This is a genomic window from Cryptosporangium phraense (assembly GCF_006912135.1).
Lineage (GTDB): Bacteria > Actinomycetota > Actinomycetes > Mycobacteriales > Cryptosporangiaceae > Cryptosporangium > Cryptosporangium phraense.
In genome coordinates, this window is record NZ_VIRS01000004.1 from 284,664 (window position 1) to 374,477 (window position 89,814).

The 89,814-nt window shown below is 72.0% G+C and carries 75 protein-coding genes and 1 riboswitch (1 of these 76 cut by a window edge); of the genes, 31 read left to right on the forward strand and 44 right to left on the reverse strand.

The window, feature by feature from the left end:
• From FL583_RS08330 to FL583_RS08360, 7 genes are all read right to left on the reverse strand, one after another.
• A protein-coding gene (locus FL583_RS08330) for a BMP family ABC transporter substrate-binding protein (RefSeq protein ID WP_142703940.1) crosses the window boundary here: on the reverse strand, positions 1–171 show its start. Its footprint begins 915 nt before the window's first position; only the first 171 of its 1,086 coding nucleotides appear in the window; its start codon is at positions 169–171; its stop codon lies off the left edge, out of view.
• An 83-nt stretch (positions 172–254) separates the two neighbouring features.
• On the reverse strand, positions 255–896 hold the full coding sequence (locus FL583_RS08335; protein ID WP_142703941.1) for a flavin reductase family protein: 642 nt from the start codon (positions 894–896) through the stop codon (positions 255–257).
• Entirely contained in the window at positions 887–2,344 is a 1,458-nt protein-coding gene (locus tag FL583_RS08340; RefSeq protein ID WP_205751937.1) for an amidohydrolase family protein, read from the reverse strand. The genes FL583_RS08335 and FL583_RS08340 overlap by 10 nt, the downstream gene beginning before the upstream one ends.
• Complete coding sequence (locus FL583_RS08345) at positions 2,341–3,375, reverse strand: alcohol dehydrogenase catalytic domain-containing protein (RefSeq protein ID WP_142703942.1); 1,035 nt, start codon at positions 3,373–3,375, stop codon at positions 2,341–2,343. The genes FL583_RS08340 and FL583_RS08345 overlap by 4 nt, the downstream gene beginning before the upstream one ends.
• Before the next feature lie 313 nt (positions 3,376–3,688).
• Complete coding sequence (locus FL583_RS08350) at positions 3,689–4,804, reverse strand: BMP family ABC transporter substrate-binding protein (protein ID WP_142703943.1); 1,116 nt, start codon at positions 4,802–4,804, stop codon at positions 3,689–3,691.
• 87 nt (positions 4,805–4,891) lie between these two features.
• Positions 4,892–6,190, reverse strand: coding sequence for a PucR family transcriptional regulator (locus FL583_RS08355; RefSeq protein ID WP_142703944.1), 1,299 nt, complete (start codon positions 6,188–6,190; stop codon positions 4,892–4,894).
• Positions 6,191–6,287: 97 nt separating this feature from the next.
• Positions 6,288–7,394 (reverse strand): acetamidase/formamidase family protein, encoded by a 1,107-nt coding sequence (locus tag FL583_RS08360; RefSeq protein ID WP_142703945.1) that lies wholly within the window; start codon positions 7,392–7,394, stop codon positions 6,288–6,290.
• Between the two features lie 668 nt (positions 7,395–8,062).
• Here FL583_RS08360 and FL583_RS08365 point away from each other — a divergent pair.
• The gene (locus FL583_RS08365; RefSeq protein WP_142703946.1) at positions 8,063–8,944 is read left to right on the forward strand and encodes a helix-turn-helix domain-containing protein; all 882 of its coding nucleotides are present in this window, start codon (positions 8,063–8,065) and stop codon (positions 8,942–8,944) included.
• A 91-nt stretch (positions 8,945–9,035) separates the two neighbouring features.
• Here FL583_RS08365 and FL583_RS08370 read toward each other — a convergent pair whose 3' ends face one another.
• The 6 genes from FL583_RS08370 to FL583_RS08395 all read right to left on the reverse strand — a co-directional run bounded on the left by FL583_RS08370 (position 9,036) and on the right by FL583_RS08395 (position 16,261).
• Entirely contained in the window at positions 9,036–9,287 is a 252-nt protein-coding gene (locus FL583_RS08370) for a DUF397 domain-containing protein (RefSeq protein WP_142704033.1), read from the reverse strand.
• Positions 9,288–10,147: 860 nt separating this feature from the next.
• Positions 10,148–10,747: a GTP-binding protein gene (locus FL583_RS08375; RefSeq protein WP_205751938.1), complete on the reverse strand. Its 600-nt coding sequence runs from the start codon at positions 10,745–10,747 to the stop codon at positions 10,148–10,150.
• Complete coding sequence (locus FL583_RS08380) at positions 10,740–11,189, reverse strand: DUF742 domain-containing protein (RefSeq protein ID WP_142703948.1); 450 nt, start codon at positions 11,187–11,189, stop codon at positions 10,740–10,742. Before FL583_RS08380 ends, FL583_RS08375 begins: the two co-directional genes overlap by 8 nt.
• Positions 11,186–11,647 carry a roadblock/LC7 domain-containing protein gene (locus FL583_RS08385; protein ID WP_142703949.1) on the reverse strand — a complete coding sequence of 154 codons (462 nt, stop codon included), beginning with the start codon at positions 11,645–11,647 and terminating at the stop codon, positions 11,186–11,188. The genes FL583_RS08380 and FL583_RS08385 overlap by 4 nt, the downstream gene beginning before the upstream one ends.
• Positions 11,644–15,162, reverse strand: a complete 3,519-nt coding sequence (locus FL583_RS08390; RefSeq protein WP_142703950.1) for a nitrate- and nitrite sensing domain-containing protein — start codon at positions 15,160–15,162, stop codon at positions 11,644–11,646. The genes FL583_RS08385 and FL583_RS08390 overlap by 4 nt, the downstream gene beginning before the upstream one ends.
• Positions 15,149–16,261 carry a hypothetical protein gene (locus tag FL583_RS08395; protein ID WP_142703951.1) on the reverse strand — a complete coding sequence of 371 codons (1,113 nt, stop codon included), beginning with the start codon at positions 16,259–16,261 and terminating at the stop codon, positions 15,149–15,151. The genes FL583_RS08390 and FL583_RS08395 overlap by 14 nt, the downstream gene beginning before the upstream one ends.
• A gap of 734 nt (positions 16,262–16,995) precedes the next feature.
• On the opposite strand from FL583_RS08395, the gene FL583_RS08400 reads away from it, so the two are divergent.
• On the forward strand, positions 16,996–17,403 hold the full coding sequence (locus tag FL583_RS08400) for a hypothetical protein (RefSeq protein WP_142703952.1): 408 nt from the start codon (positions 16,996–16,998) through the stop codon (positions 17,401–17,403).
• 49 nt (positions 17,404–17,452) lie between these two features.
• Here FL583_RS08400 and FL583_RS08405 read toward each other — a convergent pair whose 3' ends face one another.
• Together FL583_RS08405 and FL583_RS08410 are read right to left on the reverse strand one after the other, a co-directional pair.
• Complete coding sequence (locus FL583_RS08405) at positions 17,453–18,862, reverse strand: DUF2252 domain-containing protein (RefSeq protein WP_205751939.1); 1,410 nt, start codon at positions 18,860–18,862, stop codon at positions 17,453–17,455.
• Between the two features lie 145 nt (positions 18,863–19,007).
• Positions 19,008–21,125, reverse strand: coding sequence for a putative bifunctional diguanylate cyclase/phosphodiesterase (locus FL583_RS08410; protein WP_142703953.1), 2,118 nt, complete (start codon positions 21,123–21,125; stop codon positions 19,008–19,010).
• 143 nt (positions 21,126–21,268) lie between these two features.
• Between FL583_RS08410 and FL583_RS08415 the strand changes: the two genes are divergently transcribed.
• Positions 21,269–22,492 carry a GAF domain-containing sensor histidine kinase gene (locus tag FL583_RS08415; protein WP_142704035.1) on the forward strand — a complete coding sequence of 408 codons (1,224 nt, stop codon included), beginning with the start codon at positions 21,269–21,271 and terminating at the stop codon, positions 22,490–22,492.
• Here FL583_RS08415 and FL583_RS08420 read toward each other — a convergent pair.
• From FL583_RS08420 to FL583_RS08430, 3 genes are read right to left on the reverse strand one after another with little or no spacing between them, the layout of a single operon-like run.
• Complete coding sequence (locus tag FL583_RS08420; protein ID WP_142703954.1) at positions 22,474–22,926, reverse strand: cytidine/deoxycytidylate deaminase family protein; 453 nt, start codon at positions 22,924–22,926, stop codon at positions 22,474–22,476. The genes FL583_RS08415 and FL583_RS08420 overlap by 19 nt on opposite strands.
• The gene (locus tag FL583_RS08425; RefSeq protein WP_142703955.1) at positions 22,916–23,518 is read right to left on the reverse strand and encodes a RibD family protein; all 603 of its coding nucleotides are present in this window, start codon (positions 23,516–23,518) and stop codon (positions 22,916–22,918) included. Before FL583_RS08425 ends, FL583_RS08420 begins: the two co-directional genes overlap by 11 nt.
• On the reverse strand, positions 23,515–24,261 hold the full coding sequence (locus FL583_RS08430) for an enoyl-CoA hydratase/isomerase family protein (protein ID WP_142703956.1): 747 nt from the start codon (positions 24,259–24,261) through the stop codon (positions 23,515–23,517). Before FL583_RS08430 ends, FL583_RS08425 begins: the two co-directional genes overlap by 4 nt.
• Before the next feature lie 387 nt (positions 24,262–24,648).
• Here FL583_RS08430 and FL583_RS40015 point away from each other — a divergent pair, with 387 nt between their 5' ends.
• Both FL583_RS40015 and FL583_RS08435 read left to right on the forward strand, forming a co-directional pair.
• On the forward strand, positions 24,649–24,795 hold the full coding sequence (locus tag FL583_RS40015; protein WP_170323549.1) for a hypothetical protein: 147 nt from the start codon (positions 24,649–24,651) through the stop codon (positions 24,793–24,795).
• A 79-nt stretch (positions 24,796–24,874) separates the two neighbouring features.
• Entirely contained in the window at positions 24,875–25,537 is a 663-nt protein-coding gene (locus FL583_RS08435) for a Rossmann-fold NAD(P)-binding domain-containing protein (protein ID WP_142703957.1), read from the forward strand.
• Here the strand turns inward: FL583_RS08435 and FL583_RS08440 are convergent.
• Genes FL583_RS08440 through FL583_RS08450 form a run of 3 tightly spaced genes read right to left on the reverse strand, consistent with a single transcriptional unit; the run spans position 25,505 to position 27,719 of the window.
• Positions 25,505–26,146, reverse strand: a complete 642-nt coding sequence (locus FL583_RS08440) for a response regulator (protein ID WP_142703958.1) — start codon at positions 26,144–26,146, stop codon at positions 25,505–25,507. The genes FL583_RS08435 and FL583_RS08440 overlap by 33 nt on opposite strands.
• Positions 26,143–27,213 (reverse strand): sensor histidine kinase, encoded by a 1,071-nt coding sequence (locus FL583_RS08445; RefSeq protein WP_142703959.1) that lies wholly within the window; start codon positions 27,211–27,213, stop codon positions 26,143–26,145. Before FL583_RS08445 ends, FL583_RS08440 begins: the two co-directional genes overlap by 4 nt.
• Positions 27,210–27,719, reverse strand: coding sequence for a P-loop NTPase family protein (locus FL583_RS08450; RefSeq protein ID WP_142703960.1), 510 nt, complete (start codon positions 27,717–27,719; stop codon positions 27,210–27,212). Before FL583_RS08450 ends, FL583_RS08445 begins: the two co-directional genes overlap by 4 nt.
• A 197-nt stretch (positions 27,720–27,916) precedes the next feature.
• Here FL583_RS08450 and FL583_RS08455 point away from each other — a divergent pair, with 197 nt between their 5' ends.
• Positions 27,917–28,645, forward strand: coding sequence for an ABC transporter ATP-binding protein (locus FL583_RS08455; RefSeq protein ID WP_205751941.1), 729 nt, complete (start codon positions 27,917–27,919; stop codon positions 28,643–28,645).
• On the forward strand, positions 28,642–31,125 hold the full coding sequence (locus tag FL583_RS08460; RefSeq protein ID WP_142703962.1) for an ABC transporter permease: 2,484 nt from the start codon (positions 28,642–28,644) through the stop codon (positions 31,123–31,125). The genes FL583_RS08455 and FL583_RS08460 overlap by 4 nt, the downstream gene beginning before the upstream one ends.
• Here the strand turns inward: FL583_RS08460 and FL583_RS08465 are convergent, their stop codons facing one another.
• Entirely contained in the window at positions 31,126–31,740 is a 615-nt protein-coding gene (locus FL583_RS08465) for a response regulator transcription factor (RefSeq protein ID WP_142703963.1), read from the reverse strand. It lies immediately after the preceding gene.
• Positions 31,737–32,945 (reverse strand): sensor histidine kinase, encoded by a 1,209-nt coding sequence (locus FL583_RS08470; protein WP_205751942.1) that lies wholly within the window; start codon positions 32,943–32,945, stop codon positions 31,737–31,739. The genes FL583_RS08465 and FL583_RS08470 overlap by 4 nt, the downstream gene beginning before the upstream one ends.
• Before the next feature lie 141 nt (positions 32,946–33,086).
• On the opposite strand from FL583_RS08470, the gene FL583_RS08475 reads away from it, so the two are divergent.
• Genes FL583_RS08475 through FL583_RS08485 form a run of 3 tightly spaced genes read left to right on the forward strand, consistent with a single transcriptional unit; the run spans position 33,087 to position 36,868 of the window.
• Entirely contained in the window at positions 33,087–34,562 is a 1,476-nt protein-coding gene (locus FL583_RS08475) for a flavin-containing monooxygenase (RefSeq protein ID WP_240746622.1), read from the forward strand.
• Positions 34,563–36,227, forward strand: coding sequence for a GMC oxidoreductase (locus tag FL583_RS08480; protein ID WP_142703965.1), 1,665 nt, complete (start codon positions 34,563–34,565; stop codon positions 36,225–36,227). It begins immediately after the preceding gene.
• Entirely contained in the window at positions 36,224–36,868 is a 645-nt protein-coding gene (locus FL583_RS08485) for an acetoacetate decarboxylase family protein (RefSeq protein ID WP_205751943.1), read from the forward strand. The genes FL583_RS08480 and FL583_RS08485 overlap by 4 nt, the downstream gene beginning before the upstream one ends.
• 45 nt (positions 36,869–36,913) lie before the next feature.
• Here the strand turns inward: FL583_RS08485 and FL583_RS08490 are convergent, their stop codons facing one another.
• The 9 genes from FL583_RS08490 to FL583_RS40020 form a co-directional block, all read right to left on the reverse strand.
• Complete coding sequence (locus FL583_RS08490) at positions 36,914–39,049, reverse strand: 3-hydroxyacyl-CoA dehydrogenase NAD-binding domain-containing protein (protein ID WP_240746623.1); 2,136 nt, start codon at positions 39,047–39,049, stop codon at positions 36,914–36,916.
• Positions 39,046–40,260 (reverse strand): acetyl-CoA C-acetyltransferase, encoded by a 1,215-nt coding sequence (locus FL583_RS08495; protein ID WP_142703966.1) that lies wholly within the window; start codon positions 40,258–40,260, stop codon positions 39,046–39,048. The genes FL583_RS08490 and FL583_RS08495 overlap by 4 nt, the downstream gene beginning before the upstream one ends.
• A gap of 13 nt (positions 40,261–40,273) precedes the next feature.
• Positions 40,274–41,419 (reverse strand): acyl-CoA dehydrogenase family protein, encoded by a 1,146-nt coding sequence (locus FL583_RS08500; protein ID WP_142703967.1) that lies wholly within the window; start codon positions 41,417–41,419, stop codon positions 40,274–40,276.
• A 2-nt stretch (positions 41,420–41,421) separates the two neighbouring features.
• The gene (locus tag FL583_RS08505; RefSeq protein WP_205751944.1) at positions 41,422–42,015 is read right to left on the reverse strand and encodes a TetR/AcrR family transcriptional regulator; all 594 of its coding nucleotides are present in this window, start codon (positions 42,013–42,015) and stop codon (positions 41,422–41,424) included.
• 46 nt (positions 42,016–42,061) lie between these two features.
• Positions 42,062–42,382 carry an FAD:protein FMN transferase gene (locus tag FL583_RS08510; RefSeq protein WP_142703969.1) on the reverse strand — a complete coding sequence of 107 codons (321 nt, stop codon included), beginning with the start codon at positions 42,380–42,382 and terminating at the stop codon, positions 42,062–42,064.
• Positions 42,379–42,615 carry a hypothetical protein gene (locus FL583_RS08515; protein WP_142703970.1) on the reverse strand — a complete coding sequence of 79 codons (237 nt, stop codon included), beginning with the start codon at positions 42,613–42,615 and terminating at the stop codon, positions 42,379–42,381. Before FL583_RS08515 ends, FL583_RS08510 begins: the two co-directional genes overlap by 4 nt.
• A 141-nt stretch (positions 42,616–42,756) precedes the next feature.
• Positions 42,757–43,533 (reverse strand): ABC transporter permease, encoded by a 777-nt coding sequence (locus FL583_RS08520; protein WP_142703971.1) that lies wholly within the window; start codon positions 43,531–43,533, stop codon positions 42,757–42,759.
• Complete coding sequence (locus FL583_RS08525) at positions 43,530–44,456, reverse strand: ABC transporter ATP-binding protein (RefSeq protein ID WP_142703972.1); 927 nt, start codon at positions 44,454–44,456, stop codon at positions 43,530–43,532. Before FL583_RS08525 ends, FL583_RS08520 begins: the two co-directional genes overlap by 4 nt.
• 49 nt (positions 44,457–44,505) lie before the next feature.
• Positions 44,506–45,117: a TetR/AcrR family transcriptional regulator gene (locus FL583_RS40020; protein WP_170323550.1), complete on the reverse strand. Its 612-nt coding sequence runs from the start codon at positions 45,115–45,117 to the stop codon at positions 44,506–44,508.
• 136 nt (positions 45,118–45,253) lie between these two features.
• On the opposite strand from FL583_RS40020, the gene FL583_RS08535 reads away from it, so the two are divergent.
• The 4 genes from FL583_RS08535 (at position 45,254) to FL583_RS08550 (ending at position 48,272) form a co-directional block, all read left to right on the forward strand.
• Entirely contained in the window at positions 45,254–45,463 is a 210-nt protein-coding gene (locus FL583_RS08535) for a hypothetical protein (protein WP_142703973.1), read from the forward strand.
• A gap of 73 nt (positions 45,464–45,536) precedes the next feature.
• A complete protein-coding gene (locus FL583_RS08540) occupies positions 45,537–46,385 on the forward strand; it encodes a crotonase/enoyl-CoA hydratase family protein (RefSeq protein ID WP_142703974.1) in 849 nt (282 codons plus the stop codon).
• The gene (locus FL583_RS08545) at positions 46,386–47,036 is read left to right on the forward strand and encodes an enoyl-CoA hydratase-related protein (RefSeq protein WP_142703975.1); all 651 of its coding nucleotides are present in this window, start codon (positions 46,386–46,388) and stop codon (positions 47,034–47,036) included.
• Positions 47,037–47,084: 48 nt separating this feature from the next.
• A complete protein-coding gene (locus FL583_RS08550; RefSeq protein WP_142703976.1) occupies positions 47,085–48,272 on the forward strand; it encodes an FAD-dependent oxidoreductase in 1,188 nt (395 codons plus the stop codon).
• Here FL583_RS08550 and FL583_RS08555 read toward each other — a convergent pair.
• Entirely contained in the window at positions 48,261–49,409 is a 1,149-nt protein-coding gene (locus FL583_RS08555) for an ArsB/NhaD family transporter (protein WP_142703977.1), read from the reverse strand. The two genes, FL583_RS08550 and FL583_RS08555, sit on opposite strands and share 12 nt — an antisense overlap.
• 30 nt (positions 49,410–49,439) lie before the next feature.
• Here FL583_RS08555 and FL583_RS08560 point away from each other — a divergent pair, with 30 nt between their 5' ends.
• The 5 genes from FL583_RS08560 to FL583_RS08580 all read left to right on the forward strand — a co-directional run bounded on the left by FL583_RS08560 (position 49,440) and on the right by FL583_RS08580 (position 53,145).
• Entirely contained in the window at positions 49,440–50,255 is an 816-nt protein-coding gene (locus FL583_RS08560; RefSeq protein WP_142703978.1) for a PfkB family carbohydrate kinase, read from the forward strand.
• A complete protein-coding gene (locus FL583_RS08565) occupies positions 50,252–50,857 on the forward strand; it encodes a nucleoside/nucleotide kinase family protein (RefSeq protein ID WP_142703979.1) in 606 nt (201 codons plus the stop codon). The genes FL583_RS08560 and FL583_RS08565 overlap by 4 nt, the downstream gene beginning before the upstream one ends.
• 92 nt (positions 50,858–50,949) lie before the next feature.
• Positions 50,950–51,549 carry a DUF998 domain-containing protein gene (locus FL583_RS08570; protein ID WP_142703980.1) on the forward strand — a complete coding sequence of 200 codons (600 nt, stop codon included), beginning with the start codon at positions 50,950–50,952 and terminating at the stop codon, positions 51,547–51,549.
• A gap of 1 nt (position 51,550) precedes the next feature.
• Positions 51,551–51,916 carry a YciI family protein gene (locus FL583_RS08575; protein WP_142703981.1) on the forward strand — a complete coding sequence of 122 codons (366 nt, stop codon included), beginning with the start codon at positions 51,551–51,553 and terminating at the stop codon, positions 51,914–51,916.
• Positions 51,913–53,145 (forward strand): RNA polymerase sigma factor, encoded by a 1,233-nt coding sequence (locus tag FL583_RS08580; RefSeq protein ID WP_240746624.1) that lies wholly within the window; start codon positions 51,913–51,915, stop codon positions 53,143–53,145. The genes FL583_RS08575 and FL583_RS08580 overlap by 4 nt, the downstream gene beginning before the upstream one ends.
• 19 nt (positions 53,146–53,164) lie before the next feature.
• Here the strand turns inward: FL583_RS08580 and FL583_RS08585 are convergent, their stop codons facing one another.
• Together FL583_RS08585 and FL583_RS08590 are read right to left on the reverse strand one after the other, a co-directional pair.
• The gene (locus FL583_RS08585; protein WP_205751945.1) at positions 53,165–55,273 is read right to left on the reverse strand and encodes a methyl-accepting chemotaxis protein; all 2,109 of its coding nucleotides are present in this window, start codon (positions 55,271–55,273) and stop codon (positions 53,165–53,167) included.
• Positions 55,274–55,347: 74 nt separating this feature from the next.
• The gene (locus FL583_RS08590; protein ID WP_205751946.1) at positions 55,348–56,901 is read right to left on the reverse strand and encodes an MFS transporter; all 1,554 of its coding nucleotides are present in this window, start codon (positions 56,899–56,901) and stop codon (positions 55,348–55,350) included.
• Positions 56,902–57,052: 151 nt separating this feature from the next.
• Here FL583_RS08590 and FL583_RS08595 point away from each other — a divergent pair, with 151 nt between their 5' ends.
• A complete protein-coding gene (locus FL583_RS08595; RefSeq protein ID WP_142703983.1) occupies positions 57,053–58,009 on the forward strand; it encodes an Lrp/AsnC family transcriptional regulator in 957 nt (318 codons plus the stop codon).
• On the opposite strand, the gene FL583_RS08600 is transcribed toward FL583_RS08595, so the two are convergent.
• Positions 58,006–59,163 carry an acyl-CoA dehydrogenase family protein gene (locus FL583_RS08600; RefSeq protein WP_142703984.1) on the reverse strand — a complete coding sequence of 386 codons (1,158 nt, stop codon included), beginning with the start codon at positions 59,161–59,163 and terminating at the stop codon, positions 58,006–58,008. The two genes, FL583_RS08595 and FL583_RS08600, sit on opposite strands and share 4 nt — an antisense overlap.
• Before the next feature lie 44 nt (positions 59,164–59,207).
• On the opposite strand from FL583_RS08600, the gene FL583_RS08605 reads away from it, so the two are divergent.
• The 5 genes from FL583_RS08605 to FL583_RS08625 all read left to right on the forward strand — a co-directional run bounded on the left by FL583_RS08605 (position 59,208) and on the right by FL583_RS08625 (position 65,598).
• Positions 59,208–59,831 carry a TetR/AcrR family transcriptional regulator gene (locus FL583_RS08605; protein ID WP_142703985.1) on the forward strand — a complete coding sequence of 208 codons (624 nt, stop codon included), beginning with the start codon at positions 59,208–59,210 and terminating at the stop codon, positions 59,829–59,831.
• 59 nt (positions 59,832–59,890) lie between these two features.
• The gene (locus tag FL583_RS08610; RefSeq protein WP_142703986.1) at positions 59,891–60,313 is read left to right on the forward strand and encodes a DUF5709 domain-containing protein; all 423 of its coding nucleotides are present in this window, start codon (positions 59,891–59,893) and stop codon (positions 60,311–60,313) included.
• A 19-nt stretch (positions 60,314–60,332) separates the two neighbouring features.
• A complete protein-coding gene (locus tag FL583_RS08615) occupies positions 60,333–62,168 on the forward strand; it encodes a serine/threonine-protein kinase (RefSeq protein ID WP_142703987.1) in 1,836 nt (611 codons plus the stop codon).
• A gap of 76 nt (positions 62,169–62,244) precedes the next feature.
• Complete coding sequence (locus FL583_RS08620; RefSeq protein WP_142703988.1) at positions 62,245–64,422, forward strand: MMPL family transporter; 2,178 nt, start codon at positions 62,245–62,247, stop codon at positions 64,420–64,422.
• Between the two features lie 237 nt (positions 64,423–64,659).
• On the forward strand, positions 64,660–65,598 hold the full coding sequence (locus FL583_RS08625; RefSeq protein WP_142703989.1) for a serine hydrolase: 939 nt from the start codon (positions 64,660–64,662) through the stop codon (positions 65,596–65,598).
• Positions 65,599–66,290: 692 nt separating this feature from the next.
• Here FL583_RS08625 and FL583_RS08630 read toward each other — a convergent pair.
• Positions 66,291–66,881, reverse strand: a complete 591-nt coding sequence (locus FL583_RS08630) for a TetR/AcrR family transcriptional regulator (RefSeq protein ID WP_170323551.1) — start codon at positions 66,879–66,881, stop codon at positions 66,291–66,293.
• A 158-nt stretch (positions 66,882–67,039) separates the two neighbouring features.
• On the opposite strand from FL583_RS08630, the gene FL583_RS08635 reads away from it, so the two are divergent.
• The 3 genes from FL583_RS08635 to FL583_RS08645 all read left to right on the forward strand — a co-directional run bounded on the left by FL583_RS08635 (position 67,040) and on the right by FL583_RS08645 (position 71,336).
• Positions 67,040–70,378, forward strand: a complete 3,339-nt coding sequence (locus tag FL583_RS08635; RefSeq protein WP_142703991.1) for an ATP-binding protein — start codon at positions 67,040–67,042, stop codon at positions 70,376–70,378.
• Positions 70,379–70,414: 36 nt separating this feature from the next.
• Positions 70,415–71,083, forward strand: a complete 669-nt coding sequence (locus FL583_RS08640) for a GOLPH3/VPS74 family protein (RefSeq protein ID WP_170323552.1) — start codon at positions 70,415–70,417, stop codon at positions 71,081–71,083.
• 64 nt (positions 71,084–71,147) lie between these two features.
• The gene (locus FL583_RS08645; protein WP_142703993.1) at positions 71,148–71,336 is read left to right on the forward strand and encodes a DUF4236 domain-containing protein; all 189 of its coding nucleotides are present in this window, start codon (positions 71,148–71,150) and stop codon (positions 71,334–71,336) included.
• Here FL583_RS08645 and FL583_RS08650 read toward each other — a convergent pair.
• The 4 genes from FL583_RS08650 to FL583_RS08665 are packed head-to-tail and all read right to left on the reverse strand — an operon-like array spanning position 71,333 to position 76,049.
• Positions 71,333–73,462 carry a phage holin family protein gene (locus tag FL583_RS08650; protein ID WP_240746625.1) on the reverse strand — a complete coding sequence of 710 codons (2,130 nt, stop codon included), beginning with the start codon at positions 73,460–73,462 and terminating at the stop codon, positions 71,333–71,335. The genes FL583_RS08645 and FL583_RS08650 overlap by 4 nt on opposite strands.
• Positions 73,463–73,469: 7 nt before the next feature.
• Positions 73,470–74,123, reverse strand: coding sequence for a DedA family protein (locus FL583_RS08655; RefSeq protein ID WP_142703994.1), 654 nt, complete (start codon positions 74,121–74,123; stop codon positions 73,470–73,472).
• Complete coding sequence (locus tag FL583_RS08660; protein WP_142703995.1) at positions 74,120–74,887, reverse strand: MBL fold metallo-hydrolase; 768 nt, start codon at positions 74,885–74,887, stop codon at positions 74,120–74,122. Before FL583_RS08660 ends, FL583_RS08655 begins: the two co-directional genes overlap by 4 nt.
• Positions 74,888–74,909: 22 nt before the next feature.
• Positions 74,910–76,049 carry a glycoside hydrolase family 6 protein gene (locus FL583_RS08665; protein WP_170323553.1) on the reverse strand — a complete coding sequence of 380 codons (1,140 nt, stop codon included), beginning with the start codon at positions 76,047–76,049 and terminating at the stop codon, positions 74,910–74,912.
• A gap of 319 nt (positions 76,050–76,368) precedes the next feature.
• Positions 76,369–76,515, forward strand: a riboswitch (cyclic di-AMP (ydaO/yuaA leader).
• A gap of 118 nt (positions 76,516–76,633) precedes the next feature.
• On the opposite strand from FL583_RS08665, the gene FL583_RS42395 reads away from it, so the two are divergent.
• Together FL583_RS42395 and FL583_RS08675 are read left to right on the forward strand one after the other, a co-directional pair.
• Positions 76,634–77,362, forward strand: coding sequence for a LysM peptidoglycan-binding domain-containing protein (locus FL583_RS42395; protein ID WP_276611578.1), 729 nt, complete (start codon positions 76,634–76,636; stop codon positions 77,360–77,362).
• Between the two features lie 176 nt (positions 77,363–77,538).
• Positions 77,539–77,985 (forward strand): MarR family winged helix-turn-helix transcriptional regulator, encoded by a 447-nt coding sequence (locus FL583_RS08675; protein WP_142703998.1) that lies wholly within the window; start codon positions 77,539–77,541, stop codon positions 77,983–77,985.
• Between the two features lie 176 nt (positions 77,986–78,161).
• On the opposite strand, the gene FL583_RS08680 is transcribed toward FL583_RS08675, so the two are convergent.
• On the reverse strand, positions 78,162–83,651 hold the full coding sequence (locus FL583_RS08680) for an AAA domain-containing protein (RefSeq protein ID WP_205751947.1): 5,490 nt from the start codon (positions 83,649–83,651) through the stop codon (positions 78,162–78,164).
• Positions 83,652–84,103: 452 nt separating this feature from the next.
• Here FL583_RS08680 and FL583_RS08685 point away from each other — a divergent pair, with 452 nt between their 5' ends.
• On the forward strand, positions 84,104–84,769 hold the full coding sequence (locus FL583_RS08685) for a maleylpyruvate isomerase N-terminal domain-containing protein (protein WP_142704000.1): 666 nt from the start codon (positions 84,104–84,106) through the stop codon (positions 84,767–84,769).
• Between the two features lie 137 nt (positions 84,770–84,906).
• On the opposite strand, the gene FL583_RS08690 is transcribed toward FL583_RS08685, so the two are convergent.
• Both FL583_RS08690 and FL583_RS08695 read right to left on the reverse strand, forming a co-directional pair.
• Positions 84,907–87,186 (reverse strand): helicase-associated domain-containing protein, encoded by a 2,280-nt coding sequence (locus tag FL583_RS08690; protein WP_142704001.1) that lies wholly within the window; start codon positions 87,184–87,186, stop codon positions 84,907–84,909.
• Positions 87,187–87,284: 98 nt separating this feature from the next.
• Positions 87,285–89,654, reverse strand: coding sequence for a putative bifunctional diguanylate cyclase/phosphodiesterase (locus tag FL583_RS08695; RefSeq protein ID WP_142704002.1), 2,370 nt, complete (start codon positions 89,652–89,654; stop codon positions 87,285–87,287).
• Positions 89,655–89,814: the final 160 nt, after the last annotated feature.

The following is an 89,814-nucleotide window of genomic DNA, read 5'->3' on the forward strand; positions in this document are numbered from 1 at the left end:
GACCTTGCCGTCACCGTTGACGTCCGGCTCCTTCGACGCGATGTCGCTGGAACCGCTGGACGAGTCGCTGGAGGTGTCGGCCGTGTCGCTCGGGCTGGTACAGGCCGCGAGAGAGATTGCGACGCATGCCGCGGCAGCCGCGACACGTACCGCTCGAGTGGTGAGTCTCATTGGAGTCCTTCCGAGGTGCGTGGAGCCTTGCAATTCGGTGCCGTTCGGTTTCACGGGGGGTTTCACCGAGCGGCGATGACGGGTCAAGCGGAGTAAGCGATGCGTTCCTGTTCGAAGAGAGCCTCGCCGGCGGCTGCGACGAACCAGGGAAAGCCCATCCGGCCGACCGGGGAGACCTTAGTGGGGTCGATCCGATTAGGACCGGCCAGGATGGCCTCGTCGGCGACGATGCACACGACCTCGGCGAGGACGATGTGGACGCCGGAGAAGCACGACGTGGGATCACCACGGTCGATTACTTCCACCACGCGGCATTCCATGTGGGCGGGGCTGGCGGCCAGTGACGGCGGGGCGACGACCTGCGACGGGATCGTCTCCCAGCCGATGTGCTCGGCCTCGTTGAAACCGGCCGGGAACTCCTTGGCCGCCGTTTCGATGTGGTCGGCGAGCGCGACGCTCGTGAGGTTGACGACGAACTCGCCCGAGTGCTGGAGGTTGACCCAGGTGTCCTTGGGCTCCGGGGTCGCCTCGCGGACGGTGCCGATCGTGACCGCGATCGTCGGCGGCTCGCCGCAGACCGGCATGAAGTAGCTGAACGGGGCCACGTTCAGGTTCCCGTCGGCGTCGGTCGTCGAGATCATCGCGATCGGCCGCGGAACGACGAGCTGCGAGATCATCCCCTGCTTCTGGGCCGGGGTCAGGCCGTCCAGGTTGATTACGGGCATGCGCTCTCTCCTGTCTTCCCGGCGGCGCGATGCTCTGCTCCGGGCGCGGCCGGCCCTCCCGAAGTCGCCTCGAGGTCGGCCGCGGCGATCCGCGGCCAGCGGCGGAACGGGGTGATCCCGGTCCGGCGCAGCAGGTGGTGAGAGTTCTCGGCGGCGCACTGGCGCAGGTCGTCGTAGTCGACGTTCTGCAGCTCCTGGTCGCGGACGACGATCTCGCCGTCCACCACCACGTCGCGCACGGTGTGGCTGGGTGCGCCCCAGACCAGTTGCAGCGCTTCGTCGCCGCGGGGCGTCCAGACCGGGTCGCTGGTGTCGAAGACGACCAGGTCGGCCGCCTTGCCGACCTCGATCGAGCCGATCTCCTCGCCGAGGCCGATCGCCCTGGCCCCGTCGATCGTCGCCAGCGCCAGGGCCTCGTGGGCGTGCACCGGGTTCTCGTCGCCCCGGTCCAGCGACAGGCCGGTGAACAGCATGGCCGCCCGCAGGATGTCGGGGACGTCGTTGGCGTTGTGCGAGTCGCAGCCGAGCGCGATCCGGGCACCCCGGCGGATCAACGCCACGTGCCGGTTGGCCCGGGTGAAGCCCTGGCCGAGCCGCAGGTACGCGCCCGGGCTGGACGCGACCGCGGTGTCGGTCTCGACGATCGCGTCCACCTCGTCGTCGTCCAGCCACACCGCGTGGCCGAGCAGCAGCCGGGGCCCGAGGACGCCGATCTTGTGCATGTGCACCACCGGGCGGTTGCCCGACCGCTCGGCGTAGCCCGGGATGTCGTTCTGACCCGGCGAGATGTGCCAGGTCATCCTGGTGTCGAGCCGCTCGGCGAGCTCGGCCGCCCCCTGCATCAGCGCGTCCGAGACCAGGTCGTGGCCGAGCAGCGTGATCCAGGCGGCGATCCGGCCGGTGGTGCCGAGCTCGGTGACGATCTCCTCCTGGCGGGCCAGGACCTCGGCCGCCGGGGCGGAGAACGGGAGCCCTTCGGTGTCCCAGCCCCAGCCGTTCAGCCGGGCCCGGATACCGGTCTTCCGGAGGCCGGCCGCCACCCGCATCGGGTGGGCGACCGTGCCGGGCTCGATGATCGTGGTGACGCCACGACGCAGCGACTCGGCGCCGGTGAGCATCGCCGAGATCTCGTCGTCGCCGCCGGTGTGCGCGTTGTGCAGGGGCACAGCCCAGTCGAAGATCGCGCTCTGGGCGTCGATGTCGTCCGGGATGCCGCTGCGGGTCAGCGGGTCGGCGGTCGTGTGCTGGTGGGCGTTGATCATCCCCGGCGTCACGACGCAGCCGGTGGCGTCGAGCTCGGTCGCGCCCGGGTAGCGGCCGCGCAGCGTCTCCGCCGTGCCCAGGGCCGCGATCCGGCCGTCGACGACCGCGATCGTCGTACCGGTGAGGACCTCGCGGCCGGGAGCCATCGTGACGACGTCCCCGCCGACGATCAGGAGCGTGCTCACGGCGTCACCAGAACCTTTCCGATCGTGGTCCGATCCGTCAGGCGGTCGAACGCCGCCGCCAGCTCGGTCAACGGCAGCTCCGCGGCGATCGGGGCGGTCAGCTTCCCGGACCAGAACGCGGTCAGCGCCCGCCGGAAGTCGTCCGGCGTGTAGGCGCCGGAGCCGAGCAGGGCCAGCTCACGGTGGTATGCGCCGGGCAGGCCGAAGCTGACCTGGTCCCCGCTGGTCTGTCCCATGAACACTAGACGTCCGCGGATACCCAAAGTGCTCATCGACACCGGCCAAGTGGCCGGACCGACATGGTCGAGGACGATCTCCGCGCCCCGCCCGCCGGTGAGTTCACGCACGTAGGAGGCGGTGTCGGCGCCCAGCGGCACGCAGTGCTCGACGCCGAGCCCGCGCAGGGCGTCGATCTTGGCGTCACTGCTGGTGACCGCGACGACCCTGGCGCCCGCGTCCATGGCCAGCTGGACGGCGGCCAGGCTGACCGCGCTCGCCGCGGCCTGGATCAGGATCGTCTCGCCGGCCGCGAGCCGGCCGACCGGGAACAGCGCGTGGTAGGCGGTGCTCCACGAGCTCGGCAGGGCCGCCGCGGTGGTGAGCGCGACCTCGTCCGGGACCGGGTGGCACTGGGCCGCGTGCACCGCGACGTACTCGGCGAAGCCGCCGGGCCGGTTGCCCCCGGTCACCTGGACGCTCGGGCAGTAGCCGAAGTCGCCGGCGCTGCAGTAGACGCAGGCGTCGTCGTCGCAGCCGCGGGTGGGGTCGACGACCACCCGGGCGCCGGGCGCCAGCCCGGAGACGTTCGCGCCGGTCTCGACGACCGTGCCGGCCACGTCCATGCCCGCGATGTGCGGCAGCGAGAAGCCGGGCAGCAGCGCCGGGCCGGTCAGCTGGAGCAGGTCCATCCGGTTGACCGCGGCCGCTGCGACCTCGATGAGGACCTCGTCCGGCCCGATCGGGGGAACCGGCACGTCCTGGACGGACAGGGCCTCGGGTCCACCGAAGGCGGTCTGCACCATCGCACGCATGGCGTCCCTCCCTGTCGGTGTAGTCATCTCACATTGCGAGGCAGCGATTCACATTGCATAACAGCGATGCGGGAACGATGCCCTCCGGAAGGAAGTCCTGTCAACGAGTCAACGCCAACTCGGGGCCTGGTAACCCAGACTTTTCGCGGGTCCGGCGATGAGCACGAGAAAACTGGCCCAACGATGTGCTCACGGCGTCTTGCGCGAGTCTTGCGCCCGCGTGACTATCCCCGGCCACCCGTCGATATCGTTTCGGCAACACAAGGGTCCCGCCGGCTCGGCCGGCGGGACCCAGCGCTGGGTGTACCTCGGGTCAGCTCAGGTCGAGGTCCTCGTCGAGCTGGCCGTGCTGGTTCACGTACGGGGTCGCGGCGATCTTGCCGGAACCGACGTCCGCGATGAACTGCGCCATCTGGGCGTTCTGGGCGTCGGTGCCGTTGCAGAGACGCACGGTGGGAACGGTGTCCTGCCCCAGGTGCCAGTTACGGGTGACACCCATCGCCAGCTTGCCGTTGGAGAAGTCCTCGAGCGCGGCGGCGAAGTACTCACCCGGGTCGAAGATGACCGAGATCGCGAACCGCGGGTTGGTCGAGTCGCACCGGTTGGTGCCGGGCGTCGACAGGATCAGGTCCTTGGAGTTGCCGAGCCGGGCCGCGTCGTCGGTCGCGCCACCCAGGTACGGGTACATCGCCTGGACGCCCTCGTTGATCTGCTTCTGGGCGGCCGCCTTGGCCAGCTTCCCGTCGTCGAAGCTGCCGGTGTACGACGTGTAGAGCTTGGCGTCCGGTACCAGCCGGCGGATGCCGGCGATGTAGCCCTGGGCCGCCCGGGTCGAGAAGTCGAGCTTCGGACCGGTGATGTACCCGACCTTGGTGTAGTTACGGCTCTGCATCAGCAGGCCGGTGGCGTACCCGGCCGCGAGCAGGGTCTCGTCGATGAAGTCGGCCGAGATCGTGATCCGCGAGTTGATCTTGATGTCCTGGTTCGACGGCACGTACCAGGACGTCTTCGCGCAGACCGGCTCGGAGGCGGCCGGGATCGCGTCCTTGAGCTCGGCGGCGCCCAGCGCCACCAGGTCGACCTTCTGCTGGCAGAGCAGCCGCGCCTGCCGCAGGGCCTCGCCCGGCTTCTTGACGTCGACCAGACCGACCCTCTTCAGGGTCCAGCCCTTGCGCTGGGTGAACGCCTCGGCCTTGGCGACGAAGCTCTCGTAGTAACCGTGGTCGTTCAGGTTTCCGGGGCTGAGAACGCCGATGACGACCTTGCCGTCGCCGTTCACGTCCGGGCCGGGTGCGGTGCCCTTGCTGGTGACCGCACCGACGTTGGCATAACTGGTGTCATCGGCCTCTGGGTTGGAGCACGAGGCGGCAACGAGTAAGAGGCAGGTCGCGGCCACCGCCACTCGGGAGAAGCGAGTAGTCAGTCGCATGGGGGTGGGGGTCCTTCCCGGGGTAAGCACACGCCGTTATTCAGAGCACACTAGCCACACGCAGAAATCTGGCATACAGGTCGGCCTTCAGGGAGTCTTCCGGGTATTCGCGCGGTCGGATCGCCAGTCACCGACGACGGGATCGTGTTCGTCCAGCGCGAGCAGGAGTTCCTGGGCCGTCAGCGCGGCCTGGAGCAGCACGATCGCCTCGGGATCGAGCGGATCGACGCCGAGCAGCGCCTTGATCTGCCCGACCCGGTACCCCACCGAGTTGCGGTGCAGATGCAGCGCGTCGGCCACCGCCGTGCGGCTCCCGCTGGACGCGAGCCAGGCGCGCAGCGTCCGGACGAGGTCCTCCCGCGGGAGCAGCGGCCCGATGTGACGCTCGACGAACTCCCGGAGCCGGTCCGGCGGCACCGTGACGAGGAGCTGGGCCAGCCCGAGCGACGCGTACGGCAGTACGGTCTGCTCCCCGCGGCGGATCAGCAGCGCGATCAGCACCTCGGCTTCCCGGAACGACTGGGCCGTGTGGTCGGCCCCGGTGACGACGGGCCCGGAGGCGGCCCGCACCACGCCGTCGCCCACGACGGCCTGGGCCCGGTCGCGGAGGCGCTCCAGCTCGCCGGCGTCGTCCCCGGGCACGACGACCCAGGCCCGGCGGCCCTCGTGCAGCGCGGTGACCCCGGCGCGGGGCAGAGCGGTCGACCAGGCGCGCAGATGCGGGCCGTCGTAGTCGAAGACCACGCCCGCGTGCGGGGCGTCCAGGCGCATGCCGAAGCGGGCGGCGGCGCGGGTCAGCTCGTCCGCCGGGCGCAGCGTGCCGCAGCGCAGCTCGTCGACGAGCTCGGCGCCGGCCGCGGTACCGGCCTCGGCGGCCGCGTCCCGCCGGACCGCCTCGATCGCCAGCGCGGTGGTGGACGCCAAGAGATAAGGAACGACGGCGGGCGGAACCGGCTCGGCGAGCAGCACGATCCCGAACCGGCGCCGGTCGGCCCGCACCGACGCGGCCCGGGCCGGACGCCCGTCGGACATCGTCAGCGGCACCGGACGCTCGGCCCCGAACACCTGGGCGACGTCGGAGGCCCGCACGGTCGGCGCGTCCCCGGTCGGCGCGGTCGGGGCGGCCGAGCCGGCGAGCAGCTCGCCGTGGACGTCGAACAGCCAGGCGGCGTGGCCGGTGTGCGCGGCCAGCCGACGCAGGATCAGCGGCCAGCCCTCGCCGGACAGCGTGAACCGGGTCAGCTCACGCTCGAACTCCTCGGGCGTGGCCGCGGGCGAGACCGGGCCGAAGGGCCGCGCGGCGGCCGGGCGGGCGTTCACCGGAGCGGGGACCGCACGGGGCTTGGACCCGCTCTGCGGGTCCCCTCGGACCCGGCCGCCCTCCATGGCGGGAACCATACCTCCCGGTCACGGAGGGTCCCAGGCACCGGGCCAGCCGCCCGGGACTCTCGCCGACCGTGACCGAACGAGCACACCGGAGCCCTCAGGCGCCGAAGTCCGCCTTGCGGATCAGACAGTGAACACCCTTCACCGCGTCGACGACCTGGCTCACCTCGAAGTCGCCGGCGGCGCTCAGGTAGGCCAGCGCGGTCGCCCGCGGCATGCCCTGGGTCAGCTCGAGGAACGAGACCGCCCGGCGGACGGCCTTCTTCATCGCCTCGTCGAGGTCGGGGTCCATGCCGACCGGGATCCAGTGCGTCGCGGTCTCGACGAACGGAGCGTTCACCAGCCCGACGGCGGCCCGGGCCACGTCGTCCTTCAGCACCGTGAGGCGCAGCGTCGCGCGCAGCGGCGCCTCCAGCGCGGTGAGCGCCACCTCGCCGTCGCCCTGGGCGTAGTGCGGGTCGCCGGCGTAGAACAAGGCCCCGGCGGTCTGCACCGGGAGGTAGAGCGACGAGCCGGCCTGCAGCTCGTTCACGTCCATGTTCCCGCCGTGGTCGCCCGGCGGGACCGAGGGAACAGCCTCGTCGGTGTCGCGGGCGACGCCCATCAGGCCGAGGAACGGCTTCAGCGGGAACCGCACCCGCCCGTTCTCACCGAAGCGGAGGTTGCCGTAGAGCACCCCGCCGTTCTCGGTGACGTCGCTGAAGTGGATGTTGCTGCCGTAGCTGTCCGGGTCGAGGACGCTCGCGCCCTCGCGGCGGAGCGTGCCCTCCGGGAACTCGCCCGGGAGCGCCCCGTAGCCGTGCCGGTTGCTGATGAACCCGTACGGGGCCCGGATCGCCAGGTCCAGCACGTCGATCTTGAGTAAGTCACCCGGCTCGGCGCCGGCCACCGCGATCGGACCGGTGACCACGTGCGGGCCGTCGTCGTAGTCGTGGGCGAGGTCCGAGGCGGCGAAGGCGCGCGAGTCCTCGAGCACGTCGTCGGCCTTCACACCGAACCCGGCCAGGTAGGCGAGCGGGTCGCGGCCCTGGTCCTCGAGGATGCCCTCGTGGCTGAGGGTGTCGATCGTGACGACCGCGCCGTCCTCGACGCTCAACACCGGCGAACTCGTGCGGTTGGGAAGGAAACCCCAGAGTGCGGTCTCCGGCGTCGTCTCGAGGTAGTGATCGCCGTGGATGCGACCTTGGCGCGGCTGCAGGGTCACGCTCGGCTCCGTTTCTGCGGGTGGGAGGCATGCGGAAGTCGATTACGACAGTGCGCGAGCCGTGTTTCCGTCAGAAGTCGGAGCTACGAAGGTCGAGTAACACGATCCAGGATGCGATATCCCGTCTCGCATCGCGGTAGTGCGATTGCCGCCGTTACCGTCCAGATGCGATCGACCGACGCTCGGACTCAGAGTATGGCGAAAGTCGCACCCAGTTGACGAGGAAGCGCTTTCGGCTGGTCAACACGTTCTGACGAGATACGGGGTTGCGCTCGGGGCGGTACGTCCGACTCGTCCACTGGTACGAGTTGAACGATCTCCACTACGATCCGTGCGCTGCATATGACCGGACAACCGAAGGGGAGGCGAAACGTGGACGCGCAGTCCCGCCGCCTTACCCGAGTCGTCCGCTTAGCCACCGAGTTGCGCATGAATGACTTTGCCAATGTCCATGGCAAGGTGCGTTCATTGCACGCGCGACACGTAAGAACATGTCATCCTTCGGAGGGTCACGCCACGATTGCTCTGGCAGCGTGGCGAACCGTGCTGCGTCCGTCGCAGGGCGCAGTCTCCCGTCCGTCATTACTGAACGGGTCGGGACACGAGCACCATCGCCGGGTTGACACCGCTCGGCGAACGCACGCTAGGCGGAGTAGGGGCTGGATACGGTGATCACGGCTGAGCCTGGCGCTGGCCCCACCGTCCTGCGCATCCTGCTGGGGTCCCAGCTGAGACGGCTGCGCGAAGAACGGAACGTCTCGCGCGAGGACGCCGGGTACGCGATCCGCGCGTCGGAATCGAAGATCAGCCGGATGGAGCTCGGACGGGTCGGCTTCAAGGAGCGCGACGTCTCCGACCTTCTCACCCTCTACGGCGTCCACGACGAGACCGAGCGCGAGGCCCTGCTCTCGCTGGCCCGGGAGGCCAACCAGCCCGGCTGGTGGCACAAGTACGGAGACATCCTGCCCAACTGGTTCCAGGCCTACGTCGGGCTGGAGGCGGCGGCGTCGCTGATCCGCACGTACGAGGTGCAGTTCATCCCGGGTCTACTGCAGACCGAGGACTACGCACGTGCGGTGATCCTGCTGGCGAACGGCAGCGCGCCGAAGGAAGAGATCGACCGCCGGGTCCAGCTCCGGATGGAGCGGCAGCGGTTGCTGACCCGGGCCAGCGCCCCGCGGTTCTGGGCGATCATCGACGAGGCCGTGCTACGCCGCCCGATCGGTGGCCGCGACATCATGCGCGGGCAGCTCGAGCACCTGGCCAAGATGGCCGAGCGGGCCAACGTCACGCTCCAGGTCATCCCGTTCGGCTACGGCGGGCACGCGGGCGCCGGCGGCGCGTTCACGCTGCTGCGCTTCCCCGACCAGACGCTGCCCGACATCGTCTACATCGAACAGCTGACGAGCGCGCTGTACCTCGAGAAGCGCGAGGACGTCGACACCTATCTGGAGTCGATGGAGCGCCTCGCCGTCGAGGCGGACTCCCCCGACCGGAGCCGCGAGCGCTTCCTCGAGATCAGCCGGGATTTCACTCCCCGCTCGGAGTAGAAGCCTCGCCGTACAGAAGTAGAGACGCCGGCTCCTCCGTGAGCCGGCCTTCGGCGTTTGCGGAGCGCGCCCGACCGCGCTCCGCAGTGCGTCACTGCGTCACTGCGAGTTCGACCAGATGGTCGAAGTCACCGCTACGCGCTCCTGCGATGAGCGCAGCGATCTCATCCCGGGTGTAGATCAGGGCGGGGCCCTCGGGATGACGGGAGTTCCTCATCGCCAGCTGCCCGTCGGGCAGCTGCGCGAACTCGACGCAGTTGCCGTTGGGGTTGCTGAAGCTGCTTTTCAACCAGGCCACCTGGCCCAGCTGTTCAGCAGGCATTCCGTTGTACGCATGGTGCATAGTGCGCCTCTCTCGGATCGCCGGCGGGACGTCGGTGGCCGCCGGTGCACGATCGGCGGACGACGCCCCAATCCGTCGGTCGCAGCCGCCAACCAAAAAACCGAGCAGATGCACGTGCAGACGCCCTTGCACATGCACCGCCCGATGCAGGAGGATAACGCACGTGCGCGACGTAGCTCGGTAGTCGAACCACCGACAGCCTGCGTGATGGGAGGTAGACGTGTCCCCTGCTTCACAGCCAGTACGGACCGAGTCCGCTCGCGGCTGCGCACATAGAGAGGCAGCCTGGAAGGTCGAACTCTCGGCTCGATTGTGCACTGATCGGGCTCACGCAGCCCGACTCAGAGGCTTAGCCGCCTGGCACCAACGTCAGGCCGATTACTTCGACCAGCTCTTCGGCGACGAGTCCGGCGCCCGGCCGGCCACCGCCTGAGCTCGGGTCGAGCCCCTCACCAGCTCCGACGAGGCCGTTCGCGGTGCTCGCCGGTTGAGGCTGGTGCGGGTTGGAGGTGCCCGGACCCTCCAGCTCGTACCGCCCTCGTGGACTGTCCGCGCGTCGCCTACCCGGCACGGTGGCGCGCGGACTTCGCAGCCACCGTAGTGATCCGCGAACCCTTCCCCTCATCAGCGGATCCACTGCCCCCATGACGAAGGGCCCCGCCTCCCGCGGGGCCCTTCGTCTTTTCTAATCCGACGCCGGTGACATAAGTCGCAATAAGAAAATCGATGCAACAGAATTGACTTCACCCTGAGTGAGCTAGGTCACTCGAATTTCTGACTATGAGTAGTAATTGGTGGGCAAACGAGTGAGCCTCCCCGCGGCTGGGCGCCGCCGGGAGGCTCACCTCGTCTACCGGACGTCAGGTCGCGGCGACCTGCTCGCCGATCGCCTTGTGCAGCGCCCGGTTGAGCAGCACGAGCAGGGTGTCCCGCACCGACCGCTTGTCGCGGGCGTCGAACGCGACGACCGGAACCTGGTCGTCGATCGCGAGCGCCCACCGGACCGCGGCGAGGTCCTGCGCTAGCAGCCCGTCGAACGCGTTGACGCCGACGATGAACGGGATGCCGGTGTGCTCGAAGTAGTCGACGGCCGGGTAGCAGTCGTCGAGCCGCGAGCTGTCGACCACGACCAGGGCGCCGAGGGCACCTCTGGCCAGGTCGTCCCACATGAAGCCGAAGCGGGCCTGGCCGGGCGTGCCGAACAGGTACAGCTTCACGCCGGCGTCGATCGCGACCGAACCGAAGTCCATCGCGACCGTCGTCGTGGTCTTGGTCGAATGCTGTCCAGGGATGTCGATCCCGACTGCCACCTCGGTCATCTCGGCCTCGGTGGTCAGCGGGGCGATGTCGGAGATCGCTCCGACCGTCGTCGTTTTGCCGACCCCGAAGCCCCCGGCGATGACGATCTTTACCGGGATCGGTGGCTTGGTGCCGGCTGCTGAGGCAGTGCGGTCAGACAATGGCGCTGAGTCCACGGATCACTCGCAGGATGAGTTCGGGAGAGTTGGGAGAGCTCACGTCGTGGTTGTGGACGTCGAGGTAACCCGTGGCGCGTAGGTCACCGACGAGGATCTTGACCACGCCGAGATGGAGCTTGAGTCGCGCCGAGATCTCGGCGACGGATATGGGCTGGACGCAAAGGGTCACGATCGCGCGCAGCTCCGGCGAGAGCCGGGACGTCGGCACGCGTCCCCCGCGGGATCCGGCAGTGACCTGGGTCTCGAGTCCGATCTCCGGGTCGGCGGTGACCCGGCCGGAGGTCAGGACGAACGGACGCAGCTGCGCAGATGCCTCAGATCCGACGTTGGTGGCCTTGTCACCCGCTGAAGACGGCGACGAGGACCGCAGGTAGGGCCGGATGGAAGCCGGCTCGTCTGCGTCGGATCCGCCGAGGATCCTCATGACTGAACGGCGTTCTTCAACTCGACGATCAGCTGCGGCGTGAGCACGGCACCGGCGCGGCTCGCGAACAGCGTCATCTCGTAGGCCACCGTGCCCAGGTTCGCCGACCGGTCGGCGATGACACCGAGGACCGATCCGCGGCTGATCGCGGTCGCCAGCAGGTAGCCGCCGGTGAGGTCCACGATGACCTTGTTCAGGCCGCCCAGCGTGTAGGTGTCGGCCACACCCGCCGCGAGGCTCGTCATGCCCGAGATGACCGCGGCGAGGCGGTCGGCGTTCGCGTGGTCGGACGTCGCGGACTTGGCCATCAGCAGACCGTCGGCCGACACCGCTACGGCTTCCACGACTCCGGCTGTGCCGGTGCAGAACGAGTCCAGCAGCCAGTTGAATGTCTGCGCCTCGGCACTGAGGCCTGCCGTCGCCAGGTCGCCGCCGTTGGGTCGGTAGGAGCTGTTCATCGTGGGGATCCTTCGTGCTGATGGTCGTCGACGACGACCCTGTTGAGAGCGCGGGACACGCCTGCTTCGATCTGCTCGATCAGCGCCCGGGCGGCATCCGGATCTGCCACCGGTGTTGCTGCGGCCGAAACACTTCCCCGGCCGTTGGTGAAGCTCTTCAAGGTCGCCCCGGGGACGCGTCGCACAAGTCCTCCGGGAGTTCGCTGGCCTTGCTGGGACATCGACGGACCGCCGACGGACGGACCCGACGCCACCGGAGGTGACACCGGCGCCGCCGCCGGACGCTGGGCCGGCACCGGACGCGACGGCGACTGACGGGACGCCGTCGGGATCGGCTGGGTCGGCTGACCCCACGAGGGCTGCGCCGATGACGGCTGGCCCATCGACGGCTGGCCCATCGACGGCTGACGCAGCGGCGGGGAGCCGACCGGGGGCTGGCCCAGGGGCGGCTGCGGCGTGATCGGGCGGGTCGGCAGCGGAGCCGGACCACCGTTCGTGAAGCCACCGTTCGACGAGTAGGCCCCGTTGGACGGCTGACCGCCACCGTTCGACGACGGACCACCGGACGGCGGGGCACCGTTCGACGAGGGACCACCGTTCATCGCCGGGAGCGTGGGAACCGGGCCGGTGTCCGCGGTCCGCTGCGCGTTACGCACACCGGCCTCGAACTCCTCGATCAGCGCCCGAGCGGCGGCCGGGTCACCGGCGTCGCCCAGAGCCGCCGGCTCCTGACGCTTGTCCCTGGCCGAGATGCCGGACGGCAACTGTGCACCGGGTACCCGTCGCTGGAGCTTCGGCAGGTTGCCGCCACCGCCGGTGCTCACCGGACGCGACGGCATGGCCGGCGCGGCCGGGACCGACGTCGGGATCAGCGACGGCGCCGCAGGCTCGGCCCACTGGGGCTGAGCCGGCCGGGCCGACGGCTGAGGGACCGAGGGCCGCTGAGGCGGCTGGGGAGACGGCGGCTGGTAGGCGGGCGCCTGCGGGGCCGGCGGCTGGTAGGCCGGCACCTGCGGGGCCGGGGCCGGCGCGGCCGCCGGGGGCAGCGAGCGGAAGCCGGACGGGCTCGCCACCGGCTCCTCCGGAGCCCGGCCACCCAGCGGCGCGTCCCACCACGAGACGTCCGCGGGCGGGGCCTGGGACGGGATCGGGGCCGACTCGCTGCGGTAGAGCGCGGTGCTCGCCGCCACGGGCTCGGCCTCGACCGGCTCGCGGTGGCCGGACCCGTCGCTCCCGGACGCGGCGAACGCATCCCAGGGGCCGGCCGAGATCGCCTTCGACGCCCGCTCGAGCGCGATGCTGTCGAACCCGGCGGCCGAGGCCACCACCGGCAGGTTCTGGGCCGGCTCGCCGTAGTGCGACGGGGCGGGCGCACCGTAGTGCGCGGGCTCCGGAGCGGCATACGGCGCCGGAGCGGCGTACGGCGACGGAGCCGCGTACGGCGACGGCTCGGCGTAGGGAGACGGGTCACCATACGGCGAAGGCTCACCGTAGGCGGGCTCGCCGTAGGGCGACGGCTCGTTCCACGGCGACTGCTCGCCGTAGGGCGACGGACCCCCGGCCGCGGTGTTCGGGACGCGGAGCACATCGGGCTGCTGCCCCGCGGCCGGCGGGAGCGCCGGGCGCGGCGGCTCTTCGACCGCGGCGATGCCCTGGTAGACCGACGGAACCAGGTGCGGCTCGTTGAGGGCCAGCACCGCGGTGACGCCACCGCCCTGGGTGGGCACCAGCGCGACGCCCATCCCGTGCCGCCGGGCCAGGCGGCCGGTCACGAACAGACCGAGCACCTCAGTGGGCGCGAGGTCGAGGCGCTCACGACGGGCGAGACGGGCGTTTTCTTCGGCCATTCGCTCGGCCGACATGCCGATGCCGTGGTCGATGATGAGCACCTGGGCCCCGGCCCGGGTGGGCTCGGCCGTGACCGTGACCCGGGTGTGCGGCGGCGAGTACGCGGCCGCGTTCTCCATCAGCTCGGCGAAGATCAGCGTGAGGTCGGAGACGACCGACGGCTGGACGACGATGTCGTCCGGGATCTCGATGTCGACGCGGGTGTAGTCCTCGATCTCACCGAGGGCCAGCCGGACGATGTCGCCGAGCGGCATCGGCGAGCCGCCGCCCTGGTCGGTCGCCATCGAACCGGAGAGAACGACCAGCGATCCCGCGTTCCGGTTGAGGCGGCTGGAGAGGTGGTCGAGCTGGTACAGGTTGCCCAGCCGCTCGGTGTTGGTCTCCTGCCGCTCCAACCGGTCGATCATCGTCAGCTGACGACCGATCAGGTTCTGCGTACGACGACCGATGTGACCGAACATCGTCGCAACGTTGCGGCGGCTGGTGATCTGACGTTCGACCAGTCGCGACGCCGTGCTCTGCACCTGCTCGAACGCGCGGGCCAGCTCACCGATCTCGTCCTTACCGGTCGTGTTGACCGTGTCCAGACGGATGGGCTCGAAGACTTCGGACTCGTCGTCAGCGACCCGGGTGAGCTCGTTCTCGACGGCGCTGGCGATGCGGTTCGCGGAGGACGCCAGTGCGACCAGTGGCTGCGACACCCGGCGTCCGACCAGGACGGTCAGGCCGGCGACCACGAGAAGGATCAGGATCAGCGCGGCCCCGATACCGCCCGCGGCCGCGATCGCGTCCCGTCGCTGGTCGTTCGCGGCCTGGGTGATGTCCGACACCAGCGTGGTCTCGATGTACCGCGTCTGACCGAGGAACGACGTGAACCGCGGGAAGTACGTCGGCAGCGGCAGCTTCTGAACCACGTTCAGGTTCGTCTGGTCACCGAGCAGGGACAGGTTCGTCGACGTACGGTCGGCGTTCGCCTGCTGGACCAGCCGGTACAGCGAGGCCTGGCCGGCGTTCGCGTACTGGAAGTACCGGTTGGTGTAGTCGTTCGCCGAACCGAGCCCGTTGACGTACTTGCTCAGCAGCGTGCCGTTCGGCGTCGCCAGGAGCTGGGTCAGCGTCGCCAGGTTGAGCGAGTTCGCCTCTCCCAGGTGCAGGGCGGCGTCCATGGCGAGGATCTGGCGACCGATCGCGGTCGTCGAGTCGGCGATGCGATAGAGGCTCGTACCGTCGATCAACGCGTTGATCTGGTCGGTCATCAGCTGCGAGAACGTGTTGACCGGAACCGCGAAGGCCAGCGTCTCGGTACGCAGGTCACGCAGCTGGTCGAGCTGCTTCACGGCGTTCCGCAGCGCCTTCGGCGAGTCGTCGTCGACCGCGGCCTTGACGTCGGCGATCTGGTCGTCGACCGTCGCCTCCTGCAGGAGGACCGACGACCGGTCGGAGACCTGGTTGAGGAAGCCGATCGTCAGCAGTCGCTCGGCCTGGAGCTCACGGACCAGGGCGGCGACCTTACCGGCGGTCTGGATCCGGCCCGAGGTCGTGTTGGCCTGCTCGGCCGCGCCGACCCGGCCGGCGATGACCGAGATCGCGAGAACGGTGACCGCGAGCAGCGGGATGATCGCCAGGAGGACGAGCTTCCCGCTGATGCGGAGCCTATCGAGGAACACCGATCCGCTCCCGCCTCGCGTCGCGTCCCGCGTCCAGGTTGTTCAGGTACGAATCAGGACCCATCGGCTCCCCCGTGGGGTAGGCGGGGTAGTCCACGGGCTCGTTCGGCGCGCCCCGGTAGTCCGAGGGCGCGTCGACCGGCCGCGACCGGCGGCGGCCGAGCAGGCCCATCAGGATGCTGGCCAGGAGCGCGAGCACCGCGATGGCGGCGACGGCGGCCCCGAGCAGGCGGCCGGCGTCCGAGCTCGACTTCCGGTCTTCCACCTGGGAGCGGAGCTCACCGAGCAGCAGCGGGTTCAGCGACCCGGCCGCGTTCTGGGCCGAGCTGCGCAGCGAGGCCACCGACTTCGGGTCGGGCTTGGCGGTGATCGCCTCCTGGCCCGGCGGGGCGACCGATTCGATACCGCGCTGGAACGCGTCCAGGCTCTGCAGCAGGTCGGTGTCGAACGTTCCGCTCCCGGACGCGTCCACGGCCGAGGCCATGTCGGCGGCGACGTCGGCGCCGGACTCACCGGTGATCTGCCGGCTGACCGCCATCGCGGTGAGCGACTCGTTCAGCTGGTCCTGCTGGGCCTTGAACGTCGCGTCGTCGCTGGTGCGGGACGGGTCGGGCAGGTCCTTCGAGATGTACGCCTGGTCCTGGAAGCGACCGGCCCACACGATCGCGGAGGGAATTTCCTCCAGCCCGGCGTCCTGGATGAAGTTGATGACCCGGTCGCCGTCGTGCCGCAGGCCCGAGGCCTGGGCGACCTGCGCGTAGAGCGCCAGGAGCAGGTCGGTGACCTCGCCGTAGGAGCGGAAAGCGCCCTCGGCGTCTCCGGCGCCCTGCTCGGGCAGCGTCTCGATCCGGGCGCGGAGGCCGGACCAGCGGTTCGAGGTGCCGAAGTCGGCCCCGTACTTCTCGTCGGCCGCGGCCACCGCGTCGAGCCCCTCGGAGAAGCCCCCCTTGGCCACCTGCTTGCCCTGCACCGCGTTGGACTGGGCATCCACGACGGCCGGCAGCAGCTTGTTCAGCGCACTGGCGTACTCGATGCCGTGTAGTTCCTGCCCCCGCAGGTCACTGTCGTCCGAGCGAGGCCCCCACACCAGCACGAACATCGCTATTACGGCAATAACCGCAATAACCTGGAGCGCTAGGGGCGCAAACCCCTGCAATGGGGCGGACCGTAACCGGGATCCGGACCCGGGAGAAGTCATCGCTCATCCTTCAACATCGCCTGCATGGGGACCCTGCGACCGATCAGCACCGGCCGCCTCCGCACGAGCTAGAAAACCGACGCCTTTAGAAGCTAGTTCTTCGATAAACCCGATGGCAAGATGCACATCGTTAACCACAAGAATCACAGGCCGATCGGCGTAGGCGGCAAATAAATAGCGGTACCTTTTTAGCGGTTTGCCCGAATCGTGAACGGGCGGAGCCTACCCATAGGTACGCTCGATAAATAGATTCGGGTTTCGCTTTCGCAGCGTATTTTTACGCTTACTCACGGCGACATCTGCGCTTAAACGGCCGCGTCAACGGCAGTGCGTCGACGTTCCACGCTCCGCGGTCACCTGCCGAAATCTCGCCTTAACCCAATAGCCGTAGAACGACGCGCTAACTCGGGCCGCGCGCCGCGACTAGACCTCCGGCACCTTACCGGAAATGAGCCGCCGCAAGTGCACCCCCTCCCGATCGCGACGCTTCTCCGCTCCAATTTGGACCGGCGCGCACCACTCGTGCGATACCACACTTGTCGTCACTGACATCACCTTCACGCTATTTGCCCTATTTGAGCGATTCTGGTTGAGTTCCTACCTGCCCATCACGCGGGACCTAAAGGAGGTAGGGCATGCGAAACAGCATCAAGCGCGCTGCGGTCGCGATCGCCGGCCTGGCGATTGCGGGCGGTGCAGCGCTGGGCGCCGCGCCGTCGGCCGACGCGGCCACCGTCACCGGACGGACGGCGACGATCGGCGCGAGCGCGCCGAGCAGCTCGGTCGCCTGGCGCGGCCACGACGACGATGACGACTGCTGCTACGGCGGCGACCGTCACGAGTACAAGCGGTGGCACTACAAGAAGCGCTGGCACCACGAGAAGCGTTACCGGTGGAAGAACTACGGGCGCTACGACTCGTACGACGAGGCGTGGCGGATCGGTAGCCGGTACCGCAACGACCGGTGGAGCGACTTCGACTGCCGTCGCGAGGGCGGGCGCTACGTGCTCGTCGTGAAAGAGATCTACTACGCGAACTACTGATCGAGTTCCGGGTGGCCCCATCAGTTCCTAGCTGGAACCACCCGGCTCGTCAGGCTCGGAGCGGGGCGTCGACCGGTACGCCGGTCGACGCCCGGCGAGCGGACGCTTGCGGCGCGGGCATCGCCTCCGCCGCGACGGCCTCGACCAGCAGGGCGTGGTCGGCCTCGGTGCGGTCGGCGTAGGCCTGCCCGAACTTCAGCATCGATCGATCGAACCGGTCGCCCTGGCCGATGTAGCCGGCGATCGCGGCCGGATCACCGCTGCGGGCGTGCGCCCGGGCCAGCACCCGGCCGCAGACCCGCGCGTACTTCGTCAGCCCGGCGGCGTCGAACGTCGAGGTGTCGAACGAGCCCTTCGCGTCCCACAGCTGGCGGACGTAGTAGTCGTGACCGGCCGCCGGATCGCGGAACCAGCCGAGCAGAACGTCCGGCGCGGCCTGGATCAGGCGCTGCCCCTCGACGACGCGCTGGCCGGCGTTCCGGTACGGGCTCGGCGTCAGGTGCCATTCGAGGACCGACTGACCGGCCTCCTTGACCTGCAACAACAGCGGGTCGTTGGTGGACGCGGCCAGCAGCACGACCCAGCAGCGGCTGCCCACGCTGCCGACCCCGACGACCTTCCGCGCGAAGTCGACGAACGTGTACCGGTCGAGCAGCACGCGGCGATCGGCGGGCAGCGTCTGCCGGTACTCGCGGATGCAGCGGCGCACCAGCTCCTCGTCCATGCCCTCGTCGGAGGTGTCGGGGACGTGGGTGAGCAACGGCGGATCCTCCCGGAGCCGCCACTCACCGTCGACCCGTTCGGTCAGTTTCGCGGCCGCGCTGAGGTGATCGCGGCTGCGGGCCTTCTGGACCGCCTGCAACGTGGGGACGCTCGACCGCCCGCGCTTCAGCAACGGCACGATGTCGTCGACCTCGACCCGGTCGTACCACACTTCGAGCGCGCGTTTCGTGGCGTACTCGCTCATTGCTTCGCGGTACCCGGCCGCCGCACCGGCGGCCGCGGCCGACGCCTCACCGTTCTTGAAGCGATTCGCCCGGCCGGCCAGGATCACGCTGCTGACCAGCCTCTTCAGATCCCATTCGAACGGCGCTTCGAGCGTCTCGTCGAAATCGTTCTGATCGAAAACCAGCCGCCGATCGGGGGTTCCGGACATTCCGAAGTTCTGCAGGTGCGCATTTCCACCGGCCTGCACGAACAGGCCGCTGTGCGGCAACAACGCTAAATCGTGCGCCATCACGGTGGCCGCACCACGGAAAAAGCTGAATGGGGACGCGATCATCCGCTCATATCTGAGCGGAAGCAGTTCCCGGAGGCGATGTTCGTCCGCGGCCGCGAGAAGCGTCAACGGATTCCGGCCGTCGTCGGTGAGCTCGGCCTGCGCGGAGCGGGACACCCTGGTCCGTGCGCTGCGGCCGAGTTCGTAGCCGACGGGAGTCACGACGGTCAGTCCTCCCACCGCAGCTCCCCCTCTCAGGTGAGCAAAGCCCCCGTGGCTAGAGGCTTCCCCGGTCACGGCAGGGTCAGGCCGGGCTGCTCCGCCCACGCCTCTGCCGGTTCCCTGCCACGTTAACGGAGGTTGGCCGGGAGGGAAATGAACTGGTTCACCTCGAAGCGACCGCCGGCGAACCGGGCAGATAGCGGATGAAGTCGTCGGGGGCCAGAGCCGGGGCGAAGTACCAGCCCTGCCCGGTGTCGCAGCCCAGCGCCCGGAGCCGGTCGTGCTGCTCGACGGTCTCGATGCCCTCGGCGACGACCTGCAGGTCGAGCGCGTGCCCGAGCGTGACGAGCGACTCCAGGATCTGGCTCTCGGCCTCGGACGGCTCGGCACCGGTGAGCCGCTGCACCAGGCCGCCGGAGAGCTTCAGGACGTCGACCGGCAGCTCGCGGAGCAGGCCGAGGTTCGCCCAGCCGGCGCCGACGTCGTCGACGGCCAGCCGGACGCCGAGCGCCGAGAGCCGCCGCAGCGGGGCCGCGTTCGCGGCCGCGACCGTGCCTGCCGCGAGTTCGAGCTGCAGGCGGCCCGGTTCGAGCCCGGTCTCCTCCAACACCCGGACGACGTCGTCGACCAGGCCCGGGTCGCGGAACTGGCTGACCGCGAGGTTGACGCTGGCGTACGGCGCCGGGTCGTCGTCGATCCGCCAGCGAGCGGCCTGGCGGCAGGCCAGCTGGAGCACCCGGCGGCCGATCGGGACGATCGCGCCGGTCTCCTCGGCCAGCCCGACGAACCGCTTGGGCGAGAGCAGCCCGAGCTCGCGGTGCCGCCAGCGCACCAGCGCCTCGGCGCCCCGCACCCGGCCGTCGGCCAGCCCGACCAGCGGCTGGAACTCGACGACGAACTCGTCCCGCTCCAGCGCGGCCGGCATCGACGTGGAGAGCGCGTAGCGGGCGATCTGCTGTTCGTTGCGATGCGGGTCGTACACCGCGCGGCTCCCCCGGCCCTCGGCCTTGGCCCGGTACATCGTCAGCTCGGCCGCGCGGATCAGGTCGGCGGCGTCCGCGTCGACGGCCGCGTGTTCGACGAGGCCGATGCCGGCCGAGAGCGTGAGCCTGCTGTCCCCGATCGTGAACGGCGCGGCCAGCGCGCGGGTGATCTCGGCGGCCACCAGCTCGACGTCGGCTATCCCGGTGGTGCCGGTCAGCAGGACGCCGAACTCGTCGTCGCCCAGGCGGGCGACCAGCGCGCCGACCGCCGCCGAGCGGAGTCGCTCGGCCAACGCGACCAGCAATTCGTCGCCGGCCGGATGGCCGAGGCTGTCGTTGAAGACCTTGAAGCCGTCGACGTCGAGGTAGCAGAGCCCGACGCGCTCGACGCCCCGCTCGCGCACGATCGCGGTGAGCCGCTCGACGAACGCGTCCCGGTTGATCAGGCCGGTGAGCCGGTCGTGGGCCGAGCCGTGCAGCAGCGCCAGGCGCGTCGCCCGCTGCTCGGTGACGTCTTCCACCAGCGCGGTGAGCCAGCGTGGGACGCCCGACTCGTCGGCGACCAGGCTCAGCCCGAGCGAGAGCCAGGTCTCCTCACCGCCCGGCCGGGCCAGGCGCCGTTCGATCCGGACCCGCGGCACCTCGGACGTGCGCAGGTGGTCGTAGGCCTCTTCCAGCCCGGCCCGGTGCTCGGGCACCAGGAACTCGACCAGCCGACGGCCGACCAGCGTGCTGACCGGCAGGCCGAGCAGGTTCGCCAGCCCGTCGTTGACGTCGGTGAGCTGGCCGTCCGGCGTCGCCAGCGCGATGCCGGCCGGAGCCCCGGCCAGCACGGCCCGGAACCGGGCCTCGCTGGCCCGCAGCGCCCGCTGGGCGTCGGACTGGGCGGTGAAGGCCCGCTCGCGGGTCGCGGCGGCGAAGCCGGTCGCGAACTCGGCCGACACCGCGGCCAGCCGGGCCGGTACGTCGGTCGGCGCGGGTGCGGGTTCCGCGGCCAGCACGGCCGGAAATTCGGCCGCGAGCAGCCGGATGCTCTCGCCCAGCGCGACCGGCTCGGCGAACCCGGTGCCCACCAGCGCGGCCCCGACGGTCGCGGCCGGGGCGGCGTCGAACGGCTCGCTGGAGGTGATCTCGATCAACCGGCCGACCGCGCCGGCCAGCCGCAACTCGGTCTCGTCGGCGGTGAGCGGCGGGGTGCCGGCCCGACGCAGAGCCCAGGCCCAATTCGTCGCGAACGCCCGTCGACGGTCGTCCCCCGAGCCCTGACCCTCCTCGCGGGTGACGTCGACGGCGGTCACGATCGGGGAGCGCTCAGCCGTAACCTCATGCCGACGAGAGTAGCGAAGCGCCACGTCGCATACCCGCGGAGTTGCCACATCGACCCCCGGCCGTCACATTCTCCTCAGCTGGCGGGCCGCCGGGCCGATGTGGCCACGTGACGATGAGCCCCGCGCGTGGTCGGGCCCAGTTGCTGGCGCCCTACGCGGTCATCGGCGAACCTCCCGAGCCCGATCTGGAGGCCATCGCCAGCATCGCCGCGCACATCTGCGGCGTGCCCAAGGCCGTCGTCAACCTGATCGACGACACGCACCAGTACCAGGTCGCGGCGCACGGGTTCACCCAGGCGGTCTGTGACCGCGAGGACTCGATGTGCGCGATCTCGATGACGCTGCCCGAGCCGGTCTACCTACCGGACGCCCGGACCGACGAGCGCTGGGCGAACAGCCCGTTCGTCACCGGGGCCATCGGCAACGTCCGCTTCTACTCGTCGACCCAGCTGATCACCCCGCGCGGCGACGTGCTCGGGACGCTCTGCGTGTTCGACGAGGAGGTCCGGGAGATCACCGACGCCCAGCGCCAGCAGCTCGAACTGCTCGCGCACCAGGTCGTCGACGTCCTCGAGCTGCGTCGGCAGAGCTTCGCGCTGCACGACGCGATCGCGACGCTGGAGCACACCCGGGAGGAGCTGGTCCGCTCGAACGAGCACCTGGCCGCGTTCGCCGGCCAGGTCAGCCACGATCTGAAGAACCCGCTGGCCAGCGTCGTCGGCTATCTCCACAACCTGAGCGAGGTCGGGGTGGTCGCGGCCGAGCCGGAGGCGAGCTGGTGCACCCAGCGGGCCCTCGCGGCCAGCCAGCGGATGAGCGACATGATCGGCAACCTGCTCGACTTCGCCAGCGTCGGTGGTTCGCTGAGCTTCCAGCGCGTCGACGTGGCCGACCTCATGGCCGACCTGACCGACGACCTGCGCGACGCGATCGCGTCGGTGGGCGGGACCGTGGAGGTCGACGGGTTGCTGCCGACCGTTCGCGCCGACCGGGTCCAGCTCCGGGCGGTGCTGCAGAACCTGATCAGCAACGCGCTGAAGTTCCGGCGGCTGCACCGCCCGCCGCAGGTCTGCGTGAGCGCGGCCCCGCAGGGCGACCACTGGCTGATCCGCGTCGCCGACAACGGCATCGGGATCCCACCGGACCGCCGCGAGCAGGCGTTCGCGCTGCTCAGCCGGGTGCACGACGAGTCAGCCAGGGAGATCGCGGGCAACGGCATCGGGCTGGCGACCTGCAAGCGGATCGTCACCGCCCACGGCGGCGACATCGGCCTGGCCGACTCCCCCGGCGGCGGCACGACCGTGTGGTTCACGCTGCCCTACGAAGCCACGATGTGAGAGTTCACCTTCCGGACGAGCGGGGCGAGTGACGGGACCTCGATGACCGTCCGGCCGGCTTCGCGGAGCTGTTCGGCGCCGTCGCAGTCGACGAAGATCGCCGGCTCGCGCCAGGCGAACACGACCCGGCGCAGCCCGGACTCGAGGATCAGCCCGGTGCAGGTCCGCGGCCGGGACGCCCGGGCCGAGCACGGTTCGAGCGAGCTGTAGATCGTGGCGTCGGGGTGGACGCCGGCCAGCCCGGCCAGCGCGGCCTCCTCGGCGTGCTCGTGCGGGTCGTCGCGGCGCGACCAGCCGTCGGAGAGCACGGTTCCGTCGGCGTCGACGACCAGCGCGCCGACCGAGAACGCCGTGGCCGAGGGCGGGCAGCGGCGGGAGAGTTCGATCGCCTGACGCAGCCAGTGGAGGTCGGCCTCGGTGGGTTCAGTCTCCATCGGGTGGCCCGAGCAGGTAGCGCAGCAGTACGACGTCGCCCATCGTCCGCGTCTCGGCCAGCCGCATCCAGTGCGGGTTCTTCGTGACGCCGGCGAATCGGGGCGCGGACGGTTCGCCGACGAAGAACGGCGCGACCGCGAGGTGCAGTTCGTCGACCAGGCCTTCGGTGAGGAACTGGGCCTGGACGCTGCTGCCGCCCTCGACGAGCAGGCGCCGGATCCGGCGATCGGCCAGCACCTGGGGGACGCCGGGGTACACGACGGTCTCGGCGCCGGGCCCGAACACGGCGGCCCCCGGATCCAGCGAGCCGCTCCGGCTCAGCACGATACGCAGCGGCGACGGCGTGAGCCCGGCCGCGACCCGGGCCTCCCGGCGCGCGGCCGAGCGCACCAGCAGCCGCGGGTCGTCGCGGCGGACGGTCTCGGCGCCCACCAGGATCGCGTCGCACCCGGCCCGGACGGCGTCCACCCGGTCGAAGTCGGCCTCGTTGGAGAGCAGCAGGCGCTGGGGTGAGGTGTCGTCGAGGTACCCGTCGACCGACATCGCCGCCGAGACGATGACGTAGGGCTTCAGACCGGCGTGGGGCCTCATGCCGGCCGCCACGGGAACGTCGGCTCCCGCCGTTCGACGAACGCGGCGACGCCCTCGGCCAGCTCGGCCCGCCCGGCCTCTTCCCAGTACGTCTGACGCTCGATCGTGGCCGCCCGGACGAGGTCCTTGGCCGCGTGCTGGGTCAGTTGGGACCGGCTCACCAGCGTCGTCGTGAGCTCGGCGATCCGGGCGTCGAGCGCCCCGGCCGGGACCAGCTCGTCGATCAGCCCGATGCGCAGCGCGCGTTCGGCGTCGATGAAGTCGCCGGTGAACAGCAGGAACTTCGCGGCCGCCGGCCCGACGAGGTCGACCAGGCGAGCGGTCGTGGCCGCTGGATAGACGACGCCGATCTTCGCCGGGGTGATGCCGAACCGGGCGCCCTCCTCGGCGATCCGGAAGTCACCGGCCACCGAGACCTGGCACCCGCCGCCGACGCACCAGCCCCGGATCGCGGCCACGATCGGTTTCGGGAACGCCACCAGCGCGTCCTCGGCCAGCGCGGCCGGTGAGGGCACGCCGGGCTCGAGCCCGGTGAGCGCCGAGATGTCGGCGCCGGCGCTGAACGCGTCCCCGGCGCCGGTGACGACGACGACCCGGACGTCGGGATCGGCGGTGAGCGAGGCGAGCAACGGCGGGATCGCGTTCCACATGTCGGTGGTCATCGCGTTCCGCTTGGCCGGGTTGTCGAGGACGACGGTGGCCACCCCGCCGTCGATCGTGCAGCCAACCTGCCCTGTAGCCATCAGCAGACGATAGTGCCGCTCCGGCGGAGAACTCTGTGAGCCAGCTCGCGTAGTTGCTCCGGAGCGCGAGATCGCGCTCGACGTCGGCACTGTGGTCGGGCTCACCCATACCGGTCTCGCCGCGGGATGCTGCGGTTCCGGTCACAGCGGCTCAAGCAGGGACGTTTGCCGCCGACGTGCATGCTGAGCAAGTGCTGAGATCGAACCTCCGGACGGCTGAGCCCGTGTCACCTATCAGGTGCCTTCGAGGGCCAGATGCTGCTGAGGCTCGGCGAAGCACCTGTTTGCGCGGTAGCCTCGTGAACAGCGCGTGACCCGTCCGGGAACGCGCGGCGGAGCAGCCACGTTGACTCGACAGCCTGTCCCGACTCGCCCGAGGATCATCGAATGGACCCAGTCGCACCTCTCGCGATCGCTGTGATGACCCTGACCGGTGGGGCCCTCGCGCTCACCTGGGCGGCGGACAAGGCGCGGCGCGCGACCCGTCCGGTCCGCGTCCGGGCCCAGCGTCGCCGGCCCACCGACCGCGGCTGACACCCCTCTCCACCTCTGACTCCCGGCGGCGGGGGCGGCCCGACCGGGCCGCCCCCGCCGCCGAGTATGTTCGCCCAGCATGAAGGTGATCCTGTTCGGCGCGACCGGGATGGTCGGCCAGGGCGTTCTGCGGGAATGTCTGCTCGCCCCGGACGTGACGTCGGTCCTGGCGGTCGGGCGCACCGCTCTGGGTTCGGGCGACCCCAAGCTGCGGGAGATCGTTCAGCCTGACGTGTCGGCCCTCACCGCGGAGCAGGTCGGCGGGTACGACGCTTGCTTCTTCTGTCTCGGCGTGTCGTCGGTGGGGATGTCGGAGGCCGACTACCGGCGGATCACCTACGACCTCACGCTCTCGGTGGCGCGGCTGATGCCGCCGGGTATGACGTTCACGTACGTCTCGGGCCAGGGCACCGACGCGAGCGGGCGGTCGATGTGGGCCAAGGTCAAGGGCAGGACCGAGGCCGACCTGCTGGCGCTGCCGCTGGATGCGTACATGTTCCGGCCCGGGTTCATCCGCCCGATGCACGGCGAGGGGCCGAAGACGCCGGTGTACCGGTGGGCGTACCGGGTGACCGGCCCGCTGACGACGCTTCTCGTCCGGTTCGCGCCGAGGTACGCGACGACGACCGAGAAACTGGGCCGAGCCATGCTCGAGGTAACCCGCACGAAGCCTGAGCAGCACGTTCTGGAGAACCCCGACATCAGCGCTCTAGGCGCCGGACTGGATCGCGAACACGACTAGTTGGGCGCGGTCTCGGGCGGCCAGTTTCAGCATGGCTCGGCCTACGTGCGTGCGTACGGTCGCCGGGCTGATCACCAGCCGATCGGCGATCTCGTCGTTCGACAGGCCCTCGGCCACCAGCGCAGCGATCTCCTGCTCCCGGTCGGTCAGGCTCGCCCAGCGCGGATGCGGCTTCGACACCCGGCTCGGCGCATCCACGAACGTCTTCACGACCCGGCGGGTCACCGACGGCGAGAGCAGCGCTCCCCCGGCGACGACCTGACGGATCGCGTCCAGGAGCTCGGCCGGGCGGGTGTCCTTGAGCAGGAAGCCCGAGGCGCCGACCCGCAGCGCGTCGAAGATGTACTCGTCGATCTCGAACGTCGTGAGCACGATGATCCGGGTCTCGGCCAGCCTGGCGACGATCCGCCGGGTGGCCTCGATCCCGTCGATACCGGGCATCCGGACGTCCATCAGGATGACGTCCGGCTGTGTCTCGGCCGCCAGAGCGACGGCGGCGAGGCCGTCTGCGACGTCACCGACCACCTCGAGGTCGGGCTCGTTCTCCAGCAGCGCCCGGAGCCCCAGGCGCACCAGCGCCTGATCGTCGGCGAGCAGTACGCGGATCACGCGGGCAGCTCCGCCGCGACCTGGAACCCACCCGGAACGCCCCGGGCCGAGAACGTTCCGCCCACCGACTCCACCCGCTCCCGCATGCCGGAGATCCCGTGCCCCTCGGCGACCGGACCGCCGACGCCGGTGTCGGTGACCTCGATCCGGACCGCGTCCGCACGGTAGTCGACCGCGACGGTCGCGGTCGCCGGCCCGGCGTGCCGGAGCACGTTGGTCAGCGCCTCCTGCACCACCCGGTACGCGACCAGATCGACGGCCGGTGGCAGCGGCCGCCGGGTTCCGGTGATCGTCGACGACACCGGCGTGCCGCTCGCGGCGATCCGCTCGGTCAACGCGTCCAGCCGGGCCAGCCCCGCCGTCGGAACCCGCTCGGCCCGGAGAACTGCCAGCGTCGTCCGTAGCTCGTCGAGCGCCTCGCGGCTCGTCGCGCTGATCGCGGCCAGCGCCACCTCGGCGTGCGACGGCTTCGTCGGCAGCAGGTGCAGCGCGATGTCGGCCTGCATGGTGATCGCGGCCAGCCCGTGCCCGACGACGTCGTGCACCTCCTGGGCGACCCGCAGCCGCTCGTCGTCGGCGGCCCGGCGGGCTTCGGCGGCCCGCTCCCGGATCGTCGCCTGGCGGTTGAACTTCACCGCCGTCCCCAGCGCGAACGGGACGATCACCCAGGCCGACCCGGGTACCAGCCCGGGCAGCAGCGACCCGTTGAACGCCAGGTGCGACAGCAGCACCACCATCGCGCTTCCGCAGCTGATCACCGCCCGGCGCACCGGATACCGCAGCACCACCGTGTAGACCGCGACCGCCACCGAGACCAGCACCGGCCCGTACGGGTAGCCGAGGCCCAGGAACGCGGCCACCGCGACAGCGGTCACCGCCAGCACCGCGGTCGGGAACCGCCGGCGCAGCGCCAGCGACAGGCACGCGACCACGATCAGCGCGTATCCGGGTCCGTCGACCCGATCCGCGGTCGTCTGCACGGTGTGGGTCGGGCCGGCGACGGCCACGCTCGCGGCCGCGAGCACGGCCGCGAACCCGGCGTCCAGCAGGTCGGTCCGTCTGCTCATGCGGCGCTCGGCACCCGCCGTACCGGACGTACCGCCCGGCCCCGAGCCGTCCGGCCCCACGGCTTCACCACGCTCAGCACGGTCATGAACAGCAGCAGCACGCAGGCCACCGACGGCGCGATCACGAGACTCAGCGCGTCCCGGAACTCCAGGTCGCCGCCGAGCCGGGCCGCCTCGCGCAGGCCCGGCGTCAGCAGGAACAGCACCAGGCCGTTCATCAGCACCGTCACCCCGAGCTTCACCGCCACCCACCAGTACCGGAGCAGCCCCCACTTGGTGCCGACGCTCGACACGACCCCGGTGACCAGCGCGGCCACCGTGAGTGGGGCGATCAGCACGGTACCGATCAACCCGGCGACCGGGTAGACGCCGGCCGGACCGCCGGCCGCTCCGGTGAGGCCCGCGATCCCGAGGACCAGCAGCACCGCGTCCGCGCCCAGCCACCCGACCGAGGTCGTGACGTGCACGACCAGCGCGACCTTCCGCCAGCGCGGGCTCAGCTTCATGCCTCCGATCCTCGGCCGCCCCGTCCGGGAAATCGTCCGCCTGCGCTCGGGTTCCGGTGTCCCCCGCCCGACGTAGAAAGCCCACCCGCGTACGCAACCTGACGTAGACCAAGCGCCGAATCCGGGTGGACGACCGCTCCCCACCCGAAGAGCCAGCCTGTGCATGCCATCGCACGCACTGCATGCCAGGAGAACCGATGACCACCGACACCGCCGCCCGCACCGAGCGGGCCACGAAGATCTACGGCCGGGGCGAGACCGCGGTCACCGCGCTCGACGACGTCACGATCGCGTTCGGCAGCGGACGCTTCACCGCGATCATGGGGCCCTCCGGGTCGGGCAAGTCGACGCTGATGCACTGCCTGGCCGGGCTCGATCCGCTCACGTCCGGCCAGGTCTTCCTGGGCGAGACCGACCTCTCGACGCTCAACGACACCGCGCTGACCAAGCTCCGCCGCGAGCGGGTCGGCTTCGTCTTCCAGTCGTTCAACCTGCTGCCGACGCTGACCGCGGCCGAGAACATCACGCTCCCGCTGGCCCTGGCCGGCGAGCAGCCCGACGACGACTGGCTCGACCTGGTCACCAGCACCGTCGGGCTGGTCGGCCGGCTGGACCACCGCCCGTCCGAGCTCTCCGGCGGCCAGCAGCAGCGGGTCGCGGTCGCTCGGGCGCTGGCGACCCGGCCCGACGTCGTGTTCGCCGACGAGCCGACCGGCAACCTCGACTCGGCGTCCGGCGCCGAACTGCTCGGCTTTCTCCGGCACGCGGTCGACGAGTTCCACCAGACGGTCGTGATTGTCACCCACGACCCGGTCGCCGCCGGCTACGCCGACGAGGTCGTCCTGCTCGCCGACGGCCGGGTCGTCGACCGGATCGACGCCCCGACCGCGGAGGTCGTCCGCGACCGGATGGTGGTGCGGTCGTGAGGCGCGTCCTGCTCTCGGGGATCAGTTCCCGACGCCGACGGCTGGCCGGGACGTTCCTCGCGGTGCTGCTCGGCGTCGCGTTCCTCGCCGCCACGCTGACGATGACCGCGACGATGACCAGCGCGATCGACGGGTTCTTCACCAGGGCCAACGCTGGGATCGACGTCGTGGTCCGGGGCGGAACCGCGCTGGGTGACGGCCCCAACCCGGCCCGGGCCCCGATCCCCGGCTCGCTGCTGAGCACGGTCCGGAACACGCCGGGCGTCGCGGTCGCCGAGCCGGTCGTCGAGGGTTTCGGTCAGCTGCTGGGCCGGGACGGCACCGCGATCGCGGTCAACGGGCCGCGGGTCGCCGGGAGCTGGGTGCCGGACCGCGAGCTCAACCCGTACCACGTGGTCGAGGGACGGCCCCCGGCGAACAGTGGTGACGTCGTCGTCAACCAGGCGACCGCCGAGGCCGGGAACCTGCACGTCGGCGACCGCACGACGCTGCTCACCCCGGCCCCGCGACCGGTCCGGGTCGTCGGCATCGTGCGATTCGGCGACTCCGGCGGCTTCGGCGCGACGTCGTACGTGGGCCTGACCCCGGCCGACGCGACCGCGTTCGTCGTCGGCGGCAAGAACCAGCTGAGCAGCATCCAGGTCCGGTCCGACGACGAGATCTCCCGGGCCACGCTCGCCGAGCGGATCACGAAATCGCTCCCGACCGGCGTCGAGGCGGTCACCGGCGACGCGGCCACCGACGAGACGACATCGGCGATCGAGGACGGGTTCCTCACGTTCCTGCGCGCGCTGCTCGGCGCGTTCGCCGGGGTGGCGCTGCTGGTCGCGGTGCTGAGCATCCACAACACGTTCGCGATCCTGGTCGCCCAGCGGACCCGGGAGACCGCGTTGCTGCGGGCGGTCGGCGCGACCCGGCGCCAGGTGCTGGCCGGGGTACTGGCCGAGGCGCTGATCGTGGGCGTCGTGGCGTCGGGCGCTGGTGTTGCGGCCGGGTACGGACTAGCGGGTCTCCTGAAGGCCGCGTTCGGCGCGCTCGGGTTCGACGCGCCGGTCGACGGGCTCGTCTTCCCGCTGTCCACGGTCGCGATCTGCGTTCCGGTCGGCGTCGTCGCGACGGTCGTCGCCGCGGTGACGCCGGCGGTCCGGGCGTCCCGGGTCGCGCCGATCGAGGCGCTGCGCGAGGCCGCGGCCGAGGCACCCCGGATCTCGCGGGTGCGCGCGGTCGCCGGGGCCGGGCTGGCCGTCGCCGGGCTCGTCGCGGTCGGCGCGGGGTCCGCGGTGTTCGTGGTCGGCGTCGGGGCGGTGCTGGTCGTGGCCGGGGTGCTGGCGCTGGCTCCGTTGCTGGTCGGGCCGCTCGCCGCGACCCCGGTGCGCGGGGTGACGGCCCGGCTGGCCCGCGGGAACACCCGCCGCAACCCGCGCCGGACCGCCGGGGCCGCGGCCGCGCTGCTGATCGGCGTCGGCGTGGTCACGCTGTTCACGGTCGCGGCCGGGTCGCTGAAGGCGTCGTCCACGTCCGACGTCGAGACCGCGTTCCGGGGGGACTTCGCGATCAGCTCCGGTCAGCGGTTCGGGAACGGGTCGCTGTCGGCCGACATCGCGCCGGCGCTCGCGCGCCTGCCCCAGGTCGCGACCGTCGCGTCGGTCGGTTCCGGCCAGGCGGTGCTGGCCGGCCAGGGCGCCCAGGTCAGCTTCGCCGACCCGCCGTCGCTGGCTCGCCTGGTGTCCTTTGCCGACGTGACGGGAGCCGACATTTCCGAGCTGGGCCCCGGGCAGGTCGCGGTGTCGGCCGATTCCGGGCACTCGCTCGGGGACCGCTTGTCGGTGCGGTATCCGGACGGCGTGCGCTCGACCGTCGTCGTCACGACCGTGTACCGGGCCAATCCGCTGGTCGGATCCGTGCTGCTCGACACGTCCGAATGGGCGCCGCACTCGTCGCAGGCGCTGGCCAAGAGCGTGTACGTCGGGCTGGCCGACGGGGTGTCGCCGGCCGACGGCCGGAAGGCGCTGACCTCGGCGTTGCGTCCGTTCGGCAACCCGACGCTGTCGGACGCGGACGAACTGGCCGGCGCGAACGCGGACGCGATCGGTCAGCTGCTCAACCTGGTGTACGTGCTGCTGGCGATCGCGGTGATCACCGCGCTGCTGGGGATCGCGAACACGCTCTCGCTCGGGGTGCACGAGCGGACGCGGGAGCTCGGGCTGCTGCGGGCGGTCGGGGCGACGCGCCGCCAGGTGCGGTCGCTGGTGCGCTGGGAGTCGGTGTTGATCGCGCTGTTCGGCACCGTGCTCGGGGCCGCGCTGGGCACCGCGCTGGGCTGGGCGCTGGTCCGGGTGGCGGGTTCGTCGTTCGCGGTGCCGGCCGTGCCGCTGGCCGTGATCGTGGTCGGCGGGGCGGCGGCCGGACTGCTGGCCGGAGCCCGGCCGACCCGCACCGCCGCTCGCCTGGACGTCCTCCGGGCGATCGCGACCGAGTAGCTAGCGAAGAAGCCAGCCGTTCTGGTCGGCCAGGCGGACCGCCTCGGCGCGGGTGCGCGCGCCGGTCTTGCCGATCGCGGCCGAGAGGTGGTTGCGGACCGTCCCCTCCGACAGGTGCAGTTCCTTGGCCAGGTCGGCGACCGTGCCGCCGGCGCGGGCCGCTCGCAGTACGTCGGTCTCCCGATCGGTGAGCGGGCTCGCGCCGGCGCCGAGCGCCTCGGCGGCCAGCGTCGGGTCGACGACCCGCAGGCCGCCGTGCACTCGGCGCACCGCGTCGGCCAGCTGTTTCGCCGGGGTGTCCTTCACGACGAAACCGCTGGCGCCCGCCTCCATCGCCCGGCGCAGATATCCGGGGCGGCCGAACGTCGTCACGATCAGGACCTTGCAGCCCGGGACGGCCTCGCGGAGCGCCTTCGCGGCCGCGATCCCGTCCAGCCCGGGCATCTCGACGTCGAGCAGAGCGACGTCGGGCTCGGACTTCCGGGCCGCCTCGACGACCTCGTCGCCCCGCCCGACCTCGGCGACCACCTCGAGGTCGGGCTCCAGGTCGAGCAGCGCGGCCAGCGCGCCGCGGACGAGCGCCTGGTCGTCGGCCAGCAGCAGCCGGACGCTCATCGGGCCCCGTCCAACGTCACGCGGAGCAGGAAACCACCCAGGTCCGACCGCCCGAGCACCAGGGTTCCCCCGGCCGCCTCGACCCGCTCCCGGAGCCCGGTGAGCCCGTTCCCCTCCGAGGTCGCGCCCGGCCCGGCCGTGGCCGAGGCGTCCCAGCCCGGGCCGCGGCCGTCGTCGGCGACCTGCACGCTGGTGCGGGTGACCCGGACGACGCACTTCCGGGCGGCCGCGTGCCGGATCACGTTGGTGACGCCCTCCCGGACGACCCAGCCGAACAGCTCCCGCCGCTCCCCCGGCACGTCGTCGAGCGCGTTCGGGAGCTGGGCGTCGATGCCGGCGGCGTCCAGAGCGACGCGGGCGCTGACGATCTCGCCGGCCAGCGTCACCGCCCGGTAGCCACTGACCGTCCGCCGGACGTCGGCCAGAGCCTCGCGGGAGAGCCGCTCGAGGTCGGCGACCTCGGCCTCGGCGCGGTCGGGATCGACGCGGATCAGCCGACCGGCGAGCTCGGCCTTCACCGTGATGACGGTCAGCGAGTGACCGAGGATGTCGTGCAGGTCACGGGCCGTCCGGGCCCGTTCCTCGGCCACCGCGAGCGCGGCCACGGTCTCCTGGGCCTGGATCAGGCTGACGTTCCGCGCGATCATCTGCCGGACGCCCCAGATCGCCAACGCGGACACCACGATGCCGAAGATCAGACCGGCGCCCGTGCTGTATCCGGGCACGAACAGGTCGAGCCCTACGGTCACGGCCAGCAGCGCCCCGACGACGCCGAACGCGGGGCGGAACGGCAGCACCATCATCGCCGCGGCGCTGAGGTAGACGAACGTGGCCAGCGCGTCGGCCCCCGAGGCCGGAACGGTCAGCGCGGCCAGCAGGATCAGCACGCTGGTCGCCACCCAGCCGCGCACGTACTCGTTCTCCCAGCGCTGAAAGCTCGACGACCGGACGAACGAGAAAATCAGCAGGTACCAGATCGCGAACGCGGCCAGCGCGACGACGCCGAGCACCCGGAGCACGACGTTGTGCTGCTCCCACGCCACCTGGAGTGGTTGGACCAGGTAGAACAGCCAGATCCCGCCGAACAGCCAGCCGAACTTCGCCATCCGGGGCGCACCCTGGAAGGCCGCGTTCGCCCGCGTCGGGTCGGCGGGGGCAGCGCCCAGCGCGGACCGGACCGGGTCGAGGTCGGTGGCGGTGGTCATGCCGGTCACGGTATCTCCGGTCGGGCGCGCGTCCCCATGACATCTGGCATGGCCCTAGACAGCAACCGAGCCGAACGCCAACATACATACGGTCAGGACTGCATCTTTTTGGGTTCCGCTTCCACTGCCGGAGGTGAAGACGTGCCCGACGAGCTCCCCGCCGAGGTACGGGTCCTGGTCGTCGGCGCCGGCTGCGGAGGACTCGCGGTCGCCGCGCACCTCCGCGCGGCCGGCTACCGGTCCGCCGGCGATCTGCTGATCATCGAGAAAGCCGACGAGGTCGGCGGCACCTGGCGCGACAACACGTATCCGGAGTGCGCCTGCGACGTGCAGTCGGTGCTGTACTCGTTCTCGTTCGCGCCGAACCCGGACTGGCCGAACTCGTACGGACGGCAGCCGGACATCCTCCGGTACCTGATCCGGACGACGCGGGAGTCCGGGCTGATCGACCACATCCGGTTCGGCTGCGAGCTGGTCGACGCGGTCTGGGACGGGACCCACTGGGTCGCGACGACGTCGCAGGGCACCGTGCGCGCGCAGGTGCTGGTCGCCGCGACCGGGGCGCTGTCGGCCCCGCGCCTGCCCGACCTGCCGGGGATCGGGACGTTCGCCGGCCAGGCGTTCCACTCGGCGCGCTGGGACCACTCGGTGCCGCTGGCCGGCCGGCGGGTCGGCGTCGTCGGCACCGGCGCGTCGGCGGTGCAGTTCGTGCCCGCGATCGCGCCCGAGGTCGGTCGCCTGACCGTGTTCCAGCGGACGCCCGGCTGGGTGTTGCCCCGGGGCGACCGGCCGTACGTCGCCGGGGAGCGGGCGCTGTACCGGCGCTGGCCGATCACCCAGAAGATCTCCCGCGGGACGACGTACGTGTACCGGGAGAGCATGGTCGTCGGCATGGCCCACGTGCCCCGGGCGTTACCGGCGTTCCAGCTGGTCGCCGAGACGCACCTCAAGCGTCAGGTGCGCGATCCCGAGCTGCGCGAGAAACTGCGGCCGCCGTTCCAGATCGGCTGCAAGCGCGCACTGCTCTCCGACGACTGGTTCCCGGCTCTGCAGCGGCCGAACGTCGAGCTGGTGACGGCGGCGGCGGCCGAGGTGACGCCGACCGGCGTCGTCGACGCGACCGGCCGCGGGCACGACCTCGACGTGCTGATCTTCGGTACCGGGTTCACGCCGACCGAGCCGCCGGTGGCGCGGCTGCTGACCGGCTCGGCCGGCCGGTCGCTGGCCGAGACCTGGGACGGCAGCCCGCGGGCGCACCTGGGCATCACCGTGCACGGGTTCCCGAACCTGTTCCTGATGTACGGCCCGAACACGAACCTCGGGCACAGCTCGATCATCTACATGCTCGAGTCGCAGGCCCGCTACGTCGTCGACGCGGTCCGGACGCTCGACCGGGGGCGGCTGGCGTCGGTCGAGGTCCGCGCGGAGGTGGAGTCGGCCGGGGCCGACGCCATGCAGCGGCAGCTCGCCCACTCGGTCTGGAACACCGGTGGCTGCGCGAGCTGGTACCTCGACCGCAACGGCCGCAACAGCGTGATGTGGCCGACGTTCACCTGGCGGTACCGGCAGCGCACCCGCCGCTTCGACCTCGACAGTTACCACCTGAAGGCGGTTTGAGTGCACTACGACGTCCTAGTGGTCGGCAGCGGGTTCGGCGGGAGCGTCACCGCGCTGCGGCTGACCGAGAAGGGGTACCGGGTCGGGGTACTGGAGGCCGGGCGCCGGTTCGACTCCGGCTCGTATCCGAAGACCTCGTGGGACCTGCGGCGGTACCTGTGGGCACCGCAGCTCGGGTGCTACGGGCTGCAGCGGATCCACCTGCTGCCCGACGTCCTGGTGATGGCCGGGGCGGGGGTCGGCGGTGGGTCGCTGAACTACGCGAACACGCTGTACCAGCCGCCGGCGTCGTTCTTCGAGGATCCGCAGTGGGCCGGCATCACCGACTGGGCGTCGGAGCTGGAGCCGCACTACGACCAGGCCCGACGGATGCTGGGCGTCACGCTCAACCCGACGGTGACGCCGGCCGACGTCGTGATGCGTCGCGTCGCCGACGAGATCGGGGCCGGCGACACCTGGCGCCCGACGCCGGTCGGGGTGTACTTCGGGCCGACGGGCGGAGACCCGTTCTTCGGCGGAGCGGGGCCGGACCGGGTGGCCTGCACCGAGTGCGGGTCGTGCATGACCGGCTGCCGGGTCGGGGCGAAGAACACGCTGACCCAGAACTACCTGTACCTGGCCGAGCAGGCCGGCGCCGAGGTGCACCCGCTCACCACCGTGCGCTCGATCCGCCCGGGCTGGACCGTCGAGACGGTCCGCAGTGGACGCCGATCACAGCGCCGGACGTTCACCGCCGACCACGTCGTGCTGGCGGCCGGGACCTACGGCACCCAGCGACTGCTGCACGCGATGAAGGACCGCGGGGCGCTGCCGAAGCTGTCGGGACGGCTCGGGCACCAGACCCGGACGAACTCCGAAGCGGTGCTGGCCGCCACCTCCCGGCACCGGCGAACCGACTACACCAGGGGCGTGGCGATCACGGCCTCTTTCCACCCGGACCCGACCACCCACGTCGAGCCCGTCCGCTACGGGCCGGGGAGCAACGTCATCGGGTTGCTGCAGACGCTGCTGGTGGACGGCGGGCGGGGTCCGCGCTGGCTCCGTGCGCTCAAGGTCGCGGCCCGCAATCCCGGGGCCCTGTGGCGCAGCCTGTCGGTGCGTCACTGGTCGGAGAGGACCGTGATCGCGCTGGTGATGCAGGAGCACGACGACTCGCTGGTCGTGTCGGGCAAGCGCGGCCTCCTCGGCGGGCAGCGGCTGCGGACCCGTCCCGGGCCGGGAGAACCGCCGCCGCGCTGGATCCCGGTCGGGCACGACGTCGTGCGCCGGTTGGCCCGCCTGGTCGAGGGGGATCCGGGCGGATCGTTCGCCGACCTCGCCAACATCCCGATGACCGCGCACTTCATCGGGGGCTGCGGCGTCGGGGCGTCGGCCGAGGAGGGCGTGATCGATCCGTACCACCGGGTGCACGGGTACCCGGGGCTGTCGATCGTGGACGGGTCGACCGTGTCGGCGAACCTCGGCGTGAACCCGGCCCTGACGATCACCGCGCTGGCCGAGCGGGCGTCGTCGTTCTGGCCCAACCGCGGCGAGGCGGATCCCCGGCCCGAGCCGGGAGCAGCCTACCGGCGGATCTCCCCGGTGGCGCCGGCCGACCCGGCGGTGCCCGCGCACGCCCCGGCCGCGCTGCTGTTTCCCACGATCCCGGTACGGGAGCAGTCGTGAGCCTGCGCGAGATCCCGAGCGTCCCCGAGTCGCTGCTGGCCGCCGACGTCGAGCTGCCCACCGCGTCGGCTCCGGCGCCGTGGCGGACGCGGATCGACGCCGCGTTCTGGTGGCACCGCGCCACCCCGGACGCGTCGTCGGTGTCGTTGCCGGGAAAGGTCGTCCCGGTGACGCTGGCGGCGTTCGTCCGGTACCTCGACACTCCGGTGGGGCCGTACCACGAGATCTTCGCCAGCCCGGTGCTGCTGCGGGAGTGGCCGGTGCCGCCGCTGCACATTCCGTTCATCGCGGTCGACTCGCTGGCGTCGGTGCACGGCGGCCGGGCCAACTGGGCGCTGCCGAAGACGCTGGCCACGTTCACCTGGGGCGGGTCGTCGATCGCCGCGGCCGGCGAGGGCTGGCAGGTCAGCGCTTCGGCCCGGGCGGCGACCCCGAAATTCCCGGTGGTGGGCGGGCTGCGGGTGGCGCAGCCGTCCGGCGGGACCCTGCGTCGCGCCTGGATCGGCCTGCACGGCCGCGCGCGCCTGGGCCGGGTGACCGTGACCGCGACCGGCCCGACGCTGGCCCGCTGGCTCGCGCCGGGGCGTCATCCGGCGCTGCTCATCTCCGACTCCACGATGACGGTCGGCGCACCGCGCTGACCCGGCCGTGGGCCGTGGAGGGCGGGCGCCCTCCACGGCCGTTTCTCACGCCAGTGCGGCCCGCAGGCTGCCCGCCGCCACGGCCCGGTCGCGCAGCAGCGCGGGCGGACGGAAACGCTCGCCGAACTTGTCGGCCAGCTCGTCGGCCCGAGCCACGAACGCCTCGACCCCGTACTGGTCGACGAACTGAGCAACGCCGCCGAGCCCGGGCGGGAAGCCGATGCCCATGATCGAGCCGATGTTGGCGTCCTCGACCGAGCTCAGCACGCCTTCTTCGAAGCAGCGCGCGGTCTCCACCGCCATGATGAACAGCAGCCGGTCCTTGGCGTCCTGGAACCGGACACCGGGCCCGCTGCCGGGGGCCAGCCCGTCCATGTTCGGCGGGAACACCTCGGCCAGGCCGGGCCAGACCTGCTTGGCCGGCTCCCAGTCGAAGAAGCCCTTACCGGCCGCCTTACCCGTGCGTCCGTGCTCGTTCACCAGGGTTCGGAGGACGGCCAGCCCCGGGTGCTCGGCGGCGGCTCCGCCCTGCTCCTCGATCTTCAGCGGCAACGTCAGCGTCACCTCGTCGAGCAGCGTCAGCGGGCCGGCCGGGAAGCCGGACTGCAGCGCGGCCCGCTCGATGCTCATCGCCGGCAGGCCCTCGGCCAGCAGCGCCGCGCCCTCCATGACCATCGTCCCGAACACCCGGCTGGTGAAGAACCCGCGGCTGTCCTTGACGACGATCGGCGTCTTCCCGATCGCCCGCGTGTAGTCGTAGGCCTTGGCCACGGCCTCGGGGGACGTGTTCGCGCCGACGATCAGCTCGATCAGCGGCATCTTGTCGACCGGCGAGAAGAAGTGCACGCCGACCAGATCGGGCAGGCCCGCGCCCTCCTGCAGCTCGGTGATCGGCAGCGTCGAGGTGTTCGACGTGATCAGCGCGTCCGGGGCGGCCGCGGCCGCCTCGGCCAGCACGCGGTGCTTGACCGCGACGTCCTCGAACACCGCCTCGATGACGAAGTCGCAGCCGGCGAGGTCGGCGTAGTCGTCGGTCGGCTGGATCCGGGCCAGGAGCGCCTGGTTCTTCTCCGGGGTGCCGCGCCGCTTCTCGAGGATCTTCTGCGAGTACGCCTTGCCCTTCTCCGCGGCCTCGGCCGACACGTCCTTCAGGACGACGTCGATGCCGGCCTTCGCGGTGACGTAGGCGATCCCGGCGCCCATCATCCCGGCCCCGATCACCCCGACCTTGGTCGGCGCGAACGACGGAACACCGTCCGGGCGGCTGCCACCGCCGTTGATCCGGTTCAGGTCGAACCAGAACGCCTGGATCATGTTCGTCGAGATCGGGCCGGTCGCCAGGTCGGCGAAGTACCGGCCCTCGATCACGAACGCGGTGTCGACGTCGACCAGCAGGCCCTCGACCGCGGCGCAGAGGATGTGGTGCGGGGCCGGCAGGTTCGCGCCCTTGAGTTGCTTGTGGAGGTTCGCGGGCAGCGCGGGCAGCAGCCCGGCCAGCGACGGCGAGGTCGGCAGGCCACCGGGCACCTTGTAGCCCTTGGTGTCGTAGGGCTGGGCCGCCGTCGGGTTCGCCGCGATCCAGGATCGCGCCGAAGCCAGCAGCTCCTCCGGGGTGCTCACGACCTCGTGCACCAGCCCGAGGTCCTTGGCCGCCGGTGCACGCAGCTGCTGACCCTGCAGCAGGAGCTGAAGCAGCGCGTTGAACAGCCCGAGCAGCCGCACCGATCGCACGACCCCGCCCGCGCCGGGCAGCAGGCCGAGCGTCACCTCCGGGAAGCCGAGCTTCGTCGCCGGGGTGTCGAGCACGACCCGGTAGTGCGCAGCCAGTGCGATCTCCAGCCCACCGCCGAGCGCGGCCCCGTTGATCGCCGCCACCACCGGCACGCCGAGCGTCTCGATCGTGCGCAGCCGGCGCTTGATGTCGGTGACCGTCGCCAACAGGTCGGCCCGGTTCTCCGGACGGGCCCGGATCAGCTCGTCGAGGTCACCGCCGGCGAAGAACGTCTTCTTCGCGCTCGTGATGATGACGCCCTTCACCGTGTCCTTCTCGGCGACCAGCCGGTCGACGGTCTCGCCGAACGCGGCCTGGAACGCCGCGTCCATCGTGTTCGCCGACGAGCTCGGCTTGTCCAGCGTCAACGTGACGACGCCGTCCTCGTCGCGGTCCCAACGGATGCTCACAGCTTCTCCACCACCGTCGCGATTCCCATTCCGCCACCGACGCACAACGTCACCAGGCCGTACCGTTCGTCGCGCCGCTCCAGCTCGTCGACCATCGTGCCGAGCAGCATCGCGCCGGTCGCGCCGAGCGGGTGACCCATCGCGATCGCGCCGCCGTTGACGTTGACGATGTCCTCGGAGAACCCGGTGTCGGCCATGAACCGCAGCACGACGGCCGCGAACGCCTCGTTCATCTCGACCAGCGCGATGTCGTCGACGGTCAGCCCGGCCTTGGCCAGCGCCTTCTTCGACGCCGGAGCCGGGCCGGTGAGCATGATCAGCGGGTCGGCACCGGAGACCGCGGTCGACACGATCCGGGCCCGCGGGGTCAGCCCGTGGTTCCGGCCGGCCTCCTCGCTGCCGATCACCACCAGCGCGGCCCCGTCCACGATCCCGGACGAGTTGCCGGCCGTGTGCACGTGGTTGATGCTCTCGACCCAGTGGTAGCGGTCGAGCGCGACCGCGTCGAATCCGCCCTGGTCACCGATGCCGGCGAAGCTCGCGGGCAGCCCCGACAGCGATTCGACCGTCGTGTCCGGCCGGACGTGCTCGTCCTGGTCGAGGACGACGTCCCCGTTCAGGTCACGCACCGGCACGACCGAACGCGCGAAGTACCCGTTGGCCCAGGCCTTGGCCGCCCGGGCCTGCGAGCGGGCCGCGTAGGCGTCCACGTCGGTGCGCGACCAGCCGTGCAGCGTCGCGATCAGGTCGGCGCCGATGCCCTGGGGCACGAACCCGGTCTCGTACGCGGTCTCCGGGTCCTGGGCCCAGGCCCCGCCGTCCGAGCCCATCGCCACCCGGGACATCGCCTCGACCCCACCGGCGAACACCAGGTCTTCCCAGCCCGAGCGCACCTTCTGGGCGGCGATGTTGACCGCCTCCAGGCCGGACGCGCAGAACCGGTTGAGCTGGACGCCGGACACCGTGTCGGGCAGGCCGGCCGCGATCGCCGCGGTCTTGGCGATGTCACCGCCCTGCTCGCCGACCGGGCTCACCACGCCCAGCACGACGTCGTCGACGCCGCCCGGGTCGAGGTGCGGGTTGCGGGCCCTGACCTCGTCGATCAGGCCGGTTACCAGCGAGATCGGTTTCACCGAGTGCAGCGACCCGGTCTTCTTGCCGCGACCGCGCGGGGTGCGGATCGCGTCGTAGACGTAAGCCTCAGTGCTCATGGGACGCCTCCTGCTAGACGCCGAGCGATCGCCCGACGATCTCCTTCATGATTTCCGTGGTCCCGCCGTAGATCGTCGTGATCCGGGTATCCGTGTAAGCACGGGCGATCGGATATTCGCGCATGAAGCCGTAGCCGCCGTGCAGCTGCAGACACCGGTCGACGACCCGCTTCTGCATCTCGGTCGTCCACCACTTGGCCATCGCCGCGTCGGTGACCGTGTACCGGCCCTCGTTGTGTTCCAGGATCGCCTTCTCGATGTACGTTTCGGCCAGCTCCAGTTCCGTCGCCATCTCGGCCAGGACGAACCGGTTGTGCTGGAAGCTGCCGACCGGACGTCCGAAGGCCCGTCGTTCCTTGGTGTATTGGAGCGTGCGGTCGAAGACCGCGCGGGCCCCGGCGACCGCGGCCACCGCGATCGAGAGCCGCTCCTGGGGCAGCATCGACATCAGGTGGAAGAACCCCTGGTTGAGCTGGCCGATCAGGTTGGTCTCGGGCACGCGGACGTCGTCGAAGAAGAGCTCGGCCGTGTCTTGGGCCTTCATGCCGATCTTGTCGAGGTTGCGGCCGCGTTCGAAGCCGGGCGTGCCCCGCTCGACCGCGATGAGGCTCAGGCCGTGGGCGGCCTTCGCGTCGGGGTCGGTGCGGGCGACGACGAGGACGAGGTCGGCGAGGATGCCGTTGGTGATGAACGTCTTCGAGCCGTTGAGCACGAAGTCGGTGCCGTCCCGCTTGGCGGTCGTGGCGATGCCCTGGAGGTCGGAGCCGGCGCCCGGCTCGGTCATCGCGATCGCGGTGATGATCGTGCCGTCGCAGAAGCCCGGTAACCAGCGCTGCTTCTGCTCGTCGGTGGTGAACTCGAGCAGGTACGGCGCGGTGACGTCGTTGTGCAGCGAGAACCCGACGCCGCTGGCGCCGACCGCGATCGTCTCCTCGGAGAGCACCGCGTTGTAGCGGAAGTCCTTGATGCCCCCGCCGCCGTACTGCTCGGGGACGTCGGTGCCGAGCAGGCCCTGGGCGCCGGCCGCGGTCCAGATGCGCCGGTCGACCTGACCCTCCTTCTCCCACTCGTCGTGGAACGGGACGACCTCCTTGGCCAGGAACGTGCGGGCGATCGCTCGGAACGCCTCGTGGTCTTCGTCGTACAGGGTTCGTCGCATCGTCACTCCCTCGAGGCCAGCATCGAAGCCCAGGCGTCCAAGGCCCGGGCCCGCTGGGTCGCGTTCCAGTCGGTGAGCAGGCCGCTGACCCCGCGGCCGAGGAGCAGGTCGAGCGTCATCTGCTGGAGCAGCGGGTCGGGGGTGACGTACTCGCGGCAGAGCTCACGCAGGTCGGTGGCGAGCTTCGCCTCGACCGGGATCAGTACCTCGCGCAGCGCGGGATCGCTCCGGGCGGCGACCCAGAGCTCGACCGCGGCCGCGTAGAGCGGGCCCGAGAGCAGGTCGGCGAGCAGGTCGAGCGTGCGCCGGAGCTGGTTCTCGCCGGCCAGGCCGGCGAGCTGCTCCCGGACGACGGCCGCGCGCTGGTCGGCCAGGTGCCCGACCGCGGCCGCGACCAGCTTCTCCTTGGTGCCGTAGTGGTGCAGCTGGGCGCCGCGGCTGACGCCGGCCCGCTGGGCGACCGCGGTCGTCGTGGTGCCGGCGTAACCGGCGTCGACCAGGCAGGCGAGCGTGGCGTCGAGCAGCCTCTGCCGCGTAGCGGCGCTGCGATCGGCCTGCGTCCGGCGAGCCGGCTGGGTGTCGGTCGGCTGGGCCACAGGCTGAGTCTCCGTGCCGGACCGCATACAGTCAAGACTGTATGTTTTATGCGGCCCGCTCCTCCAGGTAGCGCCCGAGCAGCGCGGCCGTCAGCACCGGAGCCATCGCCCGGAGATCGAGCAGGTCGAGTTCGGGCAGGCCGACCCGGCCGTGCCGCCGGTCGATGACGACATCGCGCAGAGCCGGCGACGGGTCGGGCTCGCGCCGGGCCGCGCGGGTGGCCAGTTCGACCAGCGCGACGGTCTCCGGCTCGACCGGGACCATCGTCCCCACCCCGGCGTACAGGCGGTGCAGGTCGCTGTCCGGGAGCGTCGGATTCCAGAGGCTCTCGAGCCGCGCGACGAGCGCCTGCGGGACGACGGTCATCGGTCGTTCCGGCCGACGAGGGCCAGGCCGGTGGATACGGTCTGGCTGGCCGCGGACAGGGCCGGGGACTCGGTCGGGAGCGTCGTCACTCCCCCGCTCACCGTGAGCGAGAACGTGGCCGCGGCGGCCAGGACCGCCGCCGCCACCGCCAGGCGCGGGCCACGGGCCCGGGCGCGGTGCCGTCCGAGGGCTCGGAGCGCCGGGGGAAGCAGGGGAGCAGCAACGGCGGTCATCGTTTCGTCCTCTCGTCCGCTGATGCCTCCACGATCGGCGGCCGCCGTGAGGCCCGGCTGAACGCGAGCTGTGCGGCCGCCCTGAATCACCCTGCGTAATACCGAAGGGCCCCCTCGCGGGGGCCCTTCGGGAGGAGAGCGTCAGACGCGGGCGGTGTCCCGCTTGAAGAGCCGGGCGGCGCCGAGGCTGAACGCGACGGTCCAGGCGATCACGTTGACCACCTCGGTCATCGTCACCGAGTCGCCGGTCAGCGGGCTCCGGGCGATCGTGCCGATCCCGTAGACCGGGGTCCACTTCGCGATCTCCTGGAACGCGTGCGGCAGGACCTCCAGCGGCACGAACAGCCCGCCGAACATCGCCAGGATGGCCAGGATCGGGCCGAGGAACTGCATCACGTTCTCGGCCGGAACCAGGTACCCGATGAACAGGCCGAACGCGGCGAACACCAGCGAACCGATCCAGGCCGCCAGCCCGGCCAGCACCCAGACGTGCATCGGCATCCGCACGCCGGCGACCCCACCGACGACGAACTCGACGATCACCGCGGCCAGGCCCAGCGTCATCGCGCTCAGCACCTTGGTCGCGATGTAGGCCGAGGGCCTGAGCGGAGTCAGCCGCAGCTGGCGGCTCCAGCCCTGGGCCCGCTCCACCGCGACGCCCGCGCCACCGCTGGTGGTCGCGACCATCGCGCCGTAGACGGCCAGGCTGATCATGATGTAGCCGGCCACCGGCTGGCCGTTGTCGAGGTGCTGGCCCTTCTGCGGCAGGCCGAAGAGCAGGAAGAACGCGGCCGGCATGATCAGGATGAAGAACAGCGTCCGGCGGTTGCGGAGGATCCGGCGGATCTCCAGGCTCAGGTAGGTGAAGTTCAGGCCGCCCATCCGCGGCGTCCGGCGCTCGCCGACGTAGGTGGTCATCGGTCCGTCTCCTTGCTGTCCGTGGTGAGCGCGATGAACGCGTCTTCGAGGTTGCGCGAGGTGATCTCGAGGTCCCGGGCGGCCGTCGAGTTGAGCAGGTACCGGGCCACCGCGTCCGAGTCGGACGCGTGCACCAGCACCGAGTCGCCCCGCAGCTCGACCTGGTCGACGCCGGGGAGCGCGGCCAGCGTCGCCGGGTCGGCGCCGGGCAGCGTGGCCCGCACCGTCCGCCCCGACGCCAGGCCCTTGATCTCGGCCGACGTGCCGTCCGCGACCACGCGGCCCTGCCGGACCAGCACGATCCGGTCGGCGTAGGCGTCGGCCTCGTCCAGGTAGTGGGTGGCGAACATGATCGTCCGGCCGCGGCGGGCGTCCTCCCGGATCGCGCCCCAGAACTCGCGCCGGCCCTCGACGTCCATGCCGGTCGTCGGCTCGTCCAGGACCATCAGGTCGGGGTCGGGCAGGAGCGCCATCGCGAACCGGAGCCGCTGCTGCTGGCCGCCGGAGCACTTGCCGACGCGACGGTCGGCGATCTCGGCGATGCCGGCGCGGCGGAGCACCTCGTCGACCGGGCGGGTGCGGCCGAACAGCGAGGCGGTCATCCGGACCGTCTCCGCGACCGTGAGGTCCTTGAGCAGGCCGCCGCTCTGCATGACCGCGGCGATCCGGCCGTGGGCGACCGCGTCGGCCGGCTTCTCGCCGTAGACCTCGACGGTGCCCGCGGTCGGCTGGGCCAGGCCCAGCATCATGTCGACGGTCGTGGTCTTGCCGGCCCCGTTCGGCCCGAGGAACGCAACCACCTCACCGGGCTCGATCGTGAGCGAGAGGTCGTCCACCGCGGTGACCGAGCCGAAGCGCTTGGTGAGACCGGTGAGCCGAACGGCGGCGGTGGTGGCCGTTGGCGTCAGCGTCGTGTTCTCCATGCCGACAACGATCGGCCTCCGGGGCGGCCGCACCCCGGATCGGGCGTCATCACACGCCTATGACATTCGTCAGGGGGTTCTCTCCGTTGTCCAGCACGTGGGCGCTGACCAGCAGCGCCGTGAGCAGAGTGCGGGCCTGTTCGAGGAACTCCCCGCGGGCCGAGGGGCCCTGGGAGAGCGCGCGCATCATCAGGCCGTCCACGCAGGCGACGATCAGCGTCGCGCGTTCGGCGGCCTTCCCCAGACCCACGTCGACGAGGATCCGGGCGACCAGCGCCTCGAACGCCGTCCGCCAGGTGGTGATCGCCTCGCTCAGCTCGGGCCGGCGGGTCGCCTCCAGCGTGAGCTCGAGCCGGGCGGCGAGCGGGGCCGGGTCCGACAGCCAGCAGTCCAGGAGTTCGAGCGTGCGCTCGATCGCCGCGGCCGCGTCGCCGGGGTGCCGGGCGGCCTCCGCGGCCAGGCCGTCGACGTCGGCCCCGATGCGTTCGGCCAGCCGCTCGACGACCGCGGTGAGCAACGCCGCCCTCGTCCGGAAGTAGGCCGAGGTGGACCCCTCGGGCAGGCCGGCTGCGGCGTCCACCGCCCGGTGGGTGAGGCCGCGCAGGCCGGCGTCGGCCACCAGGGCGATCGCCGCGTCCAGGAGATCGGTTCGGCGGCTCACGCTGCTCACCGTACTGTGACGCGCGCGACTTCTACAGCTGTAGACGCTCGCCGGATCTCGACGTATCTTCTACAGGTGTAGAGAGTTTCTACAGAAGTAGAAACCCACCGACCGGAAAGACACCGGAGGGATCAGGATGATCGACCAGGGTCTCCTCACCGCGGCCAGCGTTTACGTCGGCCTGCTCATCGTGGTCGGTGCCGTGGTGCTGCTCGCGCTCGCCGCGTGGGGTGTGCGCTCCTCGTTCCGCGGTCAGGCGACGCGTTCGCCGCTGACCGCGCGGGCCGAGCGCCACAGCAGCGACACCGACGACGCCGTCGACCGCACGCCGCACCTCGTCCACTGACTTCACTGAGACCGTTCTGACAAAGAGCCCCGCGACGCCGCGGGGCTCTCGTCGTCTCGGGCAGACTGCGGCGATGGACTACGAGTTCGACGAGAAGCTGACCGCCCTGGAGGCGACGCGGCACGGCACGGACGGTGCCGTCGTCCGTGTGACGCTGCTCGGACCGGGCAAGGGCAACGCGATGGGCCCGGCGTTCTGGGCCGAGACCCCGAGGCTGTTCCGGGCGCTCTCGGCCGACGAGAGCGTGCGCGCGATCGTGATCACCGGTTCCGGCCCGCACTTCACCTACGGCCTCGACCTCACCTCGTTCGCCAGCGGCGCCGGTAGCACGCTGGCCGACGACGGCGGGCTGGCTCGGGCCCGGACCCGCTTCCTGTACGAGATCCGCGAGATGCAGACGTCGCTGGACGAGGTGGCAGCCTGCCGGAAGCCGGTCGCCGCGGCGATCAGCGGCTGGTGCATCGGCGGCGGCATCGACCTGCTCGCCGCCTGCGACGTACGGTTCGGCAGCGCGGACGCGAAGTTCAGCATCCGCGAGGTCCGGATGGCGATCGTCGCCGACATGGGCAGCCTGGCCCGTCTGCCCGGCATCCTCTCCGAGGGGCACCTGCGCGAGCTCGCGCTCACCGGCCGCGACTTCGACGCGGCCAAGGCCGAGCGGATCGGCCTGCTCAACGAGGTGCTCGCTTCCCCCGAGGAGGCGGTGGCGGCCGCCCACGCGTTCGCCGACGAGATCGCCGCCAACCCGCCTCTCGTCGTCCAGGGCGTCAAGGAAGTGCTGGACGTCAACCGGGCCGAGCGGGTCGCGGCCGCGCAGCGGTACGTGACGACCTGGAACGCCGCGTTCCTGCCCTCGCACGACCTCACCGAGGCGATGACCGCGTTCGCGCAGCGGCGCGCGCCCGAGTTCGGAGGACGCTAGATGCAGCGCGACGGCGACGTCTTCATCCTCGACCTGGGGGCCGACGAGAACCGCTTCCACCCCGACCGGCTGGCCGCGATCAACGCCTCGCTCGACGAGGTCGAGGCGTTCGACGGCCCGAAGGCCCTGGTCACCTCGGCCACCGGCAAGTTCTTCTCGAACGGTCTCGACACCGACTGGCTGGGCGAGCACCCGGACCAGTGGCAGACCTACGTCGCCGACGTCGAGGCGCTGCTGGCCCGGGTGCTGGTGTTCCCGGCCCCGACCGTCGCCGCGGTGCAGGGCCACAACTTCGGCGCCGGCGCGATGCTGGCCCTGGCCCACGACTTCCGGATCATGCGCGCCGACCGCGGCTACTTCTGCCTGCCCGAGGTCGACCTCGGGCTGCCGTTCACGGCCGGGATGGCAGCGCTGGTCCAGGGCCGGCTGGAGAAGCAGACCGCGCACGAGGCGATGACGACCGGACGTCGCTACGGCGGCGCCGACGCGGCCGCGGCCCGGATCGTCGACGCGGTCGCGGACGAGGGCAAGGTCCTCGCGGCCGCCGTCGAGCTGGCCCGGCCGCTGGCCGGAAAGCCGGCCGAGACGCTGGGCACGATCAAGTCGCGGATGTACGCCGAGGTGGTCAGGGCCCTCAGGGATGGCGCCTAGAGGGGTACTATTTCATCGTGCGATGAATTCGCCGGAAGGAGGCGCGCGATGGAGACCGACGTCTGCGTGGTGGGCGGTGGCCCGGCCGGGCTGGTTCTCGGCCTGCTGCTGGCCCGCGAGGGCACCGAGGTCGTCGTCTGCGAGAAGCACGAGGACTTCCTGCGTGACTTCCGCGGCGACACCGTCCACCCGTCCACGCTCGACCTGCTGGCCGACCTCGGGCTGAGCAAGGAGTTCGACGCGCTCCCCCACCGGGCGCTCACCCGCCTGGCCATCGACCTGCCGGACGGCGAGTGGCCGGCCGTCGACTTCGACCGGCTGTCGATCCGGCACCCGTACATCGCGCTGGTCCCGCAGTGGGACCTGCTGGAGATGCTGGCCCGGCACGCGGCCCAGTCCCCCGGGTTCACGCTGCTCCGCTCGACCGAGGTCACCGACGTCATCCGGGAGAACGGGGTGGTGACCGGCGTCCGGACGGCCGAGCACGGCGAGATCCGGGCCCGGCTGACCGTGGCCGCCGACGGTCGTCACTCGACGGTCCGGGAGAAGCTCGGCCTGCGCTCGCACGACTTCGGCGCGCCGATGGACGTCGCCTGGTTCCGGCTGCCGCGCCGGGCCGGCGACGGCGACGGGCTGATCGGCCACGTCCGCAAGGGCCGGATCCTGATCACGATCGACCGCGGCGACTACTGGCAGATCGCGTACGTGTTTCCGAAGAACGGCTACGCGCAGGTGCAGGCCGACGGGCTGCCGGCGTTCCGGGCGTCGATCGCCGACCTCGCACCGTTCCTCGGCGACCGGGTGGACGCGATCGACGACTGGGACGCGGTCCGGGTGCTGACCGTGACCGTCGACCGGCTCGACCGCTGGCACGCGCCGGGCGTCCTGCTCCTCGGCGACGCCGCCCACGCGATGTCGCCGATCGGCGGCGTCGGCATCAACCTCGCGGTGCAGGACGCGGTCGCGGCCGCGCGGATCCTGGCGAAGCCGCTGCGCGAGCGGAAACTCTCCAGCGCGGTGCTGGCCGAGGTCCAGCGCCGGCGCACGCTGCCGACGATCGGCACCCAGCTGTTCCAGCGGCTGGCCCAGAACGCGGTGATCCGGCCGGTGCTGGCCGGCGGCCGTCCGGTGACCGCGCCGTTCCCGCTGCGGATGCTGCGCCGGTTCCCGGCCCTGCAGGCGATCCCGGCCCGCCTGATCGGCGTCGGCATCCGGCCCGAGCGCCTAACGGACTAGAACCGCGGCCAGCAGGGCCACCGCCGCGGTGACCGCGCTGGTCAGCACGAAGCGGACCCAGGAGATCGGCACGCCGGCGGCCCGGCAGCGTTCGTACCAGAGCAGCGTCGCCACCGACGCCCACGGCACCACGATCGGCCCGACGTTCACCCCGATCAGCAGCGCGAGCAGCGCATCGTGCGGTACCGCCGCCTCCACCGCCACGTACGCGGGCAGGTTGTTGACCAGGTTCGCCATCACCGCGCCCACGGCCGCGACCCGTCCGTCCGACGGGTCGTCGCCCAGCACCGTCCGGAGCAGGTCGGAGAGGCCGAGCCGGCCGATCGCGTCCATCACCAGGAACAGGCCGGTGACGAGGACCAGGAGCCGCCACGGGATCAGCGACCACCGCAGGGCGGAGCGGTCGCGCACCGCGAACGCCACCAGGACGACGACCGCGCAGACCGGCGCGCCGACCTCCAGCGGAACCCCGACCAGCACCAGGAGCACGAACAGGACGCAGGCGGCGGCGCAGACGCCGGTCAGACGCCGGTCCGGGGGCCGGTGCGGGTCGGGCACCTCGTAGTTCTGTCCGGCGACCCGCCGCCAGTAGAAGACCCACAGACACAGCGCCGTCGCCAGCACCGAGGCCAGCTCGGGCAGCGCCATCCGGACCGCGAACGCGACCGGCGACAGCCCCACCCGATCGGCCGCCAGCAGGTTCGTCAGGTTCGAGACCGGCAGCAGCAGGCTCGCGGTGTTGGCCAGCCACACCGTCGTCATCGCGAACGGCAACGGCCGGACGCCGAGCCGGGTGCCGAGCGCGATCATCACCGGGGTCAGCAACACCGCGGTCGTGTCAAGGTTGAGCACGGCGGTGACCAGCGTCGCGAACCCCACGCAGAGCGCGAACAGCACCGGGTACCGGCCCCGGCCGAGCCGCGCGAGCCAGCTCGCGACCACGTCGAACACCTGGGCCTGCGCGGTGAGCTCGGCCAGCACGATCACCGTGCCGAGGAAGATCAGCAGCGGCACGACCCGGTGCATCGTCCCTTCGGCGTCGTGCAGCGGTACCAGCCGGAACGCCAGCGCCAGCAGACCGGCCGCGAACAGGCCCAGGCCGACCCAATCCAGCGGTTCGAGTCGGAGGCGGTGCATGCCGTAATCCCACCTCATAGGCTCAGATTCATGTCACGTGGGGTGTTCGTCGGTATCGCGACGGTCGACGTCGTCCATCGGCTGGAACGACCGGTGCGACCGAACGAGAAGGTGACGGCACTGCGCCAAGACATCTCCGCCGGCGGCCCGGCCGCAAACGCGGCGGTGGCATTTGCCCGGCTGGGCGGGGACGCGACGCTCGTCACAGCGCTGGGTGCGCACCCGCTGGCCCGGTACGCGGCGAACGAGCTGGCCTCGCACGGAGTGGAGGTCCGGGACGCGGCCCCGGCGGCGACCGTCTCCCCCGCGGTCTCGCTCATCCAGGTCATCGACGACACCGGCGACCGGCAGGTGTCGTCGATCAACGCGGGCGAGTACTGGGCCGCGCACCCGGCCCAGCCGCCGGAGGACCTCACCACGGGCGCTGACGTCGTCCTGGTCGACGGCCACCACCCCGACCTGGCCCGGGCCGCGGTGCGCACGGACGCGCCGACCGTGCTCGACGGCGGCAGCTGGAAGCCGGTGCTGTCCGAGCTGCTGCCGTCGATCGACTACGCGGTGTGTTCAGCGGTGTTCCCGTCGCCGTCCTCGCTCGAGGTTCCGCACGTCGCGGTGACCCGCGGGCCGGACCCGGTGCTCTGGTGGTCCGGCGGGCGGTCGGGGGAAGTGCCGGTACCGTCGGTCGTCGTGCGGGACACGCTCGGCGCCGGTGACGCGTTCCACGGCGCCTTCGCGTATGCGCTGGCCACCGGCTCGTCGTTCGTGACAGCACTTTCGACCGGAGTCCGGGTGGCCGCGCTGCGGTGCTCGGTCGCCGGGCCGCGCGACTGGTTGGAGCAGCTGTGAACCCTTCCCTGCTGGACCGGGCCCGGGAACTGGCGTCCGGCCCGCGGCGCATTCTCGGCCTCACCGGAGCCCCCGGCGCCGGCAAGTCCACGCTGGCCGCTTCGCTGGTCGAGGCGTTGGACCCGCTCGCCGTCCTCGTCCCGATGGACGGGTTCCACCTGGCCAACGAGGAGCTGCTCCGGCTCGGCCGGCGCGACCGCAAGGGCGCGGTCGACACGTTCGACGCCGCCGGGTACGTCGCTCTGCTCCGCCGTCTGCGCGACCCCGCCGACGACCTGGTCTACGCCCCGCGCTTCGTCCGCGAGATCGAGGAACCGATCGCGTGCGCGCTCCCGGTTCCGTCCGCGGTGCCGCTCGTCGTCACCGAAGGCAACTACCTCCTGGTGGACGACGGCCCCTGGGCCGCCGTGCGCGGGCTCCTGGACGAGGTCTGGTACCTCGAAGTGGACGAGGAAGTGCGGATGGACCGGCTGGTCGCCCGGCACATCGCGTTCGGGAAGGAACCCGAGGCGGCCCGGGCCTGGAGCTACGGCACCGACCAGCGCAACGCCGACCTCATCGCGTCCACCAGAGCGCGCGCCGACCGCGTCGTCCGGCCCTGAAAAGTTCTTCGGGCGCGGTGTCGATCCGGCGGAACCTCGTTCGAGAGAGGGGTGAAGGGCCGGGAAGCGGCCCCGATCTCGAAGGAGTCCGGATGACCGTCACCGCCGCCGTGCGGCGAACCGACGCTCGCCTCTTGACCGCCGGCGCCGTCGCCGGGCCGCTCTACCTGGGGGTCTCGCTGATCGAAGCGTCGGTCCGCGACGGCTTCGATCCGACCCGGCACGCCTGGAGCCAGCTCTCCAACGGCCCGTACGGCTGGGTACACATCACGTTGTTCCTGGTCACCGGGTCTTTGGTGACGGCCGCCGCCGTCGGGCTGCACACCCGTGCGGGGCTGCCGCTCGGGCTGTACGGCCTCGGGCTGATCGGCAGCGGGATCTTCCGCGCCGATCCCGGGCGGGGCTTCCCGGCCGGGACGCCCGAGGTCGTGCCGATGAGCTGGCACGGCACGCTGCACTTCGTCTGCGGGGGCATCGGGTTCGTCGGGCTCGTGGCCGCGTGCTTCGTCGTCGCCCGGCGGTACCGGCCGGTCTTCTCCCGGGTCACCGGCGCGATGTTTGGCGTCGCGTTCGTGGCCCTGGCCGCCAGCGGCGGTGCGGCCTGGGCGCTGCTCGGGTTCACCGCCGCGGTGGTCCTGTCGTTCGTCTGGCTGACGCTGGTTTGTCTCCACTTCCGAGGAAAGGCCCTCTGACATGCGATACCTGACTCTGCTGCGTGGCACCCACTCGACGACCCCGCCGCCGCCCGAGCTGATGGCCGCGATCATGACGCTCGGCGAGGAGGCGACGAAGTCCGGCGCGCTGCTCGACACGTCCGGGCTGGCCCCCAGCGCCAGCGGAGCCCGGGTGACGCTGGCCGGCGGCGAGCTCACCACCACCGACGGTCCGTTCGCGGAGTCGAAGGAGGTCATCAGCTACGCGGTGTACGACGTCGGGGCCAAGGAGGAGGCCGTCGAGTGGGCGTCCCGGTTCCTCAAGGTGCACCGTGACCTCTGGCCCGGCTGGGAGGGCGAGGTCGACGTCCTCAAGCTGTTCGGTCCGGAAGACTTCCCGATGTGAGTGTCGAATCGGTGCGGCGCGTCGTCGATGCGGTCTGGCGCATCGACGGCGCGCACATCGTGGCCGGCATCGCCCGCCTGGTGAACGACGTCGGGCTGGCCGAGGAGATCGCGCAGGACACGCTGGTCATCGCGCTCGAGCAGTGGCCGCGCGACGGCGTACCGGACGACCCGGGGCCGTGGCTCCGGGCGACCGCGAGGCACCGGGCGATCGACGTGATCCGGCGTCGCACCCGGTACGCCGAGAAACTCCGGCTGTTCAGCCGCGACGCCGAGGGCGGGGTCGAGGACGGGACCGACCTGGACGACCACATCGGCGACGACCTGCTCCGGCTGATCTTCACCGCGGCCCACCCGGTGCTCTCCACCGAGGGCAAGGTCGCGCTGACGCTGCGGCTGCTGGGCGGGTTGAGCACGGTCGAGATCGCGCGGGCGTTCCTGATTCCCGAAGCGACGGCCGCCCAGCGGATCGTCCGGGCCAAGCGGATGCTCTCCGGGGTCGGATTCACGATGCCGACGCCGGCCGAGACCGCCGAGCGGCTCGGCGCCGTGCTCGGCGTCGTCTATCTGATCTTCAACGAGGGGTACTCGGCGACGAGCGGGACCGACTGGGCGCGGCCCGCGCTCTGTTCGGAGGCGATGCGCCTCGGCCGGGTGCTGGCCGGCCTGCTGCCGGACGAACCCGAGGTGCACGGGCTGGTCGCGCTGATGGAGCTGCAGGCGTCCCGGCTGCCGGCCCGCACCGACGCCGACGGGCGGCCGGTGCTGCTCGGCGACCAGGACCGGCGCCGGTGGGACCGGCTGCTGATCCGCCGGGGCCTGGCCGCGCTCGACCGCGCCGAGACGCTCGGCGGCGGCCCGTACACGCTGCAGGCCGCGATCGCCGCCTGCCATGCCCGCGCGGTCTCGTCCGACGACACCGACTGGGGCCGGATCGCCGCGCTCTACGAGGTGCTGGTGTACGTCCGGCCGTCGCCGGTCGTCCGGCTCAACCAGGCGGTCGCGGTCGGGAAGGCCGGGGACCCGGCGCGGGGGCTGCGGATCGTGGACGCACTGAGCGCGGAACGCGCGCTGCGCGACTACCCCCAGCGCCCGGCCGTGCGAGGCGAGCTGCTGGCCCAGCTGGACCGCACGCCGGAAGCCGCGGCCGAGTTCCGCCGAGCCGCCACCCTCACCCACAACGAGAGCGAACGAACCCTCTTCGAAGCCCGAGCGGCCGAACTCGGTTGAGCCGCGAGCGGCGGACTCGTCACAGCGTGAATCGGGCCACCAGCTCGGTGAGGTGACGCGCGGTGCCGTTCAGCTCGTCGGCCGCCTGCTGGGAGTCGCGCACGGCGTCCCGGGTCGTGTCGACCGTGACCAGGACCGCCCCCAGGCTGCGGGCGATCTCGTCGCTCCGGTCGGCCGCGACCCCGACGTTGCGGCTCATCTCGCCGGTGGCCGCCGTCTGCTGCTCGACGGCCGCGGCGATCGCGGTCTGGAAGTCGTTGACCCGGGCGATCGCGCTCGAGATGCCCTCGATCGCCGCCACCGCGTGCCGGGTGTCGTCGGCGATCTCCTCGACCCGCGCGGTGACGTCCTCGGTGGCCCTGGCGGTCTCCTGGGCGAGGTCCTTGACCTCGCTCGCCACCACCGCGAAGCCCTTGCCGGACTCGCCGGCCCGAGCCGCCTCGATCGTCGCGTTGAGCGCGAGCAGGTTGGTCTGTTCGGCGATCCCGTTGATCGCCTTCACCACCTCGGCGATCCGGGTGCCGGACTCGCCGAGCTTCGCGATCACCTCCCCGGCCTGCTGGGAGAGCTGCACGCTCTCCCGCGCCACCTCGGCCGCCTCCTGCGCGTTCGTGGTGATCTCGGCGATCGCCGCGCCCATCTGCTCGGAGCTCTCGGAGACCATCTGGACGTTGTCGCTGACCTCGGAGGCCGCGTGCGTGGCCTCCCCGGTCTGCTCGGACGCCCGGCTCGACGAGCCGGCCAGCGCGGTCCCGGCGGCGGACACCCAACCGGCCGCCCCGGCCACGTCGGTCGACGCGCGGCTGATCCCGGAGAGCAGTTCACGCAGTTCACCGATCGCGGTGCGCAGCGCCGAGCCCATCCGGCCGATCTCGTCCGGCCCGTCGACCGAGACGTCGACGGTGAGGTCCCGGTGCGACAGCCCGACCAGGGACCCGGTCAGGCGCTCCATCCGGTCCGACAGCCGGTGGGCCCAGATCCAGGCGATCGCCCCGCCGATCGCCGCCAGCACGAGCCCGGCGATCACGAACGCCCAGAGCATGGCGTTGCGCTCGGAGTCGATCTGCTCGATCGCGTCGTCGTGGTCGGGCAGGTAGGACGCGACCTCGATCGCCCAGCCGTAGGCCGCGTAGTACGAGATCGCGACCCGGGTGGCGGCGGCCGTGGTGTTCTCGATGCCCGGCAGGCGGTAGTTCCTGGTGACGATCTGGTTCGCGTCGAGCCCGCCGGCCGTCTCGATGATCTGGCGCACGTACGTTTTTCCGTCGGCGTCCGTCTCGTCCAGAGCGTCGGCGCCGACGCGGTCGGGGTCGGTCGCGGCCAGGACGCGTCCCTGGTCGGCGGCGCCGGTGCTGTAGACCGTGACCCCGCCGTTCGTCCCGACCTTGGTCGCGGCGATCGCCGCGCGCAGCGAGGCGGTCGCCTCGGCCTGCGGAATCCCGACGTAGATGGCTCCGATCACCTGCCCGGACGCGTTCCGCAGCGGGTTGTACGCAGTGACGTACCAGGTGTCGACGACCTTCGCGACGCCCCGGTACGGCTTGCCGCTCTTGATCGCCGCGGCCACCGCATTGGGTGACCCGTCGGCGGCCGTCGCCGGGATGTAGGTGCCGATCGCCCGGGCGCCGGTCTTCGTCCTGACGTTCGTCGCGACGCGGAGCAGGTCGCCGGCCGGGTTCATCCGCTGGAAGACCGTGACCGTGCCGCCGACCATGCTGCGGATGTCGTCGACCAGCGGGGTCCGGACGCTCGGGCTGCGGTTCTGGCCGAGCCAGGTGCCGCCGACCAGCATCCGGCGCAGCGTGACCGACCGGGCCGCCTGGCTGGTCTGGTTGATCGCGTTCCAGGTCACGGTGCTTCCCGAGAGGGTGGCCCCGCCACGCTGGGCCAGCACGGTCGTGGCCACCGTCATACCGCTGTTGACCTGCGTCTGGATCGCCGCGCCGGCCGTGCTGGTCAGCCGGTCGACGCCCTGGGCGACGTGGTCCAGATCGGCCGCGCTCAGGCTGGCGACGTTCTCACGGGCATGGTCACTGAAGCTGTTCGTCTGCCAGGCGCCGACGATGACGAGCACGATCGCCGTGCTCACCACCCCGCCGACGCCCAGCAGAAGCAAACAGTGCTTCATCTGCAGTCCCTCGATCCCGCGCATGCGCGACTGATCGGCGGGCCGGGACCGGACTCAAGTGCTCTGCTCCCGAATTACTCCGGACTCGCTACCGACACCGGCTCGGACTGCCCGGTCTTCTCGGCCGTCCAGGCCGGCGCCTCGGCCGGAGTGTTGCTGCGCAGGCGCGTCAGAATGAGCGTCGCCAAGGCTCCGACCAGGGCGATCGCGGCCGCGAGCAGGAAGATCGTCCGCAGGCCGGTGGCGAAGGCCTGGTGCACCAGGTCCTCGGCCGCGCCGCGGGCCGCGGCCGGCGCGCTCTGCGCGACGACCCGCGCCTGACCGCCGGAGATCAGGTCCGCGACCCGGTGCGGGTCGTCCAGCGAGCCGTTGTCGCGGACGACCGACTCGACCCGGCCGGCGAACACCGCGCCGAGCACCGCGATCCCGAGCACGTACCCGAGCTGGCGGAACATCGTCACCGCACCACCGGCCATGCCGCTGCGCTCGCGCGGCACGGCCGCGGTCGCCGCGGACGAGAGCGTCGGCATCGCCATCCCCACACCGATGCCCATCACGGCCAGGCCCGGCAGCAGGACGCTCCAGGACGAGCCGTCGCTGACCAGCGCCATCAGCGCACTACCGGCCCCGACCAGCGCGATCCCGATCCCGATGACGGTTCCGGCGGGAATCCGGTCGTGCAGGAACCGCCCGGTGAGCACGGAGACGACCAGCGAGAAGATCGACAGCGGCAGGAACACCGCGCCGGCCCCGATCGGGCCGAGTCCCAGCACCGACTGCACCCAGAGCGACGTGAACGCCATCGCGCTGAACGCGCCGGCCTGCAGCATGATCGCGCCGAGCATCAGGCCGGTGAACGCCGGTCGCTTGAACAGCGCCAGGTCGAGCATCGGGTAGGCGCGGGAGCGCTCGACCAGCAGGAACGCGGCCAGCGCGACCGCTCCGACGATCCAGGCGACGATCGCGGCGGTCTCGGTCCAGCCGTCCTCGGCCGCCCGGATCAGCCCGTAGGTGACCGCTGCGGCGGAGATCGTGAACGTCACCACGCCGGCCGGGTCGAGCTTCGCCGACGGGTCGCGGGTCTCCTTGAGCACCCGCATCGCCAGGACGAACGTCAGGATGCTGATCGGGATGTTGATCACGAAGATCGACGGCCAGCCGAACGTCTCGGCCAGCAGACCGCCGAGGATCGGGCCGGCCGCCGCGGCGGCGCCGTTGATCGCGCCCCAGACGCCGAACGCGATGCCCCGGTCCTTGCCCGTGTACGCGGTGTTGATCAGCGCGATCGTGGTCGCGAACATCGCCGCACCGCCGATGCCCTGCACCGCGCGGGCGGCGATCAGCGTCTCGGAGCTGGTGGCCAGCGCGCAGCCGAGGGAGGACAGCGCGAACAGCACCATCCCGACGAGGTAGACCCGTTTCCGGCCGAACCGGTCGGCCAGGGATCCGACGCCGAGCAGGAGCGCGGCCAGCGCCAACGCGTAGATGTCGATGACCCACTGGAGGTCGCCGAGGCCGGTCTGCAGGTCGGACGCGATGTCGGGCAGAGCGACGTTCACGATCGTGACGTCGATCAGCAGCATGAAGGTGCCCAACCCGATCGCGATCAGGGGCATCCACTTGCGCATTTGGAGTTCCTCTTCCTACCCCGGGCGCTCGCCCGGGTCCGGGACCTACTGTCCTGGAGGTTCGTTGCACGCGCCATCCAGGCGCGCGTGGGGCGACAGATCTCGACATCGGCGACGCCTTTTCGGCGGATACTCTCGACTCGGAGGGATCATGCTCGACGAACTCGACCGTCAGATCGTCCACGCGCTGCAACTCGACGGCCGGGCGTCGTTCAGCCGGATCGCCGAGGTGCTCGGCGTCTCCGACCAGACCGTCGCCCGCCGCTACCGCCGGTTGCGGGCCGACGAGGAGCTGCGGGTGGTCGGCAACCTGAACACCTGGCGGATCGGTGCGACGTCCTGGTACCTGCGCCTGCAGTGCACGCCGGACGCCGCCCAGTCGATCGCCGACGCGCTGGCCCGGCGTCCGGACACGGCGTGGGTGCGGCTGGCGTCGGGCGGCACCGAGATCAGTTGCGTCACCCGGTCGCGGACGAAGGCCGAGACCGACGCGCTGCTGCTCAACAAGCTGCACCGGACGCCGCGGATCGTCGGGATCAGCGCGCACTGCCTGATCCACATGTTCTACGGCGGCCCCGACTCGCTCTTCACCAAGATCGGCGCGCTCACCGAGGAGCAGGTCGCGGCGATCAGCCCGCCGCACGACCCGCACGACGACGTGCCCGAGCTGGGACCGGGCGACCGTGCGCTGATCACCGCGCTCAACCGCGACGGCCGCGCCGGGCTGCCCGAGCTCGCCTCGGCGACCGGCTGGTCGGAGACGACCGTCCGTCGCCGGCTGACCGACCTCCGCCGGTCCGGTGCCCTGCATTTCGACGTGGACGTGCCCGGACCGGCGTTGGGGCTGCAGATGGAGGCGATGATGTGGCTGTCGGTGGCCCCGCACGCGATGGTCGAGGCCGCGGAGACGCTGGCGAGGCACCCGGAGGTGCCGTTCGTGGCCGCGACGACGGGCCCGTCGAATCTGGTGGCCAGTCTGGTGTGCAAAGACGTGGGGGCCCTGTACGAGTACCTGACCCAGCGCGTGTCGGCGATCCCGGCGATCCACCACATCGAGACCAACCCGATCGTCCGAACCCTGAAACGCGAGGGCGCGATCCTGCCCTAGATGGCCACGTGCCCCTTCAGGACGTTTCGGGCGATCGTGCGACGCTGGATCTCGTCGGTGCCCTCGTAGATGCGTAGCAGGCGGAGCTCTCGGTACCAACGCTCGATCGGCAGCTCCCGGGTGTACCCCATCCCACCGTGAATCTGGAGCACCCGGTCGACGATCTCGTTCGCCTTCACGCCGCCGTAGAGCTTGGCTATCGACTGGGCCTGACGCGAATCCTGGCCGGACTCCACCTGCCAGGCCGCGTGCAGCACCAGCAGGCGCAGGGCCTGCAGCTCCACCACCGAGTCGGCGATCATCCACTGGATGGCCTGCCGCTCGGCCAGCAGCTCGCCGAACGTCGAGCGGGTGTTGGCCTGCTGCACGGCCATCTCGATCAGCCGCTCGCAGGAGCCGATCGCCCGGGACGGCAGCAGATAGCGTCCCTGGCCGATCCACTGCAGGGCCAGCGCGAACCCGAACCCGACCTCACCCAGCACGTTCTCGGCCGGCACCCGCACGTTGTCGAACACCAGCGCGGCCGGGCCCCACTCGCCCATCGTCTGGATCGGCTCGGACTTCCAGCCCATGTCCCGGTCGACGAGGAAGCACGTCACCCCGCCGTTGGCGCCCTTCTCGCGATCGGTCACCGCGAAGACCATCGTGAAGTCGGCCTCGTTGCCCTGGGTGATGAACGTCTTCTCGCCGTTGATCACCCACTCGTCGCCGTCGCGGCGGGCCGACGTCCGGATCGCCTTCGCGTCCGAACCGGCGCCGGGCTCGGTGATGGCGAAGCACGAGATGCGCTCGCCCTCGATCGTCGGGAGCAGGTAGCGCTGCTTCTGCTCCTCCGTGCCGTGGAACAGGATGTTGTCGGCGGCCCCGCCGAACCGGAAAGGCACGAACGTGCGGCCCAGCTCGGCCTCGAGCACCGACGCGGTGATCGCGCCGAGGTTCATGCCGCCGTACTCCTCGGGCGTCAGGATGCCCCAGAACCCGGACTCGCGCGCCTTCCGCTGCAGCGCCCGGCTCTCCTCACGGGTGATGCCGGGCTCCCCGGCGCGCTCGCGTCGCAACACCTCGGGCTCGAGCGGGATCAGTTCGCGCTCGACGAACGTCCGCACCCAGTCGCGGACCGCGCGCTGTTCGTCGGACAAGGCGAAGTCGACCACGGCGTCTCTCCTAACAGTGTTAGTTACTGGCTAGGCTATCCCCCGTGGCCCGCCCTAGCAGCCCTTTGCTGAACCGCGATCGCATCTGCGCGACCGCGCTGGCGATGATCGACCGGGACGGCCTCGACGGGCTCTCGATGCGTCGGCTCGCGGCCGAAATGGGCGTGCGCGCGGCGTCGCTCTACGGGTATCTGAAGACCAAGGAAGAGCTGCTCACCGACCTGGCCGACCAGGTGATGGCGCCGGTCGACACGAGCGGCTTCGCCGACGGGTGGCGCAACGGTCTGACGGTCTGGGCCCGCTCGTACCGGGAGGCGCTGGCCGCGCACCCGAACCTGGTGCCGTTCCTGGCCCACTCCCCCGGCCGACGCCCGCAGGCGCTGCAGCACGCGGACGCCGTCCACGGCGGCCTCACCAGCGCGGGCTGGCCCCCGCGCTACGCGACGATGATCGGCGCCTCGACCAAGTACCTGGTCGTCGGGGCGGCGATGACGTCGTTCTCGGGCGGGTTCGCGGACGACTTCGAGGTATACGTCGGTCGGTATCCGAACCTGAGCCAGGCGCACCTGCTGGCCGGCCACGAGGAGATCGACCGGGACAGTTTCGAACTGGCCCTGACCGCGTTCCTGAACGGCCTCGCCGACCTGCACCACCAGATCTCTCACTGATTCAATACAGTCCCGTGGGGTAAGCCCCACGTCAGCATCCCGGAGGTGAGGACAACCCGATGAGCGAAACCCGCCCGGACATCGACGATGTCGAGGACGACGGCGTGCTCGACCCAGGCGACAGCCTGGACGACGACGACCTGAACAGCGACGTCCTCGACACCGGCATCGACCCCGGCGACCGCTACCGGGCGTCGGACCGGTTCGGCACGACGGCCGACGAGCAGTCCCAGGGCGAGACCCTCGACCAGCGCCTGGCCGAGGAAGAGCCCGACGTCACCGCCGACTTCGACGACGAGGACGAGGACGCTCCGGCCGACCCCGGTTCGACCACCCAGGAGCGGGCCGGCCGGTTGGTCGAGCCGGACGAGGGCGCCCACGAGGACGACGAGGACGAGCTCTTCGCGACCGACGCCGGCATCGACGGCGCGGGCGCCGGAGCCGAGGAAGCCGCGATCCACCTCGTGGAGGACGACCGCTGATTCTCGGTACTGTGATCGGATGCCTCGTCCGGGACTACTGATCAGCAACCGCTACCTGTTGGACGAACGGGTCGCGGGTGGCGGGATGGGTGAGGTCTGGCGAGGCACCGATCCGGTGCTGCAACGTCCGGTGGCGGTGAAGGTCCTGCTGCCCGCGTTGCACGCGGACGCGGAGTTCATCTCCCGCTTCCGCGCCGAGGCGCAGATGATGGCCGCGCTGCGGCATCCCGGGATCGTGCAGGTCTACGACTGCGGCGCGTCTTTGGTCGACGACGTCCAGCGCGACTATCTCGTCATGGAGTACGTCGACGGGACGCCGCTGGCCGACCGGATCACCGCGGCCGGGGCGTTGCCGGTGGACGAGACGCTCTCGGTGGTCGCGCAGGCGGCCGAGGCGTTACAGGTCGCGCACGACGCGGGCATCGTGCACCGGGACGTGAAGCCGAGCAACCTGATGGTGCGGCCGGACGGGTCGGTGGTGCTGCTCGACTTCGGCGTGGCGCGATCGGTGGACGCGGGCGGGGTCACGAAGGTGAACCAGGTCGTCGGGTCGCCGCAGTACATGGCTCCGGAGCAGGTCGCGGGGCTGCCGGTGACCGGGGCGACGGATGTGTACGCGCTCGGGGCGGTGGCGTACACGTGTCTGGCCGGGCGGGCGCCGTTCGTCGGGGAGAACCCGGCGCAGGTGATCGCGCAACTCCTCTACGGCGAGCCGGCGCCGCTGCCGGTGGATCTGCCGCCGACGGTTGCCGCCCTGGTGACCCGAGCCATGTCCAAGGCCCCCGCCCACCGCTTCCCGACCGCGACCGCCCTGGCCACGGCGGCCCGCGCCGCATCTGCCGGGGATGCGCCACCCGGCGCAGGGTGGGCCGCCCCGGCGCCCCCGGCCGCCCCGGCCGCCTCGCCCGTCGCCGCCTGGGGCGCTCCACCGGCCGCGGCCCAGCACCCCGCCTGGGGAACCCCACCGACTTCCGCCCCACCGACTTCCGCCCCGCCCGCCTCCGCCCCGCCCGCCTCTGCCCCGCCCGCCCCCGGGCCGCCCGCCTCCGGGCCGCCCGCCTCCGGGCCACCCGCGGCCGCCTCGAGCGCGCCGTTCTTCCCGGCCCCACCGGGCGTGCCCCCTACCCCACCCTCCGCCGCCCGGGCCGGGGCCGGCCGGCCGGACGCGTGGATCGACAAACGCCCACGCTCCCGGAAACCGCTGGTCGCCGGCTTGGCGGCGCTCGTGATCGGGATAGCGGCGGTGGCCGGAGCTCTCACTCTCCGACCCGAGAACTCCTCACCAGCCTCCCCGAACGGCGACGCCCCGGTGAGCGCCGCCGCCGCCCTCGACAATGGCGCCGCCGGCGACTCCAGCGGCCGAGCCGCCGGCCAACCCACCCCCACCCCGCCGGCGTCCAACCCCCCACCGACGCCGAGCGCGACGACCCCCGCGACCCCCTCGCCCGCGAGCACTTCTACGGCCCCCGCCAGCCCCACCCCGGCCCCGTCTGCCTCGAAAACGCCAGCTCCCAAACCCGTCACCACCGAGATCAACAAGGCCGTCGCCAAGACCGGCAAACGCGGCGCCGGCCCGTGCTCGGCCAAACTCGTCGGCGGCTACGGCTGCTACCAGACCTACGGCGACGTCTGGTGGGTCTTCGACACCAAAGCCGACGGCCACTCCGCCGTCGTTTTCTGGGAGGTCGGCGGACGCAAGGGCCAGTGCGCGAACTCGATGGGCAACGGCAAGACCGGCGTGTGCAACAAGAACTACGCCGAGGGCCTCACCGGCACCGCGAAGGTCTGCATCATGGACTGGGACACCAAACAGATGCACGGCTGCACGGCCAACTTCAGGTTCAGCACCAGCTAGTCGTCACCAAGTCAACGCCAAGTACCCCGCGCGAACGTCGTCGCGACAGCAAATCGCGCAAAGGGGTGCTTCGAGGATGTCCCGCTTCCTGTACCGGCTCGGCGGTGCGGCCGCCGCCCACCCGGGCCGGACCATCGCCGCCTGGCTGGCCGTCCTGGTCGCCACGATCACGATCGCCGGTCTGGCCGGCGGCACACCGCACGACAACTACAACGTCGCCGGGACCTCGTCCCAGCGCGGCACCGAGCTGCTCCGCGAGGAGTTCCCGGCCCTGGCCGGCGCCGACGCCCGCGTCGTCGTCCACAGCGACACGAGCATCGACCCGGCCCTGCTCGCCACCCTCCGCACCCGCCTGGCGGACGTCGAGCACGTCGGAACCGTCTCACCGCCGCGCCTCTCGACCGACCGCGACACCGCGCTGTTCTCGCTGACCTACACCGTCCCGGTGACCGACTTCGAGGGAACCGAGGCCCTCGACGCGTTGGAACGAGCCGCGGCCCCGGCCGCGCGGGCCGGCCTCCAGGTCGAGTACGGCGGCCAGGTCGCGGAGAACATCCGGACGATCAGCGGCGCCGCCGAAGCGATCGGGATCGTCGCCGCGCTGGTCATCCTGCTGCTGGCGTTCCGGTCGGTCGTCGCGGCCGGGCTGCCGATCGCGGCCGCGTTCGTCGGCCTGGGCATCGGCTCGGCCGGCATCACGATCCTGGCCGCGTTCTCGGACCTCAGCACGACCGCGCCGACGGTGGCCGCGATGGTGGGCCTCGGCGTCGGCATCGACTACGCGTTGCTGCTGGTCACCCGCTTCACCGAGGGGATCCGCTCCGGTCTGGACCCGCGGACCGCGGCGGCGACCGCCACCGCGACCTCGGGCACGTCGATCGTCGTCGCCGGCGCGACCGTGCTGCTCTCGCTGTTCGGCCTCGCGTTCGCCGGGCTGCCGGTCTACCGCTCGTTCGGGTCGGCCACCGCGTTGGTGGTGGCGGTCGTCGTGCTGTCCGCGGTCACGCTGGTCCCGGCCCTCTGCGCCCTGTCGGGCCGCCGCGCCCTGCCGCGCGCCGAACGCCGGCTCCCCACCCGTCCCCATGCGGACGTCACGGACGCGGACGCCGCGGCCGAGGTGGACGCGAACGGCGCTGGGAGCGGGACGCTCACCGGGCGGTGGGCCGCGCGGGTGGGGCGGCGACCGCTGCCGTGGGCGCTGGGAGCACTGGCGATCCTCCTCCTGCTGGCCACGCCGATGCTCGGCATGCGGACCTGGCCGCAGGACGCCGGCAGCCAGCCGACCGACAACACCTCGCGCCGCGCGTACGACCTGATCGCGGCCGAGTACGGCGAGGGCGCGAACGGCCCGCTGGTCGTGGCCGTCGACCTGGATCGGGTGCCCGTGGCCGGGCTGCCGGCGCTGGCCGGGAAGCTCGCCGCCGATCCCGGCGTAGCCGGGGTGACCCCGCCGGTCGTGTCCCCGACCGGGAAGGCCGCCGCCGTCGTCGTCGAACCGAAGTACGGTCCGCAGGACGCGCGGGCGTCCGCGCTGGTCGATCATTTGCGCGCGGACGTCCTTCCGGCCGGCGCCGAGATCACCGGCATCACCGCGGTCTTCCGCGACATCGCCGAGCTGGTGTCGGAGCGCCTCTGGCTGGTGGTCGGCGTCGTCGTCGGGCTCTCGCTGGTGTTCCTGCTGGTGATGTTCCGCTCGCTGATCGTGCCGGTGAAGGCGGCGCTGCTGAACCTGCTGTCGATCTCGGCGGCTTACGGCGTGATCACGGTCGTGTTCCAGTGGGGCTGGGGCGCCGAGGCGCTCGGGCTGCCGCACGCGGTGCCGGTCTCGACCTGGGTGCCGCTGCTGATGTTCGCGGTCCTGTTCGGACTCTCGATGGACTACGAGGTGTTCCTGCTCTCCCGGATCCGCGAGGACTGGCTGCGCACCGGCGACGCCCACGGCAGCGTGGTGCGCGGGCTGGCCGCGACCGGCCGGGTGATCACCGGGGCGGCGCTGATCATGGTCGCGGTGTTCGTCGGTTTCGGGATGGACAGTGACGTGACCGTGAAGATGATCGGCGTCGGCATGGCCACCGCGGTCGCGGTCGACGCGACGATCGTCCGGATGGTGCTGGTGCCGGCGACGATGGCGCTGCTCGGTCAGGCCAACTGGTGGCTGCCGGGCTGGCTCGACCGGCTGTTGCCCCACGTCGACCTGCACGTCGAGGCGACGCCGACGGTGGCCCCGGAACCTGAGCTCGCCACCGTCCGCTGACCGGCACAGCGCTGGCCCGGTACCCCTCGCACCGGGCCAGCAATGTGGTGTGTTGCGTTATTTCGGTCTTGCCTGCACCCGCCGGTTGTCCGATCCGGCGTTACCTATTCTGCGCACGATCGACAGCTACCTCATCAGCCGCACGCTCGGTGCGGCAGGGACATGCGCCCGGGTGTCCGGGCGGTTGGCCCGCGGGTTCTCTGAGGGGCGCGGACGGGGGCTAGCCTGGCGTCCGCTATGAGGAAACGTCTCGCGCTCGCCGTGCTGGCCGCGGTCGCGCTCACGCTGCCGGCCGCCTGCTCGTCCGGTTCGGCCGACGAGCCGGCCGCGGCTACGTCGGCTCCGGCCGTCTCGACCGCACCGGCGCCGAGCGCCGGTGGCTCGGCCAGCCCGTCCGGGTGCGGCGACACGACGGGCTGGGGCTGCACCTGGAGCCCGCGCCTGGCCGCGGCCGCCCAGATCGCTGACAACGCACCGGGCCGGCTGGGCGTCGTCGTGCTCGACCGGCAGACCGGCAAACGCTGGCAGACCGGGGACACGGCCAACCTGTACTGGACCGGGTCGACGATCAAGCTCGGGCTGGTCGCGACCGCGCTCGAGCAGTCGCGCACCGGGGTGCGGGAGCTCTCCGACACCGACACCGACCGGATCGGCGACATCCTCTCGTACTCGTCCGACGATGCCGCCGACGCGCTCTGGCGCGAGTACGGCCGGGCCGCGCTGCTGTCGCGTTTCAAGTCGCGGTACGGGATGACGCACGCGACGTACGTGAGCGGGTTCGACCAGTACTGGGGGTTCGTCAAGTGCACGCCCGGTGATCTGGTCAGGATGATGGATTACATCCTCGAGAAGCTCGGTCCGGCCGATAAGGACCTGGTGGTGACCGGGATGCGGCAGACGGACGAGATTCAGCACTGGGGTGTGTGGTCGGCGGGCGAGTCGGTCGACCCGGGGAACAAGAACGGTTGGTCGATAGAGAAGGACGACGGGCAAGATCATTGGCTGACCAGTTCGGTGGGGTTTGCTGGTGACGATGAGCGGTACGTGATCGCGGAGATGTATTCGATGCCGCCGGGGCAGGATTCGTTGGAGCTGGGCGCGCATACGTTGAGCAACATTTCGGCGGCGCTGTTCGGCCAGGCGACGCCGGCTCCGGCGGTCATCAAGGCCAGCTGAACCCGCGCTCTGCGCTGAGGCCGGGCCGGCGGGCTGCCGCTGCCGCGCCCGGTTACCGACCGGGACGACCAGTTACTGATGGCCGAGCGCGCACTGGCGTCAGGTGCCCTCGCTACGAACCGGGATCGCGCGACGGCCGCTCAGGGTCGACCGCGGGGCGAAGGTCGTAGGCGGCCTGGTGCGGGTCGGGTCTGCGGGGTGCTGCGTGAGACGGGCACGGCCGCACGAGACGGCGAGGCTGCAGGAGACGGGAGGGGATCCCGGCTGGGGCCCGACACGCTGAGACCGGTCCGGTGGCCGGCCGACCCGCCGGGATCGCACCAGAGCTGGGATGAATGATTCCGGAGGTCAGCGGTCGTAGGCGATCAGCGATCGGGTGGCTGGTTGTGCGGTGTGGTCGTTGCGGTCGATGCGAGGAATCGCTGGGCGATGCGGGCGCAGACGCCGGTCACGATGGCGGGTAGGCCGGGTTCGGTGTCGAACAGGTCGAGCAGGACGTCACGCTCGTCGGTCGTGGCGTGGTAGCCGGACTGAGGGGCAGGGCGGGGAACATGCCGGGCAGGAGGCCGGTGATCAGCCGCAGCCGGACCCGCACCGCAGCCCGGGCCCGGGTCGGGCGAAGCACGGGGCGGGAGCTCGAGCCACGGGCCAGGGCGATCGCGTCGGAGGGGACGGGGCCGGCGGGCAGGCACTCAGGCAGGTGCGGCGGCTACCGCCGCTACCGCCTGGGCCGCGTGACGCAGATCGTCAGCGGCCCGACCCGGGTCCGGGTCGGCCAAATACTGCAACAGCAACCCGTCGAGCATGGCCATCACCAACCGAGCAACCTGATCCACCGGAATCCGCAAATTCCAACTCGACAGCGCCGCCGTCTTCCCCGCCCAGAGCTGAATCCGATCACTCTGCCAGCGCGCCAGCTCCCGAGTCAGCCCGGTCCGCACCGCGTAGAGCGTTACTTCCAGGCGCCCCAGTTGCGATTCCGGCGACGCTCGGATGACGTACTCCCAGAGCGCCTGCAAAGTCTCGGACAGCCACTCGGCGAACGGTTGATCAGGGGTACCCAGGGGCGTCGGGTTGTGGCTCTGGACGAACAGCAACTCCTCGACCACGGCTCCGAGCAGGGCTTCTCTCGTGCTGAACACGTGCTGCAGGGTGCTCAGCGCAATACCGGCCTCGTCGGCGACGGCCCGTAGGGACGCCCGCGACAGGCCCTCTCGCTCCACAACGCGACGCGCCGCTAGCACGATCTGTCGCCGCCGCACGGCGGACGAGACGTACGGCACCAGCGGCTCCTGTGGCGGTTCGGCGATCGGACCGGAAGATCCGACCGTAAGTCCAGTGTGAACAGATTCGGAACCGGGTACCAGGCCCCTTTTGGGAGTCAGTCCGGTGCTGGACAGTGCCCCTTCACCTGCGGCTAGGGGCCCTAGGCTTCCGTTCCATGGTTCGGTTGAGCGTGCTCGGTCCGCTGCGGGCCGAGGTCGCCGGCCGGCCGGTGGAGCTCGGCAGCCCTCGCCAGCGGGCGGTGCTGGCCCGCCTAGTGAGCGCCCGGGGGCACGTCGTCTCGACCGAGCGGTTCGTCGACGACCTGTGGCAGGGGGAGCCGCCGCCGAAGGCGTTGGCCGCTCTCCAGGTCTACGTCTCCCATCTGCGGCGGGTGCTGGAGCCCGATCGGGCGCCTCGGACCCCGGCCCAGGTGCTGGTCAGCGCCGCTCCCGGGTACGCGCTGCGGCTCGCGGCCGACGGGGCCGACGCCTGGCGTTTCGAGCGTCTGATCGAGGAGGCGGGCAAGGCCGCACCGGCCGGCGCGGTCGTCCTGCTGGACCGGGCGCTGGCTCAGTGGAACGGCCCGGCCTACGCCGAGTTCGCCGACGAGCCGTGGGCCGTGCCGGAGGCCGAGCGGCTCGAGGAGCTGCGCCGGATCGTGGTCGAGCGGCGGGCCGAGGCGCTCCTGGCCGCCGGATCCAGCGCCGAGGCGGTCGTGGACCTCGAGCGGCACGTGCGGGCCCATCCGTTGCGCGAGGACGCGGTCGCGCTGCTCGCGTTGGCGCTGTACCGGGCCGGCCGCCAGGCCCATGCGCTGGCCGCTCTGCGCGCGGCCCGCGAGCGGCTGGCCGGCGAACTGGGCGTCGACCCGGGTCCGGCGCTCCGGGCGCTGGAGGCCGACGTGCTCGCCCACTCCCCCACCCTCGACGCCCCGCCGACCCCCGCTCCGAGAAAAGCCCCCGCGCCCAGGGCGACCGGGATCGTCGGGCGCGACGCGGAGCTGCGCCGGCTCCTCGAGACCGCCGAGGTGGCCGCGAGCGGGCAGTTCCGCGTCACCTGGGTGAGCGGCGACCCCGGCGCCGGGAAGTCCACGCTGGCGGCCGCCCTCTCGACCGATCTGGGCCGGTCAGGATGGCGAACGGTCCGCGGACGCTGCCCCGAGGTCGACGGCGCGCCGCCGGCCTGGGCCTGGTCCGAGGTCGTCCGCGCGCTCCCCGGCGACCACGAGGAGAACCCACGGCTCTCGCCGCTGCTGCGCGACGAACCGGCGACCTTCCCGCCGTTCTGGCTCGGCCGGGCGCTCGCCGACCTCCTCGCGAGCCGCAGCGGCGAGGCGCCGCTGTTCGTCGCCCTCGACGACGTGCACCGCGCCGACGGCGAGACCCTGCAGCTGCTGCGCGCGGTCGCCTCCGAGCTCACCGGGCACCGGGTCCTGGTCGTGGCCACCTACCGACCGGCCGAGGTCACCGACGACCTGCGGACCTGCTGGGCCGCGCTGGCCGGCCCGCAGGCCGACCGCATCGACCTCTCCGGCCTCTCCGCCGCCGAGGTCGCCGAACTGCTCCGCCGCCAGGGCGCACCCTCCGATGCCGGCCTGGTCCGGCTGGTCACCCGCCGGACCGGCGGCAACCCGCTCTTCGTCTCCGAGACCGCCCGGCTGATCGCCGCCGAGGGTCCCGACGCGGCCGCGCACGCGGTCCCGGCCGGCGTCCGCGACGTGCTCCGCCGCCGGGTGGCCCGCCTGCCCGAGCAGGCCCGGTCGGTGCTGCGCACCGCGTCCGTGCTGGGTGTCGACGTGGACGTCTTGCTCGCGCTGGAGACCGACGACGAGGACGCGGTTCTGGACGCTCTGGAGGCCGGCGTCGTCACCGGCCTGCTGGTGGAGCCGGCGGCCGACAGTCTCCGGTTCGCGCACGCGCTGGTCCGGGACACGCTCTACGAGGACATCCCCCACCTGCGCCGGACCCGCCTGCACGGCCGGGCGCTGGCCGCGCTGGAGGCGGTGCGCCCCCACGACCGGGCCGCGCTGGCCCATCACGCGCTGACGGCGGCGACTCCGGCCACCGCGGTCCGGGCCGCGCAGCTGGCTGCCGACGCGGCTCGCACAGCGTCCGCATTGTCGGCGCACCAGGAAGCGGCGGGACTGTTGCACCGGGCGCTGCAAGCGCTCGACCTGGCCGACGGCCGGGAAGTCGACGGCCGGGGATCAGACGGCCGGGGATCAGACCGGCTCGACCTGCTGTGCGCGCTGGTCTCGGCCCAGGGCTACGCGGGCAACGTCAACGGGGCCAGGGCCACCCGGCAGCGGGCGGTCACGGTCGCCGAGGAACTCGGCGCGGCCGAGCCGCTGGCCGAGGCGTACGGGTCGTTCGACGCGCCGGTGATCTGGAGCGTGCGCGAGAACCGGTCGCTGGACGAGCCGTTCGTGGCCGGGCTGAGGCGGGTCCTCGACCGGCTGCCGACCGACCAGGACGTCCGGCGCGGCCGGCTGCTGGCCACGCTGACCGTCGAGCTCGAGGGCGTCGACCCGGCCGGGGCCGAGCGCGCGAGCGACGAGGCGATGGCGATCGCCCGGCGGGTGGGCGACCCGGAGCTGCTCTGCCGGGCGCTCTCGGCCCGGTACTACGTGCAGGTCGCGCCGGACCGGCGCCACCGGCTCGGTGAGGTGGGCACCGAACTGCGCGACGTCGCGACGAGCGCCGGGCTGACCGGGTACCGGGCCCAGGGGCACCACATCCTGTTCCAGGTCGAGCTCGGGCGCCCCTTCCTGGACGAACTGGAGTCGGCGCAGGCCCAGGCCGATCTCGCGGTCGAGCACTCGAGCACCGGGCAGCTCGGGCTCGCGCTCGGGGTCGTCCAGATGTTCAGCGGGCTCCGGTCGCTGGTCGGCGGACGCTTCGACGAGGCGGCCGAGCGGTACGCGTCGGTGATCGCGCAGATGCGCGCGCTGGGCGCGCCGAACGCGGACGGCGTCGAGCAGCTGACGTTCTACGTGGTCGAGCGGGCGCGGGGCAGCGACGCGGTGCTCGGCCTGGTCGAGCCGATCGGGCGGCTGTACGCCCAGGAGCCGTACCTGGTCGCCGAGCCGTACACCCGGCTCCTGCTGCACGCGGGCCGCACCGAGGAGGCCCGGGCGGCCTGGCGGCCCGAGTCGCCGGTGCCGCCGGACTACTACTGGCTGCTGTGGATGGCGTTCCGGGCCGAGAACGCGCTCGGCCTGGGCACGGCCGACGTCGCCGAGGACTGCTACCGGGTGCTGACGCCGTACCGCGGGGCGCTGCCGGGCATGTCGAGCGGCTCGGTGACGCTGGGGCCGGTCGACACGATCCTCGGCGATCTGGCCGCGTTTCTCGGCCGCCCGGACGACGCCAGGACGCACTACCGCGAAGGCTTCCGCGCGGCCGAACTGCTCGGCGCGACCCACTGGACCGAAGCGGCCACCGAGCGAACCGCGCAACTCGAGAGCTGGCAGCGCAACGACGGGCCGCCCCCGTGGACGCGCCCACTCCGCTGACGCGGCGAGATGGTACCGGCCACTTACCGTGGACCCATGACTGTGATCCCGTTGCCCGACGAGCTGCTGCTGCTCGGTTACGACGACGCGGCCGGAACGCCCCTGATCTCGACGTCCGCCCTCGACCTCGGGCTCGCCGGCGCGGTACTGGTCGAGCTCGCGCTGGCCGGCCGGATCGACGTCGAGAGCAAGAAGGTGCGGATCGTCGACCCGGCACCGGTCGACGACCCGATCGCCGAGGCGGCGCTGGACAAGATCCGGGCCTCGCGCAAACCGCGCAGCCCCCAGCACTGGGTGCAGACGCTGCGCTCGGGCCTGCGGGAGCAGGTCCTCGACCGGCTGGTCGAGACCGGGGTCGTGGAGCGCGAGGAGAGCCGGGTGCTGGGCCTGTTCCGGCGGGTCCGCTACCCGGCGCTGAACCCGGCGCCGGAGACCGCGGCCCAGATGCGCCTGGACGCGGCGATCCGCAGCAACGACCTGTCCGGACGTCACACCGCCGCCCTGGCCTCGCTGGTGCAGGCGGTCGACCTCGGGCCGAAGCTGTTCCCGGACCTGCCGGCCAGGCAGGTCAAGGCCCGCCTGAAGGAGATCTCCGAGGGCGACTGGGCCGGCAAGGCGGTCAAGGACGCGATCACCGCGATCAACGCGGCGATGATCGCGGCCACGACGGCGGCGACCACGGCCGCGGTGACGACCTCGAACTGAACGATGTTCGCCCACATGCGACTCGGGGTACTGGGACTTCCAAGAACGACTCGAGGAGAGACCGATGCCGATCCAGTACCGGAAGCAGCACTCTTTCGGCCCCTTCAAGTTCAACGTGACCCAGAACGGCTTCTCGTCCTGGGGCATCAAGCTCGGCCGCTGGTCGTGGAACTCGCGCACCCGCGAGCAGCGCTACGACCTGCCGGGCCCGTTCACCTGGCGCAGCCGCCGCGGCCGCCGCGCCGAGGGTTAGAGAAGCTCGGCCTCGCCGGTGGTCACGCTGTCGAACGGGAGATCCAGCGCGGCCACCGGCGGAGCCGGTTCCTCGACCGCGGCGGTCGCCGCCACGGCGTCCGCATAGGCGTCGTGACCGAGCCAGGCGAGCCAGGCACGTAGCACCTTGTGCACCTCCTCCGGCCCCACCAGGGGCTCCACCGGAGTGGGGAGGTCGACCGGGTGCAGCAGGAACGCGGTCGTCTGCGGGCCGCCGAGGCCGCCGTGCGAGCCGACCAGCGGCTCGAAGGCCGCGACCTCGTCGGTCTGCGGGTCGTAGAGGCTGTTGATCATGATGTCGGCGACGTGCGGGTACGAGTCGGTGCGCCGGACCTGGGCCGGGGCGTGCGGCCCGAACGGCGCCAGCGGGTCCGCCCCGCGCACCTCGCCGGACTCCAAGTAGTGCGCGCCGTGACGGCCCAGCGCCACCGAGCCCCGCTCCGCGGTCGCCACCAGCAGGAACGCTACCCCCGGGTGCTCGACCAGCGTCGGTAGCAGCTCGGGATAGGCGGTCTGGATCGCCTCCAGCGTCATCCGCCCGGTGTGCTCGGTGAAGTAGACGAGCCCGAGGTTGCCCGACCCGAGCACGAGAACGCCCTCGCGCGCGGCCGCTTCCTCCTCGGCCGTCCGGACCCGCTCGCCCGGGTTGGCCGGCTTGTGTTCGCCCGGCGGCACGAGCCGTCGGAGGGCCCGCGCGGCGAAGCCGAGCGTGCTGCCGTCCGGCCCGGTCAGGCTGTCTTCCGTGGTGCGGGGTTGCTGTCCGCAGGACGCCTGGACGATCTGCTCCAGCGTGACGCCGTAGCGCTGGGCGAACGTGGCCCCCTGGCTCTGCCCGTGGTCGGAGAGCACGACGAGCCGGTACGGGCGGGGGGCGAGCTCGGCGGCCCGGTCGAGGCGTCCGATCTGCTGGTCGATCGAGCGCAGGACGGCCAGCGAGTCGTACCGCTCGATCCCCGAGTGGTGGGCGACCTCGTCGTAGCCGGTGAGGTCGGCGTACACGACCGAGCGGCCGGCCATCATGTCGTCGAGCACGCCTTCCACCACCAGGTCGCGGGTGACGACCGTGGCCAGCGCGCGCACGAGCGGATAGATCCCGCCCCGCGGCACCCGCGGTCGCACGTCCCGCTGCCGCTGCGTGGTGCCCGCGACCACTTCCCGGACGACGTCCACCAGCGCGCCGGTGAGCGTGCGGACCGCGTTGTACGGGTTGGCGAAGTAGCCCTGGTAGCCCGCGCCGAGGCGGCCCTTGCGGCGGCCGGCGCTGCTCAGCGTCACGCTCTTGTGCTCAGCGTCGCCGGTGAACAGGTTGCCGCGGCTGGCGCCGTCCTCGTGGAGCAGCCCGCGGCCGTCGGAGTGGCGTCGCTCGATCTCGGCCGCGTCGGCCGGGCGGTTGCTGACCATCAGCCGGCCGTGGTCCTTCTCGTACCAGCGGAAAGCCGGCATGTCCCGGTTCGAGCCGTGCAGGATGCCGCACTGCGACGCCCCGGTCTGCGACGACCAGTCGGTCGTCCACGGGATCAGCCGGTGGGTGCCGTTGCCCAGCCAGCGGGCCAGCGTCGGGACGTCACCGTCGCGGATCGCGCGCTGCAGCACCTCGTGCCCGAGCCCGTCGATCTGGACCATGACGAGCCCGGGGATGTTGTTGTGCTCGACGATCCGGCGGCGGGCCCGGCGTCGGGCCCGCCGGTGGAAGAACTCGTCCTCGTCGACGCCGACCAGCGAACTCGTCAGGCCGGTGACCGCCGAGACCGTGAGCGCGACCAGGACGCCGGCCGGGGCGCCGGGCAGCCGGACGTCCGGGATCTCGCGGAGCCCGTAATACACCAGGAGTCCGTTGAGGACGAACGCGCCGACGCCGAGCGTCAGCACCGAGATCGCCAGCGCGAAACGCATCAGGAACGGCCAGACCACCGCGTTGATCGCGCTCAGCACGACCGACACGACGACCGCGTTGACCGGCCGGCCGATGTCGAAGCCGGGCAGCGTCACCGAGAGAGCACCGACCGAGCCCGCCCCGACCAGCCAGACCAGCGTCAGGCGGGTCGCGGTCCGTCCACCCCGGAGGAGGCGGCGCCCGCCGCTACGCAGCCGTCGGAATCGGGTCACGCCGGGCTCAGCCGACCGACGACTTCTGCCGGTTGGCCAGCCAGCGCTGGATGTAGCGGGCGATCGCCGAGACCAGCAGGGTCGCGACCACGGTCACCGCGATGCCGACCAGCGGATTCGAGAACAGGCTCCCGCCCAGCAGACCCATCACCGCGTAGGCGACCGCCCAGACCGCGGCCGCGAACGCGGCCCCGGTGAGATACCGCGGCCACGGGTACCGCACGGCGCTGGCCGCGAACAGCGTCGGCAGCCGGCCGCCGGGGATCAGCCGGGAGACGACGAGCACCTGGGTGCCGTTCTCGGTCAGCCGCCGCCGGGTGTCGTCGAGGCGCGACCGGCCTTCGGCGCTGTCCGGCGAGAACGACGGGAGGTTGCGCCCGATGAACCGGGTCACCCCGCGCCGCCCCCAGCGGAACAGCGCGTAGACCACGCAGTCGCCGACCCAGGCCGACACCGCGGCCAACCCGATGACCTGCACCAGCGACACGCCGCCGTGGTGCACGGCCAGCACCGCGGCCGCGCTCACCGCCGCGCCGGTGGGGATCACCGGGATGATCGCGCCGATCAGCACCGCGACCACCAGCACCGGATAGCTCGCCGAAGCCGCGTCGGCGACCCGATCCGGCCAGGCGGTAGCCAGGATGGTTGCCGTCGTCGTCATGCCACCTCCACCCGGCAGCCCGGCTCCGTGTGCAGGACACGGGTGGACAGGCCGAGTTCGGTGACGGCTTGGGCGTAGCGACGGGGCGGATCGACCAGGTGCGCACGCATCCACCGGCCGATGCCGAACGGGTGCAGCGTCCCCCAGTGGATCGGTACCGCGTACGTCGGCTTGAGCCGACCGGTCGCGTGTGCGGCGCCGCTCGGATCGAGGTGGCCGGGGCCGAGGTTCGGCCCCCACCCCCACACCGGTATCAAGGCGACGTCGAGACCGAGCGCGCCCAGGTCGTCCATCTCGTCGAACTCGTCGGTATCACCGGCGAAGTAGACGCGTGACGTCGCACCCTCGACGACGTAGCCGACCGCGAGCGCGCGCGGTCCGAACGGCGGGCGGTGGCCGTCGTGAACGGCCGGGGTGGCGGTGATCCGCACCCGGCCGACGTCGTGGAACTTGCCCGGGGCGAGCTCGACGACCTCCCGGAAACCCTTGCGGTACAGGAACTCGCCGGCGCCCTCGGGCACCACCAGCAGCGTGGAGCGGCCCAGCCGGCGCAGCGAGGCCAGATCGAGGTGATCGGCGTGCAGGTGCGAGATGCAGACCGCGTCGACGTTCGCGTGCAGGGCCGGGTCGAGCGGCGCGGCCGTGCGCCGGAGCACGTTGGCCACCCGGGGCAGCAGCACCGGATCGGTGAGCACGCGGACGCCGTCGAGCTCGATCAGCACCGTCGAATGCCCGAGGAAGTGCAACGACGGGAACTCGGCCACGTGGTTACCGTACCCCGACGGCCTAGGAGCTCAGCTCGTACGCGGTCTCGGCGATGAACTGCCCGGCCGCGCCGCTGCACCCGTCGGACTCGCCCGGACGCTTGACCCACAGATACGCCGCCACCTGGGCGTCCCCGGTGGCCGTGGTCGGGTTGCGGCCCAGCTTGCGGCCCGACGGGTCGCACCACTCCCCGTCGCCGGCCGGGCCGTTGCCGTTGCGTGACGTGTCGACCACCAGCTGCCCGCCGCCGAGCGCGGCCAGCACCCGCTTGCCGTACGCGACCTCGGCGCCGGACGTCCGGTAGTTCGACGTGTTGAGCGCGATTCCGTCGCCGTAGCGGGCCGCTCCGGCCCGTTTCGCGCGGCTCGCGGCCTCGCTCGGCCCGAGCCAGGCGGAGTGGCCGACGTCGTAGTAGACGCGCGCCTTGGGGCTCTGCTGTTTGATCGTCTTCGCGGCGTACCCGAGCAGGTCGAGACGCTCCTGATGGCCGTCGGCGGAGAGGCAGTCGGTCAGGTGCGGGAGCGCGTCCGGTTCGAGGACGACGATCGACGTCCCGGAGCCCAGGCCGGACGCGAAATTGCCGATCCAGGTGCGGTAGCCGTCCGCGCTGTCGGCCCCGCCGGCGCTGGCGCCACCACAGTCGCGGTTCGTCATGTTGTAGGCGACGAGCACCGGCACCCGGCCTCTCGACGCCGCCCGCGCGGCATACGTCCGCACCTCGCCGCGGACGTCTCCGGGGTTGTCGACCGCGAACCACCGGGCCTGGGGCTGATCAGCGATGCGGTCCCGGATCAGGCCGACCCGCGAGTCGCCGGAATTCGCGGCCACCCACTCCACGGCCTGGCCCTCGGAATCGACGTAGAGCGGGCCCAAGGCGGCCTTTACCGGCTTGGGCGTCGGCTTCGCCGAGGCCGGAACACCCGGCGGTAAGGCGATGGCCGACCGCTTTGGCGAAGCGCTCTCACGCGCACCCTTGGATTTGCGGTCCTCGGACGATGAGCATCCAGTGGGGGCGCAGGTGGGTTCCGGGCGACCGGTCGCGTTCGCCGCGATCAGGCTCGTGCCGCCGATGACGACGGCCGACCCCAGTGCGGCCGCACCCAATCCAGCGGTGAGCACTCGGCCCTTCGTGCGTCCACGACGGTGTCGAGCGAGAGGCATGCGCTCCATCTTGTCGAAAGCGAACGCGTGCTCCCATTCCGGCACCCGGCCCTTGAGGACTCTTTAAGAGTTCCTCGTGGTGTTACCACTCCCTTCCGGAGTTACACGGTCAATCGCCTTAGACCGCTCCAAATCCCCGCGTTCTGGGTTCACACCGATTCGGCTGAACACTAGGGACCGCATTGAGGCCTTAATGGTCTCGCGCGACACTTTTCTGTATCACGGGCGGGTAACTTGGCATTCACCCTATTTTGTGGTTCTGTCGTTTTCGTCCGTTCACCGCGGACCTCACGCCCGGCTACGCCGAATCCTGCCCCGGGCGATGAGACCCGAACTTCCGGCAGGAGCGGGGGACCCACTTTCCGGCGTCGCAGTTCGACGCCTCGGGGTGAAGCCACCTATAGCGTGGCCGGGCCGACTCAGCCCGAACCCGACAGCTCACCTCGTAGGCGTGGAGAGGGTCGGATATGTCTAAGGAGTCTTCCCATCCCACCCAGCTCAACGCCGAATGCCCGCGTGACGCGGGTGGACGGCATCGGGCGCCACGGCGCCTGAACCCGCTAGGACGGGGCCTGGCACTCGCCGTGGCCACCGGTCTCGCGGGGATCACACCGCTGGTCGTCGGAGCAACACCGGCCAACGCGGATGTGAACTGGGACGCGATCGCGCAATGCGAGAGCGGAGGGAACTGGAACATCAACACCGGGAACGGGTTCAAGGGGGGCCTGCAGTTCACCTCGTCGACCTGGCGGGCCCACGGCGGCCACCAGTTCGCGACGAGCGCGAACAACGCGACCCGCCTGGAACAGATCACGGTCGCCAGACGCGTGCTACGCAGCCAAGGCATCGGAGCCTGGCCGACGTGCGGGCAGAAGGGGTACAGCAAGAAGAGGTACCGCACCACTTCGCTGAACGAGGCCAGCCGCAGCTACAAGCGGTCGGGCAACCCGTACCGGGAGCACACCTCGTACCGGAAGAAGACCCAGCACACGTGGAAAGACACGTGGAAGCACACGTGGAAGAAGTCGGCGTCTTCGTCCGTACAGCGGAAGAAGAGCGTGACCGCGGTGCGGTCGGCCGTCGTGACGCGTCCGGTCGAGGTGGTGGACTTCGTGCCACAGCGGATGTTCAGCACGTCGCAGAAACCGACGGTCGTGGCGGTGCCGACGTACCTGGTACGGGCCGGCGACAGCCTGGTCACGATCGCCGCCGCGCACCACGTCGAGTGGCAGGTGCTCTTCGAGAAGAACCGGGCCCTGATCGGCGCCGATCCCAACCTGATCCATCCTGGACAGAAGATCCTGATCGGATAGACGGACAGAACACCTGAAAGCAGGGGGTCCCGGTCGCCGTGCCGGGACCCCCTGGCGTACGGCCGTCCGAGTCGGTCTGAACGGAGGACTGCGGGCCGCCCGGCGCGACCGCCATCATGGCTCTTCCTGCAGGTGGCGGGGGTCACGCCTGCCGTAAATGACCACAAAGGAGTGTCATGTCGGCCACACCGGGCGCGGTCGCCGACGAGCTGAGCGTGCTGCTCGGTCGGCTACATCGGACACTTCGCCGGGCGTCCCGGAGCGACCTGCCGGACGAGCCGCTCCCGTCCGCGCAGATGGAAGTGTTACGCGTCGTGCAGAACGCGCCCGGCATCGGGGTGAAGGCGGTCGCGGCCGCGCTGGGCACCGCGCCGAACACCGTGAGCACGCTGGTCGGCGATCTCACCGCCAGCGGACACCTGGAGCGCCTGCCCGATCCGCAGAACCGCCGCGCGGTCCGGCTCACGCTGACGGCGTCGGCGACCGAGCTCGTCGACGGGTACACCGATCACCGGCGCCGGATCGCCGCGGCCGCCGCCGAGCAGCTCGGATCCGACGATCTCGAGGCGCTCGCGGCCGCCCTCCCGGCACTGAACCGCCTGCTGGTCTTACTGGGCGGCTAGGCCCTGTCCTGCGAATCTCGCTCGCAGCGAGGCACCGCTCAGCCGTCGTCAGGCAAGGCGGAGGGATGTCCGGCTGTCGCTCATTTGGTGCAGCTGTTGTATCCGGACATCCCGACAACGCGGCCTGGCGGCGGCTGAGCGGAGCCGCAGCCGAGCACGGATTCGCAGGACAGGGCCTAGGACCGTCGCAGCAGGACCGTGGGACTCTCCGGGTCCGGAGTGAAGCGGACCAGGCCGACCGGGCCGTAGGCCGGGTCGACGACCGGGACGTCCTGGCCCTGCTCGGCCGCGGACACGATCGCGGTCGCTTCCGCCGCGGTCAGCCAGCCCGCCGTCTCCGTGCTCGCCTCTTCCTGACGCATCAGCTCGACGTTGGCCCGGTTGCGTTGCGCCTCGATCGAGCCGTCCGGGTAGTAGCAGGCCCAGCCGACGATCTTGCCGCCCAGCTGCACCGGGGTGTCCACTCCCGAGCGATAGGCCCGCAGGATCGCGCGGGCCTCGTCCGGGCGGATCGCGCCGACCTCCTGGTACGACACCTCGACCGCGGGTTCCGGTTCCGGCTCGGGCTCCTTGATCACCGGGAGCTGACGGGTCAGGTCGGTCGGTTCGTCCTTCTGTTCCTTCCACCAGCTGACCGGCGAACCGGCCGGCGAGACCTGGGCCGCGCCGTCCGGGGCCGGGGAGGTCGGGCGACGGGTGGGGAGCGCCGGGGGCGTCAGCGGGACGAGTACCGCGTCGGCGGTCTTGGCCAGGCCGGGGAGACGGATCGCCGGGTGGGACGGGTCGCGGCGGAGCAGTTCGTCGGGGGTCGGGATCGTGGGGGCGTCGACCATCGAGGGTTCGAGGTTCTGCACCGCGGTGCGGAGTTCGTCGAGGCGGCCGGCGATGGCCGGTTCCGGCTCTTCGTCGTCGGCAGGTTCCGGGTCGGGCACGGTGATCATCGGGAGCAGGACGGTGAGGTCGTTGTAGGGCGCGGGGGTCTCGGCCGGCCAGTCGTCGGCCCACTCGTCCGGGTCGTCGGAATCTTCCTCGGCCGCCGGGAGCGTGACCTCAGGGTCGGTGGCCTCGTCGGGGAGGTCGGGCCTGGCCTCGGCGACGACGAGGGGAGCCTCGTCCTCCGGCGCTTCATCGATCGGTTCCTCGGCCGGCGCCTCGTCGACCGGCGTCACCTCGGTCTCCGCCTCGTCGGCCGACCGGGCCGGCTGCGCCTCGCGGTCCGGCTGCTCGTCGTAGGCCGGCTGCTCGTCATACGCAGGCTGGGTCTCGTCGGCCGGCCAGGCCGGCTGGGCGTCCTCGGCCGGCCAGGCCGGCTGGGCGTCCTCGGCCGGCCAGGCCGGCTGGGCGTCCTCGGCCGGCTCGGCCGGGTCGCGGGCCACCAGCCAGCGGGATTCCTCCGGCAGGAGGCCGAGGTCGTCCATCAGGGGCCAGAGGCCGGCCAGCGCGGCGTCCGGGTCGCGGGCGAACAGCGTGCCGCGCACCCGCCAGAACACGCACCCGCCGACCCGCTCCAGCACGGCCTGCCGACGCATCTCCTCGGCCCACCGGGCCGCACCCCGGTACCGCCCGTGATCGCACTCGATCGCCAGCCGGCGCCCGTCGTTCGTCGGCAGCACGAAGTCGACCCGGTGCCGCCCGATCGGGTACTGCACGGCCGGACGCACGCCCAGGTCGAGCAGCCGGCGCAGGACCGACCGCTCCAGTTCGGACTCGCACGCCGCGTACAGCGTCTCGTCCGGGATCGGCTCGGCCGCCACGGCGGCCAGCCCGAGCTTCGGCGCCGCGCAGTACCGCAGCAGCGCGGCCCGGGCGTCGTCCGGATGGAGGTTCTCCGGGCCGACCGAGTGGAACACCCACATCTGGTCCTTGGCCCGGCTCGCGGCGACGTTGACCCGGCGGTGGTGGTCGGCCCCGGTGAAGGCGGCTCGCGCTTCGTCGCGGTCGGACACGACCAGGCTGACGAACATCACGTCCCGCTCGGCGCCCTGGAACGTGTACGAGTCGCCGACCTTGAGCGCCCGCCGGGCCATCTCCTGCTCGCCCAGGTGACGCACGAGCTGCTCGTTGATGTACTGCGCCTGCCCGCTGCTGGCCAGCAGGCTGATCACGCCGAACGTCAGCCCGGCGTACTCGGGGTCGGCGGCCAGCCGGGAGATCGTCGCGACCAGCGCGTCGGCCTCGGCCAGGTTGACCTCGCCGTACCGGTCGCGCTTCTCGCGCATGCCCGGCACCCGCACGACCCGCACCGGGTCGAGCTTGCCGCGGTCGGCCCGCAGCGGCTGGACCGTGCCGTCGTACCACTGCTCGCTGGAGAACGAGATGATCTCCGGCACGCACCGGAAGTGCTCGGTGAGCATCAGCGGTTCCGGCGACCGGCGCACCGCGTGGTCGTACAGGCTCGTCGTCACGTCGAACAGCGGCCACGACGGCAGGTCACCCAGGTGGTCCTGCCCGAGCCGGGCCACCTCGTCGTGGGCCAGCCCGATCGCGTACGGCCCGATCTGCCGGTCGTCGCCGACGACGACGGCCCTGGTCCCCAGCGACAGCACCGGCATCGACAGCAGCCCGCACTGGCTCGCCTCGTCGACGATCACCACGTCGAACGGCGTCGTCCCGCCGGTGAACTGCGCCACCGCCCGGTCGACCGACATGATCCAGACCGGTACCGCGGCCACCGCGTCCCGCATGTGCTGCTGCGCCAGCGCGGTCCAGCCGGCCGACCGGCGTCCGGATCCCTTTCCGACCTTGCGCAATGCGGACGCCCAGCCGGCCAGCGCGTCGCGGGCCTGATCGTCCATCCGGCCTGCCGCCGCCAGCCAGGCCGACCGGGTGGCCAGCTCGCCGACCAGTTCCCGGGCCCGCTCGCGCAGCGCGTCGGCCTGCCGCCCGAGCGCGCCGGTGTCTTCCGGCCCGATGACGAGCCGGAGCCAGGTGTCGGCGCGTCGCCAGTTCCAGGCCTGGTGGCTGGTCGCCGGGTCGGGCAGCCGGCCCTCGGCGGCGATCCGGCTGGCCCACAGCGGCGCCACGGTGGCCAGCGACGCGTGCAGCTCCTGCCAGCGCTGCATGGCCGGACCGGCGGCACGCAGCCGGTCGGCGTCCGCGAGCACGGCCTCCCAGAGGTCGTAGTCGCCGGTCGCCCAGGCCCGGTCGAGCTCGCGCCAGTGCGGCGACGCGTTGGCGTCCAGCAGCGCCTCGTCGAGCACCGCGCGGACCGCCCGGCCTTCGCGCTCGGCGTCGTCGCTGTCGAAGACCGCCACCAGCTCGGCGACCCGCGTCGCCACCGTGGCCAGCGCGTTCGGGTCGGCCCAGTCGGCCTCGCCGGGGTTGCCGGCCCGCAGGTAGGGGGCCAGCCGGTCGCGCACGGTCGGCCAGTAGCGCAGCCCGATGTCGACGACGTCCCCGACCTCGCGCAGGTACCCGCCGATCACCTCGACCGTGCTGGGGTCGTCGGGCGCCTGCGGGCCGTCGAGCTCGGCGACGAAGTGGTTCCAGCGCTCGGTGAGGCGGTGGCGGGCCCAGTCCAGCCGCACGGTCGCGAGAGCGGCGTCCACGTCGTCGACCGTGCGCAGCGGAGCGCCGTCGACGCGGATCTCGTCCCGGACGGAGGCCAGCCGACGGTGGATCAGACGGCTGACCCCGCGCGCCTCCACCAGGCGTAGCCGCAGCATGTCGAGGTCGGTGCGGAGCTGACGCGGGTCGGCCCAGAGTTCGTCCGGGATCTGCACCGCGCGTCCGGCCAGGACGCTGCGCCAGCGGGCGGTCTCGGTGAGCATCTCGGTGCAGCCGGCGACCTCGGCCTGGCAGGTCTCACGCCAGGCCGGCGAGACCGCGAGCCGACCGGCGAGCCGCCACTGCCAGGGCTGGTAGGCCCGGGCCCGGTGGGCGATCCGCCAGATCTCGTCGGCCGTCCCGGCGATCGTCGGACGTCCGGCCGACCGCACCGCGTTGATGTCGACGCCGAGCGACGCGAGCGAACCGACCCGCTGGCGCAGCGACTCGCTGTGCTCGTCGGCGCGGGCCAACCGGCTGCCGTCGGGAAGGGACTCCCGCTCCGGGAGCCGGCGCTGGGCGTCGCCCAGGTCCTCCGGCCGGTAGGTGTTCGTGAGCACGGTGAACTCGGCGAACTCAGCGTCGGTGAGCGGGAACGGCGCGGACGGGTCGATCGTGTCGGCGACCAGCGCGAGCCGGGCCTCGTTGGCCCACAGCCACTCGGCCACCTCGACCGCGGTCGCCTCGGCGCCGTCGACCAGGAACGTGCTGCTCTCGCGGTCGGCGACCGTGCGCATCGCGTTGTACCTGCCGGCCAGGTCCTGCTCGGCGGTGTCGAGCGCGGCCCAGAGCTCGGCCAGGCTCTCGGCCGCGGCCTCCTGGTCGAGCGCGCCGGCCTCGGCCTGCAGCTGGCGGACCGCGGTCTCCAGCTGCCCCAGCTGCTTGGCGCTGGACCCCATCACGCTGATCGCCAGCGGTTTCAGCGCCTGCGGGAGCTTGTCGCGCACCTCGGCCAGCGGTTCGTCGCGATGGGACACGACCAGCACCCGGCGGCCGTGCGCGACCAGGTGGCAGATCAGGTTCGCGATCGTGTGGGTCTTGCCGGTGCCGGGCGGGCCCTGCACCGCGACCATCCGCTGCCGGGCCAGCCGGCGCGCGATCGTCTCCTGCTCGAGGTTCGCGGGCAGCGGGAACAGCAGCCGCTCGCCGATCGACTGCCACTGCTCGGGCGGGTCGTCGGGCAGCACGAGCGTCGACGGGTCGTCGGCCAGCAGCGCGGCCAGCGACCCGGACGGGACGTGCCCGGCCGCGAGCGCGGCCCGGAAATCGCCCAGGAACCCGGCCAGCGCGGTCCGCCGGGGCCGGAGCATCAGCAGGCTGGTGTCGCGGATGTGCGGCTCGGCGAGTTGGGCGTCGTGGCGGACGACCCGCGGTGGCAGGCCGAGACGACGCAGCGCCGAGCGGTAGAACTCGGTGCGGGCGGCCTGCTCCCAGGGGTCGAGGCTCATCGCGCCGCCCGGGCCGGCCAGGTCGTGCAGGCGGGCGTCCGGTGCGTCGGGCAGCGCTTCGAACGCGTCGGTCTGCAGCCGGAGCTCGCCGGTCGGCGTCACGGTGAGCGCGCCGGAGTCGGGGTCGACGTCGATCGAGATCGGCGCGGCCAGCAGCGGGTCTTCGACGGTCAGGCCGCCGACCAGGCCGCGGAACAGGCCGAAGCCCCAGACCAGCTCGTGCGAGGCCTCCAGCCGCACGGCCGCCTGACGGAGCTCGACCAGCCGCGAATACGTGCCACGGACCGCGTCGGCCTCGGCCGCCTTGATCGACCAGGGTTGCCAGAGCCGGGCCAGCCACTCGTCGACGGCGGGCTCGACGGCGTCCAGATCGAGGTCGGGGTCGCGCTCGGCCGCGATCTCGCGCCACCCCTCGCGGAGCGCGGGGCGGCGGCGGGGGTCGTCGACCGTGCCGTCGAGGAGCGAGCGGACGACGGCCGGCAGGTCCGGCGGACGCGGCCGCGGCGGACGACGGAGCTCGAGCCATCGCTCGGCCTCGGGCGCGGGTTCGGTCTCGGGGATCGGGTCACCGGCGAGCCAGCAGCCCGGTTTCCCGGCCGGAAGGGTCGCCTGCCACACGACCGACTCGGCCGCGTCGAGCGTTCGGGCCGGGCGGGCGGAGAGCGCTCGCACCGCCGATAGATAGTCGGCGAAGCGCGACACGCGACTACGTAATGCCTCGACCCGGTCGGTCGCCGCCGTCACTGGAAACACCGCCGTCACTAGCGCCTCTCGATCCCCCACCGGCCTTCGGCCGACCGTACCGGTGAACACCGCCCCGAGGGCAGGGGTCCAGCGACACCTCACCCGGCCGGATGAGGCACGGTAGACCACCTGACTACCCTGTGGCATCCGGTGACTACGAGCCGAGATCGCGCCCTTGCGACGAGCGAGAATTTACGTCACTCGACTCGCGGCCGCGTCGACGGCTCCACCCGACGCTCGAATCGCTCGATCATCGCGGTGAGAGCGGCGCGTGATTCGTCGCTCGATCCGGCGTGATCGCGTAGGTGGTGCGGCTCCGGTTGCCGGTACTTCAGACTGGAGCAACCCTGATGCTCCAGACTTGAGCGAGGGAGGGCTCGATGCGCGCGGAGATCGAGGACGCACTGGAGCGGGCGCACTCGCGGTTCGTCGCGTCGGTGCGGGCGACCCCGGCCGGGGCGGGCGGGCGGACCGTGCCCGCCTGTCCGGAGTGGTCGGTGGCCGACCTGGTCGCGCACGTGCTCACGGTCTACCGGCGGGCGCTCGGTGACCGGCGCCGGAGCAGGACTCCGGAGGAGACCGCCGCGCTGAACGCCACGGTTCTGGCCGAGACCCCGGAGCGCGACCTCGCCGTGCTCGCCTCCCTGCTCGAGGCCGACGGTCCGGCGAGCTTCGCCGTGCTCCGCGGGTTTCCCGACGACCTCAGCTTCCGCTTCCACGGCGGCGGACGCACCACGGTGACGCCGGTCAGCGCGGTGATCCTGGGCGAGCTGCTGATCCACGGGCACGATCTGGCCGAGGCGACCGGCGGTTCCTGGACGATTCCCCCGGACGAGGCGTCGCTGGTGCTCCGCGGGGCGAGCGCACCGGGGCCGGACGGGTACCCGCCGATCTTCGCGGCCTGGCTCGCGCCGGGCGGGGAAAAGTTGCTCGCCGCGGTGACCGAGGGCGACGACCCGGTCGGGACGATGCTCGCGCTCTACCGCCGCACCGCCCCGACCACCCCGTCGGTCACCGCCCTGGCTCCTTACCTGCGCTCGCTCTAGGACCCGGCACGGAGCGGCAGCGCGGTCTGCCAGAGCAGCGCCCGGGCCAGGACGCTCGCCTACATGCCCTGCGCGGACAGCGCAGCCAGGGACCGGCGTCGGTCCACGACCGGGCCGGCGCCACACCCGACATTTCCTCAGGCGGGAGTGACCGCGCGGATTCGGGACAGGATGAACATTCGTTCGGCGGTGCGGAGTCGGCAGAACGCGGTGACCGCGTCGCCGGTCAGTTCGGCGTTCTCGATGACCCGGGTGGTCGACGCGCCGGTCGCGCTGACGTAGTCGATGCGAACCGGCGCGCCGGTCTCGATCGCCTCGACCAGCGCGGCCTGCTCGAGATCCGAGAGCGCCCAGGCCTGCCGAGCGACGACGTGCTCGGCACCCTCGGCCACCCGAGGCAACGGCAACGGCAACGGCAGCGCGACGACCGGAACCACCGGCGCCTCGCTGAGCAGGCGATCGGCGACCGCCTCGGCGTCGACCGCGAAGGCCGGCGCACCGGGTGGCGCGGCCGGAGCGGTGGCCCGTCGCCGGGCTCGGCGCTCGATCCGGGCGCCCCCGCTCTCGGTCAGGCCGGCCGGCGCGTAGCCGGCGTCCCGGAGCGCGGCGAGCGTTCCGTCGGGGTCGGCGGCCGAGACGAGGACGCCGGGCGCGACCGCGCGCAGCCGCAGGCCGGCCAGCGCCTTCGTCGCGATCAGCTCGGCGATCAGCGCCGGGTCGTCGGCACTGATGACGCAGCCGGCCGGGGCGACTCGGAGCTGCCCGTGCCGCCGGGCGACGTCGCGGACCAGGTACTCCAGCGCCTGCGGCAACGCGTTGGTGGCGACGCCGCCCAGCGCGGTGAGCAGCGCGTCCGGCTCGAACCCGGCGTCCAACGCGGCCCGGACGCTGGCCGCCGAGAACCGCCAGGTCGACGCCGCTCCGGACGCCTCCCGCTCGGCCGCGCCGTCGAGCAGCGTGGCCAGCGCGGGCGCCGGGACACCGGCCACGACCGCCGACAGGTCGGACTGGAACGTCGCGGTCGTCACCAACGGCGGGACGAGCACCTCGGCCGCCTCGGCGAGCCGGTCCGGGTCACCGGCCACCAGCGCCCGGGCCAGCGGGGTCGCCGCACCGCAGGCCACCACCCCGAGCCGCTCGGCCTCCCCGACGACGGCCAGCGTCCGGGCGACGACCGTCTCCTGGTCGGCCGGCGTCGGTGCCAGCTCGATCGGCGCCCGCCAGGCCAGCACCGCGGCCAGCGCCTCGACGTCGTCCACGCCCGCCCCGACGTCGGTCAGGTAGGTCAGCACCCGGCGACGCAACTCGGACTCGGCCACGCGAGGCCCCGACCACCAGCCCGCCAGCAGCGTCGCCAGCCGGGCCGCGGGCCCGGCCTCGCGCCAGGCGTCGGCGGTCTCGGTCGGCATGATCTCGCCCTCGATCGTCCCGAGCAGGCCCGACCCGACCGTGAGGGCCAGCAACCGGTCGACGCCGTCGTCGGCGAGACCGAGGGCCTTCGCGGCCCGGCGCAGCTCGCGGACCGCGATCCGTCCGGTCTTCGTCGTGAGCAGCGGGGTCCGGTCGCACAGATCGAGCAGCCGGCCGACGTCGGCCAGGGTCTGGGTCACCGCCGCGGTGCCGGCCGCGATCACGTCGGCCTCGGCCACCGGGCCGGCCACCGGCGACGGCGGCTCGGCGCTGAACGGCGCCCGGTAGTCCGGCCCGCGGAGCGCGAGCCCGATCTCCCCCGGGAGCTCGACCTGGTCCCAGCTGATCCGGGACAGCAGGCCCCGCTCGAAGGCCTCGTCGACGGCGGCGCTGCGGAACGCGTCGGACCGCGGGCCGTTCCAGGCCAGCGAGCGGAGCAGGCGCTGCACGTTCGGGGAGGCGGAATCGACCCAGGCGCGCACCGCCTCCGGATCGGCCAGCGCGTCCCGGACCTGGCCCAGCAGCTCGGCCTTGCGCTTCGCCGGCCGGTCGACCAGGCCCTGGGCCACGGCCCGGAGCCGGTCGCCGATCAGCAGCGGCAGCGCGTCGGTGAGGCGGACGCCGAGCCCGAGCGGCTCGGCCAGCAGCCGCAGCGGCGCGGCCAGCACGAGGTTCTGGTCGTCGTCGCCGATCAGCAGGGCCAGCTCGCGGAGCTGGGCGAGCGTCTCGCCGAACAGCGCGCTGCGCGTAGCGTCCACATCGAGCAGTTGGGCCAGCCGGGCCTCGGAGGCGAGGCCGCCGAGCGCGGCCATCGCCTCGGCGACCTGGAGCCCGGCCCGGCTGACGCGGGCCAGCGCGCGCTGGACGGAGTGGGCCGCGGAGAGCCGCTCGGCGAGCTCGGGGAGCGAGCGGGGCTCCGGCCAGGCGGCGGCGTCCGGCCGCGCGGCCAGCAGAGAGGCGAGAGCGGCCCGGTCGAGCCCGCGCACGTGCGCGACCAACTGGTCCACGCCCCAACCGTAGCGCGCACCCCCTTTCCCGGGGGCCCGCGCACTTTGACGACATCCCGGGGTTCTGAAGCCCGCCAGAACCCCGGAATGTCGTCAACCTACGCGCGGACCCGCGCCGGGGCCTCCCGCACGTACTCGGGGTGCACCGGCACCGGGCCCGCGGGCGCGGGGCGGCCGAACAGCCAGCCCTGCAGCCAGTCGCATCCCCGATCCACCAGCGCGTCGGCCAGATCCTGGGTCTCGATCCCCTCGGCCACGACCTCGAGACCCAGCGTGTGGGCCAGGTCGATGCAGGCCTGCACGATCGCCGCGGCCGCCGGGTCCTCGAGGATCTTCGTGGTCAGCGACCGATCCAGCTTCAGCTCGGTCGCCGGCAGCCGCTGCAGGTACGAGAGCGCCGAGTACCCGGTCCCGAAGTCGTCGATCGCGACGCCGATCCCGGCCCGGCGCAGCACGGCCAGGTTGTCCCGCCCGGTGTCCAGGTCCCCGATCGCGGTCTGCTCGGTGATCTCGACGGTCAGCGCCTCCGGGGGCAGCCCGCGGGCGGCCAGCCCGTCGAGCACCTCGTCCATCAGCGTCGGCGAGGCCATGTCGGAGGCCGACAGGTTCACCGAGACGGTCACCGGCGCCCCGGCGGCCCGCCAGACCGCCACCTGGTCGAGCGCCAGCTGCAGCACGTGTCGGGTCAGGTACGGCACCAGCCCGGTCCGCTCGGCCAGCCCGACGAACCGGTCCGGCGGCACCATCCCGTACCGCGGGTGGACCCACCGGATCAGCGCCTCGGCCCGGATGCCCTCCATCCCGGAGACCGCGACCAGCGGCTGGTAGTGCAGCTCCAACCAGCCGCAGTCGGCGTTCGACCGATCGGCCGCGGCCATCGCCGGTGTCGTCGGCGCTCCGGTGAGCACCGTGCGCAGCTCGCCGGCCAGCTCCAGCGCGTCCCGCTGCTGGTCGGCCCCGAGCGGGTCGAACCGGGTCCAGCCCTTCCGTTCGGCCTTGGCGCGGTACATCGCCATGTCCGCGCAGCGCAGCAGCTCCAGCGCCCGCTCCGCGGGCGTCCCCTCGGGCGCGTCCGACTCGACTGTCACCCCGATGCTGACGTCGATGGGCAGCGCGATCCGGCCGGCCTGGAGCGGCTGGCGGACCGCCCGGAACAGCCGTTCGACGACGTCGGCGAACGATTGGCCGGCCGGCACCGCGGTGAGCACCGCGAACTCGTCCCCGCCGAGCCGCGCGACCAGGTCGTCGGGATCCAGCGCGTCGGCCAGCCGGGTGCCGACCGCGGCCAGCACCCGGTCGCCGGTCTGGTGGCCGAGCCCGTCGTTGATGTCCTTGAAGTGGTCCAGGTCGAGCATCAGCACCGCCCGCACGGCGGCGGTGGGCGGACGTCCGCCCAGCGCCTCCTCGACGCCCTGCAGGAAGCCCCGGCGGTTGTAGAGGCCGGTCAGGTCGTCGGAGAGCGCCAGCCGGTGGTACTCGGCCGCGGACAGCATCGAGTGCAGGCCGAGCCCCAGCCGGATCGCCGACAGCGCGATCGCGCCCGCGGCCAGCACGATCACGACCAACGGCAGGTTGGCGACCTCCGCCCCCACCACCATCGCGGCCGCGAGCACCATGCTGACCAGCGGTGTCGCCAGCTCCACCAGGCCCAGCGGCCGGTAGTTGAGCCGGTGCGGGCGCTGCCAGGCCGCCGCGGCGATCAGCAGGCCCGCGAACGACCAGCAGGGATCGAGGATCTCGACGTCGGTGCCGGCGTCGGCGACCAGCCGGGCCAGCCAGGCGTCGGCCAGCGCGGTCAGGATCACGGCGGCGGCGATCATCCCCCAGGCCCGGCCGAGTCGTCCGCCGGCCAGCGTCGCGACCGCGGCCAGCGACCCGAGCATCACCATGTCGAGCGTCGGGTAGTACAGGTTGACCAGCGAGTCCAGCGGCCCGTCGGTGTCCCAGGTCAGCGCCCCCGAGCCGACCGCGGCCGCGAACAGCGACGCGGCCAGCAGCGCCACCGCGCCCGCGCCGACGTACACCTCGGTGCGCATCGCGCCGACCCGGGCCCGGGCCAGCGTCCAGATACCGAGGATGAAGTGCGGGATCACCGGGAACCAGACGACGTCGGCGAGCGAGGCGCTGGGAACGCGTCCGGACCAGGCGACGACGTCGTAGATGAAGTAGCCGGCCCCGTTCAGTCCAACGCCGACCGCGAAGAACATCCAGGCCCAGCGCTGGTGGCGGTTGGTGACCGCGCGGGTGGCGATCACCCCGCAGGCGATCAGCAGCGTCACCGCGAACGGAGCGCCGTCCGACCAGAGCCGGGCCGGGGAGTGCTCGCCGTTCCCGGTCCACACCCAGGCCGCGTGCACGATCATGAGCGCGGTGGCGACACACCAGGCCGTCGCCACCAGAGGATGGCGGCGTGGTGTCCAACCGCTCGACGCCGGTACCGGATCGGACCAGGCGGCAGTCGGGCTCATGCACCCCTCCCGCACGCGTGGGGAGCCGGTGAGTCCCCGCCTAATGTCGGTTCGTCCGCCGGTGGTGCGACCTGAGAACAAAAGACCCCCTGGGAGAAATCCCAGGGGGTCGGTGTCTCACACGGAGACCGGTTCGCGTGCTGGTACGTCGCCGTCGCCC

Coding starts and splice junctions, on each gene's coding strand:
- FL583_RS08335 (WP_142703941.1), bottom strand. CDS start 896: ATGCCCGTAATCAACCTGGACGGCCTGACCCCGGCCCAGAAGCAGGGG.
- FL583_RS08345 (WP_142703942.1), bottom strand. CDS start 3,375: ATGCGTGCGATGGTGCAGACCGCCTTCGGTGGACCCGAGGCCCTGTCC.
- FL583_RS08350 (WP_142703943.1), bottom strand. CDS start 4,804: ATGCGACTGACTACTCGCTTCTCCCGAGTGGCGGTGGCCGCGACCTGC.
- FL583_RS08355 (WP_142703944.1), bottom strand. CDS start 6,190: ATGGAGGGCGGCCGGGTCCGAGGGGACCCGCAGAGCGGGTCCAAGCCC.
- FL583_RS08370 (WP_142704033.1), bottom strand. CDS start 9,287: ATGCACCATGCGTACAACGGAATGCCTGCTGAACAGCTGGGCCAGGTG.
- FL583_RS08380 (WP_142703948.1), bottom strand. CDS start 11,189: ATGAGGATCCTCGGCGGATCCGACGCAGACGAGCCGGCTTCCATCCGG.
- FL583_RS08385 (WP_142703949.1), bottom strand. CDS start 11,647: ATGAACAGCTCCTACCGACCCAACGGCGGCGACCTGGCGACGGCAGGC.
- FL583_RS08395 (WP_142703951.1), bottom strand. CDS start 16,261: ATGTTCGTGCTGGTGTGGGGGCCTCGCTCGGACGACAGTGACCTGCGG.
- FL583_RS08400 (WP_142703952.1), top strand. CDS start 16,996: ATGCGAAACAGCATCAAGCGCGCTGCGGTCGCGATCGCCGGCCTGGCG.
- FL583_RS08415 (WP_142704035.1), top strand. CDS start 21,269: ATGAGCCCCGCGCGTGGTCGGGCCCAGTTGCTGGCGCCCTACGCGGTC.
- FL583_RS08420 (WP_142703954.1), bottom strand. CDS start 22,926: ATGGAGACTGAACCCACCGAGGCCGACCTCCACTGGCTGCGTCAGGCG.
- FL583_RS08425 (WP_142703955.1), bottom strand. CDS start 23,518: ATGAGGCCCCACGCCGGTCTGAAGCCCTACGTCATCGTCTCGGCGGCG.
- FL583_RS08430 (WP_142703956.1), bottom strand. CDS start 24,261: ATGGCTACAGGGCAGGTTGGCTGCACGATCGACGGCGGGGTGGCCACC.
- FL583_RS40015 (WP_170323549.1), top strand. CDS start 24,649: ATGGACCCAGTCGCACCTCTCGCGATCGCTGTGATGACCCTGACCGGT.
- FL583_RS08435 (WP_142703957.1), top strand. CDS start 24,875: ATGAAGGTGATCCTGTTCGGCGCGACCGGGATGGTCGGCCAGGGCGTT.
- FL583_RS08445 (WP_142703959.1), bottom strand. CDS start 27,213: ATGAGCAGACGGACCGACCTGCTGGACGCCGGGTTCGCGGCCGTGCTC.
- FL583_RS08450 (WP_142703960.1), bottom strand. CDS start 27,719: ATGAAGCTGAGCCCGCGCTGGCGGAAGGTCGCGCTGGTCGTGCACGTC.
- FL583_RS08455 (WP_205751941.1), top strand. CDS start 27,917: ATGACCACCGACACCGCCGCCCGCACCGAGCGGGCCACGAAGATCTAC.
- FL583_RS08465 (WP_142703963.1), bottom strand. CDS start 31,740: ATGAGCGTCCGGCTGCTGCTGGCCGACGACCAGGCGCTCGTCCGCGGC.
- FL583_RS08470 (WP_205751942.1), bottom strand. CDS start 32,945: ATGACCACCGCCACCGACCTCGACCCGGTCCGGTCCGCGCTGGGCGCT.
- FL583_RS08495 (WP_142703966.1), bottom strand. CDS start 40,260: ATGAGCACTGAGGCTTACGTCTACGACGCGATCCGCACCCCGCGCGGT.
- FL583_RS08500 (WP_142703967.1), bottom strand. CDS start 41,419: ATGCGACGAACCCTGTACGACGAAGACCACGAGGCGTTCCGAGCGATC.
- FL583_RS08510 (WP_142703969.1), bottom strand. CDS start 42,382: ATGACCGTCGTCCCGCAGGCGCTCGTCGCGCGGCTCGAGAGCCTCTGG.
- FL583_RS08515 (WP_142703970.1), bottom strand. CDS start 42,615: ATGACCGCCGTTGCTGCTCCCCTGCTTCCCCCGGCGCTCCGAGCCCTC.
- FL583_RS08520 (WP_142703971.1), bottom strand. CDS start 43,533: ATGACCACCTACGTCGGCGAGCGCCGGACGCCGCGGATGGGCGGCCTG.
- FL583_RS08525 (WP_142703972.1), bottom strand. CDS start 44,456: ATGGAGAACACGACGCTGACGCCAACGGCCACCACCGCCGCCGTTCGG.
- FL583_RS08535 (WP_142703973.1), top strand. CDS start 45,254: ATGATCGACCAGGGTCTCCTCACCGCGGCCAGCGTTTACGTCGGCCTG.
- FL583_RS08540 (WP_142703974.1), top strand. CDS start 45,537: ATGGACTACGAGTTCGACGAGAAGCTGACCGCCCTGGAGGCGACGCGG.
- FL583_RS08545 (WP_142703975.1), top strand. CDS start 46,386: ATGCAGCGCGACGGCGACGTCTTCATCCTCGACCTGGGGGCCGACGAG.
- FL583_RS08550 (WP_142703976.1), top strand. CDS start 47,085: ATGGAGACCGACGTCTGCGTGGTGGGCGGTGGCCCGGCCGGGCTGGTT.
- FL583_RS08555 (WP_142703977.1), bottom strand. CDS start 49,409: ATGCACCGCCTCCGACTCGAACCGCTGGATTGGGTCGGCCTGGGCCTG.
- FL583_RS08560 (WP_142703978.1), top strand. CDS start 49,440: ATGTCACGTGGGGTGTTCGTCGGTATCGCGACGGTCGACGTCGTCCAT.
- FL583_RS08570 (WP_142703980.1), top strand. CDS start 50,950: ATGACCGTCACCGCCGCCGTGCGGCGAACCGACGCTCGCCTCTTGACC.
- FL583_RS08575 (WP_142703981.1), top strand. CDS start 51,551: ATGCGATACCTGACTCTGCTGCGTGGCACCCACTCGACGACCCCGCCG.
- FL583_RS08585 (WP_205751945.1), bottom strand. CDS start 55,273: ATGAAGCACTGTTTGCTTCTGCTGGGCGTCGGCGGGGTGGTGAGCACG.
- FL583_RS08590 (WP_205751946.1), bottom strand. CDS start 56,901: ATGCGCAAGTGGATGCCCCTGATCGCGATCGGGTTGGGCACCTTCATG.
- FL583_RS08595 (WP_142703983.1), top strand. CDS start 57,053: ATGCTCGACGAACTCGACCGTCAGATCGTCCACGCGCTGCAACTCGAC.
- FL583_RS08610 (WP_142703986.1), top strand. CDS start 59,891: ATGAGCGAAACCCGCCCGGACATCGACGATGTCGAGGACGACGGCGTG.
- FL583_RS08615 (WP_142703987.1), top strand. CDS start 60,333: ATGCCTCGTCCGGGACTACTGATCAGCAACCGCTACCTGTTGGACGAA.
- FL583_RS08620 (WP_142703988.1), top strand. CDS start 62,245: ATGTCCCGCTTCCTGTACCGGCTCGGCGGTGCGGCCGCCGCCCACCCG.
- FL583_RS08625 (WP_142703989.1), top strand. CDS start 64,660: ATGAGGAAACGTCTCGCGCTCGCCGTGCTGGCCGCGGTCGCGCTCACG.
- FL583_RS08635 (WP_142703991.1), top strand. CDS start 67,040: ATGGTTCGGTTGAGCGTGCTCGGTCCGCTGCGGGCCGAGGTCGCCGGC.
- FL583_RS08640 (WP_170323552.1), top strand. CDS start 70,415: ATGACTGTGATCCCGTTGCCCGACGAGCTGCTGCTGCTCGGTTACGAC.
- FL583_RS08645 (WP_142703993.1), top strand. CDS start 71,148: ATGCCGATCCAGTACCGGAAGCAGCACTCTTTCGGCCCCTTCAAGTTC.
- FL583_RS08655 (WP_142703994.1), bottom strand. CDS start 74,123: ATGACGACGACGGCAACCATCCTGGCTACCGCCTGGCCGGATCGGGTC.
- FL583_RS08665 (WP_170323553.1), bottom strand. CDS start 76,049: ATGCCTCTCGCTCGACACCGTCGTGGACGCACGAAGGGCCGAGTGCTC.
- FL583_RS08675 (WP_142703998.1), top strand. CDS start 77,539: ATGTCGGCCACACCGGGCGCGGTCGCCGACGAGCTGAGCGTGCTGCTC.
- FL583_RS08685 (WP_142704000.1), top strand. CDS start 84,104: ATGCGCGCGGAGATCGAGGACGCACTGGAGCGGGCGCACTCGCGGTTC.
- FL583_RS08695 (WP_142704002.1), bottom strand. CDS start 89,654: ATGAGCCCGACTGCCGCCTGGTCCGATCCGGTACCGGCGTCGAGCGGT.